This window comes from Denitraticella aggregata (assembly GCF_048158365.1).
In the GTDB taxonomy this organism is placed as follows: Bacteria; Pseudomonadota; Gammaproteobacteria; order Burkholderiales; family Rhodocyclaceae; genus Azoarcus_F.
This window is the reverse complement of sequence record NZ_JBLLNL010000001.1, coordinates 450483-565825: the sequence shown is the minus strand read 5'-3', so window position 1 is coordinate 565825 and position 115343 is coordinate 450483. Positions and strand designations below refer to the sequence as shown.

The 115343-nt window shown below is 65.0% G+C and carries 107 protein-coding genes, 3 tRNA genes and 2 other RNA genes (2 of these 112 cut by a window edge); 30 read left to right on the top strand and 82 right to left on the bottom strand.

Going from position 1 to position 115343, the window contains the following annotated elements:
- Both xth and ACKVEX_RS02715 read left to right on the top strand, forming a co-directional pair.
- Window positions 1-678, top strand: partial view of an exodeoxyribonuclease III gene (xth, locus tag ACKVEX_RS02720; protein WP_473214138.1) — the 3' portion only. Its footprint begins 87 nt before the window's first position; 678 of the gene's 765 nt are visible here — the last part of the coding sequence; its start codon lies beyond the left edge, outside the window; it ends in the stop codon at window positions 676-678.
- 90 nt (window positions 679-768) lie between these two features.
- Window positions 769-960, top strand: coding sequence for a YgaP family membrane protein (locus ACKVEX_RS02715; protein ID WP_473214137.1), 192 nt, complete (start codon window positions 769-771; stop codon window positions 958-960).
- A 57-nt stretch (window positions 961-1017) separates the two neighbouring features.
- Here ACKVEX_RS02715 and rsmA read toward each other — a convergent pair whose 3' ends face one another.
- Genes rsmA through ACKVEX_RS02695 form a run of 4 tightly spaced genes read right to left on the bottom strand, consistent with a single transcriptional unit; the run spans window position 1018 to window position 6404 of the window.
- The gene (rsmA, locus tag ACKVEX_RS02710) at window positions 1018-1794 is read right to left on the bottom strand and encodes a 16S rRNA (adenine(1518)-N(6)/adenine(1519)-N(6))-dimethyltransferase RsmA (RefSeq protein ID WP_473214136.1); all 777 of its coding nucleotides are present in this window, start codon (window positions 1792-1794) and stop codon (window positions 1018-1020) included.
- Window positions 1791-2894: a 4-hydroxythreonine-4-phosphate dehydrogenase PdxA gene (gene pdxA, locus ACKVEX_RS02705; protein WP_473214135.1), complete on the bottom strand. Its 1104-nt coding sequence runs from the start codon at window positions 2892-2894 to the stop codon at window positions 1791-1793. The genes rsmA and pdxA overlap by 4 nt, the downstream gene beginning before the upstream one ends.
- Window positions 2895-2898: 4 nt before the next feature.
- Window positions 2899-4215, bottom strand: coding sequence for a peptidylprolyl isomerase (locus ACKVEX_RS02700; RefSeq protein ID WP_473214134.1), 1317 nt, complete (start codon window positions 4213-4215; stop codon window positions 2899-2901).
- A gap of 32 nt (window positions 4216-4247) precedes the next feature.
- Entirely contained in the window at window positions 4248-6404 is a 2157-nt protein-coding gene (locus tag ACKVEX_RS02695) for an LPS-assembly protein LptD (protein ID WP_473214133.1), read from the bottom strand.
- Window positions 6405-7049: 645 nt separating this feature from the next.
- On the opposite strand from ACKVEX_RS02695, the gene ACKVEX_RS02690 reads away from it, so the two are divergent.
- From ACKVEX_RS02690 to hemF, 9 genes are all read left to right on the top strand, one after another.
- Window positions 7050-8054, top strand: coding sequence for an aminoglycoside phosphotransferase family protein (locus ACKVEX_RS02690; protein ID WP_473214132.1), 1005 nt, complete (start codon window positions 7050-7052; stop codon window positions 8052-8054).
- A 61-nt stretch (window positions 8055-8115) separates the two neighbouring features.
- The gene (murU, locus tag ACKVEX_RS02685) at window positions 8116-8814 is read left to right on the top strand and encodes an N-acetylmuramate alpha-1-phosphate uridylyltransferase MurU (RefSeq protein WP_473214280.1); all 699 of its coding nucleotides are present in this window, start codon (window positions 8116-8118) and stop codon (window positions 8812-8814) included.
- Between the two features lie 110 nt (window positions 8815-8924).
- On the top strand, window positions 8925-10277 hold the full coding sequence (locus ACKVEX_RS02680) for an aminopeptidase P N-terminal domain-containing protein (protein ID WP_473214131.1): 1353 nt from the start codon (window positions 8925-8927) through the stop codon (window positions 10275-10277).
- Window positions 10264-11427: an FAD-dependent oxidoreductase gene (locus ACKVEX_RS02675; RefSeq protein WP_473214130.1), complete on the top strand. Its 1164-nt coding sequence runs from the start codon at window positions 10264-10266 to the stop codon at window positions 11425-11427. Before ACKVEX_RS02680 ends, ACKVEX_RS02675 begins: the two co-directional genes overlap by 14 nt.
- Window positions 11428-11632: 205 nt before the next feature.
- Entirely contained in the window at window positions 11633-12655 is a 1023-nt protein-coding gene (gene dusB, locus ACKVEX_RS02670; RefSeq protein ID WP_473214129.1) for a tRNA dihydrouridine synthase DusB, read from the top strand.
- Window positions 12652-12888, top strand: coding sequence for a helix-turn-helix domain-containing protein (locus ACKVEX_RS02665; protein WP_473214128.1), 237 nt, complete (start codon window positions 12652-12654; stop codon window positions 12886-12888). Before dusB ends, ACKVEX_RS02665 begins: the two co-directional genes overlap by 4 nt.
- A gap of 74 nt (window positions 12889-12962) precedes the next feature.
- The gene (gene purH / locus ACKVEX_RS02660; protein ID WP_473214127.1) at window positions 12963-14546 is read left to right on the top strand and encodes a bifunctional phosphoribosylaminoimidazolecarboxamide formyltransferase/IMP cyclohydrolase; all 1584 of its coding nucleotides are present in this window, start codon (window positions 12963-12965) and stop codon (window positions 14544-14546) included.
- 75 nt (window positions 14547-14621) lie between these two features.
- A complete protein-coding gene (purD, locus tag ACKVEX_RS02655) occupies window positions 14622-15899 on the top strand; it encodes a phosphoribosylamine--glycine ligase (RefSeq protein ID WP_473214126.1) in 1278 nt (425 codons plus the stop codon).
- A gap of 38 nt (window positions 15900-15937) precedes the next feature.
- A complete protein-coding gene (gene hemF, locus ACKVEX_RS02650; RefSeq protein WP_473214125.1) occupies window positions 15938-16852 on the top strand; it encodes an oxygen-dependent coproporphyrinogen oxidase in 915 nt (304 codons plus the stop codon).
- Between the two features lie 140 nt (window positions 16853-16992).
- Here hemF and ACKVEX_RS02645 read toward each other — a convergent pair whose 3' ends face one another.
- The 4 genes from ACKVEX_RS02645 to hemC form a co-directional block, all read right to left on the bottom strand.
- Window positions 16993-18186, bottom strand: a complete 1194-nt coding sequence (locus tag ACKVEX_RS02645) for a heme biosynthesis HemY N-terminal domain-containing protein (RefSeq protein WP_473214124.1) — start codon at window positions 18184-18186, stop codon at window positions 16993-16995.
- A 10-nt stretch (window positions 18187-18196) separates the two neighbouring features.
- Window positions 18197-19585: a uroporphyrinogen-III C-methyltransferase gene (locus tag ACKVEX_RS02640; RefSeq protein ID WP_473214123.1), complete on the bottom strand. Its 1389-nt coding sequence runs from the start codon at window positions 19583-19585 to the stop codon at window positions 18197-18199.
- A 137-nt stretch (window positions 19586-19722) separates the two neighbouring features.
- Window positions 19723-20511: a uroporphyrinogen-III synthase gene (locus ACKVEX_RS02635; protein ID WP_473214122.1), complete on the bottom strand. Its 789-nt coding sequence runs from the start codon at window positions 20509-20511 to the stop codon at window positions 19723-19725.
- A 12-nt stretch (window positions 20512-20523) separates the two neighbouring features.
- Window positions 20524-21468, bottom strand: coding sequence for a hydroxymethylbilane synthase (gene hemC / locus ACKVEX_RS02630; RefSeq protein WP_473214121.1), 945 nt, complete (start codon window positions 21466-21468; stop codon window positions 20524-20526).
- Between the two features lie 32 nt (window positions 21469-21500).
- Here hemC and ACKVEX_RS02625 point away from each other — a divergent pair, with 32 nt between their 5' ends.
- On the top strand, window positions 21501-22043 hold the full coding sequence (locus tag ACKVEX_RS02625; RefSeq protein ID WP_473214120.1) for a thioredoxin fold domain-containing protein: 543 nt from the start codon (window positions 21501-21503) through the stop codon (window positions 22041-22043).
- Window positions 22044-22181: 138 nt separating this feature from the next.
- On the opposite strand, the gene ACKVEX_RS02620 is transcribed toward ACKVEX_RS02625, so the two are convergent.
- On the bottom strand, window positions 22182-22937 hold the full coding sequence (locus ACKVEX_RS02620; RefSeq protein WP_473214119.1) for a LytR/AlgR family response regulator transcription factor: 756 nt from the start codon (window positions 22935-22937) through the stop codon (window positions 22182-22184).
- 403 nt (window positions 22938-23340) lie between these two features.
- Between ACKVEX_RS02620 and argH the strand changes: the two genes are divergently transcribed.
- Genes argH through ACKVEX_RS02605 form a run of 3 tightly spaced genes read left to right on the top strand, consistent with a single transcriptional unit; the run spans window position 23341 to window position 26955 of the window.
- A complete protein-coding gene (gene argH, locus ACKVEX_RS02615) occupies window positions 23341-24741 on the top strand; it encodes an argininosuccinate lyase (protein ID WP_473214118.1) in 1401 nt (466 codons plus the stop codon).
- A gap of 19 nt (window positions 24742-24760) precedes the next feature.
- Window positions 24761-26053 carry a protein kinase domain-containing protein gene (locus ACKVEX_RS02610; RefSeq protein ID WP_473214117.1) on the top strand — a complete coding sequence of 431 codons (1293 nt, stop codon included), beginning with the start codon at window positions 24761-24763 and terminating at the stop codon, window positions 26051-26053.
- Window positions 26050-26955, top strand: coding sequence for a fructosamine kinase family protein (locus ACKVEX_RS02605; RefSeq protein WP_473214116.1), 906 nt, complete (start codon window positions 26050-26052; stop codon window positions 26953-26955). The genes ACKVEX_RS02610 and ACKVEX_RS02605 overlap by 4 nt, the downstream gene beginning before the upstream one ends.
- Here the strand turns inward: ACKVEX_RS02605 and ACKVEX_RS02600 are convergent.
- Genes ACKVEX_RS02600 through ACKVEX_RS02585 form a run of 4 tightly spaced genes read right to left on the bottom strand, consistent with a single transcriptional unit; the run spans window position 26895 to window position 29735 of the window.
- On the bottom strand, window positions 26895-28001 hold the full coding sequence (locus tag ACKVEX_RS02600) for a nucleotidyltransferase domain-containing protein (protein ID WP_473214115.1): 1107 nt from the start codon (window positions 27999-28001) through the stop codon (window positions 26895-26897). The genes ACKVEX_RS02605 and ACKVEX_RS02600 overlap by 61 nt on opposite strands.
- Window positions 27998-28936: an HprK-related kinase A gene (locus ACKVEX_RS02595; protein ID WP_473214114.1), complete on the bottom strand. Its 939-nt coding sequence runs from the start codon at window positions 28934-28936 to the stop codon at window positions 27998-28000. Before ACKVEX_RS02595 ends, ACKVEX_RS02600 begins: the two co-directional genes overlap by 4 nt.
- Window positions 28933-29190: a hypothetical protein gene (locus ACKVEX_RS02590; RefSeq protein WP_473214113.1), complete on the bottom strand. Its 258-nt coding sequence runs from the start codon at window positions 29188-29190 to the stop codon at window positions 28933-28935. The genes ACKVEX_RS02595 and ACKVEX_RS02590 overlap by 4 nt, the downstream gene beginning before the upstream one ends.
- A 20-nt stretch (window positions 29191-29210) precedes the next feature.
- Window positions 29211-29735 (bottom strand): hypothetical protein, encoded by a 525-nt coding sequence (locus ACKVEX_RS02585; RefSeq protein ID WP_473214112.1) that lies wholly within the window; start codon window positions 29733-29735, stop codon window positions 29211-29213.
- A 437-nt stretch (window positions 29736-30172) separates the two neighbouring features.
- On the opposite strand from ACKVEX_RS02585, the gene ACKVEX_RS02580 reads away from it, so the two are divergent.
- A complete protein-coding gene (locus tag ACKVEX_RS02580; RefSeq protein ID WP_473214111.1) occupies window positions 30173-30394 on the top strand; it encodes a hypothetical protein in 222 nt (73 codons plus the stop codon).
- A gap of 178 nt (window positions 30395-30572) precedes the next feature.
- Here the strand turns inward: ACKVEX_RS02580 and grxD are convergent, their stop codons facing one another.
- The 19 genes from grxD to dnaX form a co-directional block, all read right to left on the bottom strand.
- On the bottom strand, window positions 30573-30905 hold the full coding sequence (grxD, locus tag ACKVEX_RS02575; protein WP_473214110.1) for a Grx4 family monothiol glutaredoxin: 333 nt from the start codon (window positions 30903-30905) through the stop codon (window positions 30573-30575).
- A gap of 64 nt (window positions 30906-30969) precedes the next feature.
- Window positions 30970-31812, bottom strand: a complete 843-nt coding sequence (gene prmC, locus ACKVEX_RS02570; protein ID WP_473214109.1) for a peptide chain release factor N(5)-glutamine methyltransferase — start codon at window positions 31810-31812, stop codon at window positions 30970-30972.
- A 1-nt stretch (window position 31813) separates the two neighbouring features.
- Window positions 31814-32893 carry a peptide chain release factor 1 gene (gene prfA / locus ACKVEX_RS02565; protein WP_473214108.1) on the bottom strand — a complete coding sequence of 360 codons (1080 nt, stop codon included), beginning with the start codon at window positions 32891-32893 and terminating at the stop codon, window positions 31814-31816.
- A 52-nt stretch (window positions 32894-32945) separates the two neighbouring features.
- Window positions 32946-34199 (bottom strand): glutamyl-tRNA reductase, encoded by a 1254-nt coding sequence (gene hemA / locus ACKVEX_RS02560; RefSeq protein ID WP_473214107.1) that lies wholly within the window; start codon window positions 34197-34199, stop codon window positions 32946-32948.
- 143 nt (window positions 34200-34342) lie between these two features.
- Window positions 34343-34418, bottom strand: a tRNA-Phe gene (locus ACKVEX_RS02555).
- A gap of 44 nt (window positions 34419-34462) precedes the next feature.
- On the bottom strand, window positions 34463-36004 hold the full coding sequence (locus ACKVEX_RS02550; protein WP_473214106.1) for a sensor histidine kinase: 1542 nt from the start codon (window positions 36002-36004) through the stop codon (window positions 34463-34465).
- Entirely contained in the window at window positions 35979-36665 is a 687-nt protein-coding gene (locus ACKVEX_RS02545; RefSeq protein ID WP_473214105.1) for a response regulator, read from the bottom strand. Before ACKVEX_RS02545 ends, ACKVEX_RS02550 begins: the two co-directional genes overlap by 26 nt.
- 345 nt (window positions 36666-37010) lie before the next feature.
- On the bottom strand, window positions 37011-38660 hold the full coding sequence (gene groL, locus ACKVEX_RS02540) for a chaperonin GroEL (protein ID WP_473214104.1): 1650 nt from the start codon (window positions 38658-38660) through the stop codon (window positions 37011-37013).
- A gap of 45 nt (window positions 38661-38705) precedes the next feature.
- Window positions 38706-38996 (bottom strand): co-chaperone GroES, encoded by a 291-nt coding sequence (gene groES / locus ACKVEX_RS02535; RefSeq protein ID WP_473214103.1) that lies wholly within the window; start codon window positions 38994-38996, stop codon window positions 38706-38708.
- A 399-nt stretch (window positions 38997-39395) separates the two neighbouring features.
- Entirely contained in the window at window positions 39396-40397 is a 1002-nt protein-coding gene (locus tag ACKVEX_RS02530; RefSeq protein WP_473214102.1) for a class 1 fructose-bisphosphatase, read from the bottom strand.
- Window positions 40398-40541: 144 nt separating this feature from the next.
- Window positions 40542-40985, bottom strand: coding sequence for a hemerythrin domain-containing protein (locus ACKVEX_RS02525; protein ID WP_473214101.1), 444 nt, complete (start codon window positions 40983-40985; stop codon window positions 40542-40544).
- Between the two features lie 91 nt (window positions 40986-41076).
- Window positions 41077-41541: a ClpXP protease specificity-enhancing factor gene (locus ACKVEX_RS02520; protein ID WP_473214100.1), complete on the bottom strand. Its 465-nt coding sequence runs from the start codon at window positions 41539-41541 to the stop codon at window positions 41077-41079.
- A 76-nt stretch (window positions 41542-41617) separates the two neighbouring features.
- Complete coding sequence (locus tag ACKVEX_RS02515) at window positions 41618-42214, bottom strand: glutathione S-transferase N-terminal domain-containing protein (RefSeq protein WP_473214099.1); 597 nt, start codon at window positions 42212-42214, stop codon at window positions 41618-41620.
- Window positions 42215-42321: 107 nt separating this feature from the next.
- A complete protein-coding gene (locus ACKVEX_RS02510) occupies window positions 42322-43077 on the bottom strand; it encodes a cytochrome c1 (RefSeq protein WP_473214098.1) in 756 nt (251 codons plus the stop codon).
- A complete protein-coding gene (locus ACKVEX_RS02505; protein WP_473214097.1) occupies window positions 43074-44342 on the bottom strand; it encodes a cytochrome b in 1269 nt (422 codons plus the stop codon). Before ACKVEX_RS02505 ends, ACKVEX_RS02510 begins: the two co-directional genes overlap by 4 nt.
- Before the next feature lie 3 nt (window positions 44343-44345).
- The gene (petA, locus tag ACKVEX_RS02500) at window positions 44346-44939 is read right to left on the bottom strand and encodes a ubiquinol-cytochrome c reductase iron-sulfur subunit (protein WP_473214096.1); all 594 of its coding nucleotides are present in this window, start codon (window positions 44937-44939) and stop codon (window positions 44346-44348) included.
- A 278-nt stretch (window positions 44940-45217) separates the two neighbouring features.
- Window positions 45218-45811: a recombination mediator RecR gene (gene recR, locus ACKVEX_RS02495; protein ID WP_473214095.1), complete on the bottom strand. Its 594-nt coding sequence runs from the start codon at window positions 45809-45811 to the stop codon at window positions 45218-45220.
- Between the two features lie 54 nt (window positions 45812-45865).
- Window positions 45866-46189: a YbaB/EbfC family nucleoid-associated protein gene (locus ACKVEX_RS02490; protein WP_473214094.1), complete on the bottom strand. Its 324-nt coding sequence runs from the start codon at window positions 46187-46189 to the stop codon at window positions 45866-45868.
- Between the two features lie 22 nt (window positions 46190-46211).
- Window positions 46212-48176, bottom strand: a complete 1965-nt coding sequence (gene dnaX, locus ACKVEX_RS02485; protein WP_473214093.1) for a DNA polymerase III subunit gamma/tau — start codon at window positions 48174-48176, stop codon at window positions 46212-46214.
- A 181-nt stretch (window positions 48177-48357) separates the two neighbouring features.
- On the opposite strand from dnaX, the gene cfa reads away from it, so the two are divergent.
- Window positions 48358-49578: a cyclopropane fatty acyl phospholipid synthase gene (cfa, locus tag ACKVEX_RS02480; RefSeq protein WP_473214092.1), complete on the top strand. Its 1221-nt coding sequence runs from the start codon at window positions 48358-48360 to the stop codon at window positions 49576-49578.
- Window positions 49579-49743: 165 nt separating this feature from the next.
- Here the strand turns inward: cfa and ffs are convergent.
- The 4 genes from ffs to ACKVEX_RS02460 form a co-directional block, all read right to left on the bottom strand.
- Window positions 49744-49842: signal recognition particle sRNA small type (ffs, locus tag ACKVEX_RS02475), an RNA gene on the bottom strand.
- A gap of 161 nt (window positions 49843-50003) precedes the next feature.
- The gene (locus ACKVEX_RS02470; RefSeq protein ID WP_473214091.1) at window positions 50004-50681 is read right to left on the bottom strand and encodes a gamma-glutamyl-gamma-aminobutyrate hydrolase family protein; all 678 of its coding nucleotides are present in this window, start codon (window positions 50679-50681) and stop codon (window positions 50004-50006) included.
- Window positions 50666-51664: an amidoligase family protein gene (locus tag ACKVEX_RS02465; protein ID WP_473214090.1), complete on the bottom strand. Its 999-nt coding sequence runs from the start codon at window positions 51662-51664 to the stop codon at window positions 50666-50668. The genes ACKVEX_RS02470 and ACKVEX_RS02465 overlap by 16 nt, the downstream gene beginning before the upstream one ends.
- 37 nt (window positions 51665-51701) lie before the next feature.
- The gene (locus ACKVEX_RS02460) at window positions 51702-52451 is read right to left on the bottom strand and encodes an MBL fold metallo-hydrolase (protein ID WP_473214089.1); all 750 of its coding nucleotides are present in this window, start codon (window positions 52449-52451) and stop codon (window positions 51702-51704) included.
- A gap of 350 nt (window positions 52452-52801) precedes the next feature.
- Here ACKVEX_RS02460 and ACKVEX_RS02455 point away from each other — a divergent pair, with 350 nt between their 5' ends.
- Entirely contained in the window at window positions 52802-54697 is a 1896-nt protein-coding gene (locus ACKVEX_RS02455) for an SLC13 family permease (RefSeq protein ID WP_473214088.1), read from the top strand.
- A 28-nt stretch (window positions 54698-54725) separates the two neighbouring features.
- Complete coding sequence (gene cls, locus ACKVEX_RS02450) at window positions 54726-56159, top strand: cardiolipin synthase (RefSeq protein ID WP_473214087.1); 1434 nt, start codon at window positions 54726-54728, stop codon at window positions 56157-56159.
- 141 nt (window positions 56160-56300) lie between these two features.
- Here the strand turns inward: cls and rlmB are convergent, their stop codons facing one another.
- Both rlmB and rnr read right to left on the bottom strand, forming a co-directional pair.
- Window positions 56301-57023, bottom strand: a complete 723-nt coding sequence (gene rlmB / locus ACKVEX_RS02445) for a 23S rRNA (guanosine(2251)-2'-O)-methyltransferase RlmB (protein WP_473214279.1) — start codon at window positions 57021-57023, stop codon at window positions 56301-56303.
- 70 nt (window positions 57024-57093) lie between these two features.
- The gene (gene rnr / locus ACKVEX_RS02440) at window positions 57094-59595 is read right to left on the bottom strand and encodes a ribonuclease R (protein ID WP_473214086.1); all 2502 of its coding nucleotides are present in this window, start codon (window positions 59593-59595) and stop codon (window positions 57094-57096) included.
- Window positions 59596-59633: 38 nt separating this feature from the next.
- Between rnr and ACKVEX_RS02435 the strand changes: the two genes are divergently transcribed.
- Window positions 59634-59718, top strand: a tRNA-Leu gene (locus ACKVEX_RS02435).
- A gap of 100 nt (window positions 59719-59818) precedes the next feature.
- On the opposite strand, the gene ACKVEX_RS02430 is transcribed toward ACKVEX_RS02435, so the two are convergent.
- From ACKVEX_RS02430 to ACKVEX_RS02350, 17 genes are all read right to left on the bottom strand, one after another.
- Complete coding sequence (locus tag ACKVEX_RS02430; protein ID WP_473214085.1) at window positions 59819-61129, bottom strand: adenylosuccinate synthase; 1311 nt, start codon at window positions 61127-61129, stop codon at window positions 59819-59821.
- A 3-nt stretch (window positions 61130-61132) separates the two neighbouring features.
- Window positions 61133-62287: an ATP phosphoribosyltransferase regulatory subunit gene (locus ACKVEX_RS02425; RefSeq protein ID WP_473214084.1), complete on the bottom strand. Its 1155-nt coding sequence runs from the start codon at window positions 62285-62287 to the stop codon at window positions 61133-61135.
- Between the two features lie 2 nt (window positions 62288-62289).
- A complete protein-coding gene (locus ACKVEX_RS02420) occupies window positions 62290-62475 on the bottom strand; it encodes a DUF2065 domain-containing protein (protein WP_473214083.1) in 186 nt (61 codons plus the stop codon).
- A gap of 4 nt (window positions 62476-62479) precedes the next feature.
- On the bottom strand, window positions 62480-63361 hold the full coding sequence (gene hflC, locus ACKVEX_RS02415; protein ID WP_473214082.1) for a protease modulator HflC: 882 nt from the start codon (window positions 63359-63361) through the stop codon (window positions 62480-62482).
- A complete protein-coding gene (hflK, locus tag ACKVEX_RS02410) occupies window positions 63361-64620 on the bottom strand; it encodes an FtsH protease activity modulator HflK (RefSeq protein WP_473214081.1) in 1260 nt (419 codons plus the stop codon). The genes hflC and hflK overlap by 1 nt, the downstream gene beginning before the upstream one ends.
- A gap of 27 nt (window positions 64621-64647) precedes the next feature.
- Complete coding sequence (gene hflX, locus ACKVEX_RS02405; protein WP_473214080.1) at window positions 64648-65787, bottom strand: ribosome rescue GTPase HflX; 1140 nt, start codon at window positions 65785-65787, stop codon at window positions 64648-64650.
- A gap of 26 nt (window positions 65788-65813) precedes the next feature.
- Complete coding sequence (hfq, locus tag ACKVEX_RS02400; RefSeq protein WP_473214079.1) at window positions 65814-66053, bottom strand: RNA chaperone Hfq; 240 nt, start codon at window positions 66051-66053, stop codon at window positions 65814-65816.
- A 93-nt stretch (window positions 66054-66146) separates the two neighbouring features.
- Window positions 66147-67478 (bottom strand): ribosome biogenesis GTPase Der, encoded by a 1332-nt coding sequence (gene der, locus ACKVEX_RS02395; RefSeq protein WP_473214078.1) that lies wholly within the window; start codon window positions 67476-67478, stop codon window positions 66147-66149.
- 13 nt (window positions 67479-67491) lie between these two features.
- Window positions 67492-68640 carry an outer membrane protein assembly factor BamB gene (gene bamB, locus ACKVEX_RS02390; RefSeq protein ID WP_473214077.1) on the bottom strand — a complete coding sequence of 383 codons (1149 nt, stop codon included), beginning with the start codon at window positions 68638-68640 and terminating at the stop codon, window positions 67492-67494.
- A gap of 3 nt (window positions 68641-68643) precedes the next feature.
- Window positions 68644-69291: a tetratricopeptide repeat protein gene (locus ACKVEX_RS02385; protein WP_473214076.1), complete on the bottom strand. Its 648-nt coding sequence runs from the start codon at window positions 69289-69291 to the stop codon at window positions 68644-68646.
- Complete coding sequence (hisS, locus tag ACKVEX_RS02380; RefSeq protein WP_473214075.1) at window positions 69278-70576, bottom strand: histidine--tRNA ligase; 1299 nt, start codon at window positions 70574-70576, stop codon at window positions 69278-69280. The genes ACKVEX_RS02385 and hisS overlap by 14 nt, the downstream gene beginning before the upstream one ends.
- A 17-nt stretch (window positions 70577-70593) precedes the next feature.
- On the bottom strand, window positions 70594-71844 hold the full coding sequence (ispG, locus tag ACKVEX_RS02375; protein ID WP_473214074.1) for a flavodoxin-dependent (E)-4-hydroxy-3-methylbut-2-enyl-diphosphate synthase: 1251 nt from the start codon (window positions 71842-71844) through the stop codon (window positions 70594-70596).
- Between the two features lie 6 nt (window positions 71845-71850).
- Window positions 71851-72921, bottom strand: coding sequence for a RodZ domain-containing protein (locus ACKVEX_RS02370; protein ID WP_473214073.1), 1071 nt, complete (start codon window positions 72919-72921; stop codon window positions 71851-71853).
- A complete protein-coding gene (gene pilW / locus ACKVEX_RS02365) occupies window positions 72918-73727 on the bottom strand; it encodes a type IV pilus biogenesis/stability protein PilW (RefSeq protein ID WP_473214072.1) in 810 nt (269 codons plus the stop codon). Before pilW ends, ACKVEX_RS02370 begins: the two co-directional genes overlap by 4 nt.
- Window positions 73727-74854: a dual-specificity RNA methyltransferase RlmN gene (gene rlmN / locus ACKVEX_RS02360; protein WP_473214071.1), complete on the bottom strand. Its 1128-nt coding sequence runs from the start codon at window positions 74852-74854 to the stop codon at window positions 73727-73729. The genes pilW and rlmN overlap by 1 nt, the downstream gene beginning before the upstream one ends.
- Window positions 74855-74912: 58 nt before the next feature.
- Window positions 74913-75338 (bottom strand): nucleoside-diphosphate kinase, encoded by a 426-nt coding sequence (ndk, locus tag ACKVEX_RS02355; protein WP_473214070.1) that lies wholly within the window; start codon window positions 75336-75338, stop codon window positions 74913-74915.
- A 127-nt stretch (window positions 75339-75465) separates the two neighbouring features.
- A complete protein-coding gene (locus ACKVEX_RS02350) occupies window positions 75466-76470 on the bottom strand; it encodes a TRAP transporter substrate-binding protein (protein WP_473214069.1) in 1005 nt (334 codons plus the stop codon).
- 107 nt (window positions 76471-76577) lie between these two features.
- Here ACKVEX_RS02350 and ACKVEX_RS02345 point away from each other — a divergent pair, with 107 nt between their 5' ends.
- Window positions 76578-78554: a sensor histidine kinase gene (locus tag ACKVEX_RS02345; protein ID WP_473214068.1), complete on the top strand. Its 1977-nt coding sequence runs from the start codon at window positions 76578-76580 to the stop codon at window positions 78552-78554.
- Window positions 78551-79156 carry a response regulator transcription factor gene (locus tag ACKVEX_RS02340; RefSeq protein WP_473214067.1) on the top strand — a complete coding sequence of 202 codons (606 nt, stop codon included), beginning with the start codon at window positions 78551-78553 and terminating at the stop codon, window positions 79154-79156. The genes ACKVEX_RS02345 and ACKVEX_RS02340 overlap by 4 nt, the downstream gene beginning before the upstream one ends.
- Window positions 79157-79227: 71 nt before the next feature.
- On the opposite strand, the gene tilS is transcribed toward ACKVEX_RS02340, so the two are convergent.
- From tilS to ACKVEX_RS02325, 3 genes are all read right to left on the bottom strand, one after another.
- A complete protein-coding gene (tilS, locus tag ACKVEX_RS02335; protein WP_473214066.1) occupies window positions 79228-80571 on the bottom strand; it encodes a tRNA lysidine(34) synthetase TilS in 1344 nt (447 codons plus the stop codon).
- A complete protein-coding gene (locus tag ACKVEX_RS02330; protein WP_473214065.1) occupies window positions 80540-81508 on the bottom strand; it encodes an acetyl-CoA carboxylase carboxyltransferase subunit alpha in 969 nt (322 codons plus the stop codon). Before ACKVEX_RS02330 ends, tilS begins: the two co-directional genes overlap by 32 nt.
- 168 nt (window positions 81509-81676) lie before the next feature.
- A complete protein-coding gene (locus tag ACKVEX_RS02325; RefSeq protein ID WP_473214064.1) occupies window positions 81677-82342 on the bottom strand; it encodes a Bax inhibitor-1/YccA family protein in 666 nt (221 codons plus the stop codon).
- A 199-nt stretch (window positions 82343-82541) separates the two neighbouring features.
- On the opposite strand from ACKVEX_RS02325, the gene ACKVEX_RS02320 reads away from it, so the two are divergent.
- Entirely contained in the window at window positions 82542-83495 is a 954-nt protein-coding gene (locus ACKVEX_RS02320; RefSeq protein ID WP_473214063.1) for a LysR family transcriptional regulator, read from the top strand.
- An 87-nt stretch (window positions 83496-83582) separates the two neighbouring features.
- Here ACKVEX_RS02320 and ACKVEX_RS02315 read toward each other — a convergent pair.
- A tRNA-Leu gene (locus ACKVEX_RS02315) sits at window positions 83583-83669 on the bottom strand.
- Between the two features lie 46 nt (window positions 83670-83715).
- Between ACKVEX_RS02315 and queA the strand changes: the two genes are divergently transcribed.
- The 5 genes from queA to secF all read left to right on the top strand — a co-directional run bounded on the left by queA (window position 83716) and on the right by secF (window position 89243).
- Entirely contained in the window at window positions 83716-84753 is a 1038-nt protein-coding gene (queA, locus tag ACKVEX_RS02310; RefSeq protein WP_473214062.1) for a tRNA preQ1(34) S-adenosylmethionine ribosyltransferase-isomerase QueA, read from the top strand.
- Entirely contained in the window at window positions 84743-85858 is a 1116-nt protein-coding gene (tgt, locus tag ACKVEX_RS02305; protein ID WP_473214061.1) for a tRNA guanosine(34) transglycosylase Tgt, read from the top strand. The genes queA and tgt overlap by 11 nt, the downstream gene beginning before the upstream one ends.
- 129 nt (window positions 85859-85987) lie before the next feature.
- Window positions 85988-86311 carry a preprotein translocase subunit YajC gene (gene yajC / locus ACKVEX_RS02300; RefSeq protein ID WP_473214060.1) on the top strand — a complete coding sequence of 108 codons (324 nt, stop codon included), beginning with the start codon at window positions 85988-85990 and terminating at the stop codon, window positions 86309-86311.
- Window positions 86312-86441: 130 nt separating this feature from the next.
- Window positions 86442-88280, top strand: coding sequence for a protein translocase subunit SecD (gene secD, locus ACKVEX_RS02295; RefSeq protein ID WP_473214059.1), 1839 nt, complete (start codon window positions 86442-86444; stop codon window positions 88278-88280).
- Window positions 88281-88310: 30 nt separating this feature from the next.
- Window positions 88311-89243, top strand: coding sequence for a protein translocase subunit SecF (gene secF / locus ACKVEX_RS02290; protein ID WP_473214058.1), 933 nt, complete (start codon window positions 88311-88313; stop codon window positions 89241-89243).
- Between the two features lie 61 nt (window positions 89244-89304).
- On the opposite strand, the gene ACKVEX_RS02285 is transcribed toward secF, so the two are convergent.
- Together ACKVEX_RS02285 and purB are read right to left on the bottom strand one after the other, a co-directional pair.
- Window positions 89305-89622 (bottom strand): DUF2322 family protein, encoded by a 318-nt coding sequence (locus ACKVEX_RS02285; protein WP_473214057.1) that lies wholly within the window; start codon window positions 89620-89622, stop codon window positions 89305-89307.
- Between the two features lie 15 nt (window positions 89623-89637).
- The gene (purB, locus tag ACKVEX_RS02280) at window positions 89638-91005 is read right to left on the bottom strand and encodes an adenylosuccinate lyase (RefSeq protein ID WP_473214056.1); all 1368 of its coding nucleotides are present in this window, start codon (window positions 91003-91005) and stop codon (window positions 89638-89640) included.
- Window positions 91006-91105: 100 nt separating this feature from the next.
- On the opposite strand from purB, the gene apaG reads away from it, so the two are divergent.
- Complete coding sequence (apaG, locus tag ACKVEX_RS02275) at window positions 91106-91489, top strand: Co2+/Mg2+ efflux protein ApaG (protein WP_473214278.1); 384 nt, start codon at window positions 91106-91108, stop codon at window positions 91487-91489.
- A 74-nt stretch (window positions 91490-91563) separates the two neighbouring features.
- On the opposite strand, the gene argJ is transcribed toward apaG, so the two are convergent.
- Together argJ and secA are read right to left on the bottom strand one after the other, a co-directional pair.
- On the bottom strand, window positions 91564-92802 hold the full coding sequence (gene argJ / locus ACKVEX_RS02270) for a bifunctional glutamate N-acetyltransferase/amino-acid acetyltransferase ArgJ (RefSeq protein WP_473214055.1): 1239 nt from the start codon (window positions 92800-92802) through the stop codon (window positions 91564-91566).
- A gap of 22 nt (window positions 92803-92824) precedes the next feature.
- Entirely contained in the window at window positions 92825-95554 is a 2730-nt protein-coding gene (gene secA, locus ACKVEX_RS02265; protein WP_473214054.1) for a preprotein translocase subunit SecA, read from the bottom strand.
- A 246-nt stretch (window positions 95555-95800) separates the two neighbouring features.
- Between secA and ACKVEX_RS02260 the strand changes: the two genes are divergently transcribed.
- The gene (locus ACKVEX_RS02260) at window positions 95801-96235 is read left to right on the top strand and encodes a DciA family protein (protein WP_473214053.1); all 435 of its coding nucleotides are present in this window, start codon (window positions 95801-95803) and stop codon (window positions 96233-96235) included.
- A gap of 181 nt (window positions 96236-96416) precedes the next feature.
- Here ACKVEX_RS02260 and ACKVEX_RS02255 read toward each other — a convergent pair whose 3' ends face one another.
- The 19 genes from ACKVEX_RS02255 to ACKVEX_RS02165 form a co-directional block, all read right to left on the bottom strand.
- On the bottom strand, window positions 96417-96593 hold the full coding sequence (locus ACKVEX_RS02255; RefSeq protein ID WP_473214052.1) for a hypothetical protein: 177 nt from the start codon (window positions 96591-96593) through the stop codon (window positions 96417-96419).
- A 9-nt stretch (window positions 96594-96602) separates the two neighbouring features.
- The gene (gene lpxC, locus ACKVEX_RS02250) at window positions 96603-97526 is read right to left on the bottom strand and encodes a UDP-3-O-acyl-N-acetylglucosamine deacetylase (protein WP_473214051.1); all 924 of its coding nucleotides are present in this window, start codon (window positions 97524-97526) and stop codon (window positions 96603-96605) included.
- 174 nt (window positions 97527-97700) lie between these two features.
- Window positions 97701-98840: a cell division protein FtsZ gene (gene ftsZ / locus ACKVEX_RS02245; protein WP_473214050.1), complete on the bottom strand. Its 1140-nt coding sequence runs from the start codon at window positions 98838-98840 to the stop codon at window positions 97701-97703.
- 140 nt (window positions 98841-98980) lie between these two features.
- Window positions 98981-100210 carry a cell division protein FtsA gene (gene ftsA, locus ACKVEX_RS02240; protein ID WP_473214049.1) on the bottom strand — a complete coding sequence of 410 codons (1230 nt, stop codon included), beginning with the start codon at window positions 100208-100210 and terminating at the stop codon, window positions 98981-98983.
- Window positions 100207-101040 (bottom strand): cell division protein FtsQ/DivIB, encoded by an 834-nt coding sequence (locus ACKVEX_RS02235; RefSeq protein ID WP_473214048.1) that lies wholly within the window; start codon window positions 101038-101040, stop codon window positions 100207-100209. Before ACKVEX_RS02235 ends, ftsA begins: the two co-directional genes overlap by 4 nt.
- Window positions 101033-101947, bottom strand: coding sequence for a D-alanine--D-alanine ligase (locus ACKVEX_RS02230; RefSeq protein WP_473214047.1), 915 nt, complete (start codon window positions 101945-101947; stop codon window positions 101033-101035). Before ACKVEX_RS02230 ends, ACKVEX_RS02235 begins: the two co-directional genes overlap by 8 nt.
- Window positions 101944-103359, bottom strand: coding sequence for a UDP-N-acetylmuramate--L-alanine ligase (murC, locus tag ACKVEX_RS02225; protein ID WP_473214046.1), 1416 nt, complete (start codon window positions 103357-103359; stop codon window positions 101944-101946). Before murC ends, ACKVEX_RS02230 begins: the two co-directional genes overlap by 4 nt.
- Entirely contained in the window at window positions 103356-104426 is a 1071-nt protein-coding gene (gene murG / locus ACKVEX_RS02220; RefSeq protein ID WP_473214277.1) for an undecaprenyldiphospho-muramoylpentapeptide beta-N-acetylglucosaminyltransferase, read from the bottom strand. The genes murC and murG overlap by 4 nt, the downstream gene beginning before the upstream one ends.
- The gene (gene ftsW, locus ACKVEX_RS02215) at window positions 104426-105652 is read right to left on the bottom strand and encodes a putative lipid II flippase FtsW (RefSeq protein WP_473214276.1); all 1227 of its coding nucleotides are present in this window, start codon (window positions 105650-105652) and stop codon (window positions 104426-104428) included. Before ftsW ends, murG begins: the two co-directional genes overlap by 1 nt.
- A complete protein-coding gene (gene murD / locus ACKVEX_RS02210) occupies window positions 105652-107046 on the bottom strand; it encodes a UDP-N-acetylmuramoyl-L-alanine--D-glutamate ligase (RefSeq protein ID WP_473214045.1) in 1395 nt (464 codons plus the stop codon). Before murD ends, ftsW begins: the two co-directional genes overlap by 1 nt.
- On the bottom strand, window positions 107043-108131 hold the full coding sequence (gene mraY, locus ACKVEX_RS02205) for a phospho-N-acetylmuramoyl-pentapeptide-transferase (RefSeq protein WP_473214044.1): 1089 nt from the start codon (window positions 108129-108131) through the stop codon (window positions 107043-107045). Before mraY ends, murD begins: the two co-directional genes overlap by 4 nt.
- A complete protein-coding gene (locus ACKVEX_RS02200; protein WP_473214043.1) occupies window positions 108121-109533 on the bottom strand; it encodes a UDP-N-acetylmuramoyl-tripeptide--D-alanyl-D-alanine ligase in 1413 nt (470 codons plus the stop codon). The genes mraY and ACKVEX_RS02200 overlap by 11 nt, the downstream gene beginning before the upstream one ends.
- The gene (locus tag ACKVEX_RS02195; RefSeq protein ID WP_473214042.1) at window positions 109530-111041 is read right to left on the bottom strand and encodes a UDP-N-acetylmuramoyl-L-alanyl-D-glutamate--2,6-diaminopimelate ligase; all 1512 of its coding nucleotides are present in this window, start codon (window positions 111039-111041) and stop codon (window positions 109530-109532) included. The genes ACKVEX_RS02200 and ACKVEX_RS02195 overlap by 4 nt, the downstream gene beginning before the upstream one ends.
- Complete coding sequence (locus ACKVEX_RS02190; protein ID WP_473214041.1) at window positions 111038-112795, bottom strand: peptidoglycan D,D-transpeptidase FtsI family protein; 1758 nt, start codon at window positions 112793-112795, stop codon at window positions 111038-111040. The genes ACKVEX_RS02195 and ACKVEX_RS02190 overlap by 4 nt, the downstream gene beginning before the upstream one ends.
- The gene (ftsL, locus tag ACKVEX_RS02185) at window positions 112792-113058 is read right to left on the bottom strand and encodes a cell division protein FtsL (protein ID WP_473214040.1); all 267 of its coding nucleotides are present in this window, start codon (window positions 113056-113058) and stop codon (window positions 112792-112794) included. Before ftsL ends, ACKVEX_RS02190 begins: the two co-directional genes overlap by 4 nt.
- Window positions 113055-114002, bottom strand: a complete 948-nt coding sequence (gene rsmH / locus ACKVEX_RS02180; protein WP_473214039.1) for a 16S rRNA (cytosine(1402)-N(4))-methyltransferase RsmH — start codon at window positions 114000-114002, stop codon at window positions 113055-113057. The genes ftsL and rsmH overlap by 4 nt, the downstream gene beginning before the upstream one ends.
- A complete protein-coding gene (gene mraZ, locus ACKVEX_RS02175) occupies window positions 113999-114442 on the bottom strand; it encodes a division/cell wall cluster transcriptional repressor MraZ (RefSeq protein WP_473214038.1) in 444 nt (147 codons plus the stop codon). Before mraZ ends, rsmH begins: the two co-directional genes overlap by 4 nt.
- A 308-nt stretch (window positions 114443-114750) precedes the next feature.
- Window positions 114751-115180: RNase P RNA component class A (rnpB, locus tag ACKVEX_RS02170), an RNA gene on the bottom strand.
- Window positions 115181-115190: 10 nt separating this feature from the next.
- On the bottom strand, window positions 115191-115343 hold the final stretch of the coding sequence (locus tag ACKVEX_RS02165; RefSeq protein ID WP_473214037.1) for a hypothetical protein. 279 nt of this gene lie beyond the right edge of the window; 153 of the gene's 432 nt are visible here — the last part of the coding sequence; its start codon lies beyond the right edge, outside the window; it ends in the stop codon at window positions 115191-115193.

The window sequence follows — 115343 nt, the reverse complement described above, 5'->3', positions numbered from 1 at the left end:
CTGTGCCTGCAGGAGCTCAAACTCGAGGACAAGGTCTTCCCGGTCGCCGAGTTCGAAGCGGTCGGCTACCGTGCAGCCTTCAGTGGCCAGAAGACGTACAACGGCGTGGCGATCCTGAGTCCGGTCGAACCCGCCGACGTGGTGCGCGACATCCCGGGTTTCGAGGACCCGCAGCGGCGGGTCATCGCGGCGACCATAGCCGGTGTGCGTGTGATCTGCGGCTATTTTCCGAACGGTCAGGCGGTGGCTTCGGACAAGTTCGAATACAAGCTCGCCTGGCTGGCCGCGCTGACCGAATGGGTGCGCGACGAGATGCGCACCCATTCGCGGCTGGTGCTGACCGGCGACTTCAACATCGCGCCGGAGGCACGGGATGCCCATCCGGACTGGAAAGACGAGATCCTCGTCTCGCCGCCCGAGCGGGCCGCCTTCGTCGCGCTCACCGGGCTCGGCCTGATCGACGCATTTCGCCTGTTCGAGCAGCCGGAGCCGAGTTTTTCGTGGTGGGACTACCGCATGGGGGCCTTTCGGCGGAACTTCGGCCTGCGCATCGATCACATCCTGATCAGTGACGCGTTGCGATCGGTCTGCACCGCTTGCGCCATCGACAAAGCGCCGCGCAAACTCGAGCGTCCATCCGATCACGCGCCGGTCGTCGCCGAGTTCGCGCTGCCCTGAGGCAAAATATCATCCTGTCGGCACAAAAACCGAACACACTGACCGAACAATATATTAGAATTAATCAATATTGTTTCTCAGGAGCGCTTCATGAAAACGAACGTAGGTTCCATCGACAAGATCATCCGCATCGTCGCCGGCATAGTGCTGATCGCATTGGGCATCATGGGCATCGGTGCGCCCTGGACCTTCATCGGGATCGTGCCGCTGGCCACGGGTCTGCTGGGCTGGTGCCCGGCCTACACGCTGATCGGTGCGAACACATGCTCGACGAAGAAGTGACGCGCGACTGAATGACCGATGCGGGCCGGGGCAGGTGCCGGCCCCGGCATTGCCGCATCACATACGCGCTGCAACGTAGTTGGCGATTCGAACATAATCGGCCACGCCGAGCCGCTCGCCGCGCAGGCCCGGGTCGATGTTCAGCGCCTCGAATCCGCTCGCGTCCAGATGGTCACGCAAGGTGTTGCGTAGCGTCTTGCGACGCTGACCGAACGCTGCCGCGACGACCCGCTGGAATATTCCGTAGTCTGCCGCACCCAGGGCTTCCAGCGGCAAGGGCAGCAGGCGCACGATACTGGACGTGACCTTTGGCGCCGGGTGAAAGGCCCCGGGCGGCACATCGAACAGCCTGCCCATGCGGAATCGGTATTGCAGCATCACCGACAGGCGGCCGTAGTCGGCAGTGTCCGGTTCGGCCACCATGCGCATCACGACCTCCTTCTGTAGCATGAAGGTCATGTCGCTGACCCGTTCGGCGAAGGCGGCGAGATGGAACAGCAGCGGCGTGGAGATGTTGTACGGCAGATTGCCGACCACCCGGAGCGGCGCACCCAACGCGCCGAAGTCGAACTTCAGCGCATCGCCTTCGTGGATCGTCAGGCGCTCGGCGGGAAACCGGGTGCTCAGCCGCGCGATCAGGTCCCGATCGATCTCGACCACATCGAGATGCCCGAGGCGCGCGAGCAGGGGTTCGGTCAAGGCCCCCAGCCCCGGACCGATCTCGACCATGGTGTCGCCCTCGGCCGGACGGATCGCGTCGACGATCTTGCGGATGATGTTCGGATCGGTCAGAAAATTCTGACCGAAACGCTTGCGCGCGCGATGGCCGCTCAACGCGCACCACCCGCTTCGGGGTCGGGAAACACGCCGTTGCCGTGCCGCATCGCGCTCGGGAGATCGGCGGCGGGCACGACCTGCTCCGCGTCGTCTGCCGCGTGTTTCATCATCGCGACGGCCAGATCCACCGCCGCGATCAGGCTACCCGGGTCGGCACGCCCGCTTCCCGCCAGATCCAGCGCGGTGCCATGATCGACCGAAGTCCGTATGATCGGGAGGCCCAGCGTGACGTTCACGCCGCCCCCGAAACTCGCATGTTTCAGTACCGGCAGACCCTGATCGTGATACATCGCGAGCACCGCGTCGCCTTGCTCGAGCGTGTGCGGCACGAACAGCGTATCGGCCGGCAACGGGCCAATCAGCCTCATGCCTTCGGCGCGCAGGCGCTCAAGCACCGGCACGATCACGTCGATCTCCTCGCGCCCCATGTGCCCGCCTTCTCCGGCATGCGGATTCAGGCCCGAGACCAAGATCGTCGGGTCGGTCAGCCCGAAGCGTCGGGTCAGATCGCGATGCAGGATGCGAAGCGTGTCGACCAGCATGTCGGGTGTCAGCGCCGCAGGAACGGCCGCAAGCGGCAGATGCGTCGTCGCCAGCGCGACCCGCATGCCACCCCCCACCAGCATCATCACCACCCGCGACGTGCCGGTTCGTGCGGCGAGATACTCGGTGTGACCGCTGAACGCAATCCCCGCGTCGTTGATGACCGCCTTATGGACGGGTGCGGTGACCATCGCGACGAACTCGTGCGACACGCAACCATCGATCGCCCGATCCAGCATGTCCAGCACGTAGCGCGCATTGAGCGGGTCGACTCGACCAGCGGTCGACGCGGTCGCGAGCGGAACATGAACGACTTCCAGCAGGCCACCTGACTCATCGACGCCTGCAGCGTGTCCCCGCGCCGGATGGTTCGAATACGCACACACCCGCAGCGCAGGGCGCGATTGCGACACGCGCGCGCGCACGAGGTCGAGGTCGCCGACCACCACCAGGCGCGCACCGCAATCATGTTCGACCAGGGCGGCACACAGCTCCGGCCCGACGCCGGCCGGTTCCCCGCTGGTGATCGCGATGACCGGACGATCGCGTTCCAAGCGTTCAGTCCCGCTCGATTCGGTACTCGACATAGGTGCTGTCGCGCAATTCACGCAGCCAGTTGTCGTAGGCCTCATCGATCTTGCGCTCGCGCAGCGCGTTGCGTGCTGCGTTGCGCATGCGCTCGTTCGACACGTCCTGCACACGCCGTTCCACCACCTGAATCAGGTGCCATCCAAACGGCGAGCGAACGGGTTCGCTGACCTGGCCGGGTTCGAGCTCATCCATCGCACGCTCGAACTCGGGCACCGTGTCGCCCCGGAAGACCCAGCCCAGGTCGCCGCCACGCGCCGCGGACAGGTCGTCCGAATGGACCTTGGCGAGGTCCTCGAAGGACTCGCCCCCGCGCACCACGCGTTCGCGCAGTCCGTTCAGGCGAGCCTCGACTTCCGCATCCGACAGCACCTCCGAAGTCCGGATCAGGATATGTCTCGCACGCGTCTGTTCCAGCTCATCCGCGCCCGACAGTTCGCTGCCCCGCATGCCGACCAGCTTGACCAAGTGCAGGCCCGCCGCACTGCGCAGCACCGGCGACACTTCACCGGGTCGCAGATTGCGCACCGCCTCGGCGAACAGCGCTGGCAGGCTGTCCCTGCCCCGCCATCCAATGACGCCGCCGTTGACCGCGTCCGGCGCATCCGAGAACTCGGCCGCCAACTGGCCGAAATCCTCGCCTGCGCGGTGACGCTGCAGCACCTGCTCTGCTCGCTGCGCATAGCGATTGAGTTCGGCTTCGGACGGGGCCTCGGGCACACGGATCAGCACATGGGCAACCAGCACTTCCTCTCCGGAGAACGCATCCGGATTGTTCGCGATGAAATTGTCGATCTCGGCATCGGTCACGACGATCTGGCTCTCCACCTCGCGCTCACGCAATCGCGTCAGCAGGATTTCGGTCCGAATCTCCCCGCGGAAACGCTCCCACGAGATTCCGTCCCGATCCAGTGCCTCGCGCAACTGGTCTTCGGTCAGATTGTTGCTCTGTGCAATGCGCTCGATCGCACGCTCGAGCGTCATTTCATCGACCTGCACACCGATCTCCTCGGCCCGTTGCGCCTGCACCCGCTCCAGGATCAGGCGCTCGAGCAGTTGCCGCTCCAGTACGTCCTGCGGGGGCACCTGTATGCCCTGTCGATCCAACTGCCGCATCGTCGACTGGACCCGATCGCGCACTTCGACCGCAGTGATGACCTCGTCCCTGACCACCGCGACCACGCGATCGACCTCGATGGCGCGCTGCGCGAACACTTCGGGGACGGCTGCACCGAAGAACGCGGTCGTTGCAGTCAAAAACAGGGCGGCTTGGAGAATCATGCGCATGGCGATCTACAATTTGTCGTGTGGTGGGAAGATCAGTCGGAATCGAAGAAGCGGCCCGACATCGATCCGCCGATCTTGCCATAGCCCGGGACGCTGCGCGTCAACAGATTCACCGGGCTCGTCCCGATACTGCCCAGGCCGGTCAGCTCGAGCTGTATGAACAGTGAATTGGTGACCCGGTCGGGATCGATCGCAAACCGGTGCGCCGCGGTGCGAAACACCCAGCAACCGCAGGTACTGACGTACTCGACACCGGCCACCGCCTCGGTGACGCGATCGTCCCTGATGGACCGCGTGATCCGCCCGACGCCATACCAGCGCCTGCCGAGCGGCCACTGGCCGGATACGTCCACATCCTCGAGGCCCTCTCGGCGGCTGTCGAGAAAATCGAGCGCATAGCGATAACTCAGGTTCAATGCCTTGCCGACCTCCGGCTGGTAGCGCACCCCGAAGTTGAAGCGCTGCGTCTCGCCCTCGAACGGGTTGTAGCGCCAGAACGTATCCAGCGTCGTCGCCGACGTCACCCGACCGCTGAGCGCGGCCAGCACATCGGTGCGGCGCTCCACGCGGGGGTTTTCCACCGGGCGCTTGCCCAGTTCGTTCAGCGTCACCCGCTGGTCATCGAAGAAGAACTGCTGGCCGACCGTCGCACTGAGCCGCTCTGCCCCGGTGGCCGGGTCGATCAGGCGCGACGTGACGGCCGCGGTGAGCTCGTTCGCGTCGCCGACGCGGTCGACCCCGGTGTAGCGATTCTCGGTGAACATCTGCGCAAAGCCGAAGTCCAACCGGGCCGAATCGAAGACCGGAATATCCTCCTGGTCGCGGTAGGGGATGTAGACGTAGAACAGCCTGGGCTCCAGCGTCTGCAGATACGCCTGACCGAAGAATGCCGTGTCCCGCTCGAAGGTCAGGCCGCTATCCACCGACACGATCGGAAGGGCTCTGCCGATCGAGTTGCGCCCACCCTCGAGAGGCCGGTCGAGATCGTATTGCGTGAAATGCCCCCCGATCTTTGGCGTGACATAGAACGCGGGCCGCTGTATCGGCAGTGAGATCTGCGGATACAGGTGCGAGCGGCCGCCCTCGGCACGGTTGTCGTCCTCATGCTTGAACTCGACGTACTCGCTCTTGAATGCGAACGACGTTCCGCCCGGCAGGCCCGCCTTGTAGGCATCCAGCGTCAATTGCGGCAAGCGTTGGTACGGGGCCGTGCCGCTGAGCGTCTGAAAACTCTGCGCCCGCGCCTGGGCCGTCCACCACGGCCCGGAATAGGTCAGACGCCCCTCCCGCAACAGGTTCACCTGCGAGGCCACTTCGACCCGGGTACTCAGATCTTCGAAATACTGGTCGTCCGACACCCAGTTATAATCGACCGACGCCTGCAAGCGCGGCGTGATTCGTTGCGCATGGCGCAGGCTTGCAAGCGACCTCGACTCTCCGGTCTCCCTGTCGTCCGGCAACCATTCGCTGCGGATCTCGCCACTGTAGGTCGGCTGCAGATAGCGGAATTCGCCGCCCAGTTGCATGCCCCGGCGCCCCATGAAGCGCGGCGTGATCGTCGCATCGTAATTGGGCGCGATGTTCCAGTAGTACGGGACCGCCATGTCGAACCCAGTCCTGTTCGACACTCCGACCGAGGGCACCAAAAAACCCGACTGACGCTGCGCCACCAGCGGAAACTCCATCCACGGCAACCACAATATCGGAACGTCCATGAACACGACCGACGCGCCCCGGGCAACCCCCACTTCGCGGTCGTAATCGAGCGCGAGATCGTCAGCCCGGATGTACCAGTCGAGACTCTCGGGTTCGCAGGTGGTCCATGTTCCGTGGCGCGCGCGATACTGGTTTTCGCCCTCGAAATAGATCACGTCGGCCTGGCCAAATCCTGAGACGGCCCCGGCCGCTTCATCCGGACCTGCGCGGGACTGCCGGGTGAAGGCATACGTCGGAGCCTCGATCTCCCCGACCTGTTCGTGCACGATCAGCCGTGCCCGCTCGCCGGTCATCCGGTCCGCGTCACGCAGGAACTGGACGTCGCCCTCGGCCGAAACCTCGTCGGTGAGTTCGTTGTAGGTCAGACGGTCGGCCGTCACCGTCAGATCATCCCGCCTGAGTTCGGCCTGTCCTTCGGCCACCAGTTCCACCGAGCGCACGCCGGTGATGCGCAACCCGCGCACTTCGGTCATGCCGGGTTCTTTCGCCCCAGGCGCGGCCTCTGCTAGCGGGACGGGACCGGCAGGTGGCGGAGCGACCAAGGCGTCGATAGGTCCGCCAGGCCGGGCGTCGGCCGACGAATCAGACCCGGCCGTCCCCGGCACATCCTCGCTGCGAGAAGGATCTTCGTGTTCGACGGCCACCGGTGGCAGAGCGTCGCCGACTGACGGAGCCGCGCCCCGGCCGAAGGCATCCGTGGCGGGCGGTGCGTCCGACCGTTCGCGCGCCGGCACAGCCGGCTCCAGGGGTTCGATACGCTTCTCGACGACCGGAACCGTGTCTATCGCCGCCGGGGCGCGCCCTGCGGGACCCGGCGCTCTGATCAGGTCGGGTGACACGGTCAGCGGACGCAGCCCGTCCGCGTGCACGGCACCGACCAGGCACAGTAGCATCGGCAGCAGTCTGGCCCGCGTTTTCAAGCCTGTTGCGCGCAAAGCGCTTTCCTCGTTGAGTGGAACCGCCGGATCATTCCGGCGGCGTGACGGGATTTGATAAACTGCCGGATTTTACACCAAGGCCGGATCGCTGTCGGCTTCCCACACATCGAGGGACGCGACGATTCTCGAACCCGGCCCTGGCAGGACGCCTTTCCTCGACATGCTTCGGCGGAGACCCTCGTGAACCGAATCGATCGACTTGAACAATGGCTCGCCGGACAACTGCCGGACCAGCCCCTGGCGCTGCGCCCCGCTTCGGCGGACGCGAGTTTCCGTCGCTACTTCAGAGTCGGTGGAAGTGGCGCGGCCCCGTCGCGCATCGTCATGGACGCGCCGCCGGAACACGAGGATTGTCGCCCGTGGCTGAAGGTGGCCGCACTTTTCCGAGAAGCCGGCGTTCACGTGCCCGAGGTCATTGCCCAGGACCTCGAACAGGGATTCATCCTGATGTCCGATCTGGGGGACACAACGTATCTGGAAGCATTGCGGCCGGACAACGCGGCCCACCTCTATGCCGACGCGCTCGGCAGCCTGCTCGCTATCCAGAAGATCAGCCGGCCGGACGTGCTGCCCGACTATTCGCGGGAGAAGTTGCTCAACGAACTGCGGCTGTTCGACGAGTGGTATGTCTCGCGTCACTGCGCGTTCCGGCTGGACGAGGCGCAGCGCGCGATGCTCGCGACACTCTACGAGCGCATCATCGAAGTCAATCTGTCCGAGCCGCACGTGTTCGTGCACCGCGACTATCATTCGCGCAACCTGATGCGGATGGATGGCCGCGCCAATCCTGGCATCATCGACTTCCAGGACGCGGTATACGGCCCCATCAGCTACGACCTGGTGTCGCTGTTCAAGGATGCGTACATCACGTGGGACGAAGAGTTCACCCTCGATCTGATGATCCGGTACTGGGAGGCCGCGCGCCAGCTCGGACTGCCGGTTCGCGCCGACTTTGCCAACTTTCATCGGGATTTTGAATGGATGGGGGTGCAGCGCCACCTGAAAGTGCTCGGAATTTTCGCGCGATTGAATCATCGGGACGGAAAGGAAGGCTATCTGCGGGACATGCCGCGGGTCATGGAACAGCTGCGGCGCACCTGCACCCGTTACCGCGAGTTCAAGCCCCTGCTCAAACTGCTGGATCAACTCGATCCGCAACCGGCGTCGGTCGGCTACACGTTCTGATGGCCGGCTTCCAGTCTCCTGCAGCGGCCGGCGATCGCCGGCGGAGCCCACCATGAAGGCGATGATTCTGGCGGCCGGTCGCGGTGAACGAATGCGTCCGCTGACCGACACCTGTCCCAAACCTCTGCTCGAGGCGGGCGGGAAGCCCCTGATCGTGCACCAGATCGAGCGGCTGGCGACGGCGGGGTTCATCGACATCGTCATCAACCACGCCCACCTGGGCGAGCGGATCGAGACCGAGCTCGGCGACGGCACATCCCACGGCGTCAGCATCCGGTACTCGCGCGAGACCCAAGCGCTCGAGACGGCAGGCGGCATCCGCACTGCACTCCCGCTGCTGGGCGGAGACGCGTTCATCGTCGTCAATGGCGATATCTTCTGCGATGCAGACCTGGCCGCGCTCCGCCCGGCGGCTGCGCAACTGCGCGCCGACGGCGACCTCGCCCATATCGTGCTGGTTCCGAATCCGGTCCAGCATCCGGACGGCGACTTCGCCCTGGAGGACGGGCGGGTGCGTGCTCACGGGGCTCCCCGCTACACGTTCTCCGGCATCGGCATCTATCATCCCGCGCTGTTCTCGGATATCGGGATCGGTGAGAGACGCCCGCTGGGCCCGCTGCTGCGCGCGGCCATGACACAGGACCGGGTCGGAGGCAGACTGCACGACGGTTACTGGCTGGACGTCGGCACGCCGCAGCGGCTGGCCGAACTCGACGCGCGGCTGCGTCGGCAGGAAAGCCGACCGAACCCGACAGGGTGATGACGGTCGAAGCGGCGCACGGCACACTATAATGTTCGGCAGGCCTGCAACCCGGCTTACCGACAGTCATCAGCGCCGTGGTGCGCTCCGCCCCCAGGACAGAACACGACATGAACATGCCTGCCGAACACCCCGCCCTGGACATCGAACCCTTCATCGACCGTCGCCTGCGACTGATCGCACGCATGAACGCCGCGGGCGGCGGCGTCGCGGTGATTCCGACCGCAGCCGAGCGGCACCGCAATCGCGACACCCACTACCCGTATCGCTTCGACAGTTACTTTCATTACCTGAGCGGCTTCGGTGAGCCCGAGGCAGCCATCGTTCTGATCGCGGGCAAATCGCCCCGCTCCATCCTGTTCTGTCGCGAGAAGAACGAAGAACGCGAGATCTGGGACGGCTACCGGCATGGTCCCGAGCGGGCGCGGGCGCTGTTCGCCTTCGACGAGACCTGGACCATCGGCGACCTCGACATCCGCCTGCCGGACATGCTCGCGGACCAGCCGATACTGTGGAGCGGCTTCGGTTACGATCCGGCGTGGGACGAACGCATCACGCGCGCGCTGAATGCGGTCCGGGCGAACGCCCGTGCCGGCATCGTTCCGCCGCACAGCCTGCGCGACGTCCATGCCGAACTCGACGAGATGCGCCTGATCAAGGACACGAGCGAACTGGCGACGATGCGCCGCGCCGCGGAAATCTCGGCGGCGGGGCATCGTCGCGCGATGCGCCTGACCCGCCCCGGCATGCACGAATACGAAGTCGAAGCCGAATTGCTGCGTTCATTTCGCGCGGCGGGAAGCCAGTACCCGGCCTATCCCTCCATCGTCGCCAGTGGTCCGAACGCCTGCGTGCTGCACTATGTGGACAACAACCACCGGATGAACGACGGCGACCTGCTGCTGATCGATGCAGGTTGCGAACTCGACGGCTATGCATCCGACATCACCCGCAGCTTTCCGGTCAATGGACGCTTCAGCCCTGCGCAACGCGACATCTACCAGATCGTGCTGGCCGCACAGCATGCCGCGCGGGCCGAGATCCGGCCGGGCGCACACTGGAACCAGCCGCACGAAGCCGCGGTGAGTACGATCGCGCAGGGCCTGATCGACGTGGGTCTGCTGACCGGATCGCTGGACGCCGTGCTCGAACAGGGGGACTACCGTCGCTTCTACATGCACCGCACCGGCCACTGGCTCGGACGCGACGTGCACGACGCCGGCGAATACAAGCAGGGCGGCCAGTGGCGCACACTCGAGGCGGGCATGGTGATGACGGTGGAACCGGGCTGCTACATCCGGCCCGCTCCGGATGTGGCCCCGGAGTTCTGGAACATCGGCATCCGCATCGAGGACGACGCAGTGGTGACCGACGACGGCTGCGAGTACATCACGGATGCGGTACCGCGCGAACTCGACGAGATCGAGGCGCTGATGCGCGAAGGCGCCGATGCCCGTGCATGACGTACTGATCGTCGGGGCCGGACCCGTCGGCCTGGCGCTCGCGCTGGCGCTCAGGGAAGCCGAACTCGACATCGCGCTGGTCGATGCGCGCGATGCCGCCGCGACCGCGAGCGACCCTCGGGTACTCGCGCTGGCCCATGGCTCTCGCCTGACCCTGGAGAGACTGGGCGTCTGGGCGGACCTCGAGACCACGCCGATCGACAGTATTCACATCTCGCAGCAGGGCGGATTCGGCCGCACATTGCTCGAGGCGCGGGACCATGGTATCGACGCGCTCGGACACGTGACCTCGGCCGGCATGCTCGCCGCCGCGTTGCGTCGCGGCGTGGAGCGCGCCGGCATGACGATCATCGACCATACCCGGGTCGGTGCGTGCGCGGCGGACGGCGAGCAGCTCAGGGTCGGCCTGCATGCCAGCGACGGCACGTCTGCCGGGCGCACGGTGGTCGCGCGCCTGCTCGCATGCGCGGAAGGCGGACTCGACACCGGCGACGCGCGTGTGGTCCAGCATGACTATCATCAGACGGCCCTGATCGCGACGGTCGAGGTCGAGGGCGGACATGCCGGCCGTGCGTTCGAGCGTTTCACCCCTGACGGCCCGATCGCGCTGCTGCCCCATCGCGATGCGTATGCACTGGTCCATGTCACGTCATCCGATCTGGCCGAGGCGCTTCTTGGGCTCGACGACGCCCATTACTTGCAGACGCTGCAGGCGCACCTGGGCACGCGGGTACGCCTCACCGGCGTGACACATAGACTGCGCTACCCGCTGACGCTCCGCTATCGCCGCGAGCCGGTCGACATCCGGGCTCGTACGGTGTGGTTGGGCAATGCCGCCCAGACGCTGCATCCGGTCGCAGGTCAGGGTTTGAATCTGGCCCTGCGCGATGTGCATGCGCTGGCCGACACGCTGCTCGACCATCCCGGCGATCCTGGAGCGGCGTCCACGCTGAGCGCCTACGCCCGGGCACGCCGGAGCGACCGTGCCGCCACGATCGGCTTCACCGACACGTTGATCAAGACCTTCAGCAACGATGTCGCGCCCCTTCGCCACCTGCGCGGAGCGGGCTTGTTCGCACTGGACATGCTGCCGCCACTGAGCGGATTCATCGCCCGTCGCATGATGTTCGGTGCGCGCGCCTGGCCCTGAACGGCCGGCACGCCCCCGCCCGCCTTCCGAATGCGTCACAGCGACCCGCCACATCGGCGCGGAAGTATCCAAGCGTGTGACGCACGCAACACATCGAGCCAAAAGCGGGCGCCACACGCGCCACGAGGCTGCCGTGCGGGGGTCCCTTCGGTTAGAATGGCGCCTCCGTGTTTCGTGCCCTTCTACGAGGTTCCGTCAACCCGCCATGCAGTTCGCCGGCTTCACCTTGCGAAACAATCTGTTCGTCGCGCCGATGGCTGGCGTGACCGACCGTCCCTTTCGTCAACTGTGCAAGAAGATGGGAGCGGGCGTCGCGGTATCAGAGATGGTCACGTCCAATTCCCTGCTCTACGGCAGCGAGAAGACCCGACGGCGGGCCAACCACACCGGCGAGGTCGACCCGATTTCGGTCCAGATCGCGGGTGCCGACCCGGCGATGATGGCCGAGGCAGCACGCTACAACGCGGATCGGGGTGCGCAGATCATAGACATCAACATGGGTTGCCCGGCCAAGAAGGTCTGTAACGTGATGGCCGGCTCCGCGCTGATGCAGGACGAGGCGCTGGTCGCGCGCATCCTCGAGGCAGTGGTCAGGGCGGTGCCGGACACGCCGGTGACGCTGAAGTTTCGCACCGGCTGGAACCGCGACAACCGCAACGCGCCGACGATCGCGCGTATCGCCGAAGACAGTGGCATCCGCGCGATCGCGATCCACGGCCGCACCCGCGCAGATCAATATACCGGCAACGCGGAGTACGACACGATCGCCAGGGTGAAGACCCTGGTGCATATCCCGGTGATCGCCAACGGGGACATCACGTCCCCCGAAAAGGCGAAGCAGGTGCTCGATCACACCGGGGCGGACGGGATCATGATCGGCCGTGCAGCACAGGGGCGGCCCTGGATATTCCGCGAGATCGAACATTTCCTGGCAACCGGGGAGCATCTTCCGCCCCCGCTGGTGACCGAGATTCATCAGGTCTGCCGGGAGCATCTCGCCGATCTGTATGCCTTCTATGGTGAGGAGACCGGCGTGAAGATCGCGCGCAAGCACATCTCCTGGTACACCAGGGGGCTGGTCGGATCGGCGGCATTCCGACGCATGATGAACCAGTTGCCGGACGTATCGGCGCAACTCGACGCGGTCGATGCCTTCTTCGGCGGACTGGCCGCTCACGACGCCCGCCTACGCTATGAAGACGACTATCCGCAGGAGCTCGCAGCATGACTCACGCCAATGAAATCGCACAGTGCGTGGAGCGGGCGCTCGATCAGTATTTTCGCGATCTGGACGGCGAGAAGCCGTGCGCGGTGTACAGCATGGTGATTCGCAACGTCGAACGCCCGATGCTCGAATTCATCCTGCGCCAGGCCAATGGCAACCAGACGGTTGCTGCCGACATCCTCGGCATCAACCGCAACACGCTGCGCCGCAAGCTGACCGAACACGACCTGCTCTGAAAACGCGCGCTTCACCCACGCCGGTTCCACCGGACTCCGGCGCTCACCGCTCTCCTACCGTTTTGATGCCCGCCATGAAAGTCTCCCAAGCCCTGATCAGTGTGTCCGACAAACGCGGTGTGCTCGAGTTTGCGCAGGCACTGCACGACATGGGCGTCGCGTTGCTGTCCACCGGTGGCACCGCGGCCCTGCTGCGCAAGTCGGGCCTGCCGGTCACCGACGTCTCGGATCACACCGGCTTTCCGGAGATGCTGGATGGCCGGGTCAAGACGCTGCACCCCAAGGTGCATGGCGGGATCCTCGCGCGCCGCGACCTGCCCGAGCACATGGAAACGATCGCTGCGCATGGCATCAGCCGCATCGATCTGGTGGTGGTCAATCTCTATCCGTTCGAACAGACCGTCGCGCGCAGCGACTGCACGCTGGAGGACGCGATCGAGAACATCGACATCGGCGGCCCGGCGATGGTCAGGGCTGCGGCCAAGAATCATGGCGACGCAGCCGGTGGCGTGGGCGTGATCACCGACCCGGACGACTATGACCGCATCATCGACGAACTGCGCGGCAACGATGGCGAACTCGCTTACCGGACCCGTTTCGACCTCGCGGTCAAGGCCTACACGCACACTGCACGCTATGACGGCGCGATCGCGAACCACCTGACCGCACTGGCCGAGGACGGCTCCAGGCGCGCCTTTCCCGAGCGACTCCAACTCGGTTTCGACAAGGTCCAGGACCTGCGCTACGGGGAGAATCCCCACCAGAGCGCAGCCTTCTATCGCGAGCCCGCGACGCCCGAGGGCGTGATCGCTGCGTATCGACAGTTGCAGGGCAAGGAGCTGTCCTTCAACAACATCGCCGATGCAGACGCCGCGTGGGAATGCGTGAAGGCTTTCGACCGTGATGGCGGCAGCGCTGCCTGCGTGATCGTCAAGCATGCCAATCCCTGCGGCGTCGCGCTCGGCGAATCGGCCGGGGCGGCCTACCGCAAGGCGTTTTCCACCGACCCCACCTCGGCGTTCGGTGGCATCATCGCGTTCAACTGCGAAGTCGACCGCGCCGCGGCCGAGGCGGTCTCGACGCAATTTCTCGAGGTGTTGATCGCGCCGTCGTATTCGGCCGACGCGCTCGAACTGCTGCGCGCCAAGCAGAACCTGCGGGTACTGACCTGCGGGCTGGGCACGCAGTCCGGCGCCCGGGACTACAAGCGTGTCGGTGGCGGACTGCTGGTGCAGACGGCCGACGAGGCGCGCATCCAGCGGCCGGACCTGAAGGTCGTCACGCGGCGCGCACCGACCGGACAGGAGATGGACGACCTGCTGTTCGCGTGGCGGGTCGCGAAATACGTGAAGTCGAACGCAATCGTGTATTGCCGCGACGGCATGACGATCGGCGTCGGCGCAGGCCAGATGAGCCGGGTGGACTCCGCCCGCATCGCCGCGATCAAGGCGGAGAACGCGGGCCTGAGCGTCAGCGGATCGGTCGTCGCATCCGACGCGTTCTTCCCGTTTCGCGATGGCCTTGATGTGCTCGCCCAGGCGGGCGCGACCGCCGTCATCCAGCCGGGCGGCTCGATGCGCGACGCTGAAGTGATCGCCGCCGCGGATGAACACGGCATCGCGATGCTGTTCACCGGTTTCCGCCATTTCCGACACTGATCGGGGCACGCGACGAGCATCCGCACCCGATCGATCGTAACGGCTTCGGCCAGCACATTTCGCATAGTAGACGCCATGAAAGTTCTAGTAATCGGATCCGGTGGTCGGGAACACGCACTGGCCTGGAAGCTCGCCCAATCGCCCAAGGTCACCCGGGTGCTGGTCGCACCGGGCAATGCCGGCACGGCAACTGAACCGCTGGTCGAGAATGTCGCGGTCACGTCGATCCCGGATCTGATCGCACTCGCGCGCGAGCAGCAGGTCCAGTTCACGGTGGTCGGTCCCGAGGCGCCGCTGGCCGCGGGCGTCGTCGATGCCTTTCGCGCCGAGGGTCTCCCGATCTTCGGCCCGACCCGGGCCGCTGCCCAGTTGGAGAGTTCCAAGGATTTCGCAAAAGGTTTCCTGGTCAGGCATGGCATCCCGACCGCGCGCTACCGGACCTTCTCGGACGCCGACGCGGCGCACGCATACGTCGACGCCGAAGGCGCACCCATCGTGATCAAGGCGGACGGCCTCGCGGCCGGCAAGGGCGTGGTCGTGGCGGCGACCACGGACGAAGCGCACACTGCGATCGACATGATGCTGGTCGACAACAGCATGGGCGACGCCGGTGCGCGCGTCGTGATCGAGGAATTCATGCGTGGCGAGGAAGCCAGTTTCATCGTGATGGCCGACGGGCGCAACGCGCTGGCGCTCGCGACCAGCCAGGACCACAAGCGTCTGCTCGACGGCGACCAGGGGCCCAACACCGGCGGCATGGGCGCCTACTCGCCAGCACCGGTGGTCACGCCCGAGGTCCATGCCCGCGTGATGCGCGAGATCATCCTGCCGACGCTCGCCGGCATGAGCGCGGAGGGCATGAGTTACACCGGTTTCCTGTATGCGGGTCTGATGATAGACGAGTACGGCCAGCCGCGCGTGGTCGAGTACAACTGCCGCATGGGTGACCCGGAAACCCAGCCGATCCTGATGCGGATGAAGACCGACCTGTCCGACCTGATCGAGGCGGCCATCGCCGGACGGCTCGACGAGATCGATGCGGACTGGGACAGACGCACCGCACTGGGGATCGTGCTCGCGGCCGCGGGCTATCCCGAGGTGCCCCGCCGGGGCGACCGGATCAGCGGCCTGTCGGCCGCGCAGAGCGAGGACGTGCATGTCTTTCATGCCGGCACGGCGGTTCAGGACGACGACATCGTCACCGCGGGCGGACGGGTTCTGTGCGTGACCGCGCTCGGCGACAATGTCCGCAGCGCGCAGAAGCTTGCCTACGACATCGCCGACGGCATTCTTTTCGACGGCCGTCAGTATCGCCGCGACATCGGCCATCGAGCTGTGGCCAGAAAGTCCTGACCCCGGCGCCCACGCGTTCCCACGGAGCCGCACGACCCATGAACATCGACATCGCCGGCGTGAAGCGCTATCTGCTCGATCTGCAGGGCGGCATCGTCGCCGCGCTGGAGCGTTTCGATGGCAAGGCCTTCATCACCGACAGCTGGGACCGGCCGGGCGGAGGCGGTGGCAACTCGCGCGTGCTGGAGAACGGCGGTTTCTTCGAGCGCGGCGGGGTCAACTTCTCGCATGTGCATGGCGACAGCATGCCGCCGTCCGCGACCGCGCACCGGCCCGATCTGGCCGGTCGGGGTTTCGAGGCGATGGGGGTTTCGCTGGTGCTGCATCCGCGTAATCCGTACTGCCCGACCATACACATGAACGTACGCTTCTTCATCGCCGGGGCGGACGGACCGGCGCCGATCTGGTGGTTCGGCGGCGGCATGGACCTGACACCCTACTATCCGTTCGAACAGGACGTTCGCCATTTCCATGCAAGCTGTCGCGACGCGGTGCTCCCGTTCGGCGGGGAAGACGAATACCGCCGGCTCAAGGCCTGGTGTGACCGCTACTTCTTCCTCAAGCATCGCAACGAGGCCCGGGGGGTCGGCGGTCTGTTCTTCGACGACCTGGGGGCGGATGGCGCGCGTTCGTTCGAGGACTGCTTCGGTCTGACCCGCAGCGTCGCCGACGCCTTTCTGACCGCCTATCTGCCCATCGTCGAACGCCGCCGCGACCACGCCTACGGCGAGCGCGAAAGGGATTTCCAGGCCTACCGCCGTGGTCGCTACGTGGAATTCAATCTGGTCTACGACCGTGGTACGCTGTTCGGGCTGCAATCGGGGGGCCGCACCGAATCCATCCTGATGTCGCTTCCGCCCATCGTGCATTGGCGCTACGACTGGCGCCCGGAACCCGGCACGCCGGAACACAGCCTCTACAGCGAGTACTTGACGGCCCGGGACTGGGTCTGAAGCGGCGCCACCAATCGACCCCGCCCCGGCATAGCGCCGGGCACCGCTGTGGCCGAACCGGTCCGCGTCATTGCGCCAGCCAAGATCCTCAGGCCTGGTCGCCGACCTGATTTCCGTCGGTCAATGACGCGCGCGAGACTTCAACTGGCGCGAGCCATCGCCAGATCGGCCGCCTTGCGGTAATGCAATTTTGCGTCGACCGGACGCTCGAGCGCCTCCATCAGTTCGGCCAGCGCAAAATTCACGTCGGCAGACGGCGACAATTTGGCCGACGTCTCCAGATAGCTCTGGGCCTTGCCCCAGATCTGTGCGTCCATGCATTGACGTCCGAGCGAATACAGCAGACCGGCATCCTCGGGGTGGCTGGTCAGCCAGCGCTCGGCGCGTGACAGCGCGTCCCGGGCTTCATCTCCTTCGCCGGCGCACAGCACGTAGTGACGTGCAAGCGATGAACTCCACTGATCCTCGAGGAGGCGGTCGACCGTCTTGCGCGCGATCGCACCCTTGCCGCTCCCGGAAAGGATGGGGAGCGCCTGCTCGACGAACTCGCGATCGGCGAGATCCTCCCTGGACAGGCCGTGCCAGAACTCGACCAGCCCTTCCGTATCGTTCGCCAGGTCGCGCAGGCGCAACAAGCGGGCCTCGCGCAGCAGCGCCTTCGCCTCGTCGGCGTGCATCGCCTTGTTGGCGACCAGCCGCCCGACCAGATCGATGATCGCGTCCCAGCGATGCTGACGGCGGGCGAGTTCGAGCGACAGGCGCAAGCCGGCGCTGCCCAGATGCCCCTGGGTACGCTTCTGCAACATGGCGAGCGAGCGCCCGGCATCATCGTCGTCGCCGCGGGACAGCGCGAGTTCCGCCTCGGTCATCAGCTGCGCGGTGCGGCCGCCATCGAGCTCGCCAGCCCTTTCCAGCCATTCACGATAGCGTCTTTCGTCGTTCAGACCATGAGCCGCGCGCGCGGCGATGATGGCCGCCTCAGGCGATCGGCCGCCGGAGGCGTGGGCCACCTTGGCATTCTTGATCGCATCGGTGAAGCGCCCCTCGTACAGGGCGCGCAGCGCTTCCTTCATTGCGCGCGACGCCTTCTCGGTCTGACGGCGGGAGCGGTACGCACCGACCCGTCCGGGCAGATCCAGCGTTCGGGCCACCAGCCGGAACACCACATAGGTCGCGAAGAAGGCCACGATCAGCGTCACGACCACCAGATTCAGCGAAGCCTGCGCACGCCATGGCGGCAACACCAGCAGCACATAGCCCTGGTTGGCCCCCGCCAGCATCGCGACACCGGCGGCCAGCGCAAAAATCCCGATTATCCAAAGCAAGGCACGCATCGACCTCTCCTCAACGTGTGCCTGGATCGGCTGCCGGCGCGGTCGATGAATCCCGACCGGTGCCGGCACCCGGGGCCGCGCTGCGCGCCTGGACCAGGCGCAGTGCGGCGAAGGTTTCGGTCAATGAAGGCTGCTCGGCCTTGATCGGCATCTTCTCGAGTTCGGTCAGATCCGCGATGGTCCGCTGAACCTGCTCGTCATCGGCCTGAAAGTAGCGCTCGATCCACTCGCGCGCCTGCTGCAGGTCCGACGTATAGGTGCCGGCATCGCGGGCGAGCAACGCGAGTCGCGCGGTGAGAAGGCGAATCTTCACGTTCTCGCGCAGATACGTGCTCTGAGCGGGTGCGAGCAGCACCGGATCGTCGCTGTCCATGCGCTCGAGCCGGACCATGCCCTTGACCTCGTTCCAGAGATCCGTCGCGAGTTCCTCCGCATAGTCGAGCGTGCGGGCCAGATAGCCGTCACCCTTCCCGCCAGCCTGGGCCGCCGCCTTTCGCTCCGCGATCTCGGCCGCCTTCGCAAGCTCGATCTCGAAGGCCAGCGGCAGGCTATCCATCCGTTCGAGCAGGATCTCCAGTCGCAGTGCGACGCCTGACACATCCAGCTGTGGATGCGCCTTGAGCGCGTCGATGTCCTTGATCAGCGCCCGCCGCAGCGCCTGCAGATGCCCCTGGTCCGGCATCGCCAGCCTGGCCTCGGCGCCCTGGAGCGCAATCAGCGCCGCCTCGAAGTTGCCGGCGAGCTGCAGCTGCTGGGCCGCGATGTTGATCGCCTGCTCGACCTCCGCCAGGGCCTGGTCGCTTCGCGAGCGCGAATACTCCATGTACAGCGCTTCGAGCGACGCGGCCTGCCCCTCGGTCGCGGCGACCTGCGACTGCAGCGCGCCGAAACGTCCCTGGATAGCCGAGATGAGTTCCTGCTGCTGTCGGGTCAGCGCGCGGATCTCCGCGACCGCACTGTCGCCCGCATTCAATCGCTCGGCGACCTCCTGGCGCGTTTCCTTCGCCAGCGCCCGCAGCTCCCACACCTGCCAACCGATCAGACCGACGCCGACCAGCGCCAGCAGCGAGATCGCCAGCGCGAGACGGCCCCGTGGGGCATTACCCCCCGCATCGGCTTGCAGAGGGGGCATTGGCGGAGGCGGCGGCTCCGACGAATCGGCGACTTCGTCCCGGGCTTCCGTCGATTCGATCGATGCGGCGTCGGAAGCGACCGTCGCCCCGGTCGTGCCTGCGTCTGACGCAGCATCGGACGATGACGCCGTCACGTTCGACGGCGCGGGCTCCGCTTCGGGCGCACGGTCCGACGACGCATCACGGGCATCCGCGTCTTCGGCGAGCGGGTTCGCCTCCTTGTCGGCCACGGGTGGCTGGGTGAGCGCAGGGTTCTCTTTGTTCATGATCAGGAGTTTAACCGAGAGTGAACGGGTGCCGGATCCTGGATGATCAATGGCATTGATGAATCTATAGGAAAAACGCGCTCAAAACCACATGCATCGCGCCCGACGCGGTGATATCGGCCACATTGCGCACGGCGTCAGCACAGCGGCCCGGCATCGAAGCGGGCTTCCAGCGCGGCGAGCAGGCCCGCATCGCCCGGCGCGGTCTCCACGACATCGACGAACCGGTCTTCGCGCGCAAACGACGCGATGCGCGGATGTGGCGCGAACACCGGCACATGTCTCAGCACGTCGACGCCGTCGGCCCCGAGCATCGTCACGAAGTTGCGCACGCCCTCGCTGCTGGTCAACGTGATCGCATCCAGGCGGCCCGCCCGTGCAAGGCCGAGCAGCGGCCCGGCATCCGCTTCCGGCCGGAAACGTCGATAACAGGTCACCCGATCCACGCTGGCACCGCGCTCGATCAGGCGCTCGCCGAGCAATTCGCGCCCGCCATCGCCGCGCAGGATCAGCACGCGCCGGCCTGCGATCCGGTCCGCGGCGAATGCCGGCAGGGCCAGCACCGCCTCCGAGTCGAAGCCGTCCAGGGGCACGATCACGTCGCCGAAACCGCGCTCATGCAGGGCCCTGGCGCTCCCGCCGCCCACGGTCGCGACCGCCAGCGTAGCAGGCCAGGACCGGCACGCCAGAATCCTGTCCAGTGCATGCCGGACCGCGTTAGGACTGACGAAGAATGCGAGATCGTAATCGTCCAGATGCGCGATCGCCTGCATCAGCTCGTGATCATCGACCACCGGCGCGATCCCGAGCACCGGGAAAAGAATCGGCACGCCGCCGCGGGCCTCGATCGCACGACACAGCGCGTCGGCCTGCTCCGTCGGCCGGGTGACGACGATGCGCCGCCCCTCGAGAGACTGGCGCGTCATGCCGGGCCCCGCTCAGGCCAGTGCGGCCAGGATATCGTCGGCACCGCGCGCACGCAGCTCGTCGGCCAGCGCGAGCCCCAGCGCCTCGGCCTGGTCCGGACTGCCCTCGCGCTCGGTGCGCACGATGCGGCTGCCATCGGGCAGGGACACGAATCCGCGCAACCACAGGCGATCGCTCCGCATGATCGCATAGGCGCCCAGCGGCACCTCGCAGCTGCCGCCCAAGGCCCGCGACACCGCCCGCTCGGCGAGTACGCAGGCCGCAGTCTCGGGGTCGTGCAGCGGCGCCAGCCACGCCTCGAGATCGGGTCGTCCGGCAAGACATTCGATGCCGAGCGCGCCCTGCCCCGCGGACGGCAGCGACACCTCGGCCGGCAGTTCGGAGCGGATACGCTCGCCCATGCCAAGCCGCTTCAGGCCGGCCGCTGCCAGAATGATCCCGTCGTACTGTCCCTCGTCCAGCTTGCGCAGCCGGGTGTCGAGGTTGCCCCGCAGGCTGGTCACCGACAGATAGGGATACTGCGCATGAATCTGCGACTCGCGCCGCAGCGACGATGTCCCGACCACCGCGCCGGGCGGCATGTCGGCGAGGCTCTCGTAGCGATTCGACACGAACGCGTCCAGCGGCACCTCGCGTTCGCTGATGCAGGGCAGCACGAACGCCGCGTCGAGCTGCATCGGCACATCCTTCATCGAGTGCACCGCGATGTCGGCCCGGCCATCGAGCAACGCGGTCTCGAGTTCCTTGACGAACAGACCCTTCCCTCCCACCTTGGCCAGCGGCCGATCGAGGATCTGGTCCCCGCGTGTGGTCATGCCCAGCAGTTCGACGCGACAGCCGGGATACAATGCCTCCAGCCTGGCCTTGACATGCTCTGCCTGCCACAGGGCCAGGCGGCTTTCACGGGTTGCGATGACGATGCGCCCGGGCGGGCTGACGGGATGGGATGGGCTCACGTTAGACGGACTCGTTCAGGAGTGATTCGAAGATGGAGTGTCTGGCAACCGTATCTTCCGGTCTGCAGCGCATCGCGGCGTTCTTGCGACGGGCCGGCCCGACGGGAATGGCCGTGATTCTAGCATGGGCGGCGATCGCGTCTCCTGCGCTGGGTCAAGGACTGCCCGCGCTGATTCAGCCCACGGATCTGCGCGACGAGGCCACCCGGATCGCACGGCACGGTCATCCGATGGTCGTGCTGTACAGCCAGCGCGGCTGCGGCTGGTGCGACCAGGCGCGCACGCATCTGGTCCCGATGTCACGACGGTCGGGTGACGGCGTCGACGCGATCTTCCGCCAGATCGACATCGATTCGGACACGCCCTTGATCGACTTCGACGGACGGACCACCACCCAGCGCCGGTTCGCGCAGACCCAGGGCGTGCGTTTCACACCCACGGTCAGCCTGTACGGCCCCGACGGGGAACCGATCGGGGCGCCGATACTGGGCATGAGACTCCCGGATTTCTATGGCCAGTATGTCGAAAACGCGATCGCACGGGCCCGGCAAACGATCCGCTCAAACGTCGAATGAAGAACGCAATGACCCGCACCCAGGACGACAACGGACAGCTTCGCCCGCATCCGCAGCCAATGGCATGACACGGTCGATGCGCTGCCGGCCATCACCGGCCTGTGCGAACTGCGGCTGACGCACGCAAGCGCGCGACGCCTACAGCTGCAGGGTCTGCTTGACCGCGGCCCACTGCCGCCGGCTGACCGGCAGCCGCTCGGACGTGCCCTTCAGCAGCACGTCCCAGTGGCCCTCGCCGTCCGGTTCGCCGACCCGCTCGACCCCGACGATCGCCGCACGTGCGACCAGGCAGTTGCGGTGTATGCGCAGGAAGCGATCCGGGAACTCCTGCTCGAGCTGCACCAGCGATTCGTCGAGCAGGAAGTCGCGCTCGGCGGTGCCGGCGGTGACGTATTTGAGTTCGGCCTTCAGGTACAGCACGTCGGCGACCGGCACCAGCAGGATCCGGCCGCGCTCGTTGACGCTGAAGTGGCGCCTGACCGAACCGGCGAGCGAGGCGAGCGCCGCGTCCGCCGGCGGACGCTGGCGCCTGACCTTGCCCAGCGCATCCGCGAGACGTTCGCCGCGCACCGGCTTGAGCAGGTAATCGACCGCGGCCAGTTCGAAGGCCTCGACCGCGTACTGGTCGTAGGCGGTGGTGAACACCACGGCCGGACGCGGATCGAAACGCGCCAGATGGCGCGCCAGTTCCACCCCGTCCATCAGCGGCATGCGAATGTCGGCCAGCACCACATCGGCCGGCGAGCTCTCGAGCAGACGCAATGCCTCCACCCCGTTCGCGACCATGCCGATCAGCTCGGTCGGCTGGACCTCGCCCACATCCTCGAGCAGATCCCGCAGCCGGGCGCGGGCCGGCGCCTCGTCATCCACGATCAGGACCTTGAGTCGTTCCAATTTCGTCCACCCCTTCCAGTCGAAATCCACACCTGCGCCCGCCGACGCGATCGCGTCGAACCCTCCCGCCGACACACGCACCCACGGGACGATCGGACCGCTTGCCGTGAGCGTCCGGCCCGCCACAGCGCAATCGCTTCAACGCGTCGCTTTCGCGGCTCGCGCCGCTCCCACCTCCAAGCTTGGGACGGCCTGTGGGAGCACCGCCAGGTGCGAATCGCGCCTGGTCACCGGCACTGACGTCCTCCACGACAGATCATGCGATTGCCCTGCGGCCCACCCGCCCCAATCCGGGGCCACCCCTCTTTTGCTTTATACTCGGCGACACCGCCCCCGGCCTCCGGTGGCAGCCTATTCGGGGCGCGGCCCCATGCCTCGCCGAACCAGCATATCATCCCAGATCATGACAGACGACACCCGCAGCAACACCGCCAAGGCCTGGTCAGGCCGCTTCACCGAGCCGGTTTCCGACCTGGTCAAACGCTACACGGCCTCGGTCTTCTTCGACCGGCGCATGGCGGCCCAGGACATCCGCGGATCACTCGCCCATGCGAAGATGCTGGCCCGACAGCACATCATCAGCGACCGGGACCTGGCCGACATCGAACGCGGCATGGCGCAGATCGCGCAGGAGATCGAACGCGGCGAGTTCGCGTGGAACCTGGACGACGAGGATGTCCACCTGAACATCGAGAAGCGCCTGACCGCGCTGGTCGGCGATGCCGGCAAGCGCATGCATACCGGACGCAGCCGCAACGACCAGGTCGCGACCGACATCCGTCTGTGGTTGCGCGACGCGATCGACCAGATCCTCGTGCTGATCCGCGACTTCCAGCGCAACCTGGTGGACCTCGCCGACAAGCATGCCGACACGCCGCTGCCCGGCTTCACGCACCTGCAGGTCGCCCAGCCGGTCACCTTCGGTCATCACCTGATGGCCTACTACGAGATGTCCCGCCGCGACGCCGAGCGCTTCGCCGACGTGCGCCGCCGCGTGAACCGCCTGCCGCTGGGCAGCGCCGCGCTGGCCGGCACCAGCTTCCCGATCGACCGCGAGTTCGTCGCGCGCGAACTCGGCTTCGACGAGGTGTGCGCGAATTCGCTGGACGCGGTCAGCGATCGCGACTTCGCGATCGAATTCTGCGCGGCGTCGTCGCTGCTGATGATGCACCTGTCGCGCCTGTCCGAGGAGCTGATTCTGTGGATGAGTCCGCGCGTCGGCTTCATCGACCTGGCCGACCGTTTCTGCACCGGCTCGAGCATCATGCCGCAGAAGAAGAACCCGGACGTGCCGGAGCTGGTGCGCGGCAAGACCGGCCGGGTCAATGGCAGCCTGATCGCGCTGCTGACGCTGATGAAGGGCCAGCCGCTCGCTTACAACAAGGACAACCAGGAAGACAAGGAACCCCTGTTCGACACCGCCGACACGGTCATCGACACGCTGCGCATCTATGCGGACATGATCACCGGCATCCGCGTGAAGGCCGACGCGATGCGCGCCGCGCTCACGCAGGGCTTCGCCACCGCCACCGATCTGGCCGACTATCTGGTCAAGAAGGGCCTGCCCTTCCGCGATGCGCATGAAGTCGTCGCGCGCGCAGTCAGGGCGGCCGAGCTCGGCGGACGGGATCTGCCCGAATTCAGCCTGGACGAGTTGCAGGCTCATTCGCAACTGATCGAGGCGGACGTGTTCGAAGTGTTGACGGTGGAGGGCTCGCTCGCGTCCCGCAAGCACATCGGCGGCACCGCGCCCGAACAGGTCCGTAGCGCGATCGCACGGGCCCGCAGCATGCTCCAGGAGTGAATCGACCGAGGCGAACAGCATGGCGGACGCGCAGCAGATGATCGGCAAGTACGAGATCAAGCGCCTGATCGGCGAGGGCGCGACCAGCCGTGTCTATCTCGCCCATGACACGTTCGCGCAACGCGACGTCGCGTTGAAGCAGATCCATCCGCACATGCTGAAGGACAGGGAGCGCGGGCGCCTGTACCGGCATCTGCTGATGAACGAGGCCTCGCTAGCCGGCAAGCTGCACCATCCGCACATCGCGCAGATCTATGACGCGTCGGTCGGCGACGACGACGCCTATGTGGTCATGGAGTACGTGCCGGGCGGCACCCTCGAGGCATTCATCCGGCCGGACACGCTGCTGCCGTTCGCACGCATCGTCGAGATCATCTTCAAGTGCACTCGGGCGCTCGATTACGCGTTTCACCACGGTATCACGCACCGCGACATCAAGCCGGCCAACATACTGCTGCTCGACCCGGACGGGCAGGACATCAAATTGTCCGACTTCGGCGCGGCCTTTCATTCGGCCAGCGACACCACCCAGGTCATCGGCGTCGGATCGCCGGCCTACATGTCGCCGCAGCAGATCCGCGAGATGCCGGTCGATCAGCGCACCGACATCTACTCGCTCGGCGTGGTCATGTACCAGCTGCTGACCGGCCGGCTCCCGTTCGAAGGGGAGACCAGCTACAGCCTGCTGTACCGGATCGCGAACGAGCTGCCGCCGACGGTCAGCGAGTTGCGCCCGGACGTGCCGATCGCGCTGGACGTGATCGTGCAGCGCGCGATGGAGAAGAACGTCGAGCACCGCTATCAGGACTGGAGCGAGTTCTCGCACGATCTCGCGCAGGCCTTCCGCAACCGGGCCTTCGCGGCCGAACAGATCGCGATTCCGGAGACCGAACGCTTCCAGCGCCTGCGCGAACTGAGCTTCTTCCGCGAATTCAGCGATGTCGAGATCTGGGAAATCATCGGATTCTCGAAATGGGACCGGGTCGAGGCAGGCACGGTCGTGCTGCGCGAAGGCGAAGCCGGCGATCATTTCTGCTTCGTCACCGAGGGTGAGGCCCGGGTCAAGAAACGCGGCAAACTGCTGAACCTGCTCAGCGTCGGCGACTGCTTCGGCGAGATGGCGCTGTTCTCGGCCGGGGGCGGCATCCGTTCCGCATCGGTCGAGGCCTCGACCCCGCTCGGCGTGGTCCGCATCTCCGCATCCGCGCTGCAGCGCGCGTCGGACACCTGCCGCATGCATTTCTACAAGGCCTTTCTAGAGGTGCTGTCGACCCGGCTTTCGCTCGCCAACTCGCGGATCGCCAATGTATGAGCGCGCCCGCCTCCGCCCTGCCTGCGCTCGAGCAAGCGATCCGCGACGCGACCGGTAGCACGTTCCGGCTCACCGAATCCAGCCCGGTGTCCGGGGGCTGCATCCATGACGCACTGGTCGTCGGCGACGGGCGGCAGAACTACTTCGTAAAGCTCGGGCCGGAATCGGCCGCCGACATGTTCGTGGCCGAGGCCGACGGCCTGGACGCGATCCGGCGCACCGCGACGCTGCGGGTGCCGGACGAGGTGTGCCGCGGCGGCGACGCTGACCACGCCTGGCTGGTGCTGGAACACCTGACACTGCGCCCGGTGTCGAGCGCCGAGGACGGCACCCGCTTCGCCGCCGCACTGGCCGACCTGCACCGCCACGTCGGCGAGACCTTCGGCTGGCACCGCGACAATTTCATCGGCCTGACCCCGCAGACCAATGCGCCTTCGCCCAACTGGTCGCGCTTCTTCGTCGAGCAGCGCCTGCGCCCGCAGTTCGCGCTGGCCCGCCGCAAGGGTTTCGACGGCGAACTGCAGCGACTCGGCGAACGCCTGTTCGACCGCGTGCCCGCGCTGTTCCTGGACTACCGCCCGCGCCCCGCGCTGCTCCATGGCGACCTGTGGCACGGCAACGCCGCAATCGACGCGTCCGGCACGCCGGTGGTGTTCGACCCGGCGGTGCATCACGGCGACCCGGAGTCCGATCTGGCGATGACCGAACTCTTCGGCGGCTTCCCGACCGCCTTTTACGCGGAATACCGCAGACGCTCGCCACCCGACCCGGAATGCGAGGCGCGCAAACCGCTGTACCGGCTCTACCATGTGCTCAACCACCTGAATCTGTTTGGGCGTGGCTACCTGGGCGAGTCGGAGCGGCTCGCGAAACGCCTGGTCCAGGCCTTGTGCACCAGGTGACGGACGAGCAGGCCCGGCGGCATGCGCAGCAGGTGATAGCGCATGCGTCCGAGCATGAACGCGGTCCGCAGGCCGAGCCCCTGCGGCCGGTCCGGCAGATGCGGCAGACCGCTGCGACTGAACACCCATTCCATAGCGTGCTGCGCCGGCGCGGACGGCGCAGCCTGCAGGATCGCGCCCGGCACCGGCGTCGCCAGCCATTTGCGACAGTAATGCAGCGCATACCACAGCACCCGATCGGCGCGATGCGCACGTGCCCGTTCCAGCAGGCGTCTCCAGGTCGCGTCGTCGCGCACATGAAAGCGGATCAGCCCATCGACGTCGACCAGGTCGCGCAGCCGACCGTCGAGTTCGGAGTCCTGGAACAGATGCACCGCCGCGTGGATAATCTGATCGCACGGATCGAGCACGCGGTAGCGTGAATCGGGCAACGCGACCAGCCCACCGAACAACAGCGCGTCGTCGGCGCGCGTGCGGCTGGTCACCGGCGCGATCGTGTGGTGCAGGTCCACCTCCAGCGCATGACCCGGATAGCGCATCGGCGGCAGTTCATGACTCCACTCGCGGTAGTAGCGCTGGTCGTAGTCGTCCTTGACCTCCGACACCCAGCCCGCTGCACTCAGCGCCGCCTCCGTTCGATCGAGGTCCTCGCGGCGGACCAGCAGATCGACGTCGTTAGGATTGCGCCCCTGCGCGATCGGCACGCCCTGCAACTGGTACGCCGCGCCCTTCAGCATCGTCACGGTCACATCGGGCGGAAGCGCTGCGTCCAGTGCCGCCAGTTCCATGCGGACCATCTGCGCGCGATGCGCGGCGTAATTGATCGACCCGCGCAGATGCCCTGTGACCGGCTGCGGTAAAGCCGCCCAAACCTCGTCGTGGTTCCGCAGCCGATGCGCCAGCACCCCGAGCACTCGTGCCTGCCGGGCGAGGCGCAGCGTCGAATCCCAGTCGGCCAGCGACATCTTCCGCGCATGCGCGACGGCCTGCAGCAAGGGCAGCAGATGCACTGCCGCTTCATCCGAAGCTTCGACGGTCCTCCTCATGCCCCGCCCCCGTCGCCGAGCAGATCGCAGATGCACGCGATCGCTTCGTCCAGCCGGCTGTAGCGAAGCGCATAGGCCGGACACGCGTCGGCCAGATCCGCCACCGCATGAAAGGACACCGGGCCGAGCAACGCATAGTTGAAGCTGTTGAAGGCCAGCCGCGCGAAGGCCTGCTCCTTGGGCTGCGGCGTCAGCTCCAGCGATGCGCCGTCGACATACTTCGGAAAGATCACCAGCGCGGGTCGCGCCGGGCTGTGCACCGCCGCCGCGCTCGCGTCGTCCGGCGCCAGATGCGCGACATCGCCCTTGCGCGTCTCGGGAAACACCGGCCCCAGGATCGCCTGTTCGGAGAAAGCGCGGATCACGTCGATCGAGCGGTTCTTCAGCGCGACCGGCTTCAGCATCGGCAGCAACTCGCCTGTCTCCGGATCGAGCACGCCGAACTCGTCGGACAGCAGCCTGAAGCCGCTCAGCATCATCGCGGCCGACAGGGTGCTCTTGCCGGACCCGGGCACCGCCGGCATCACGACCGCGCGATCGCCGAGCGCGAGCGTGCCGGCGTGCAGCAGCACATGCTGGTTGAAGCGCTGACCGAAGCACCAGTTCACGCCCCATTCGAACAGCGGCAACGCGCTCGCGCGCGGAAACGGTTCGAAGGGCTCGACCCCGTCGATACGGAAACGCGCGGTCGGCCTCAGCCACCGCCGCACGCCCTTGCCGGGCAGCAGTTCGACATGGAAATCGGCGAAGTCCGCCGAGTCGGCCAGCGGGAAGGCACCATAGACGCGCCGCAGCACGCCGACAAACGGGACGCCGCGCGCCCTGAGTCTCACGACGCACGTACCGTAGTCGATGAAGCAGCCATCACTACCCAGCATCGCCGACAGTTCGGCCTCCGGGCGCGACGCGACAGTCCTTCGCAGAGGGGGATTCATTCGCCGAGCAGACCGATGTCCTCGAACATTCGGAACAAGTCTCTCATCTCGGGGGATTGCGGGTCCAGTTCCAGATCGACGCGGATGGCGGAATCGAGCCGGGGTCGCGTGACCGGGCCGGTCTCGCGCAACTCGTCGATCAGGTCGGCTACGACTGCAGCCACGGGTGGGAGCAGATGAGTCTGCCAGGTGCGGGGGTCAAAAACGACGGCGGCGTCCGCGAGACGCCGCATGGCTGAGGGGTGATCAGTCATCGGAACAAACTATCCGCGTATTAGTTGATCACATTGTCTTGAAGCTGAGCACCCGTCAAAGAATTCCAGCACGAGACCCCTGCGATGGGATTGACATTGCCGTCGTTCTTATCTAGCGTCAAAAACCCTACGCCATCTTGATAATCCACCAGGGCGTAATAAAACTCGTCAGTCGCTGTAGGAGCGTTGCCTCCGCTTTGATTCGGCTCAAAGACGGTGGCCGCATCGTTTTCCACTTTGTAATAGGTACCATTGAAAAGGAAACCCGGCACCCGGCCAGTAGCACTGGGTCCTCCTCCGTCGTTTCCCTCACGCATCAAAAGCTTGGGAAGTTCGATACGCATCCACGAGGACTTATCGCCGCTCACAGGTGCGAATCCTTCAACATTGTTGGGGTTGAAGTTATTCAAACTCTTGACATCACACCCGACGCTGGCGGCAGCCAAAGCTGCACCACTTGGCAAAGTCAACACTATTGGTGCCCCAGCAGCGACCCGCAGGATCCGTCGTCGCTGTCTGGTTCGTTCCGATATTGGGTTGGACATTGGAATGTTCCTTATCCGCAATCCTCTGGTAAAGAAACGGTTGCGCGCTCACGGAAGAGGATTCCGATGATTCTTCGTTGCCTGAACACAAGCAAGTTTCACACCACGCAACCGCACATTACTCAAACGTATAAATTTCAATCGCTTACGAAACGCGCGGCGCGAACCACACCGATTTTCTCGACGGCACTGTAAAAAATCCCGACAGCCGCGCCAGCCCTTCCCCACTTCTTACGATATTAGTATAACAATGTCGAAGCTGCCCATCCGTGCGGAACCTCACACATTGGGGAGTGACTGAAAACCTGAGCGGTTCGCCCCCGGGACTGAATCAGGCGCCATGCGATGCGCGGCGACTTCGGCGACTTCGGCGACATCAGGAGTCGAATCGGCACGCTGACGCAAGGACTTTGTCATTTTCCATCATCGGAGTGGATATGAACGCTAAATCGATCAACCAGCTCGGCACCGTGATCGGCGGGCTCGGCATGCTGGCCTGCCTGGTCATGTTCGGGCTCAGAGTCGCCGGTCAGTACTACCTGGTCGGTATCCCGGCGGCGACCATCTTTCTGGGCGGGATCGCGCTGATCGTCGCGGGCTGCTTTCTGAAGCTGCATGCGATCGCCGGGGTCGTGCTCGGCGATCGCAGCGGGGGCTGAACCGGGCGTCGAGGGGGACGGGTTGTACGGCCGCCGTCGTAACCCATCCCCACCCCAACCCTCCCCTTGAAGGGGAGGGAGAAACCGTGCCGAAACTGACCTCGCGTCCCGATCACCGCTGATGGCGGCGCCCTGCCGGCGACGGGAAGCCGGCGACTCGGGTGTGGGTGCTGGGCGTTCAGGCAGCCTGGTCGGTGGCGCCCGCATCGGCGAGCATCTGCTGCAGGTCGCCCGCCTCGAACATTTCCTTGACGATGTCGCAGCCGCCGACGAATTCGCCGTTGATGTAGAGCTGCGGGACGGTCGGCCAGTTGGCGTATTCCTTGACGCCCTGGCGCAGCTCGTCGCTCTCGAGCACGTTCAGCGCCGCGACCTGCTTGACGCCCGACTGCTTCAGCAGCTGGACCACGGTGGCGGAGAAGCCGCACTGCGGAAACTGCGGCGTGCCCTTCATGAAAAGCACGACCGGATGAGTGGTGACCTGTTCGCGGATGAATTCATGGACGTCCATGTTTTGCGCTCGAAAAAAGTTGAGTTAAATAGTCGGGTAATTCTAGAGCCGGACCGGGTCTTCGTCAAGCGCGCCCGAGCCACTGCCCGCCGGTGACGCGCTCGATGCCCGCGAGGTCCCGGTGCGACGCGATCGACGAGAAACCGGCATCGGTGAGCAGGCCGCGCACGCGCGAGGCCTGGTTGTAGCCGTGCTCCATGAACAGCCATCCGCCGGCCTCCAGATGATGCGGCGCCTCACTCGCGATGGTCGCGAGGTCGTCCAGCCCCTCGGGCCCGGACGCGAGTGCGGTGTGCGGCTCGAAGCGCACGTCGCCATCGTCCAGGTGCGGATCGCCGGCCGCGACATAGGGCGGATTGGCGACGATCAGCTGGAAACGGTCGCCCGCAAGGGCCGAGAACCAGTCGCTGAGCACGAAGGACACGCTCGCCTTCAGCCGGGCCGCGTTGGCCATCGCGACCAGCAACACATCGCGCGAGCGATCGACCGCGGTGACGTCGGGCGCGTCGAGCTCGCGCGCCAGCGAGATCGCGAGCGCCCCGCTGCCGGTGCCCATGTCCAGCGCGCGCACCGCCGGCTGCCCGGCGAAATGGGCCAGCGCGAGTTCGACCAGCAGTTCGGACTCCGGCCGCGGAATCAGCACCGCGGGCGTGACGATGAAGCTGTAGCCGTAGAATTCGCGCTCACCCACCAGGTACGCGACCGGCTCGCCGATCTGGCGGCGTTCCACCAGATGCTGGAAGTGCGACCATTCGGCGGCATCCAGCACGGATTCCGGATAAGCGGCCAGGCGGGCGGGCGGGCAGCGCAGCACATGGCGCAGCAGCACCCGAGCGTCCACCGCGTCGATGCGGGTCCGGGCCCATGCCAGCGCACCGGCGATGTCGGGGGCGAGCGCGATCGTCATGTCACTCTCCGGCCAGCTCGGCCAGCAGACCGGCCTGATGCTCGAGCGTGAGCGCGGCGACAAGTTCGTCCAGATCGCCCTCCATGACCGCATCCAGCTTGTACAGCGTCAGGTTGATCCGATGGTCGGTGACCCGCCCCTGCGGAAAATTGTAGGTCCGGATGCGCTCGGAGCGGTCGCCGCTGCCGACCAGGCTCCTGCGCGTGGCCGCCTCGCTCGTCTGCTGCTCGCGCAGCTGGATGTCGTGGATGCGCGCGGCGAGCACCGACATCGCCTGCGCCCGGTTGCGATGCTGGGAACGATCGTCCTGGCATTCGACGACGATGCCGGTCGGGATGTGCGTGATCCGCACCGCCGAATCGGTCTTGTTGATGTGCTGTCCGCCCGCGCCGCTGGCCCGGTAGGTGTCGATGCGCAGATCGGCCGGATTGATCGCGATCTCGACCAGTTCGTCCGCTTCCGGCATCACCGCGACGGTGCACGCCGACGTGTGGATGCGCCCCTGGGTTTCGGTGACAGGGATGCGCTGCACGCGATGACCGCCGGACTCGAACTTGAGCTTCGCGTAGGCACCGGCACCGACCACGCGTACGATCACCTCCTTGTATCCGCCCAGCGCGGATTCGCTGGCCGACACGATCTCGACGCGCCAGCGCTGGCGCTCGGCGAAGCGGGTGTACATGCGCAGCAGGTCGCCCGCGAACAGGGCCGCCTCGTCACCGCCGGTACCGGCCCGGATCTCGAGGAACAGGTTGCGGTCGTCGTCCGGGTCACGCGGCAGGAGCGCGCGCTGCAGTTCGCCCTCGAGCGCCTCGAGGCGTGCCTCCGTATCGGCGATCTCGCTCTGTGCGAGTTCGCGCATCTCCGGATCGGCCAGCATGTGACGGGCCGCATCCCGGTCGGCTTCCGTCTGCCGGAAGTCCTGAAACAGCCGCACCGCGGGTTCGATGTCGGCCCGCTCGCGTCCGAGCGCACGATACACGTCCATGTCGCGCGCGGTCTCCTCGGACGCGAAGGCGCGATCGAGTTCTTCCAGGCGCTGGGACAATTGCTCGAGTTTGTCGCGGATGCTTTGTTTCATGAAGACCGGAGGTGTGTGAGCCGACGCTGGCGATCAGGCCGGCCGGATGCCGCTAGTCGCGCGGATCGAGTTTGAAGAGTTTCTTGACCAGCTGGCTCGCATGGACCTGCTGCTCACCCTCGGACTGGTTCAGAAAACGGGTCGGACCGTGCAGCAGCTTGTTGGTCAGCCCCTGACTGAGCGCCTCGAGCACCTCGCGCGGATCCTCCCCCCGGGCGAGCAGGCGACAGGCGCGCTCCAGCTCGGCCGCGCGCACCGTCTCGGCATGCTGACGCAGCGCGCGGATGGTCGGCACCGCGTCGCGCGCCTGCACCCAGTGCAGGAAACCGTCGACGCGGCTGTCGATGATCTGCTCCGCCTCGACCACCGCCTGCTGCCGCGATTCGATGCCGGCATCGACGACCTGCGCGAGATCGTCCACGGTGTACAGGAACACGTCGTCCAGCTCGCCGACCTCGGGTTCGATGTCGCGCGGCACGGCCAGGTCGACCATGAAGATCGGCCGGTGCCGGCGCACCTTGATCGCGCGCTCGACCATGCCAAGGCCGACGATGGGCAGCGGCGCCGCAGTACAGGACACCACGATGTCGAACCTGGGCAGCATCTCGCCGATCACGTCGAGCCGCATCACCTCCGCATCGAAACGACCAGCCACCAGCTGCGCGCGCGCCTCGGTCCGGTTCGCCACCGCCATTTCCCTCGGCTTGGCCCCGGCGAAATGCGCCGCGCACAGTTCGATCATCTCGCCGGCGCCGATCAGCAGCACGCGCTGATCCGAGATGCGCTCGAAGATGCGCTCGGACAGATGCACCGCGGCAGCCGCCATCGACACGATGTTGGCGCCGATGGCGGTGGTCGAGCGCACCTCCTTGGCCACCGCGAAGGTGTTCTGGAAAAGCTTGTGCAGCAGCACGCCCATCGTGCCGGCTTCTTCCGCGTGTCGCACCGCCTCCTTGACCTGCCCGAGGATCTGGGGCTCGCCCAGCACCATCGAATCCAGCCCGCTCGCGACCCGGAACACGTGGCGCACCGCATCGCGCTGCGGATAGGCATACAGATAGGGCGACACTTCACTCAGCGGCAGGCCCTGGAACCGGGCCAGCCAGTCGGCCGCGTCCTGGGGTTGCTCGCCGGCAAAATACAGTTCGGTGCGGTTGCAGGTGGACAGAATCGCCGCCTCGCGCACACTGCGGCCGCGCGTCAGATCATGCAGCGCGTCGTCCAGCCGCTCGGGCTGGAACGCCAACCGCTCGCGGATCGTGAGCGGCGCCGTATGATGATTCAGGCCGAGGGCGTAGAGTTGCATGAAGCGAGGATTCCGGGCGGCATCGCGGGATTATATCACCCGACCGAACCAGAAAAGACTAAGCAAAATCAAGGAGTTTGAACCGCGGGATTGACACGCGCGAGCAAAAACGGGCCGGCGGTGGCCGACCCGTTTCGCAGAACTGGTGGCCAGGGGCAGAATCGAACTGCCGACACGCGGATTTTCAGTCCGCTGCTCTACCGACTGAGCTACCTGGCCAAAGAAGCGGCATTATAGCGGATCGACGACCGCCGTCAAATCAATCAGACACCGAATCGATCTGTCCCGTAGACGGCCTCGGCGGGCCCGGTGCGCTGAGGCTGCGTCGATGACGTGTCGCTCAGACGCGGCGGCGGCAGGGGCATCGCGATCTGCCCCCTCGGGAACACCACCTGCGCGAGTGTGCCCTGACCCGACGCATTTGCGTTCAGGCTGACCGTCGCGCTGTGCAGATCCGCGATCTCCCGGACGATCGGCAGACCCAGCCCGGATCCACTCTCGCCACTGCCGAGCACGCGGTAGAAGCGCTCGAACACCAGGTCGCGATCGCTTTCCGGAATGCCCACGCCGCTATCCTCGACCTCGAAGATCACCGCGCCCGCGACACGCGCACGCGCAGTCACGCTGCCGCCGCGGGGCGTGTATTTGATCGCGTTGTCGATCAGGTTCTTGATCATCTCGCGCAGCAGCACGGTGTTGCCGTCGATCAGCAGCAGCTGGCCGCTGTACTCGACGCCGAAATCGATGTCCTTCGCGAGCGCACTAGGGAAGAGCTCCTGCGCAACCTCGCGAATGACCGCTTCCAGATCGACCTGCTCGACCGCATAGATCTTCTCCGTGGTCGCCTCTGCGCGCGCCAGCGACAGTAGTTGGTTGATCAGATGCGAAGCCCGATCGGTGCTCTCGGCAATCTGCTTCAGCGACTGACGCAGTTGCTCCGGATCGGCCTCCTGCAGCGCCAGTTCAGTCTGCATCTTCAGGCCGGTCAGCGGCGTGCGCATCTGGTGCGCCGCGTCCGCGATGAATCGCTGCTGCGACTGCAGGTTCTCCTCCAGACGAGCCATCATGTCGTTGAAGGACACGATCAGCGGTCTAACCTCCTCAGGGACGCTGGCCGGCGTGATCGGCGACAGGTCGGTCGGGCGTCGCCGCCGGATCCGGCTCTGCAGCCGATTCAGCGGCGCGATACCGCGGGTCAGACCGACCCACACCAGCACCACCGCAAGCGGGATGATCGCGAACTGCGGCAGCAACACGCCGGTCACCACCCGCGAAGCCAGATTGCTGCGCTTGTTGCGGGTTTCGGCGACCTGCACCAGCACCAGTTCCACGTCACTTCCCGACGAGGCCTGCAGGAACTGGTAGGCCACGCGGACCTGCTCGCCCTGCACGAAATCGTCGCGCAGCATGATCTGCTCCGGGATCAGGTTGCGCGGCGGCGCCACCCATGCGATCTCCTTGTCTCCGGTGACCACGACATCGTCCGACAGCGCGACCTGGTAGTAGACGACATCGTCCTGGTCCGACCGGAACAGGGCCCGCGGCGGGGCCGGAAAGTCGACCGCCACGACGCCGTCGTAGAGCGCCACCAGGCGCCCGAGCGCGCGCACGTTGTCGGCGAGCGCCAGATCATAAGGCTCGTTCGCGATCTGGTCCGCAACGTTGTGCGTGATGATGATGGAGATCGGCCACAGGAACAACAGCGGCGCCAGCATCCAGTCCAGGATCTCGCCAAACAGCGAGTTCGGCTGGGAGGGACCCTTGGCGCCCCCCCCCCGGTCAGGCTTTCGACGCCTGCGCAACATCCGGGCTTTCCAGGCAGTAGCCGAGACCGCGCACGGTCACGATTCTGACCCCGCTGTCTTCGAGCTTCTTGCGAAGGCGGTGTACATAGACTTCGATCGCATTGCTCGACACCTCGTCGCCCCAGCCACACAGGTGGTCGACCAGCTGATCCTTGCTCACCAGACGTCCGACCCGCAGCACGAAGACTTCCAGCAGACCGATCTCGCGCGCGGACAGTTCGAGCATGTCACCATTGATGCGCGCCACCCGGTCCGCCTGGTCGTAGCTCAGACGGCCGACCTCGATGCAGCGCGGCTGGCCGGTGCCGCGGCGCGTCAGTGCGCGAACACGCGCCTCGAGTTCTGGCAGCGCAAACGGCTTGGTCAGGTAGTCGTCGGCGCCGGCGTCGAGTCCGCGAACCCGCTCCTCCACACCGTCCTGGGCGGTCAGAATCAACACCGGCATGGCCGATTTACGACAGCGCAGTCTCTTCAGCACCTCGATGCCCGGCAGCCTGGGCAGACCCAGATCGAGAATCAGCAGATCATAGGGCTGTGACGCGAGGGCGGCATCCGCGTCGGCGCCCGAAGCGACATGATCGACCGCATACCCGGCGCGCCTGAGCGCCCTGCCCAGCCCATCTGCAATGACCGGGTCATCTTCAGCAAGCAGAATGCGCATGAGTCTTGGGGTGTAAGTTGACTGTAAGCAGGCAGGAATAAATTACTCCCGCTGTTCTCCTTCTGCTCGGTCGATCGGAAACGCTATGCCTTGTGGGCACGCGCTCCGGGGAATCCCCACCCAGTCGTGGAGGTTTCCTGTCGCCTTTTGTCGATACAGGGACGCATTATCACACGCTTCGACGTTGCGTGTGACAGTTCGCTCGTCCGCTGACGCGACCCGTGCTATTGCCCTCACCGATCGCGCCCGCCCCGCCCCGGATCTACACGCTTGCGTAAACGCAATCGACCCCGCCGAAGCGGGGCCGATACGCGGACCTTGCGGTCCGGAAACGTCAGGCCGGCATCACATGCCCATGCCCATGCCACCCATTCCGCCCATGCCGCTCATGTCCGGCATGCCGCCAGCGGGCTTGTCCTCCGGCAACTCACCGATCATGCAGTCGGTGGTCAGCATCAGCGCGGCGACCGAAGCGGCATGTTGCAGCGCGGTCCTGGTCACCTTGGTCGGATCCAGCACGCCCATCTCGACCATGTCACCGTACTCTCCGGTCGCGGCGTTGTAGCCGAAGTTGCCGGAACCCTCACCGACCCTGTTCGCGACCACTGACGGCTCGTCACCGGCGTTGGCGACGATCTCGCGCAGCGGCTGCTCCAGCGCACGCAGCACGATGGTGATACCTGCGTCCTGGTCATGGTTGTCGCCCTTGACTTGGCCCAAGTTGGCACGCGCGCGCAGCAGTGCGACGCCGCCCCCCGGGACGATGCCCTCTTCGACCGCGGCACGGGTCGCGTGCAGCGCATCTTCGACGCGGGCCTTCTTCTCCTTCATCTCGACTTCGGTCGCGGCACCGACCTTGATCACAGCGACACCACCGGCCAGCTTGGCCACGCGCTCCTGCAGCTTCTCGCGATCGTAGTCGGAGGTCGCCTCTTCGATCTGAGCACGGATCTGCTTCACGCGCGCCTCGATACGACTCTCGTCACCGGCGCCATCGATGATGATGGTGTTTTCCTTGCCGATCTCGATGCGGGCTGCCTGGCCGAGCTCTTCAAGACCGGCCTTCTCCAGAGTCAGACCGACTTCCTCGGCGATGACCTGACCACCGGTCAGCACCGCGATGTCTTCCAGCATCGCCTTGCGACGATCGCCGAAACCCGGGGCCTTGACTGCGCAGGTCTTCAGGATGCCACGGATGTTATTCACCACCAGCGTCGCCAGCGCTTCACCCTCGACGTCTTCGGCGACGATCAGCAGCGGACGGCTGGACTTGGCGACCTGTTCGAGCACCGGTAGCAGATCACGGATGTTGGAGATCTTCTTGTCGAACAGCAGCACGTACGGGTTCTCGAGGATCGCGACCTGCTTGTCCGGGTTGTTGATGAAGTACGGGCTGAGGTAGCCACGGTCGAACTGCATGCCCTCGACCACGTCGAGTTCGTTCTGCAGCGACTTGCCATCCTCGACGGTGATCACGCCTTCCTTGCCGACCTTCTCCATCGCGTCGGCGATGATCTGACCGATGTTGCTGTCGGAGTTCGCGGAGATGGAGCCGACCTGCGCGATTTCCTTGCTGGTCGAGCACGGCTTCGACAGCTTCCTCAACTCTTCGGTTACGGCAATGACCGCCTTGTCGATGCCGCGCTTGAGGTCCATCGGGTTCATGCCGGCGGCCACGAACTTCATGCCTTCGCGCACGATGGACTGGGCCAGCACGGTCGCGGTGGTCGTGCCGTCACCGGCGATATCGGAGGTCTTGGACGCGACTTCCTTGAGCATTTGAGCGCCCATGTTCTCGAACTTGTCCTTCAGTTCGATTTCCTTGGCGACGGACACGCCGTCCTTGGTCACGGTCGGGGCTCCGAAGGAGCGCTCGAGCACGACGTTGCGACCCTTGGGACCGAGCGTGACCTTGACCGCATTGGCCAGGACATTGACACCCGCGACCATGCGGTCACGGGCGGAATCACCAAACTTGACTTCTTTAGCTGCCATTCTTGCCTACTCCTTGAATTCGTTGATCTATGAAGAAAGAGGCGCTCAGCCTTCGACGACACCCATGATGTCTTCTTCGCGCATGACGAGCAGTTCCTCGCCCTCGACCTTCACGGACTGACCGGCATACTTGCCGAACAGCACCTTGTCACCGGCCTTGACGGCCATCGGACGGACCTTGCCGTCGTCGAGGATCTTGCCATTGCCGACGGCGACCACTTCACCCTGGTCCGGCTTCTCGCCCGCCGAGTCGGGAATCACGATACCGCTGGCGGTCTTGCGTTCGGCTTCGAGACGCTTGACGATCACACGATCATGCAAGGGACGAATATTCATCGACTTCACTCCTTTGTTTCGAACTCAGTATTCGCGGGCCATCGCCCGCATCGATTGTTTCTACTAAGAGCCGGCCTCAAGTCCGACAGCTTCCTGAGGACACGACTGTTAGCACTCACTGCCAACGAGTGCTAATAATAGGGACGACCCTGTCCGTTTTCAAGGGCAGAACGAAAGGATTTTTTTCAGTGGAGGCTGAAACGGGGCGACGCGGGGGCCGATCGTCGCCGAAAACCGGCCATCAGCCTGGCGCGTCCCGCGGTCGGCGGCTGCAGCATGAAACAGGCGCACCGCTGCAGCCGCCGACGAATCCCGCAGCATGCCGGAAACCTCCGGGGAAGGGCGCGGCCCGTTCTTCCTCCGGGACGGCCGCCGGCCGCGTGACGATCGATCCCCGCGTCAGCTCTCGAAATGATAGGCGGTGACCCGCTCGACTTCGGCGGACGAGCCCAGGATGACCGGCACGCGTTGATGCAGCCGGGTCGGCATCAGGTCCAGAATGCGCTGGCGTCCGGTGGTCGCCGCGCCACCGGCCTGTTCGACGATCATCGCCATCGGGTTGGCTTCATACATCAGGCGCAGTTTGCCGCCCACGTTCGCGCACTTGGCGTCCAGCGGGTACATGAAGATGCCGCCGCGCGCGAGGATCCGATGCACGTCCGCGACCATCGACGCCACCCAGCGGGTATTGAAGTCCTTGCCGCGCGGCCCGGCGGTCCCTGCCTGCAGCTCACTGACATAGCGCTGCACCGGCGCTTCCCAGTGGCGCATGTTGGAACCGTTGATTGCGTATTCCTGGGTCTCCACCGGCACGGTCATGAACGGGTGCGTATAGACGAAGCTGCCCATCTCGCGGTCCAGCGTAAAGCCATGCACGCCGTGGCCCAGCGTCAGCACCAGCATCGTGGAGGGGCCATACAGCGCATAGCCCGCTGCGACCTGGTCGCGTCCGGGCTGCAGGAAGGAAGCTTCGGTCGGATCCGAATCGCTGGCCGGATTCTTCAACACCGAAAAGATGGTGCCGATCGAGATGTTCACATCGATGTTCGACGATCCGTCGAGCGGATCGAACAGCAACAGATAACCGCCCTTGGGATAGTCGAACGGAATCTGATGCACCTCCTCGATCTCCTCCGAGGCCATCGCCGCGAGGTGGCCACCCCACTCGTTGGCTTGCAGCAGGATCTCGTTCGCGATCACATCGAGCTTCTTCTGCGCTTCGCCCTGGATGTTGTCGGTGCCCGCCTCGCCCAGCAGATCCGCCAGGGCACCCTTGGATACATTCACGCTGATCGCCTTGACCGCGCGCGCGACGACTTCGATGAGCAGACGCAGATCCGGGTTGATCCGCGCTGCACGCTGCTGTTCGATCAGATACTGGGGAAGGGTGACGCGTCTCATCAATGGGCTCCTGTGTGCCCGCCTGCGCCGGGCCATGTTCGAATGGACGCAATTATCCCCGTTGTCGCAAGACCATGCATCCCGGATCGCGGACGCAGCCAAACGAATCAGCCGTTCGCGACCGCCCTCGAGGCGCGCGGGCGATCAGCAGGCGCAGGCCGCGCCGGAGGCCGCGGCCGGATTCGCGACCTTGCCGGTGGCGAAGTCGAAGTTCACCTGACCCAGGTAGTGGGCAAGCGCGGCATCCATGCCAACGGCGTGATTCTCGAACCAGGCGGGCAACTCCTCGACCAACCGACGTCCGAGAAACATGTCGCCGGCCTCGACCCGTTTGCGCACATCGCGGATCACCGCGAGGACGCGATCGTGCTCCGCCCGGTGGCAGCCCGGAAAGTTGACCGCTTCCATCCAGCGGTTCTCCTGCTCGAAATGGGCCACGGTATGCTCGATGAAGCGGTCGTAGGCTGCGAGAAAGCTCGTCGCGTCCGCTGCAGCCAGCGCCTGATAGCACTCGACGAATTCACGATGTGTCGCATCCATCGGCTCCAGACCCAGTTCCAGCGAATCGTTCCATTCCAGTGATGACATCGAACTCACTCCAGTTCAGTGCGATCCTGTCCGGCGCGCATCGCCGCCCTGACGGCCGACGTCGACACTCGGGTCGGATCCACGCTTACACTCATTTGACGATCTTCAGGTGACTGCCGCGTGGCGGAGCCGGTGGTTCGTCGCCACCATCGGATCGGTCTGCGTCGGACACATCGTCGGTGGCATGCTGTGGTTCGATGTCCGGTGAGTCCTCGTGCCCGTCCGCCTTCCTTCGCGGGGAACCGGGATCGGCCTCGAAGGCCATGCCCTGGCCATTCTCGCGGGCATAGACCGCGAGCACGTTGCTCATCGGCACCAGCAGCGAATGAGACACGCCTCCGAAGCGCGCCTGAAAGGTGATCGTGTCGTTTCCCATAAGCAGGTTGTTCGTCGCATCGGGCCCCAAATTGAGCACGATCTGGCCCTCACGCGCGTAACCGGGCGGAACCAAGACGCGCTCGTCGACGATCACCGCCAGATGCGGGGTAAAACCCTGATCCACACACCATTCATAGATGGCGCGGACCAGGTAGGGTTTGGTCGAAACTGTGGTCATCGGTGGTCAACTCGGCCTTGAATCCCTCCGCTGGACAGACAGTCGCCCGCCCGCTTCACGGATGAGTGATTTCGGTTCAGCGACGCATCACCTTCTCCGACGGCGTCAGTGCGTCGATGAAACCCTGACGACTGAAGATGCGCTCACCGTATTTCATGATCGCGGTCGCCGTCTTGGGCAATTCGATGCCGTAATGCTCGAGCCGCCACAGCAACGGAGCGATCGCGACATCCAGCATCGAGAACTCGTCACCCAGCATGAACTTCTGCCGCGTGAAGACCGGGGCGAATTGCACGAGCTGATCCCGCACGTGGGCGCGATTCTTGTCCGCCGTCTTGCCGCCCTTCTCCAACGCGTCGATATGGGCGAACAATTCCTGCTCGAACGTATGCAGCAGCTGCCGCGCACGGGCGCGCATGATCGGATCCGGCGGCATCAACTGCGGATGCGGAAAGCGCTCGTCTATGTACTCGTTGATGATGTTCGACTCGTACAGCACCAGATCACGATCCACCAGGACCGGCACCCGGTTGTACGGATTGATCACTGCAATGTCTTCGGGCTTGTTGTAGAGATCGACGTCGATCACCTCGAAGTCCATTCCCTTCTCATAAAGAACGATCCGGCAACGGTGACTGAAAGGATCGGTCGTCCCGGAATAAAGGGTCATCATGGTCTGCTAACTCCGGATTCCTAAAGCAAAAGCGCACCACACGAGAATCGCGTGGTGCGTAGGGCGCGGCAGGCACATCGGCTCGGGGCCGACGCACCGCTCTGCGCTTAATGGATGTCTTTCCAGTAATTCTTCTTCAGTGCGTAGCCCAGAATGGAGAACCCGACGAGGAAGATCAATACGAAATATCCGATGAACTTGCGCTTTTCCGCACCCGGCTCACCCATCCACACCAGGAAGGACACAAGGTCGGCGACCGCCTCGTCGTACTCCTGGGCCGACATAGCGCCCGGTTTGACCAGCTCGAGCGCTACACTGGTGGTGCCGTCGCCGTTCTCCGTGAAGTTCGCGACCTGGTCGCCCTGGAGCTGCCAGAAAACGTGCGGCATCCCGACGTTCGGGAAGACCAGGTTGTTCCAGCCGGTCGGCCGCGCCGGATCACGGTAGAACTGCCGCAGGTAAGTGTAAAGCCAGTCCGCGCCGCTGCCGTCGCCCGAGTTGCGCTGCCGCGCGACCAGGGTCAGGTCGGGCGGTGCCGCGCCGAACCACCCTGCGGAATCGCCCGGCCTCATCGCGATCTTCATCAGGTCGCCGATGCGCTCGCCGGTGAACATCAGATTGTTCCGGATCTCGTCATCGGTGAGGCCGAACTCATTGAACTGCTTGTAACGCACGAAGCTCGCGCTGTGGCAGTTAAGGCAGTAATTGACGAACAGTTTGGCGCCATGCTGCAGCGCGGCCGGATCGGTACTGACCGGCGCACGGTCCAGGTTGAGCGAGGCAGCGGCTCCGAACGCCAATGCCGGTGCGAACAGCAGCGCCGCTGCGAACCGCTTGAAGGTCTTGATCATACGCATACTCATTTGGAGGTCACCCTTTCCGGTTCGGGTTTGCACTTGTCGATCTTGCTGTACCAGGGCATCAGCAGGAAGAATGCGAAGTACAGCACCGAGCAGATCTGCGCCAGCAGGGTGCGCGCCGGCGTCGGTGCGAGCACGCCCAGATAGCCGAGAATGAAGAAGGACACGATGAAGACGGTGAGCGCGATCTTGTAGATCGGCCCACGGTAGCGAATGGACTTCACCGGGCTGCGATCCAGCCACGGCAGGAAGAACAGGATCACGACCGCCGCACCCATCGCCACCACGCCCCAGAACTTCGCATCGATACCGAACAACGGGAAGGTGACTGCGCGCAGGATCGAGTAGAACGGCGTGAAGTACCAGACCGGCGCGATGTGCGGCGGCGTCACCATCGGATTGGCCGGGATGAAGTTGTTGTACTCGAGGAAGTAACCGCCCCCCTCGGGCATGAAGAACACCACCCACGAAAAGAAGAACAGGAACACGCCGACCCCGACGATGTCCTTGACCGTGTAGTACGGATGGAACGGAATGCCATCGAGCGGAATGCCGTTCGCGTCCTTCTTCTTCTTGATTTCGACACCGTCCGGGTTGTTCGACCCGACTTCGTGCAGCGCGATCAGGTGGGCGACCACCAGACCGAGCAGCACCAGCGGCACCGCGATCACGTGCAGCGCGAAGAAGCGGTTCAGCGTCGCGTCACCGATCACGAAATCGCCGCGAATCACGGTGGAGAGGTCCGGGCCGATGACCGGAATCGCGGAAAACAGGTTGATGATGACCTGCGCCCCCCAGAACGACATCTGCCCCCATGGCAGCAGATAGCCCATGAAGGCCTCGGCCATCAGCACCAGGAAGATCAGCACGCCGAAGATCCACAGCAGTTCGCGCGGTTTGCGATACGAACCGTAAAGCAGTGCGCGGAACATGTGCAGATACACTACGATGAAGAAGGCCGACGCACCTGTGGAATGCAGATAGCGGATCAGCCATCCGCCCGGCACCTCGCGCATGATGTATTCGACGCTCGCGAACGCGACCGGAATGCCGGACACATTGAGACTGGCATCCGGCTTGTAATGCATGACGAGGAAGATGCCGGTCACGATCTGAATGACCAGCACCAGCAGTGCCAGCGAACCGAAGAAGTACCAGAAATTGAAGTTTCTCGGCGCGTAGTACTCGGACAGGTGCGCCTTGTAGCTCGACGTCAGCGGAAAGCGCGCGTCGATCCAGTTCAACATAGACTGAGATTTGGTCGTCATCGCTTAGGCCCTATCGTCTTCACCCACGACCAGCGTGGCGTCCGTGAGGTACTTGTGAGGAGGAACTTCGAGGTTGGTCGGCGCCGGCATGCTGCGATACACGCGACCCGCCAGATCGAAGAAGGAGCCGTGACACGGGCAGAAGAAACCACCGGGCCAATCGTCGCTGACACCACTGGCTGCGCCGGTGCGGAAGCGTTCGGACGGCGAACACCCGAGGTGGGTACAGATGCCGACCGCGACCAGAAACTCGGGCTTGATCGAGCGGTGCTGGTTCTGGGCATAGTCCGGCTGCTGTGGTTGCCTCGACTCCGGGTCGGCGACCAGTGGGTCGGTCTTCTCCAGGGATTCGAGCATTTCGGGCGTGCGCCGCAATATCCAGACCGGCTTGCCGCGCCATTCCACGGTCATCATCTCGCCGGGAGCAAGCTGGGCGATGTTCGCCTCGACCGGCGCGCCGGCCGCTCTGGCCCGATCCGAAGGCGTCAAACTGGCGACAAACGGCACTGCCGTGGCCACCGCCGCGACACCGCCCGCCGCCGAAGTCGCGACCAGCAATGTACGACGACTACTGTCCATCTTTTGATCCACGCTCATGACCTCTTCCTGAAAGGAGTGCAAATTCCGGTTCAAAAACCGCGTCATTATAGGCGAAACGCCGCAGCAGAAAAAGCACCTGTGACGAACGCGCCGACCGATCAACGCTTTATGTGCGGCTCGCGAAGTTCTGGAGGCCTTGATGTTGCTGCATTGCAACAAGCAAGCGTCGACCTCGGCCTCATGATTCGACCTGTCGCATCGATCGCATGCAAGTCCAACAGGACGCAGGCGAAGCCCGAAGCGCACGCCGCATATACCCGGCGCCGCGCGCAACCTCAGAGTGTGCGCCGCTCCAGCAGGGCCTGGGCAATGGTGCCCGAGTCGACATGCTCCAGTTCGCCCCCGACCGGCACGCCGCGCGAAAGGCGGCTCACGCGAAGGCCGCGCGCCGACAGCAATTCCGAGATCATGTGCGCCGTCGCTTCGCCTTCATTCGTGAAATTGGTCGCGAGCACCACCTCCTCGACCACGCCGTCTGCCGCGCGGGCGAGCAGTTTATCGATCCGCAACTCCCGCGGCCCGACCCCGTCGAGCGGCGACAAGCGGCCCATCAGCACGTAGTAGAGCCCCTTGTACGCCTGTGTCTGCTCGATCATCGCGAGATCCGCGGGCATCTCGACCACGCACAGCATACGGGCATCGCGTTGCGGATTCGCGCAGCGCTGGCAGACCTCGGACTCGGTGAAGGTGTTGCAGCGTTCGCAGTGCCTGAGCCGCCGCAGGGCGTCGTCCAGCGCGTGGGCGAGCCGCCCCGCCCCGCGCTGATCGCGTTGCAGCAGATGATAGGCCATGCGCTGGGCCGACTTCGGACCGACGCCCGGCAGGCAGCGCAAGGACTCGATCAACTCGTCCAGGCTGGAAGGCGACATGCTCGAGGCCTGCCTAGTCCGGCGACACGGCCCGGGAGGGCGAGCGGAGCCGCATCAGAAGGGCAGCTTCATGCCCGGCGGGAGATTCAGTCCGGCGGTGAAACCGGCCATCTTCTCCTGCGTGGTCGTCTCCACGCGCCGTACCGCATCATTCACCGCAGCGGCGAGCAGATCCTCCAGCATCTCCTTGTCGTCCATCACCGAGTCGTCGATGCTGACCCGGCGCACGTCGTACTTGCAGGTCATCAACACCTTGACCATGCCGGCGCCGGACTGACCCTCGACCTCGACCGATGCGAGCTGGTCCTGCATCTTCTTCATGTTCTCCTGCATCTGCTGGGCCTGCTTCATCAGGCCCGCAATTCCGCCTTTCATCATGCTTGTCACTCCTGAGTTGAATTCAAAGGGGTTTGACCGACGCCTCGATCAGCGTGGCATCGAATCGTTCTATCAGTTCGCGCACGAAAGGGTCGCTTTCGAGCGCCGCGACCGCCTCTACATGACGCGCACGCCGTTCCGAGGCATCGCGCTGGGCCGGCGTCTCGCCTGCGATCTCACCGAGTTCGACCTTCAGGCGCAGGCTGCGCCCGAGCCGCTCGGAGATCAGATCCCCCAGCCGGGTCGCCAGCCCGGGGTTCATGTCGAGCAGATGATGATGGGCCCGTGACAACCGGATCGTCAGTACGTCGTCGGCCAGCGACACCCACTCGCAGTGCTGTGCAAGCTCGCGCACCATGCCTCCGAGGCTGATCAGGCGCGGCACCGCGTGCCAGTCTCCCGCCGCCAGCGCCGCTTCGAGGCTGTCACAGGCCGCTTCATGCGGGACCCCCTCCAACCTCGAGGGCTGCGCCGCTGCCGATTGCGGCTGGATTCGAATGGGTTGGTCCTCGGCACGGTCCGGGCTCGGCATGTCGGCATCCCCGGCTGCTTCGGGCGGCAAGGACTCCCACGGCGGAACGTCACCGGAATGCGCCTGTTCGGGGCCGCCGCGCGACGATGTCGACACGCCTCCGACGCGACCGGCCACATGCGGCGTATCCGCCCGATCAGCGCGGTCGGGAGGGCATGCATCGGTGCTCGTTCTGACCACGGCGACCAGGGCCGTCCCGACCGGGTCGTCCGGACGCGGCGACTGCGACCGCAGCGCCGAAAACCGCTCTGTCGCAGACGGCGTCCGGGCAGGCGCGGACGCGACGCTTTCCGCCGCCGCGGGGGCCTCCATAGCGCGGGCACGCCCGGCGCCACCGCCCCCGGCGATCGCGCCGCCGCCCAAAGGAGTCGGCTGCTCCGGCCGGAAAGCGTGCAGCCGCAGCAGCGTCATCGTGAAGCCCGCATAAGCATCCGGCGCAAGCGACAGCTCGCCGCGGCCGTGGATCACGATCTGGTACGCCAGTTGCAGGAACTCGGCGTCGAACTGCCGTGCGTACCCCAGCAGGTGCGTCCGCTCGGCCGCATCGGCGACGGCCGCAGGCGCGAATTGAACCAGCGCGATCCGATGCAACAGCGAGGCCAGAGACTGCAGCGCGGCCTCGAACGACAGGCTCCGGGCTTCCATGTCGTCGGCCACCGCAAGCAGCCCGGCGACATCCCCCTGCGCCAGTGCGTCGAGCACGCCGAACAGGTGGTCGTCACCGACCGCACCCAGCATGTTGCCGACCTGCTCCGTCTCGACCCTGCCCGCCCCATGCGCGATCGCCTGGTCGAGCAGGGACAGCGCATCCCGCATCGAGCCGGAGGCGGCCTTGGCGATGAGCCGCAAGGCCGCCGCGTCATGGGTCACCTGCTCCGCGTCGAGGATGCGGGCCAGATGGTCGACGATATGACCCGGCGGCATCTGCTTCAGATTGAACTGCAGGCAGCGCGACAGCACGGTCACCGGGATCTTCTGCGGATCGGTGGTCGCGAGGATGAACTTGACATGCTCGGGCGGCTCTTCCAGCGTCTTCAGCATCGCGTTGAACGCGTGGCCGGTCAGCATGTGAACCTCGTCGATCATGTAGACCTTGTAGCGGCCCTGCACCGGCGCATACACCGCCTGGTCCAGCAGCGCCGCCATGTCATCGACACCGCGATTGGACGCGGCGTCCATCTCGACATAGTCGGGGAAGCGGTCGGCGTCGATAGCGACGCATGCGGAGCACTGCCCGCAGGGTTCCGCCGTGACACCGGTCTCGCAGTTCAGCGCCTTGGCCAGGATGCGGCTGATGGTGGTCTTGCCGACGCCGCGCGTACCGGTGAACAGCCACGCATGGTGCAGACGGCCGGTGGCGAGCGCATGCGACAGGGCCCGGACGACATGTTCCTGGCCGACCAGCTTGCCGAAGGACTTCGGTCGCCATTTTCGCGCGAGTACCTGATAGCTCATGGGGACGGATTTTAGCCCGGATGCAACACGCCGGGTCGCACATTTGCGCCGACACGAACCGGGCAGTCGCGACTTTTCGTGGCCCCGCACGTAGGCTAGACTTTGGTTGACATACCGCCCGCGTGTGGATCCACCCGGGCGATCCCTCACAGTCTCCACACCTTGTTCAGGCATGAGGACGATGATGGGAAAAGCACCTTCCGAGATCTCCGACCCGAATGCGGGCGTGGCCAGCAGGACCCCGGCGGCTCACGCCTACAAGCGCCGCCGCAGGACCAACGATCAGGCCCGCGATACGCTGGCCTCGCTGCTGGCGCAGGCAGGCATCACCGTCGACGGTGACCGCCCGTGGGACATCCGGGTCCACCACCGCGAAACGTCGAGCCGCATCCTTGCCAGCGGCAGTCTGGGACTGGGCGAGAGCTACATGGACGGCTGGTGGGACTGCGACCGGCTGGACGAATTCATCTGCCGGATCCTGCTCCATCAACTCGACCGGAAGGTCTGCACCACCGAATGGCTGGTTCAGGGTCTGCGCGCCCGCCTCTTCAATCTGCAGAACCTGCGCCGTGCCTGGCAGGTCGGCGAAAGGCACTATGATCTGGGCAACGATTTCTTCGCCGCGATGCTGGGCCCGACCATGGCCTACACCTGCGGCTACTGGGCGGGCATCGAGAACGGCGGCGATCTCGACGCGGCGCAGTCGGCAAAGCTCGATCTGATCTGTCGCAAGCTCGGCCTCGAAGCCGGCATGCGTCTGCTCGACATCGGCTGCGGCTGGGGCAGCCTGATGCGTCACGCGGCGCGACATTACGGGGTCAGCTGCGTCGGCGTCACGATCTCCCGGGAGCAGGCCGAACATGGCCGCATGCTGTGCGAAGGGCTGCCGGTGGAATTCCGGTTGATGGACTATCGCCAGATCGAGGATCGTTTCGACCGGATAGCGTCGATCGGCATGTTCGAGCATGTCGGACACAAGAACCATAGAGTCTTCTTCGAGGTCGCCAGGCGAGCGCTGTCCGACGACGGTCTGTTCCTGCTTCACACCATCGGCAAGAACCTGCGGCGGGATCCGACCGATCCGTGGATAGACCGCTACATCTTTCCGAACGGCGACCTGCCCTCGCTCGGACAGATCGCCGACGCCTCCGAGGACAGTTTCATCACCGAGGACCTGCACAGCTTCGGCGCCGACTACGATCGGACACTGATGGCCTGGCACGCGAATTTCGAGGCCATGTGGCCGCAGTTCGGCGAGCGCTACGGCGAACGTTTCCGCCGCATGTGGCGTTACTACCTGCTCGCCTGCGCCGGCACCTTCCGGGCGCGCACCACGCAGCTGTGGCAACTGGTGATGTCCCCACGGGGCGTTGCGGGCGGTTACCGGCGGATCGGGAGCTGAACCGATTGTGGCGGGTCCAAGCGCATCGGGCCCATCGGCGATCTCGTGATCATGATGCTGCTCGACACGGTGTCCGGCGGGCGAATTCGCCCCCGACGGGTAGATGGAAAGCACGACAGGCGCCTAAATCGGCGACTGTCGCTTGTCGTCACAGCCAGAATCAGGGGTGGCGAGCCTGACCCCCGGCACTTGCAGGATACGGCTGTGGCTGCTGCCTTCCGGCCCTGACCAGGTTCACCGCGCTGCAATGCGGGGAGACCCGCCACGGCCGCCATTGTACCAGCTTATAGCTTCGCACAAACCGACCGAGCCCCATACTGCAGCAGCCCTCGCGGTCCGGAAAGTCTTCCTCGAAGAACGCCAGTCCGTCCCCCGCTCCGCCGGAACGCACCCTTTCTTGGTCTTGCGCAGTGCGACCCACCGGTTCACATCGACGCGCGCGCACGCTCGACCAATTCGCCGAACAGCGCACGCTGGCGGCGCATGTAGATCAGAAACTCCGGGTGCCACTGCACCCCGAGCAGGAAATCGGCATGCGGATCTTCCACCGCCTGGACGATGCCGTCCAGATCGCGCGCGCTCACGCGCAACCCGTCGCCCACGCGGTCGATCGCCTGCTTGTGAAGACTGTTGATACGAAAGCGGCCCCGTCCCATCAGGCGGGAGAGCAGACTGTCCTGGCCGTCTTCGACGCACAAGGTCTTCAGCGGCAACACCGTCCAGCGGTGGGATGTCTTCTCCCGCTTCGAGTGAAGTTCCTGGAACAAGGTCCCGCCGCGGCACACGTTGAGCAATTGCGCACCCCGACAGATGCCCAGCAGCGGCAGGCCTCGATCGAGCGCATCCCGGATCACCGCGCTCTCGAGTGCATCCCGCTCGGAATCGTAATTGGGTTCGACCTCGGGCTCCGCCGCGTACAGCACCGGCTCCACATCGTGCCCGCCGGTCACCACCACCCCCTGGTAACGGAAATCGGCCGGATCCTGGCCCGGGCGCAGTTGCAGGGCGCGCCCGCCATGGAGCCATACCGCCAGCGCGACCAGTGCACGTGGCCCGAACGCCCCGCGGACCGGACCGGTGATCGCGATCACCGGTCCAGCCACGCGGCCTCCAGTTCCGCCGTCCAGTCACCCAGCCAGCGATCCAGCGGCCGGCTCAGGAAAGCCCGGTATGCGGCGCAGCAGGCATTCAGCCGCGACGCATCGGCTGCGAGGCGCTCGACCTCGACCCAGTCGTTCCACGCCAGATGGAAACCCCACTCCGGCTTGTGGATGTCGCAATCGGGCAGGCGATAGTGAAAGGTGGGCCGGGCCTTGATCAACGGATCCTGGACGTGTCTGCGCACACGGACCTCATCCAGAAACTTGAACAGCGGCAACATGTCGAGCGCGCGGTTGCGGGTCGGATTGTCGGCCAGATAGTCGTCGATGAGGGTCGCCTGGTCAGGCCAGTAGTCCGGATCGATCACCTTCCTCACATAGCCCATCGGAAAGGGATTGACGTAACTGGTCGCGCGACGCGACGTATCGATGTCCGCACGCGTGGACAGCCAGTCGTACAGGCACAGGAAGGCCTTCAGACAGGCCGTGATCAGTGCCGGATCGGTGCTCGGCAGCTCCGGATTGAACTGCAGACCGAAGGCATTGATCAGGCTGTCGGAGGTGCCCCGGGCACCGGCCTCGCGCAAGCGCAGGATCAGCCGCTCGATGTCGTCCAGGCGATGCAGCGGCAGCGGCGGACTGACCACCTCCAGCGGCACCAGTGCCTCGGCCGCCCATGCGAGCACGTCCTCCGCCGAGCGACCGAGCTCGTCCGCAATCGACTCGTCCTTGCGCGCTTCGCGGCCGAGCCGCTTGAGCAGGTCGAAATCCAGTTCCACGATCCAGTCGCCCGCTGGATCGCCCTCCAGCACGCGCTCATAACGGCCGCGGGTCTCGACCCTGGCGCCGACGAAATCGGCGACACACGCGGCCAGCGCATCGAGCGCCAGTCCGCTCATCTCCATCTCGACGCCGACCCGGCGGGTATCGCCGTCGGCATTCTTAAGCCATGGCGGCTGCTTCAGATCCGGTGATGATGTTGTCATCGGTGCGCTCCTTGAATCGGCTCCAGGCAAGACCGAGTCAGCCTTGCAGACTCTCGGCGATCTGTTCGCAGTACTGCTGGAGTTCATCGGGGACGCCGCCGGGACAGACGCCACACTCACGATTCCCCGGCACCGCATAGTCGATGAATCTGGGATAGGCCAGATCCAGTTCACGCATGATCTTCACGAATTCAGCCAGCGTCCTGTCGCCGCCCAGACGGGGATTGCGCAGCTTCTCCTGCGCGATGGACGATACCCTCCGGCCCTGGTAATCATGCCCCGGATACACCAGCGTATCGTCCGGCAGAACGAACAGTTTGTCGCGCACGCTGTGATACAGCGTTTCCGCGTCGCCGCTCTGAAAGTCGGTACGTCCGCAGCCGTCGATCAACAAGGCATCACCGGTGAACAGGCGCTCGCCGACGCGGTAGGCATGATGACCATCGGTATGGCCGGGCGTGAACAACGGGTCGAGCCGGATGCTGCCGAGTTCGAAGGGGATCCCTTCCTCGAGTCCGATGTCTGCGCACGGAAGACGATCGAGGGCCGGACAGGCGATGCGGCTCCCGACCTCGTCCCGGAGTTTTCGCGCCGCGGTGATGTGATCGGCATGGATGTGGGTATCGAGGGTGAAGGCGAGTCGCAAGCCAAGGCTGCCCAGCGCCTCGAGATCGCGCTCCCAGCTTGGCAGCACCGGGTCGATCAGCAGCGCCTGGCCCGTTTCGTCACAGCCGATCAGGTAAGTGTAGGTACTCGATACCGGTTCGAACAACTGTCTGAAAATCATCCCCGTCCCTCCTCCGCCGCAAACGCTCACCGCATGGTTTCAACTTAGCATGAAACGAGTGCCTGCCTGAAGACCGGATCGCGGAAAGCCTTTCGACCATCCGGAACGGATCGAAGCGCGGACGCGCGAGGCCTGTTCGGTGGCGAAGTCCTGTTCGTCGACAGGCTGACGGCGATCACGAGCGCGACGCACCCCACGTCGAACATCGATTCGCACGGCCGGCTAATCCATTAAGCTACGGCTGTGTCGCACCATCAGGCAGGTGCATGCGCCATGAACAGACTTGGCCCGTGCGGCGCAGCGCATTGTGCTGCGCGCCGGGCGCACCCGGTGCTCGCGGCGGATCTCGAATGGATTCGATGACGAACGAACAGTTGCTGATTCTCGCGATTCTGCTCGCCACGATCGCGATGTTCCTGTGGGGAAGCTGGCGTCACGACATGGTGGCCGCAGGCGCCCTGCTTGCATGCGTGCTGGCGGGGCTGGTTCCGCCGCAGGCGGCGTTCGCCGGTTTTGGCCATCCGGCGGTGATCACCGTGGCCTGCGTGCTGGTGCTGAGCCGGGGACTGCAGACGTCCGGCGCGGTCGACCTGATCGCGCGTCATGCGTTACCCACCAACACCGGCCCTGCGCTGAGTCTGGCGACGCTGGTGGGACTCGGTGCGGTGCTGTCGGGCTTCATGAACAACGTCGGCGCGATGGCGCTGCTGATGCCGGTCGCGATCCAGTTGGCGACCCGGCTCGAACTCCCGCCGGGCCGCGTGTTGATGCCGCTCGCGTTCGGCACGATTCTGGGTGGCATGACGACGATGATCGGCACACCGCCCAACCTGATCGTGTCCGGGTTTCGGGCCGAGACCGGCAGGGGTTCGTTCGCGATGTTCGATTTCACGCCGGTCGGCCTGGCGGTGGCCGTAGTCGGCGTGCTGTTCATTGCCGCAGTCGGCTACCGCCTGGTCCCGGCCCGCAAGCGGTCCGATACCGAGGGCTTCGAAACCGGCGCCTATCTCACCGAGGTCCGTGTGACGCGGGACGGCAAGGCCGTCGGCATGAGCCTGCGTGACATCGAGCGCGCACTCGAGGAAGGCGACGCCCAGGTGGTCGGTCTGGTCCGCAACGACGTGCGCCTGACCGCGCCACAGGCCGGACGCAAGGTGCTGGCGGGCGACATTCTCGTCATCGAAGCCGACATCGAAGCCCTGCCCGACGTGCTGTCCGGACTGGGCCTGACACTGGAGGAGGCCGGCGCGTCCAGCGCTGACGACGATACGGATGAAAGGGCCGCGCAAGACCGCAGGGCGCCACGCAAGCGCGCCGACGGCAAGCGCGTGACCTCCTCAAACGATGAACACGATGCGGACGAAGCGGAGCCGCGCAAGCCCGCGTCCGACGAGATCGTGCTGATGGAACTGGTGGTCCGCCCGGAGTCCGCGATCACCGGACGCTCGGCCAAGGACATGCTGCTGCGCACGCGCTACGGCCTGAACCTGCTCGCGGTGTCGCGCGAAGGGGCACGCTCCAAGGCCCGCCTGCGCAGGCTCAGGATCCAGCCAGGCGACCTGCTGCTGATGCAGGGGCCACCGGAGGCGCTGACCGAGTTCGCCTCCGACTCGGGCTGCGTGCCGCTGGCCGAGCGCGAACTGCGCATCCCGGACCGGCGCCAGGCGCTCACCGCCGGCCTCATCATGACGCTTGCGGTCGGCGGCGCCGCGTTTGGCCTGCTTCCCGCCGCGATCTCATTCGCGATCGGCGTGCTCGCTTCGATGGCATTGCGCACTGTGCCGCCGAGGTCGGTGTACAGCGCGATCGACTGGCCGGTCATCGTGCTGCTCGGCGCGCTGATCCCGGTGGCCGGTGCGATGGAATCGACCGGCACGGCCGGGCTGATCGCGCACTTCCTGATGGAGTCGGTCGCGCAAGGCCACGCGATCGTCGCGCTGACGCTGATCCTGTTGGTGACGATGTTCCTGTCCGACCTGATGAACAACGCGGCCACCGCCGCGGTGATGTGCCCGATCGCGATCGGCGCCGCCAACGCACTCGGAGTGAGTGCCGACGCGTTCCTGATGTCGGTCGCGATCGGCGCATCCTGCGCCTTCCTGACCCCGATCGGTCATCAGAACAACACGCTGATCCTGGGTCCGGGCGGTTTTCGGTTCGGCGACTACTGGCGCCTGGGCCTGCCGCTGGAAGCGCTGGTCGTCGCGGTCAGCGTGCCGCTGCTGCTGCTCGTATGGCCGCTGTGACGTCGACACCCATGTTACGGAGCGACCGATGCGGCTGACCCGGAAGCGGGCGGTGCTCGCAGCCCTGCTATTCGCCCACACGCTGGGCATCCTGTCTTCGATTGACGCGCTGATGTCCACGCGCACCGCACCCGGCGCAGTCGCGTGGATCGTGTCGCTGAGCACCTTTCCGTATGTCTCGGTACCCGCCTACTGGGTATTCGGCCGCAATCGCTTCAACGGCTATGTCATCGGCCGCAAGGAAGACGACAACAGGCTCTACCGCGAACTCGCGCACAAGATGACTCATGTGGACGAGCACGCGACCTCGCTGCCGACCGCGCAACAGGAACTGCAGGTGATGGAGCGCCTGGCGAAATTGCCGTTGCTGGGCGGCAACCGCGCGGAACTACTGATCGACGGCGAAGCCGCCTTCGACAGCATGCTGGCCGGCGTCGATGCGGCCGAACGCTACCTGCTGGTGCAGTTCTACATCGTGCGCGACGACCAGCTGGGCGGTGAGCTCAAGCGCCGGCTGGAGGCGAAGGCCCGCGCCGGCGTGAAGGTGCATTTCCTGTACGACGAGATCGGCAGCTACCGTCTGCCGCGGCGCTATGTCGACGAGTTGCGCGCGGCGGGCGTGCAGGTGAGACCCTTTCACTCCACCCGTGGCGCCGGAAACCGCTTCCAGCTCAACTTCCGCAACCACCGCAAGATCATCGTCGCCGACGGACAGAGCGGCTGGGTGGGTGGATTCAACGTCGGGGACGAGTACCTCGGGCGCGACGTCCGGATTGGCGCCTGGCGCGACACTCACCTGAAGCTCGAAGGCCCTGCGGTGTTCAGCCTGCAGTTGTCCTTTCTGGAGGACTGGCATTGGGCGAGTGGCGAGATCCTCGACTTCGACTGGCAGCCCGCCGCCGCCGCGGAAGATGGTTCGCCGGTACTGATCGTGCCGAGCGGGCCGGCCGACCGATTCGAGACCGCCAGCCTGATGGTGCAGCATGCGCTGGCCTCGGCCCGACATCGGGCCTGGATCGCGAGCCCGTACTTCGTGCCGGACGAATCGGTACGAAACGCATTGAAGCTTGCCGCGCTTCGGGGCGTGGATGTACGGGTGCTGATCCCGGAACGGCCCGACAACACGCTGGCCTATCTCGCCGCCTACGCGTTCATAGGCCCGCTGCTCGAGGCCGGCATTCACATTTACCGCTACGACGCCGGTTTTCTGCATGGCAAGACGATACTGATCGACGACGCTGCCTCGGCGGTCGGCACGGTCAACCTGGACAATCGATCATTCAGGCTCAACTTCGAGATCACCGCGTGGGTCGTGGACGCGGCCTTCGCCCGCGACATGGAGGCCATGTTCGAACGCGACTTCGCCCGCGCGCGCGAAATGGTGCCGGAGGACATCACGGAACGACCGTGGTGGTTCCGCGTCGCGTCGCGCGCCGCCTATCTGACCGCGCCAGTGCTTTGATCCGGGGGCCGCGCCAGGGCGGATGAGCATCGGCCGGCGCGCGGCGAAAAGGCTCAGGTGCGCTGCGTCAGACGGTTGCCAAAACAGCTGCAATCATGTTGCGCAACTCGGGCAGACAGGAACCACAGGAAGTGCCGCGCGTCAGCCGCCGCGCTGGCGTCGCGCCTCGAACAGACAGATTCCGCTCGCGACCGATACGTTCAGGCTCTCTACGCTGCCATGCATCGGGATCTGAGCGAGTTCGTCGCAGGTTTCCCGCGTCAGCCGGCGCAGGCCGTCACCCTCGGCGCCGAGCACCCACGCGACCGGCCCCTTCTGGTCGATCTGGTAGAGGGTCTTGTCCGCCTCACCGGCCGCGCCGATCACCCAGATACCCGCTTCGCGCATCTCGCGCAGACTGCGCGCCAGGTTGGTCACGGTGACATAGGGCACCGTGTCCGCCGCGCCACTGGCGACCTTGATCACGGTGGCATTGAGACCCACCGCGCGATCCTTGGGCGCGATGACCGCATGCGCCCCGGCGGCATCGGCGACCCGCAGGCATGCACCGAGGTTGTGCGGATCCTGCACCCCATCGAGTACCAGCAGCAGCGCATCCTCTTCCAGTCCCTCGAGCACGTCGGCGAGTTTCAATTCACGCTGGCGTGCGTCGACGCGCGCGACAACGCCCTGGTGACGACGGGTGCCGACCATCCGATCGAGCCGATCCGCTTCGGCCAGGATCAGTCTCACGCCCTGCGACTCGGCCAGCTTCGATACGTCCTTGCTGCGCATGTCGTTTCGTTGCGACGACAGATAGACCTCGAAGACGCCCTCCGGATCACGACGCAGCTTGCCGAGCACTGCATGAAAACCATAGATCAGCCGACTCCCGCCTGCATGCGTATCCGCTTCATCCGGCCGGGCGTCCCGGTGCTTGCCACGCCTGGATCGTTCAGCCACGGCGCTTTCCCCTTGCCCGCGCCGGCGATGGCGACTTGTTCCGCGGCTTCGCGTCGCCCGCGCCCGCCTTGCGTCCACCGCCCGCCGGCTTGGCCTTCGACGGGCTTGCTGCAGTCACCTTCGGCACCCCCTTCTTCCGCGGCGTTCCCTCGGGCGGCGTCTCGGGCGTTGCGGCGGACGGGCCGCCGGTCGCCGATCGCCTCCGTTTGTTTCGCTCGGATACCGTCTTGGGTGCGCCTGCGGCCGGCGCAGATGGCCCTGGCGACGATGCCGGCCCGAGGGCCGGGTCCTCCTCGACCAGCCGGAAGTCGATCTTGGTAGTCGCGAGGTCGACACGCACCACCTGCACCCTCACCCGGTCCGACAGGCGGTAGCGCACGCCGGTGCGCTGTCCGGCCAATTCGTGGCGTGTTTCGTCGAAGTGAAAGTAATCGCTGCCCAGGTCGGATATGTGCACCAGACCTTCGATGAAGATGTCGTCCAACGCGACGAAAAGTCCGAACGGGACCACTGCCGACACGCTGCCGACGAACTCCTCGCCGACCTTGTCCTGCATGTAGTAGCACTTCAACCAGGACACTACGTCGCGCGTGGCCTCGTCAGCACGCCTTTCGGTCTGCGAACAGTGCAATCCGACCGCATCCCAGTCGCTTGCGGGCAACTTCTCGGACTGCAGCGCGGCCTTGATCGCGCGATGCACGAGCAGGTCAGGGTAGCGTCTGATCGGAGACGTGAAATGCGTGTAGGCTTCGTAGGCGAGGCCGAAATGCCCGACGTTGTCCGGGCTGTACACTGCCTGCCGCAGCGAACGCAACATGACCGTCTGCAGCAACTGCGCGTCTGGGCGGTTCCTGACCTGATCGAGCAGCGCGCCGTAGTCCTTCGCCTTGGGTTCGTCGCCGCCAGCCAGGCCAAAGCCGAATTCCGCCAGGAAGGTTCGCAGTTTCTCGAGCTTCTCCGGCGTCGGCCCTTCGTGCACCCGGTACAGCGCGGGCTGTTCGCGCGCCTGCAGGAATTCGGATGCGCATACGTTGGCGGCGAGCATGCATTCCTCGATCACGCGGTGCGCGTCGTTGCGCACTTCCGGGACGATCCGCTCGATCTTCCCGTTGTCGTCGAAGATCATGCGGGTTTCTGTGGTTTCGAAGTCGATCGCACCCCGCTTGGCGCGCGCCTTGAGCAACACCCGGAACAGGCTGTCCAGGTTTTCGAGATGCGGCAACAAGGGCCTGAGCGCTTCGCGCTGCGCCGGGTCCTGCTCGTACAGCGCGGCCGCGACTTCGGTGTAGGTCAGACGGGCATGCGAGAACATCACCGCCGGGTAGAAGCGGTAGGCCTTGATCGCGCCGGTCGGGGAGATACTCATGTCGCAGGCCATGCACAGGCGCTCGACCTGCGGCATCAGCGAGCACAGACCGTTGCTGAGCTTTTCGGGCAGCATCGGGATCACGCGACGCGGAAAATAGACAGAGTTGCCGCGCTCGAGCGCATCCTCGTCGAGCGGTGAGCCCGGTTCGACGTAGTGGGATACGTCGGCGATCGCGACGATCAGCCGGAAGCCGCGCCCCTGACGCTCGCAATAGACCGCGTCATCGAAGTCCTTGGCCGTCTCGTTGTCGATCGTGACCAGCGGCAGTTCGGTGATGTCCTCGCGCCCGGCCCAGTCCTTCTTGCGCACCTTCGCCGGCAGCTTGCGGGCGAGTTCCATCGTTTCGGGCGAAAAGTCGAAAGGCAGCTGGTGCTTGCGCAGCGCGATCTCGATCTCCATGCCCGAGTCGGCGTAATTGCCGAGCACCTCGACCACGCGTCCGATCGGTTGCGCGTTGCGGTTCGGCTGCTCGATCAGTTCGACCGTGACGACCTGGCCTTCCTGCAGCGGCTTGCCACCCGGCGCAACCAGGATGTCCTGCGCGATTCGCCGGTCCTCCGGGACCACCAGCAGGATGCCGTGTTCGATCAGTACCCGCCCGACCACGCGGGTGTTGCCACGTTCGAGGATCTCGACGATCTTGCCTTCCGGCCGACCGCGGCGGTCGGTGCCGGAGATCCGCACGATGACGCGATCGCCATGCAGGACCTCGCGCATCTCCTTGGGACCGAGGAACACGTCCGGCTGCTTGTCGTCGCGGATCAGGAAGCCGAAGCCATCCGCATGCCCGACGACCCGGCCGCGGATCAGATCGGCCTTGTCCGGCAGGATCAGCGCGCCGCGACGATTGCGGATGACCTGGCCATCGCGCTCCATCGCACGCAGGCGACGCTCGAACAGTTCGACCTCCGTTTCCGAGATATCGAGCAGTTCGCACAGACGCTCGAAGCGCAGGGGCACGCCCTGCTCGGCGAGCACCTGTTCGACATATTCCCGGCTCGGCAGCGGATTCGGATATTGCGCGATCTCGCGCTCGAGAAACGGATCGGCCCTGCGGACCGCACTCAGTGCGGCCGTGCTGCTGCCCACCCCTTCGGATTGTGTGTTCGTGTGTTTTCTTTTCATTGACTTTGTTGTGTGAGTGCTTATAATGCGCGGCTCGTGCCCAGATGGCGGAATTGGTAGACGCGCTAGTTTCAGGTACTAGTGCCGCGAGGCGTGGAGGTTCGAGTCCTCTTCTGGGCACCACAGTTTAGGTTGAAAGCCGATCTCAGGATCGGCTTTTTGCTTTTCAGGGCGGCTGGAAAACAAATGAGCGCCCGCCAGGCGCTCATTCTCACCCCTGTGATCAGGCGCCAAACGGGTGACGCCGCAGTATGGTTTCATCCCGCTCGGGACCGGTCGAGATCACGTCGATCGGAATCTCGCAGATTTCCTCTATGCGGTGCAGGTAGGCTCGTGCCTCCTGCGGCAGGGCTTCCCAGCTTTGCGCACCATAAGCGGTTCCGCTCCAGCCCGCCATGGTTTCCAGGATCGGCTCGCAGCGCCTGACCTCCTCCGAGCCCATCGGCAGCAGATCGATCCGCCTGCCGTCGAAAATGTAGCCGGTGCACAACTGCAGCTCGGTCAGGCCGTCCAGCACGTCGAGCTTGGTGATGCACAGCCCGGTCACGCCGTTGATGATGATCGAACGCTTCAGCGCCGCCAGATCGAGCCAGCCGCAGCGCCGCTTGCGGCCGGTGACAGTGCCGAACTCTCGCCCCTTGGTGGACATCTGCTCGCCCGGTGTGCCGGCCGTGTCGATGTCGAGTTCGGTCGGAAACGGCCCGGCACCGACCCGGGTGCAATAGGCCTTGGTGATGCCTAGCACGTAGTGCAGGCGCCCGGGGCCGACGCCGGACCCCGCCGCGGCCTGACCGGCGACACAATTGCTCGACGTCACGAACGGATAGGTGCCGTGGTCGATGTCGAGCAAGGAGCCCTGCGCACCTTCGAACAGCAGGCTGCCACCGGTCTTGTTCACCGCGTAAAGCTCGGCCGACACGTCAGCCACCATCGGGCGAATCTCGTCGGCATCCGCCATCGCGCGGTCGAACTCTGCCTGAAACTCGACCGGATCGGCGCCCAGATGCTGGGTCAGCACGAAGTTGTGATATTCGAGGTTGGCCTTCAGCTTCTCCGCGAAGCGCTCGCGATCGAACAGGTCGTAGACCCGCAGCGCCCGCCGCGCGACCTTGTCCTCGTAGGTCGGGCCGATCCCCTTGCCGGTGGTGCCGATCTTGCTCTCCGGATTACGGGCCGCCTCGCGTGCGTGATCGAGTGCGACATGGTAGCCGAGGATCAACGGACATCCCGGGCTGATCCTGAGGCGGTTGCGCACCTTTATGCCCCCCGCCTCAAGCGTGCGAATCTCGCTGAGCAGATGGTGCACATCCAGCACCACGCCATTGCCGATGTAACAGGCAACCCCCGCACGCACGATGCCGGACGGCACCAGATTCAGCTTGTACACATCCGACCCGACCACCAGCGTATGGCCGGCATTGTGGCCGCCCTGAAAGCGGACCACCCCTTCGGCATGATCGGTGAGCCAGTCGACGATCTTGCCCTTGCCCTCGTCACCCCACTGGGTGCCGATCACGACCACGTTCTTTGCCATTTCTCACTCTCCCTGAAGCGGTTCGACCGACCAGCTGCCGTCCCGCCTGACCAGTTGCCGGTCGCAGCCGGCTTCCTTCCAAGTTCCCGCGTGGCCAGGCAGTTCGGACATGACGACCTCGCCCCTGGCTCGCAGGCGATCGACGATGTCGCTCAGCGCCCGATCCCGGTCGTCCGGCGCCAGGATCGCGCCCATCGGCGCATCGACGCGCGGATTCGCGACCAGTTCACGCAGATCCAGACTGAAACCGGTCGCGGGCCGGCCACGCCCATAGGCCGCTCCGACCTGATCGTAGCGACCACCCAGCGCCAGCGCGCCGGGCGAGCCGTCGCCATAGGCAGCGAACATCAGGCCGCTGTGGTAGTGATAGCCGCGCAGATCGGCAAAGTCGAAGCTGATCGGCAGTTCGACCAGCGCATCGGCAAGGCGCTTCATGTCGACCAGTGCGGAGCGGATCTCCGGCAATGCGGGCAGGCGCGCGGCCGCCTCGTCCAGGATCTCCGGGCCGCCGTAGAGCGCCGGCAGGGCGAGCAGCGCCGAGCGCATCGGCTCGGCTACATCCGCCAGCAGGCCCTGCAGATCGGGTAGATCCTTGGCCTGCAGCAGATCGAACAACGCCTCCTCCCGCTCGGGTACCAGCCCGGCGCCGGCGGCCAGGGCCTTGAAAATGCGCATGTGACCGAGGTCTATGCGACTGGCCGGCACTTGGGCGAGCCGCATCACGTCGGCGAGCAGACGAATGATCTCGATGTCCGCTTCCAGCCCGTCGTGACCATAGAGTTCGGCACCGAGCTGCAGCGGTTCGCGGGTCGCGGTCAGCGTCGACGGCAGGGTGTGCAGCACGCTGCCGCAGTAACACAGCCGCGACACACCGCTGCGGTTGAGCAGATGCGCGTCGATGCGAGCGACCTGCGGGGTCATGTCGGCGCGCACGCCCATGGTCCTGCCGGACAGCTGATCCACCAGCTTGAAGGTGCGCAGCTTCAGATCGCGACCCGCACCGGTGGTCAGCGAGTCCAGGTACTCGAGCATGGGCGGCATGACCAACTGGTAGCCATGGGCGCGAAACGTGTCGAGCAACTCGCGTCTCAGTCGCTCGAGCTGTTCCGCCTCGGGCGGAAGCGCATCCTGTATGTGTTCGGGGAGAACCCAACGCATCTTCAAGTCACCAGGAACAGTATCAGCAGCCCGACCAGCATGGACGCGAGTCCGATGAAACGGATCTGTCCATCGGCGAGCCGGGCAAGCTGCAGAAAGGTCTCGCGCCAGCGTGCCGGCGCGACCAAGGGAAGCAGGCCTTCGAGCACCAGCATCAGCGCGAAAGCCATCAGCAAGGATTGGCCCATCGACTCAGTTGTCGACAGCCCCGGTCGGGGACTTCAGGAACTTGAAGAAGTCCGAACTTGGATCGACCACCATCACGTCGCTCTTGCCCGAGAAACTGCTGCGATAGGCCTCGAGACTGCGATAAAAGGAGAAGAACTCCGGATTCTGTTCGAACGCAGCCGCGTACGTCGAGATCGCCGTCGCATCGCCCTGACCCTTGAGTATCTGGGCCTCTCGGTTGGCCTCGGCAATGATGACTTCACGCTGCCGGTCGGCATCAGCCCGAATCTGCTCCGCAATCGCGGCGCCTTCTGAACGCAGTTCGTTCGCCACACGCAGACGCTCAGCTTCCATCCTGCGATAGACCGACTCGGACACCTCGGTCGGCAGATCGACCCGCTTCAGGCGCACGTCGAGAATCTGCACGCCGATCTGACGCGCGTCGGTGTCGGCGCGGATACGCATGTTCTCCATGATGCGATCACGCTCACCCGAGATCACCTCCGGCACCGTCCGACGACCGAACTCTTCCCGAAGGCCGGAATTGACCGTCTGCAACAGCCGGGTGCGCGCACGCACCTCGTCACCGGCCACCGACTCGTAGTACAGGCGCGGCTCGATGATGCGCCACTTCACGAAATGGTCGACCAGCACGTTCTGCTTCTCGGCCGTGATGAAGCGCTCGGGCTCGGTCGAATCGATGGTCAGGATCCGCTTGTCGAAATAGCGCACGTTCTGGATCAACGGCAGCTTGACCTTGAGACCCGGCTCGCTGATCACTTCCTTGATCTCGCCCAACTGGAAGATGATCGCGAAGTCGCGCTTGTCGACCTTGAACAGCGTCATCGAGGCAAGCACCCCGAGGAAGACCAGTACCCCGACCAGAATGTTCAGCTTGTTACTCATCAACGGGCTCCCAGATCACGGCTGCGCATCATGTCACGATCACGCGGGTCAAAAACCGGCTCGCTCTGCCGTATCGGTGACGGATTCGTTACCGGAGCGGCCGAACGCTCGTTCACTCGGGCTTCGCCCCCCTGCAGCAGCTTGTCGAGCGGCATCAGCAACAGGTTGCCATTGCTGTCCGAATCGATCATGACCTTGCTGGTGTTGGAGAAGACCTCCTGCATCGTCTCCAGATAGAGGCGCTCGCGGGTCACTTCAGGCGCGCGGCTGAACTCGGTATAGACCTGCGTGAAGCGCGACGCCTCACCCTCGGCATTTGCGATGACCCGCTCGCGGTAGGCATTGCCCTCCTCGATCAGTCGCGCCGCCGCACCACGCGCACGCGGCACGACATCGTTGCGATAAGCCTCACCTTCGTTGCGCAGACGCTCCCTGTCCTGCCCGGCCTTGACCGCGTCGTCGAACGCTGCCTGCACCTGCTCTGGCGGCTGGGCATTCTGCATCGTCACGCGGCTGATCAGGATGCCGGTCTCGTAGCGATCGAGGATGGCCTGCATCAACTCCTGCGCAGTCGCTGCGATGTCCTCACGGCCTTCATACAGCACGAAGTCCATCGTGTTGCGGCCGACGATCTCGCGCATCGCCGTCTCGGCGACCTGCATCACCGAGTCGTCCGGAAAACGGTTGTTGAACAGGTAGTCTTCCGGGCTCTTCAGGATGTACTGCACCGCGAACTGGATGTTGATGATGTTCGCGTCATCGGTGAGCATCAAGGCTTCGCGCAGGACCCGGTTGCGCTCTGCTCCGCGGTAACCGATCTCGACGGTACGCACACCGGAAAGGTCGACGATCTCCTCCCGCTCGATCGGATAGGGCAGCCGCCAGCGCAGACCTGGCTGTGTCGTCTCGACCGGACTGCCGAAGCGCAGCACCACCGCGCGCTGGTTGGCATCGACCGTATAGAAGCCACTGGCCAGCCAAACCACCAGCAGTAGCGCGAGCAACGCCCCGATGCCGCCGCCGAACTGCTTGAACGAGATCTGCGGCAACTGTGGACCGCCTCCGCCACCGCCGGAACCGCCGCCATTCGGACGGTTGCCGCCTTCACGCTTGCCGCCGAAGATGCCTGACAGGCGTTGATTGAAATCGCGCCAGACATCCTCCAGATCGGGGGGCCCCTGGTTATCGCCACGACCCTTGTCGCCGCGCTTGTCGTCGTCATTCCCCTGGTTACCCCAGCGAGGATCATTCAGTGACATTAGCAGACCTGTATTGACGTTTTAGAACTACTCGAGGTGTTGCACCGGCGGCGCTTCGGAGACCGTCTTCGCGCGAAGGGCTGTTTGAGCGACCTCTGCGAGCGCTTCGCGCAGGAGATCCAGGCCTTCACCCGAGACGGCGCTCAAAAAAACGCCGCTGATGTTACCACACTCGTCCCTATTGACCGCCGGACTCGCCCGGGTCAGATCGATCTTGTTGAAAACCATGATCTGCGGTACGTCGCCCGCTCCGATCTCGTCCAGCACCTGATTCACTGCATCGATCTGGGACTCACGATCCTCACTCGCCGAATCGACCACATGGAGCAGCAAATCCGCATTCGCGGTTTCTTCCAGCGTCGCGTGGAAAGCCGCGACAAGCGCATGCGGCAGATCACGAATGAATCCGACCGTGTCCGACAGCACAACGTTCCCGGCGTCGCCGACATATAGCCGACGCGAGGTCGTGTCCAGCGTCGCGAACAACTGATCCGCAGAGTAGGCACCCGCCTTGGTCAGAGCATTGAACAGCGTTGACTTGCCGGCATTGGTGTAGCCGACCAGTGAGACTGTCAGCACGTCGCTGCGCTCCCGGCCGCGCCGGCGGATCTTGCGCTGCTTCTCGATCTTCGCGAGTCTCGCCTTGAGCGCCTTGACCCTGACCCCGAGCAGGCGACGATCCGTTTCGAGCTGCTTCTCGCCCGGACCACGCAGGCCGATGCCGCCCTTCTGCCGCTCGAGGTGCGTCCAGCCACGCACCAGGCGGGTCGACAGGTGATCGAGTTGTGCGAGTTCGACCTGGAGCTTGCCCTCGTGACTGCGCGCCCGAAGTGCGAAGATATCCAGAATCAGCGCAGTGCGATCGATGACGCGGCATTGCAGCGTCCGCTCGAGGTTGCGCTGCTGCCCCGGCGACAGCATGTGGTTGAACACCACGATGTCGGCTTCATGGGCATCCAGCGCCTCCGCGATCTCCTCAACCTTCCCCTTGCCGGCGAAGGTGGCCGGATCCGGCTTCGCTCGACGACCGCTCACCACGGCTTCGACCGTTGCGCCGGCGCTGCCGACCAGCAGCTTCAGTTCCGCAATCCGCTCGTCCAACATGCCCTGGTTCAGGTCGAGCTGCACGAGCACTGCACGCTCGCCCGACTCGGGGCGTTCAAACATCGGCAGCGACCCCGGCGGCAGAAAGTTCAGACTGCACCCGGTTCCTGTTGCTGAATCGTGACCGGACGTGCGGGAACCACGGTCGAAATCGCGTGCTTGTAGACCATCTGCGTGACGGTGTTCTTCAGCAGCACCACATACTGGTCGAAGGACTCGATCTGCCCTTGGAGCTTGATCCCGTTGACCAGATAGATCGAGACGGGGATGTGCTCCCGGCGCAGTGTGTTCAGAAACGGGTCTTGTAGAAGTTGCCCTTTATTACTCATCTTTCAGTCCTCGAACGTGTTTGTTCTCGTGAATGTATAGCAATTCATGCTGCACCGCCACAAACGGTCGAGCATTCTGCCGTGGGGTGGATTCTATTCCTTGTTCGCGTAGGGATTATGCGCCGACTTGAACTGTATGCGCAGCGGTGTCCCCTGGAGCTTGAAGGCCTCGATGAAGGTCCGTTCGAGAAAACGTACATATGACGCTGGCACGTGATCCAGCGCCGAACCGTGGATGACGACGATGGGCGGATTGCTGCCGCCCTGATGCGCATAGCGCAGCTTGGGGCGGAACACGCCATGACGCGGCGGGGCCTGTTTGGCCACCGCAGCCTGCAGCGTGCGGGTCAGGCGCGGCGTCGACAGGTCGACCATCGCAGCCGCATAGGCCGCATCGACCGACTTGAACACCACGCCGACGCCACTGCCCTTCAGTGCCGACACGTAATGAAACCGTGCGAACGACAGAAAGCCGAGTTTGCGCGCGATGTCCTGCTTGATCCGCTCACGCCGGTAATCATCGATCGCATCCCATTTGTTCACCGCCACGACCAGCGCACGGCCCGCCTCGAGTGCAAAACCACCGATGTGCGCATCCTGGTCGGAGATGTCCTGGGACGCATCGAGTACCAGCACGACGACGTTCGAACGCTCGACCGCCTGCAGCGTCTTGATCACCGAGAACTTCTCGACCGCCTCGAAGACCTTCCCGCGGCGCCGCAGTCCCGCGGTATCGATCAACGTGTAGCGCTTGCCATCGCGCTCGAATGGAATCGCAATCGCGTCCCGGGTGGTACCCGGCAGGTCGAACGCGATCACGCGCTCCTCGCCCAGCAACGCATTGACCAGCGTGGACTTGCCGACGTTCGGGCGACCGACGATCGCGATCCGCGGTGCACGCTCTTCCTGTTCGAGCTCTTCCGGCTCGTCCTCGGGAAAGCTCGCGAGCACGTCGGCGAGGAGTTCCCGGACGCCCTCACCATGCGAGGCGGATATCGGCAGGGGCGCCCCCAGCCCGAGCGCATGAAAATCCGCCGCGATCATGCTGCGGTTCATGCCTTCGGCCTTGTTTACGACGAGATAGACCGGACGGCCGGCACGCCTGAGGCGCGCCGCAATCTGTTCGTCATGGGGCGTCAGCCCGGCCCGACCATCGACCAGGAACAACAGCGCGTCGGCTTCCGCGATCGCCTGCTCTGCCTGCTGCGCCATCTCATGCATGATGCCGGTCTTGGCGACCGGATCGAAACCGGCGGTATCCACCACCAGGTATTCGCGATCGCCGCCCCGGCCGATCCCGTAGTGACGGTCGCGAGTCAGTCCCGGCTGATCGGCGACAAGCGCGTCACGGGTACGGGTGAGCCTGTTGAACAGGGTGGACTTGCCGACGTTGGGCCGGCCGACCAGTACGATCGTGGGCTTCACGCTGCGGATCCGTTCACCGGGCTTCGAACGCGGCGACGTTCCCGTCGCGCGTCTGCACCACGAAACGCTCCAGCGCCGACAGGGGCCGCGGATCCGACGCGATCGCGCTGCTGTCGACCCGGGTTCTTGCGGCAAAGCGTCCGGTCTCGCGGTCGAGCAGGTGCAGGTAACCCTGAGCGTCGCCCACGACGACGAAATCCCCGACCGCCAGGGGCCGTGAGACCCCACGCCGGCTCATCTCATCCTGTTTCCAAACGTTCGTGCCGCTGAACGCGTCCAGGCCATGGACCGCATCCGCCGTATCGGTGATGAACACGAAGCGCGTGTCACGGTCCATACCGACCGCACTCGAGAACTCGCGCGACCACAGCGCGTTCCCGTTCTCGAGATCGAAGCAGCCGGCGCGGCCCTGGAACGCGACGGCGCAGACTTCCCGTCGGCCCAGCACCGCGGTCCCGGCCACGTCCGCGATCCGTTCCAGCTCGGTCACCCCGCGCGGCGTCGCCACGGTCAATTCCCACAGTGCGCCACCGTTGTCGGTATTGATCGCGACCAGCCTGCCGCCCGGAAAACCGACGATGCCGACACGCTGCTCGACGACCAGACCGCTGGCACTGCGCAGCGACAGCGCCGGGGTGGTGCGCTGATAGACCCAGCGACGGTTGCCGTCGCCCCTGTCGAAACCGAACAAACGGCTGTCCGACGCGCGCACCACCACGACCGATTCGGCAATCGCCGGGGGTGCGAGCACCTCGACCCCGGCCGGAACACGCCAGCGCTCGGCCCCGGTGGCGGCATCCAGCGCGACCACGTCTCCCGTGGTCGTCACGACTGCAACAAGGCGACCATCGCTGCCGACCCCCGCGGACAGTCGCGCGCCGACACTGGTCCGCCACACGGTTCGGCCACCGTCGATGCGCACGACCGAACCGTCATGGGCGGCCGCATAAACATCGTCGCCCACCACGGCGGGCTGAAGCGCGAAGCCGCCGGCCGATCCGATCCGCGTCTGCCACAGCGGACGCAGCTCGGCGCTGGGCTCGAAGCTGACCAGTTCAGCAGGCTTGGGCGTCGGCGTGGAAAACGGATTCAGTGACGAACAACCGCCAAGCAGCCCCACAGAACCGGCCAGAATGAGCGTCGCAAGCGAAGAACGTCTCATCGATCATGCCTCCAGCGATTCGAGCTTCACACGGATCACGTCGATCAACGCATCGACGCCATCGCTGCCCTGAGCGGCCAGCGCGTCGAGCGCCGCGCGGTAGGCCGTCGCGGCGCTCGCGTATTGCCCCTGTATCGCCAGGATGTCTCCGCGCAGGTCCTCGAAGCGCGCCTCCAGTGACGGTGCCGACGCACCCTCGAGCTGGGCCAGCGCTTCGGCATGCGCGCCTTCGGCAAGCATCACGGTGGCGAGGCGCAGACGGGCGATATCCTTGAGCACCGGATCCTTGGTGTTGTTGCGCAGCCATTCGAGATGCGCGCGCGCGTTGCGATGATCTCCGACGGCGAACTGGGCACTGGCCGACATCAGCGCCGCCATCTCGGCATAGGCCGACTTGCCATGGCGCTCGATGATCTGCCCCGCGGCCTCGCGCGCACGCCCGGCGTCACCGTCCTGGACCGCACGCTGGACCGCGTAATAGAGCCCGCCCGCCTCGTTGGCCTGTTTGTTCTGATACCAGTTCAATCCTTGCCAGCCGACCGAAGCCAGTGCAGCGGTCAGCGCCAGCGCGGTGACGAACTTTCCATACTGCTCCCACCACGCCTTGATCTGGGAGAGTTGTTCCTGCTCTTCAAGGTCATAGACTGCCATCGTGTTCGCCTTCCTCGGTAAAGAGTCGCTCGGCCAGTGCATCGGCAAGGCTGTCGACATGTATGCGCTGCTGGACGCCCGGCCCGCGCAGCGGTTTCAATCCTACGGTCCCTTCGGCCGCCTCGTCCTCACCGATGATGACCGCCATCGGCGCGCCACTCGCATCGGCCTTCTTCATCTGCGACTTGAAGCTGCCGCCACCACAGTGGGTCAGCACCGCAAAACCATAGGCGCGCAGCGCCTCGGATGCTCGAAATGCGAGCCTCCGAGCCGCGTCCCCGACATGCACCACGTAGACGTCCGGCTGTGCGCGCTCGGCCTCGCCACCGCTGTCCCGCCACAGCGAGATCAGACGCTCCACCCCCATCGCGAAGCCGGCCGCCGGCACCGGCTTGCCGCCGAGCATCTCGACCAGCCCATCGTAACGTCCACCAGCACATACGGTGCCCTGGGCGCCGAGCCGATTGGTCACCCACTCGAAAACCGTGCGGTTATAGTAATCGAGTCCACGCACCAGCCGGTGATTGATTCTGAACGGAATCCCTGCGTCCTTGAGGATGGTCTGCACGCCATCGAAATGCGTCAGCGACTCGTCGCCGAGAAAATCGGCAAGCCTGGGTGCGGCCTCGACCAGATCCTGCAGGGCGGGATTCTTGGTGTCCAGAATGCGCAGCGGATTGGTGTGCAAGCGGCGCCTGCCGTCCTCGTCGAGCTGCCCGGCATGCCGCTCGAGATAGTCGACCAGGGCGGCGCGATGCGCGGCTCTCTCGGCACTGGATCCGAGCGAGTTCAGTTCCAGCCTGACGTCTTCCAGGCCGAGGTCGTCCCACAGGCGCGCGCACATCAGAATCAGTTCCGCGTCGATGTCCGGCCCGGAGAAGCCGAGCGCCTCCACGCCGATCTGGTGGAACTGACGATAACGCCCCTTCTGGGGGCGTTCGTGCCGAAACATGGGCCCCTGGTAGTACAGTCGATGCGCGCCGGTATGCAGCATCTTGTGCTGGATCGCCGCACGCACGCAGGACGCGGTCCCCTCCGGGCGCAGCGTGAGTTCCTCGCCATTGAGCGAATCGACGAAGGAGTACATCTCCTTCTCGACGATGTCGGTGACCTCTCCGATCGCGCGCTTGAAGAGCGGCGTCGGTTCGACGATGGGCATGCGGATGGGCCGGTAGCCGTAGCTTCTCAGCCAGTCACGCACGATGTCCTCGAAGTGCTCCCAGATTTCGGCGTCGTCGGGCAGGATGTCGTTCATCCCCCGCACGGCCTGCAGACTTTGACTCATGGATTGAACACCGGGCTTCAGCCCGCCTTCTTCGGATAACGGGTTTCGACGTAATCGTCGACGATGGCGCGAAACTCGGCCGCGATGTTGTCGCCTCGCAGCGTGACCGTCTTGCTCCCGTCGACGAAGACCGGCGCGGCGGGACTTTCGCCGGTGCCGGGCAGCGAGATGCCGATATTGGCATGCTTGCTCTCGCCCGGCCCGTTGACGATGCAGCCCATCACCGCGACGGTCATGTTCTCGACCCCGTCGTGCCGCTCGCGCCACGCCGGCATCTGTTCACGCACATAGGACTGGATCCCGGAAGCCAGTTCCTGGAAGAAGGTGCTGGTGGTGCGACCGCAGCCCGGACAGGCGGTGACCATCGGCGTGAACGCGCGCAGGCCCATGGTCTGCAGGATCTCCTGCGCGACGATGACCTCCTCGGTCCGCTTGCCGTCCGGCTCGGGCGTCAGCGACACGCGGATCGTGTCGCCGGTGCCTTCCTGCAGCAGCACCGCGAGCGCGGCGGTCGAGGCGACGATGCCCTTGGAGCCCATGCCCGCCTCGGTCAGGCCCAGATGCAGCGGATAGTCGCAACGCGCACCCAGATCGCGATACACCGCGATCAGGTCCTGCACGCTGGAGACCTTGGCCGACAGGATGATCCGATCGCCACCCAGCCCGTACTCCTCCGCCTTGGCGGCCGACTCGAGCGCCGACACGACCAGCGCTTCGCGCATGACCGCACCGGCGTCGCGCGGCTCGGGCAGGCGGGCGTTCTGATCCATCACGCGCGCGAGCACCGACTGATCCAGACTGCCCCAGTTCACGCCGATCCGGACCGGCTTGTCGTACCTGCATGCGATCCCGACGATCTCCGCGAACTGCGGATCGCGCTTGCTTCCGGCGCCGACATTGCCAGGGTTGATGCGCAGCTTGGCCAGTGCCTCGGCGCAGGCGGGATGATCGGCGAGCAGCTTGTGGCCGTTGTAATGGAAGTCTCCGACCAGCGGAACCTCCATGTTGAGCGCGAGCAGGCGGTCACGAATATGCGGAACCGCGCGCGCCGCCGCGTCGTTGTTGACGGTTATCCGCACCATCTCGGAACCCGCGCGCGCGAGTTCGGCGACCTGCATCGCGGTCGCGAGCACATCGGCCGTGTCGGTGTTGGTCATGGACTGGACCGCGATCGGCGCATCCGAACCGATGTGCACGGTTCCGACCCTGACCTGGCGCGTGCTGCGGCGGCCGGCCGCACTCGGGATCAGAATTGACGTGTCTTTCATCTGGGCCTACCGGACGGTCATCCGCGCCACGCCACTGGCACCGATATGCGGCGAAAGATCGACCGGCACGCCGTCGAATTCCAGCGACACCATGCCGGCATTGCCGACGACGATCGCAAACGGCGGCTTGCCCTGCACGGTGCGCGTGGTGCCTGGTGCACCGGTGCCGGTGAACAGCGCGTCACCCTCTGCGTCACGCACCTGAATCCAGGATTCTCCCCTCAGGTTGAACACCAGACTGCTGCCCGCGATCGGCCCGGCTTCGGTACTTTCGGCCGCACCATCGACGCCGGCCGCCTGTGACGGAGCCTCGGTGGCGACCGCCCCATCCACGGCAGCAACCGATGCCGGCGAAGGCTCTACCGCTTCGTCGATCGGCTGCCCCTCGCTGACCATTGCGCGCTCGCCGTCGGACGGCGCGACGTCCGCGGCGATGTCGGCGACCACCGCCGGGGTGTCCGAACGCAGGGCCCCGGACGACGAGGCTTCGGACGACGGGACCTCGACCGACGGAGCTTCTGACGACGGGATCGTCGACATCGACGGCGGGACGGCAAGCGGCGTGAAGGCCGGCGGGCTGACCACGAGCGGCGCGGGCGCGTCGGTGCCGGCAAGCGGCGGCGCCACGCTCTGATCCCCCGACATCCTGAACCAGTCGAAATACCAACCGGTCAGCAGGACGAACAGCAGAACCGAAACCACGAACATGGCCGGTTTCATCAGTTTCCGCTCGCGCCCGCCGTTCGGCATGTCGCCGGTCGCGTTCGTGACCGGCGACAGGCGCACCGCCTGGGTCGGTTCGCCGCCGTGCAGGTGGTCCAACAGACGATCCGCGTCCATACCGACATAACGGGCGTAATTGCGCACAAAACCACGCACGAAAGCAGGCCCCGGCAGGAGGTCGAAGCGCTCGAGCTCCATCGCCTCGATCTGCCGTTGTGACAGTTTGAGCGCATGCGCGACGTCGGAAAGTGATTCCCCGCGCGCTTCGCGTGCGCGCCGGAGCAATCTCCCGACCGTCGGTGTTCCACCGGAATCGACGACGAATCCGGCCTGTTCCTGATGCTGATCACTCACTCGAAATTTCCCTGAATCATTGCCTGGTACTCCGGCGAATCGTCGAAACGACCACTCAACTGAGCCGCATAACTGGCCTCGGCGGCGTGATTGCCCAGGCGACGCTCGGTCCTCAGTCCCAGCCAGACGGATTGGGCCGTCGGTTCCTGCTGGCGATGCAGCTGCACCAGCAGCGAACGCGCGGACGGATAGCTTCCCCGTCGATAATCGATCTCCGCCAGCTGGTAAAGCGCCGTCGCGTTGCCGGGATCGAGCGTCACCGCACGGCTGAACTGCTCACGCGCGGACACATCGTCGCCCAGCGTCAGATAGCACAGACCCGCATTGGTATAGGGACGCGTCGGGTACCGGTAGAACGGATTCCGGGTTGCTGTCGCAAGGCGCTGCAAGCCCTCCTGCTGCTCACCCATACCGCACAGGAACCAGCCGAAACTGTTGTTGAAATCCGGGTCGTTCGGGGCAACCCGCAGCGCGCGCTGGAAATAATCGCGCGCCGCGTCGGTATCGCCTACGAACATGAACACCAGACCCAGCAAGTGAAATGCCGGCGCATACCCCGGACTGTGCGACAGTGCCGATCGCGCTTCGTCCATGGCCACGTCGAAGCGCCCGACCTCGAAGTAGGCGGTCCCCAGTTCGACGTTTATCTTGGCGCGGGCCTGGGCCGCGTTGGCCGGGGCCTGATCCAGCAGGGGCCGCTCGGACATGGGTGCAGCGCTCGAGTCCGCCCCACCCGGCGTGGTCGCGCAGCCGGCGAGACCCATGACGGCGACCAGGCAAAGGCTTCCCAAGACATTCCTCTTCATCAATGCGCCTCCCTCGGATTCTCGAGACGAATGGTCCGACGGGTTCTGTCGAGCACCTGACCCGCCAGCTGACCGCAGGCGGCGTCGACATCCTCGCCGCGGGTCTTGCGGGTCGTGGTCACGATGCCCGCCTCGATGAGGATACCCGCGAAGCGTCTGATGCGCTCCGGCGCCGACCGGCGGAACGCCGAACCCGGGAATGGATTGAACGGAATGAGATTGAACTTGCACGGCACATCGCGCACCAGCGCGACCAGCTCACGGGCCTGTGCATCGGCGTCATTCACGCCTTCGAGCATGACATATTCGAAGGTCACGAAATCCCGCGGCGCACGATCCAGGTAGCGAACACAGGCGGCCATCAGCGCGCGCAGCGGATACTTGGCATTGATCGGCACCAGACGGTCGCGCAACGCATCGTCGGGTGCATGCAGCGACACCGCCAGCGCCACCGGGCAGTCCTCACGCAGCCTGTCCATCGCCGGCACGATGCCGGAGGTCGACACCGTGACGCGCCGACGCGACAAGCCGTAGGCGTGATCGTCGAGCATCAGGTGCAGCGCCGTGACGACGTTCTCGTAGTTGGCGAGCGGTTCGCCCATGCCCATCATCACCACGTTGCTGATCACGCGACCGTTGTCGCGCTCATCCTCGTCCGGCGTGACGGCGTCGCCACCGGCCGCGCCCAGCAGGCGATTGGCGAGCCATAGCTGGCCGATGATCTCGCCCGCGCCGAGATTCCGGTTGAAGCCCTGCTTGCCGGTCGAACAGAATGCGCAGTCGAGCGCACATCCCGCCTGGGACGACACGCACAAGGTGCCGCGCGAGGCCTCCGGGATGAACACGGTCTCGACCGCATTCGCATTGCCGACATCGAGCAACCATTTTCGGGTGCCGTCACTGGAGACCGAATCACGGATCGGCCGCGGTGCCCGAATGCAGGCCTCCGCCTGAAGCCGGGCACGCAAGGTCTTCGCGACATCGGTCATCGCGGCGAAATCGTCGCAACCCTCGCGGTGCATCCACCGCATCACCTGACGTGCGCGAAAAGGCTTCTCGCCATGCGCGGCGAACCAGTCGACGAGGCGCGGCTGGTCGAAATCGAGAAGGTTGACCAGAGGGTTCATGTGAGACTCGGTTGTACGGCCCTAGCATCGTCGACGCGAGGGCCGCAGATTCCCGCGCTCAGCGCGAATAGACGTTCATCTGCGGGAAGAAGAACGCGATCTCGACCGCTGCCGTGTCTGCCGCGTCCGAACCGTGCACCGCGTTCGCATCGATCGATTCGGCGAAGTCCGCGCGGATCGTGCCGGCATCGGCCTTCTTCGGGTCGGTGGCGCCCATCAGTTCGCGGTTCTTCGCGATCGCGTTCTCGCCCTCCAGAACCTGGATCATCACCGGGCCCGAGGTCATGAAGGACACCAGGTCCTTGAAGAACGGGCGCGCCTTGTGCACCGCGTAGAATTGTCCGGCTTCCTGGTCGGACAGATGCGCCATGCGCGCCGCGATGACCTTGAGCCCGGCCTCTTCGAATCGCTGATAGATCTTGCCGATCACATTCTTGGCAACGGCGTCGGGCTTGATGATGGAAAGGGTGCGTTCAATAGCCATCTGGTGGATCTCCGGTTTTGGCTGGACAAGGAAATAAACGGTAAAGTTTATCAGGTCTGCTCGCCCATCGCATGGACGCAGACCAGCCAACGTCAGATCCAGGCCGGAAGACGTCTCCCGGCTGAGCTCAGAACGCCCCCGGCTCGAAACCGTTCTCGCGATAGATCGCCTGGATCAGGTCGATGCCGATCCGCTCCGCCATCTGCTGATGCACTGGAAGCAGCGCACGCTTGAAAGCTTCGCGAGCGGCTTCGTCGAGCTCGATGATCTCGGTCGTGCCCGCCGCCCTGATCGCCTCGAGCGCCCTTGCGTTCTCCTCGCGCGCGATGCGATTGGCAAAGTCGGTGGCGTCGCGCATCGCCCGTTCCAGTTGCCGCCGCACACTGCCCGGCAGTGTGCTCCAGAACTTGTTGCTGGTGATCACCGCATAACCGAGATAGCCGTGATCGGTCAGCGTGATATAGGGCTGCACCTCGTGCATGTGCTGCGTGTAGAGGTTCGAGTGCGGGTTCTCGGTGCCATCGACGACACCGATGCGCAAGGCCTGATAGACCTCGGAAAAAGCCATCATTTGCGGCACCGCGCCCAGCGCCTGCATTTGCGCCTCGAGGACCTTGGACGACTGGATGCGCATCCGTTTGCCGACCATATCCTCGGGTCGCCGGATCGGCACATTGGCCGAAAACGACTTGAATCCGTTGTCCCAGAAGGCCAGACCCTTGATGCCACGGGTTTCGAGCGACTTCATCAGCCGCCTGCCGATGCGGCCTTCGGCGACCCTGGTGAGCGCTCGGCTGTCCTCGAAGATGTACGGCAGATCGAACACCTCGAACTCGGAGATGCCCAGTACGCTGAACTTGGCGAGCGAGGGGGCCAGCATCTGCACAGCCCCGAGCTGCAGCGCCTCCATCTCCTCGCGATCCTTGTAAAGCGTACTGTTCGGGTAGACCTCGACCCGGACGCGCCCTTGCGTCAGTTCCTCGACGCGCCGCCCGAAATACTCGGCCGCCTTGCCCTTCGGCGTGTCCGGCGCAACCACGTGGCTGAAGCGGATCACAATGGGTTCGGCCGAAACCGGCAGCACCGTGCCGGCCAGCAACGCAAACGCGACCAGCAACATGCGATACTTCATCCGACTGTCTCCTTATCAGGGCTCGGGGCATGCCCCCGACACCCCGGCAGCGCCGCGCAGTGGGCGTGGCACGACCATCCAGTCATTGTGGACCACCAGGGCCTTCGATGGAAAAAAGCGTCCCCGGCAATGCTTCGGCCGCCTCCGGCTGGTATCTGCGCATCCCCTACCTCGCGCTGGCGCTTTTCCTGGTCTTGCTCGCGATGCTGGTATGGCTCACCCGTTCGCACGACCAGGAGACCCAGCGTGCGTCACTGATCAGCGACGTGCTGTGGATGGAGCAGAACCTGCAGTTCCATCTGGACAACAACGCCGCGCGGCTGGCGCAGCTCGCGCAGCAGCTCGCCGACCCCTCGAATGCAGCGCAGACCGATGCACAACTGCGTCAGATGCTTTACGCCGAGAGTGGCCTGGTCCGAATCATCTGGCTGGATCCGGACGGACGCTCGCTCGGGGCGATGCCGCCGCTGGGGGAGGATCATCTGATTGGCGAGTCCATGGGCACGGTGCCGGCGCAGTCGGTCTTCCGGCTCGCCCGCAGCCTGGGACGACCCGTCTACGGACCGGCCTATGAGGTCGCAGGCGGCGACCACCAGTTCGAGGTGCATGTACCGACCTACACCGACACCGGCGCTATCGAGGCCGTGATCGGCGTGTATTCGCTGCAGGGGCTGATCGTCAGGGAGCTGCCGTGGTGGTTCTCGGAACGCTATCGGGTCAGCATCCTCGATCCTGATGGGACCGAAATCGCCGCGAAGTCCAAGGTCGACCCGCTGTCGGGCAAACTCACCTACACGATCGCGTTCGATCCGCCCGGGCACGGACTGCTGCTGAATATCACCGCGTACAAGGGTGAAACACGCTGGATTCCGGTGCTTCTGATCGCGTCCATAGTGCTGCTCGGCGGCATCATCGTCTGGAGCATCTGGCAGTTGCGGCTGCAGCTCACGCGCCGGCTCGCCGCGGAGCAGGCGCTGCGCGGCGAGACCCTGTTTCGCAAGGCAATGGAGGATTCGCTGCTGACCGGTTTGCGCGCCCGCGACCTCGACGGACGCATCACCTATGTCAATCCCGCCTTCTGCCGAATGGTCGGTTTCAGCGCCGAGGAACTGATCGACCAGCGGCCGCCGATGCCCTACTGGGATCCCGACCACATCGACCGCACACTCGAAGTGCACGATCAGATCCTGTCGGGCAACCCGCCGCCAGGCGGCGTCGAACTTCAGATGCGCCGCAAAGACGGCGAGCGCATCGACACGATGATCTACGAAGCGCCGCTGATCGATGCTGACGGTCGGCACACCGGATGGATGGGTTCGATGCTCGACATCACCGAGCAGAAGCGCGCACGCGAACTCGCGCAGCAGCAGGACGAGCGGCTGCAGGCCACGTCACGCCTGATCACGATGGGAGAGATGGCCTCGACCCTCGCGCACGAGCTCAATCAACCCCTCGCGGCGATCACCAGCTACAACAACGGCTGCATGAACAGGCTCGCGGACGGCGTCACCGATATCGAAGAACTGCAGGAGATTCACCACAGGATCGCACGCCAGGCGCGGCGCGCCGGCGAGATCATCAGGCGGGTGCACGATTTCGTGCGCCGCTCCGAACCCAAACGGGAGCCGCTCGACATCAATGCGGTCATCATCGATGCGGTCGGCCTGATCGAGGCCGACTCGCGCAAACGGCGCATGCGCATCGTCACCGATCTCGCCGGCCGACTGCCTGAAGTCGCCGCCGATCCGCTCATGATCGAACAGGTGCTGGTCAATCTGCTGCGCAACGGCATGGATGCAATGGCAGACAATCCGCCGGCGCGCAGGACGGTTCGCATCTCCACCGCCGAGCAGGGCGGTCTGCTGATCGTGAAGGTCAGGGACCAGGGCAGCGGCGTTGATTCCGACGTGGCGCGGCGACTGTTCGAGCCGTTTTTCTCGACAAAGCAGGAAGGCATGGGCATGGGACTGAACATATGCCGTTCGATCGCCGAACTGCATCACGGTCGCCTCGGCTTCGAACCAGATCCGGATGGCGGTACGATCTTCATCCTGTCCCTGCCGATCAACCGGGAGCCCTCATGAACACCCCTTGCGCCCATGTCATCGACGACGACGAAGCCATTCGCGATGCGCTGCAATGGCTGTTCAAGACCCGCAACGTGCCCTGTGAGACATGGGCGAGTGCGCAGCTTTTTCTCGATGCGCTCGAACCCGACTGGCGCGGCTGCGTGGTGCTCGACATCCGCATGGACGGCATGAGCGGGCTGGAGTGCTTCGATGTACTCAGGGCGCGCGGCAGCACGCTGCCGGTGGTGTTCATCACCGGCCACGGTGATGTGCCGATGGCCGTGTCCGCGCTGAAGAACGGTGCATTCGACTTCATCGAAAAACCGTTCAACGACGGCGACCTGGTCGCGGTCGTGATCCGGGCGCTGGAAAAGGATTCCGAGCAATGGCGGGCGCTGGGCACCCGCGAGGCGGTGCAGGAGAAGCTCGCGCTGCTGACCGCGCGAGAACGGGAAGTCATGGAGCTCATCCTCGAAGGCAAATTCAACAAGGTCATCGCCTATGATCTGAACATCTCGATGCGTACCGTAGAGGCACACCGATCGCGCATCTTCGAGAAGATGGAGGTACGCTCGGCGGTGGAACTGGCGCAGCTGCTCAAGTCGGGGCCAGGCTGAGCCCTCGTCCCCGCAGGCCGCTCACCGCGGCACGCACCGGCGCGCCTCGTATCCACCGACCGACCACTCGCTCAACGCTGCCAGCGCGGCAGCAACCCGGGTTCGGCAGGGCCGCAGACGAAATCTGCGGAGATGCCGATCTCGGCAATCCACGCCGCCTCGCCATCCACACGCAGCACGGGCAGTCCCGACCTCAACCACGACGGCACGCCGTTTTCCTGGCACACGTTCTTGAAACTGCGCCGGGGACGCGCGGCACCGAGTCGGATCTTCAGACCTTCCCACGCCGGCGTCAGCAACACTTCGCGGGCCTGCACCAGCCTGTTCCAGCTCAGGCCACGGCCATCCGTGCGGTCGAAACCCACCGCGGTGTCACCCCAAGGCAACTCGGTCTGCCCACCCCATTTCACCGGCAGCGGGCGGGCTGCGGTCTGTCGTGCCATCCACACCCGTCCGCGATACACACAGCATGCCAGCTCCCCACCCAGCGGCAGGTTCAGCGGACCTCCGTCCGACCCGCGCAACTGCCGCAGTGCCTCGTCCAGACGGGTCCGCGACGGAGCGTCCGCGCCCGCGCGCTGCAGCTCGACACGCAGCAGATTGCATAGCCGGGCGTCCGACAGGCACAGCATTCGATCGAGCATCAGCCGATCGCCCCCGCAGGCCGATCGATCGATCGCGGCGAGATCCTGCAGCAGTGCGTCCGCCTCGCGAAAATGCGCCGCGGCACGCGCCAGCGTCGGCACGGCCGCAGGAAATACCTGCTCGAGCGCCGGAAAGATGTCGTGCCTCAGATAATTGCGCGTGAAACGCCGATCGGCATTGCTCTCGTCCTCGGTCCAGGCGAGGCCCCGGGCGCGCGCATGGGCAACGATGGCCTGCCGTCTCGCGTCGAGCAATGGACGCAATCGACCCGGGCGGATAGGTGACGCACCATCGGCGGGCCGCATCGCGCCGGCACCGCGCACGCCGGTACCGCGCAACAACCGGAACAGCAACGTCTCCGCCTGATCGTCCTGGTGATGGCCCAAGGCCAGCCAATCGACCTGCAATCGGTCCAGTGCGGCATATCTCGCATGCCGGGCGGCGGCTTCCAAGCCTGCCTGACTACCGCCATCGACGGTGACCCTCAGACAACGACAGGCGAGGCCTCGATCGGCGCATAGGCGCGCGCAGAACGACTGCCATGCTCCGGCGTTCGGGCTCAGGCCGTGATTGACGTGCGCGGCCGACAGTTCGTAGGCGAAGCGGGTCTGCAGCAATGCCAGCACATCGAGCAGAACGACTGAATCGACCCCGCCGCTCAATGCGACGCACACGGAACTGCCCGAGCGCACACCCGCCTCGTCGAGCAGCGCTGCAGCGGCCTGCAGCAGGGCATCGTCAGGCTGCGTTCTGGTCCTTGAATCGGCCATGACTCATCAGGCGCTGGTGGCGCTTGTCGACGAGTTCAGCCGGAGACAGATCGGCCACCTGGCGCAGGCCATCCTGCAGCGCCCTCTTCAGATTGCCCGCCATCTCGCGGTGATCGCGATGGGCGCCGCCGACCGGCTCGTTCACTACCTTGTCGATCAGGCCGAGCGACTTCAGGCGCGGCGCCGTGATGCCCATCGCCTCGGCCGCCACCGAGGCCTTGTCGGCACTCTTCCACAGGATCGACGCGCACCCTTCCGGGGAGATCACCGAATAGGTCGCATACTGCAGCATCAGCACCTGGTCCCCGACTGCGATCGCCAGCGCGCCGCCGGAACCGCCCTCGCCTATGATCGTCGCGATGATCGGCACCTTCAGTTCCGCCATCACATAGAGATTGTGACCGATGGCCTCGGACTGACCACGCTCCTCGGCGCCGATTCCGGGATAGGCACCCGGGGTATCGACAAACGTGAACACCGGCAGGTTGAACTTCTCCGCCAGGCGCATCAGTCTCAGCGCCTTGCGGTAGCCTTCGGGTCGAGGCATGCCGAAATTGCGCAGGATCTTCTCCTTGGTGTCGCGCCCTTTCTGATGCCCGATGACCACGCAGCCCTGCCCGTTGAAACGGGCCAATCCACCCACGATGGCCTTATCGTCGGCAAAGCTGCGATCGCCATGCAGTTCCTGGAAATCGGTGAACACATGGCGAGCGTAATCGAGCGTGTAGGGCCGCTGGGGATGCCGCGCGACCTGCGCGATCTGCCATGGTGTCAGCTTCGCGTACAAGTCCCGGGTCAGTCCCTCGCATTTCGCCTCGAGCCGCGCGATCTCGCCGGAGATGTCGACCGCTGGATCGTCCTGCACGAAACGAAGTTGCTCGATCTTGGCGACGAGATCGGCGATGGATTGCTCGAAATCCAGAAAGGAGGTCTTCATCTGCCCTTTCCCTGCATTAAAGTCCGCAATTGTACGCGCTTCGGTTCGGCGTTTCGTGCCGCGTGCGATGGTTCCGCCTGTTGAGCGCGGTGCTTGGGCAAGCAAAATGGGCGCCGCGAGGCGCCCATTTTGCTTGCCCAAGCACCGCCGCGATGGCGGTACAGCGCGTCAATCGCTGTTGAACACGCCCAGCAGATGCAGCAGGCTGGTGAAGAGATTGTAGATCGACACGTAGAGGGTGACCGTCGCCATGATGTAGTTGGTCTCGCCACCATGGATGATGTTACTGGTTTCGTAAAGGATCAGGCCCGACATCAGCAGCACGAACATCGCGGACACCGCCAGCGATAGCGCCGGTATCGAGAAGAAGATCGCGCCCAGACCTGCCAGGAAGGCGACCAGGATGCCGACCATCAGGAATCCGCCCATGAAGGAGAAATCCTTGCGGGTGGTCAGCGCATAGCCGGACAGGCCGAGGAAGATTGCAGCCGTGCCACCCATCGCTTGCATCACGATCGCGTGGCCGTTCGGCAGGGACAGGTAATAGGACAGGATCGGACCCAGCGTGTATCCCATGAAACCGGTCAGCGCAAACACGGCCAGCACGCCGGCGGAGCTGTTGCGCAGCTTGGCGGTCAGGAACAGCAGGCCGAAGTAGCCGACCAGGGTCAGGATCAACCCGGGGTGCGGCAGGCCAAGGGCCATCGACGCACCGGCGACGACCGCCGAGAACGCCAGCGTCAGCGACAGCAGAACATAAGTATTGCGGATGACCTTGTTGGTCGAGAGGACGGACGCCTCGGACCGGTTCATCGTCAATGTGCGGTTTTCCATGGAATCGCTTCCTCCTGAGTCACAATCGATCGGACCGGCATGCCCTTGATGTACCGGACCGAACAGCTTATTGATGAATGTCTCGACGATCGGGCCGTTGATGGAAACTCCATCTTTGATGCCGAATGCTAAGGCTAAGACTGTTCGATAATATACGAGTTCAACGGAATCTTTATCCGCTTTTAACGAAGTATCGGCGATGATCAACTACAAGCAACTGCATCATTTCTGGAACGTCGCACGCGCTGGCGGCATCGTGCGCGCAAGTGAGCGCTCCGGCCTCGCACCCCAGACGCTGAGTGGCCAGATCGCGGCGCTGGAGGCCAACATGGGCGTCACGCTGTTCCGGCGCCAGGGCAGACGCCTCGCGCTGACCGAAACCGGACAGATGGTGCTCGCCTATGCCGAGGAGATCTTCAGGGTCGGCAGCGAACTCGAGGAAGCGCTGACCAACCGCGCGGCCGGCCGCGCAATCCCGTTCCGCGTCGGCGTGGCCGACGTGGTGCCGAAATCCATCGCGTGGCTGCTGCTCGAACCATCGATGAGCCTGTCCGAGCCGATGCGCATCGTCTGTCGCGAGGACAAGCTCGAGCGCCTGCTCGGCGAACTGGCCATCCACAAGCTGGATCTGGTGCTGGCCGACAACCCGATGCCGCCGCACATGGATGTGCGCGGCTTCAGCCACAAGCTGGTCGAATCCGAGGTCAGCCTGTTCGCGGCGCCGGCCCTGGCCGAGCGCCTGACAGGGAATTTTCCGGTCTGCCTCGACCGCGCACCGTTTCTGTTGCCCGGACCGGACGCGGCCATTCGGCGTCCGCTGATGCACTGGCTGGAGCAGCAACGCATATCGCCCCGTGTCGTAGGCGAGTTCGACGACAGTGCATTGATGAAATCCTTCGGAGAGGCCGGCGTCGGGATATTCCCCGCACCCGAACTGATCGCGCCCCAGGTGGGCCGGCAGTACGGAGTCGTTCGAATCGGCCGACCGACCGACGTGATCGAGGCCTTTTACGCAATATCCGTGGAGAAGCGTTCGACACATCCGGCGACACTCGCGATAAGCCGCTGGGCCCCGGCAGCCGGCCTGCCTGACGCGTCAACCGGCGCGCGGGAGCAGGGTCCGGGACGGTTCGAAGGCGGAACAAAGCCCTGAAGCATCCGACGCGGCACAGTGCTAATATGCCGCCGCTCGGCTCACCGCCACAAGGCCTCGGTCATGAACGAAACCGCAGCCAGTGCCTGGTGCCGGGAGGGGGACTCGAACCCCCACAGTGTCACCACCGGCGGATTTTGAGTCCGCTGCGTCTACCGATTCCGCCATCCCGGCTGGGAAGCGCCGTATTATCCACAAGACCTTTGCGAGCGGCAAGCTCATGTCCCTCAAACTCGACGATTTCGATTACCCCCTTCCGCCGGAGCTGATTGCACAGGCGCCGCTGCCCGATCGCAGCGCCAGTCGCCTGCTGGTCGTCGACGGAGACACCCTCGCGGACCGGATGTTCTCCGACCTTCCGGAGTTGCTGCATCCCGGGGACCTGCTGGTATTGAACGATACCCGCGTCATCCACGCCCGACTCCATGGCACTAAATCCACTGGCGGAGCCGTCGAAGTGCTGGTCGAACGCCCGATCGGTCCGCATGAGGCGCTGGCGCAGATACGGTCGAGCAAGTCGCCCCGGACCGGCAGCGTGATCCGTCTGGCCGATGCGTTCGACGTCACCGTGCTGGGCCGCGTCGGCGAGTTCTTTCACCTGCGCTTCCCGGCCGAGGCCAACCTGCTCGATCTGCTCGAGCGCCATGGCTCGCTGCCATTGCCCCCGTACATCCAGCGCGAGGCCGACGACTTCGACGAGTCTCGCTACCAGACGATCTATGCGCGCGAACCCGGTTCGGTGGCCGCGCCCACGGCCGGACTTCACTTCGACCAGGCCTTGCTCGACCGTCTCGCGGCACGCGACATCGACGTCGCATGGCTGACGCTGCATGTCGGCGCAGGCACGTTTCAGCCGGTGAGGGTCAACGAACTGGGTGAGCACCGGATGCACCGCGAGCGCTTCGTGCTGCCGGCCGAGACCGTCGCCGCGATCGCTGCGACCCGCGCCGCCGGTGGCCGCGTGATCGCGGTCGGCACGACCAGCCTGCGTACGCTCGAGGGTGCAGCGCAGGATGGCGAACTCGAGGCCGGCGCCGGCGAAACCGATCTTTTCATCCTGCCGGGCTTTCGCTTCAGGGTGGTCGATGCATTGATCACCAATTTCCATCTCCCAAAATCGACCTTGCTGATGCTGGTCGCAGCGCTCGCGGGGATGGAACCGGTGCGCAGGGCATATGCCCACGCAGTGGCCGACGCCTACCGCTTCTTCAGCTACGGCGACGCGATGTTCATCGCCGGGAGACCCGATGCAGTTTGAAATTCTGGCAAGCGATGGCGCGACCCGACGCGGCCGTCTGACCCTTGCACACGGCGTCGTCGAGACCCCGGTCTTCATGCCCGTCGGCACCTACGGCACGGTCAAGGCGATGACACCGGCTGCGCTGGCCGATGTTGGTGCGCAGATCTGTCTCGGCAATACCTTTCATCTATGGTTGCGCCCGGGGCTGGACGTGATCGCCGCGCATGGCGGCCTGCACCGCTTCATGAACTGGGACAGACCTATCCTGACCGACTCGGGTGGTTTCCAGGTATTCAGTCTCGGCCAGTTGCGCAAGATAACCGAAGAAGGCGTCAGGTTCGCGTCGCCGATCGACGGCGCGCGGCTGTTCCTAACACCCGAGGAATCGATGCGCATCCAGACCGTGCTCGACGCCGACATCGCGATGATCTTCGACGAGTGCACACCCCACCCTGCCACTTACCAGGAGGCCGCGGACTCGATGCGCCTGTCGCTGCGCTGGGCCCAGCGCTCCCGCGACGCATTCGACGCGCTCGGCAACCTGAATGCGCTGTTCGGCATCGTGCAGGGAGGCATGTACGAGGACCTGCGTGACGAATCACTGGAGGGCCTTAGCCGGATCGGGTTTTCCGGTTTCGCGATCGGCGGGCTGTCGGTCGGCGAACCCAAGCAGGACATGGCCCGCATCCTCGCTCACACCACACCGCGCCTGCCGGCGCACAAGCCCCGCTATCTGATGGGGGTCGGCACACCCGAGGACATCGTCGCCGGCGTAGCGGCCGGAATCGACATGTTCGACTGCGTGATGCCGACCCGCAACGCGCGTAACGGCTGGCTGTTCACCCGCTTCGGTAACGTCAAGATCAAGAACGCGGCCCACAAGCAGGATACCCGCCCGCTGGACGCTTCGTGCGACTGCTACGCGTGCCGCAACTTCAGCCGGGCCTACCTGCATCACCTGCATCGCACCAACGAAATCCTGGGCAGCATGCTCAATACCATCCACAATCTGCGCTATTACCAGACCCTGATGGCGGAAATGCGGGACGCGATCGCAGACCAGGATTTCGACCGCTTTCGAGCCCGGTTCGAGCAGGAACGGACGCAGGGGACGACGGCTTAGGCAGGCTTGCGCCAGCGCGCAACCGCCGCATGAAGGTCGGTCGTGCGCCGAAGCCACCGTCCCGGTAACGAGATCCCAGGTCCGGTGCTGTTATAATCGCCCGTTTATCAAACTCACCCGGAGACCAACGTGTTCATTTCCAACGCTTACGCTCAGGCCGCAGAAGGAGACCCCACTGGCGGTCTGATGGGCCTCCTGCCGCTGATCCTGATGTTCGTGATCCTGTGGTTCCTGATGATCCGCCCGCAGATGAAGCGCGCCAAGGAACACAAGAACATGGTCGCCGCGCTCGCGAAAGGAGACGAGATCATCACGCAGGGTGGGGTGGCGGGTCGCATCACCGACATCGGCGACAACTTCGTGCATCTGGAGATCGCCGACAAGGTCAACATCGTCGTGCAGCGCGCCTCGGTCGCGACCGTACTGCCCAAGGGGACGTTGAAGACCCTGTGAGGACTGACCCTTGCGTGACTGACTCCGGACCGGCTCCGGAACCGGTCACGCAGTCCCGCGAGTCCGGCGTGGACGCATTTCGTCTGCCGGACCGCAAACCGCCTCACCACCATGCATCACCCATCTCACCATGAATCGCTATCCGCTCTGGAAGAACATCGCCATCGGTCTGATCCTGTTTTTCGGGCTGATCTACACCATTCCGAACTTCTACGGAGAGGTCCCCGCCGTTCAGATTTCGAGTGGCAAGGCCACCGTCACGCTCGACAACGCCATCGTCGCACCGCTGGAGCGCGCGTTGAACGAGGCCGACCTGGCCCACACCGGTATCTTCGCCGACGAGAACAGCATCCGTTTCCGCTTCGCGGGCACGGATGACCAGTTGCGGGCGCGCGATCTGATCGAGGGCCGCCTCAATCCGGACGCCACCGATCCGTCCTTCATCGTCGCGCTCAACCTGTTGCCGGCGACACCGAAGTGGCTGACCTCGATCAGTGCGTTGCCGATGTACCTGGGCCTGGATCTGCGCGGCGGGGTGCACTTCCTGCTCGAGGTCGACATGCCGGGCGCGATCACGAATCGCCTGGACTCGACCGCCGGCGACCTGCGCACATTGATGCGCGACCGCCGTATCCGCCACGCGGGTATCTCTCGCGAGGGCAACAGCGTCCAGTTGCGCTTTCGCGACACCGAACAACGCGATGCGGCCCGCACCGCGATTCTGAACAGCAGCAACGACCTGCAACTGGTCGATCGCGACGATGGCGCCGAGGACTTCAAGCTGATCGCGACCCTGACACCCCTGGCCCAGCAGACCATCCGCGAATTCGCGCTCACTCAGAACATCACGACCCTGCGCAACCGGATCAATGAGCTCGGCGTGGCCGAGCCGATCATTCAGCAGCAGGGCGCGGACCGCATCGTGGTGCAGTTGCCCGGCGTGCAGGATGTCGCCAAGGCCAAGGACATCCTCGGCCGCACCGCGACGCTGGAAGTGCGCATGGTGGACGACAGCCCCGGCGCGCTGGACGCAGCGCTGCAGGGTCAGGTGCCCTTCGGCACCGAGCTCTTTACCGAGCGCGGAGGCGGTCCGCTGCTGGTCCGCAACGACGTCGTGCTCACCGGCGATCGCCTTACCGACGCGCAACCCGGCTTCGACGGCCAGACCAACGAACCGGCCGTTCACCTTACGCTCGACTCGGCCGGGGCGCGCATCTTCCGCGACGTCACGCGCGAGAACGTCGGTCGGCGCATGGCGATCCTGCTGATCGAACGAGGCCGCGGCGAGGTGGTCACCGCTCCGGTGATCCGCACCGAGATCGGCGGCGGCCGGGTGCAGATATCGGGTCGCATGACCACGGCGGAAGCGAACCAGGTCGCGCTGCTGTTGCGGGCCGGCAGTCTGGCCGCACCGATGCAGATCATCGAGGAGCGCACCGTCGGCCCCAGCCTGGGCGCCGAGAACATCGCCCGCGGCTTCAATTCGGTGATGTGGGGGATGGTCGCGATCGCGATCTTCATCGCGGTGTATTACTCGGCAATGGGCATCGTCTCGGTTTTGGCGCTGACTGCCAACCTGATGCTGCTCATCGCACTGCTGTCGCTGCTGCAGGCCACGCTCACACTGCCCGGCATCGCGGCCATCGCGCTCACGCTGGGCATGGCGATCGACGCGAACGTACTGATCAATGAGCGCATACGCGAGGAACTGAAGAATGGCGTGTCGCCACAGGCTGCGATAGCAGCGGGCTACGACCGGGCCTTCGATACCATTCTGGACGCCAACGTGACCACCTTCATCGCCGGCATCGCACTGCTGGTGTTCGGCTCCGGTCCGGTTCGGGGCTTCGCAGTGGTTCTGTGCCTGGGCATCCTGACCTCGGTGTTCAGCGCGGTGCTCGTATCCCGGATGTTCGTGAACCTGCTCTACGGGCGCCAGCGCAAACTCGCCGGTATCCGGATCGGCTGACCGCCACCGGACGAAAAAGGAAAGACGGAAATGGAATTCTTCCGCATCAAGCAGGACATCCCCTTCATGCGCCATGCGCTGAAGTTCAACATATTCTCCGTGATCCTGGTGACCCTGGCGCTGTTCTTCCTGATTACGCGCGGCCTGAACCTGTCGGTCGAGTTCACCGGCGGAACGCTCATCGAGGTTTCCTACCCGGAGGCGGTGCAGGTCGAGCCGATCCGTCAGGCATTGGCGCGTGAAGGCTACACCGAGCTACAGGTGCAGCACTTCGGCAGTGCCCGTGACGTGCTCGTGCGAATGCCGACCCGCGATGACATGGATTCGGATCGCCTCTCGGGGAACGTGCTCCAAGCCTTGCAGGCGATGGATGGCCCGGACCCCGAACTGCGGCGGGTCGAATATGTCGGACCGCAGGTCGGCAAGGAACTGGCGGCCGATGGCGGCATGGCCCTGCTATTCGTGCTGATAGGCATCATGATCTATCTCGCGCTGCGCTTCGAGTGGCGCTTTTCGGTCGCCGCCATCACCGCCATCCTGCACGACATGGTGGTGATTCTCGGCTTTTTTGCGGCGTTCCAATGGGACTTCTCGCTCGCAGTGCTGGCTGCCGTGCTTGCGGCGCTGGGCTACTCGGTCAACGAGACCGTCATCATCTTCGACCGCATCCGCGAGACGTTCAAGAAGAAGCGAGGCATGAGCACCCCCGAGGTCATCGACCATGCGATCACCCGCGTGATTTCGCGAACGATCATCACGCACTCGACGACCTTGATGGTGGTGTTCACGATGCTGATCTTCGGCGGCGAGACGCTGCACTATTTCGCGCTCGCGCTCGCGATCAGCATCATCTTCGGCATGTATTCGTCGATGCTGGTCTCCAGCCCGATCGTGATGTGGCTCGGCGTGTCACGCGAGCAGTTCATCAAGCCGAAGAAGGACAAGGAGGAAGCGGTCGTCTGACCGCCGGTTCAAGAACGCAGGCTCACGACGGGCGCCCGCGCTGCCCGCGCCCGTTTGACGTCTACAGCTCGAAGCGATGCTTGAGGCGCAGCGTCTCGCCCCGCTCGATCAGTCCGATCAGGCGATCGATGTTGGGATGCTTACCCGGATTGTGACGCGCATCCTCGGCATGCTCGGCGAACAGTTCCAGTCCCTTCCGCGCCGCGTCCGGCGTGATAGCACCGTGGATCTGGGCGAGGTGGTTGTACACCGCGAGTGAGCCGGCCTGCCCCGGTTTGTTCTCGATGCTGGCGACGATCGAATCGTCGGCAGCGATCAGGTCGATCCCGGCCAGATGCGACACCTTGGGAAGCTGCTTCAGGCTGTCGGCGAATGCCATCGTATCCGCCCCAGCTCAGATCCGGCGCGCCAGCTCGGCGGCCTTGCCGACGTAGCTCGACGGAGTCATCTCCAGGAGACGAGCACGCTCGGATTCCGGGATCGCCAGCGTCGCGATAAAGGACTGCAGCGCCTCGCGCGTAATTCCCTTGCCGCGCGTCAGCGCCTTGAGCTGCTCGTACGGGTTCTCGATCGCAAAGCGTCGCATCACCGTCTGCACCGGTTCGGCAAGCACTTCCCAGGCCCCGTCCAGATCGGCGGCCAGGCGGGCCGGATCGGCCTCGAGCTTGCTCAGTCCGCGCAGACATGAATCGAGCCCGAGTACGGTATGACCGAGTCCGACGCCCATGTTGCGCAGCACCGTCGAGTCGGTCAGGTCGCGCTGCATGCGCGAGATCGGCAGCTTCTCGGAGAAATGACGCAGCACACCGTTGGCGATGCCGAAGTTGCCTTCGGCGTTCTCGAAATCGATCGGATTGACCTTGTGCGGCATCGTCGATGACCCGACCTCCCCCTCCTTCAGCTTCTGCTTGAAGTAGCCGAAGGAGATGTACATCCAGATGTCGCGGCAGGCATCGATCAGGATGGTGTTGGCACGCGCGATCGCATCGAACAGCTCGGCCATTGCATCATGCGGTTCGATCTGGATCGTGTAGGCGTTGAACTCCAGACCCAGCGATTCGATGAAGCGGCGGTTGAAACCCTCCCAGTCGAACGCCGGCCACGCGGACAGGTGCGCATTGTAGTTGCCGACCGCGCCATTGAACTTCGCGGTCAACGCGACCGAGTCGATCGCGTTGCGGGCACGCATCAGCCGTGCGGCGATGTTGGCCATTTCCTTACCGAGTGTGGTCGGACTGGCCGGCTGACCGTGCGTGCGGGACAGCATCGGCAGTTCGGCCAGCGCATGCGCGAGCACACGCAAGCGTTCGATCACCGCATCGAACGCCGGCAGCAGAACCGCATTCCTGCCTTCGTGCAGCATCAACGCATGCGAGGTGTTGTTGATGTCCTCCGACGTGCATGCGAAATGGATGAACTCGGACACCCGCGTGACTTCGGCATTATGTCCGAGTCGCTCCTTCAGCCAGTACTCCATCGCTTTCACGTCGTGATTGGTGGTCGCCTCGATCGCCTTGACCGCCTCGCTGTCTTCGGTCGAGAAGCCTGCCACTACCGTATCTAGCTCCGCGATCGTCTCGGCCGAAAAGGCGGCGATCTCGGCAAGGCCCGGCTCGGCCGCGAGCGCCTTCAACCATTGGACCTCGACCCGCACGCGATTGCGGATCAGACCGTGTTCTGAAAAGTGTTCGCGCAAGGCAGAAACCTTGGCCTGGTAACGACCGTCCAACGGCGACAGTGCGGTGAGGGATGAAACGGACATGGGCGGCTTTCCCGAAAAAAAGGTGTTATTTTACCGTTCACAAACTGGCACTGCGGCACAGCTGCCGCAATGCGCACAACAGAGCAATCAGGACCCCGACATGAGCGACAGCGAAAAATACCGGATCCAGGTCGAGGCGGCCGCGGAGTTCATTCCGACCCAGTCCGACCCGGATGATGAGCGCCACGTCTTCGCCTATCACATCACGATCACCAACACCGGGAGCCTTGCCGCGCAATTGCTGAGCCGGCACTGGATCATCACCGACGGCGGCGGCGAGTGCCAGGAGGTCCGCGGAGAAGGCGTTGTCGGAGAGCAACCCCGACTGGCCCCCGGCCAGCAGTTTCGGTACACGAGCGGTTCCGTGCTGAAGACACCGGTCGGTACCATGCACGGCAGTTACCAGATGGTGGCCGAAGACGGGACCCGCTTCGACGCACCAATCCCGGCATTCACGCTCGCGATGCCGCGCGTGCTGCACTGATGCTTACCCGGCCATCCGGCCCTTCTGCGGTGGCCGGCGGATCGATGCGCTGACGTCGGACGTCCCTTCGAGGATCAGCTGCGATAGTCGGCGTTGATCTTCACGTAGTCATAGGAGAAGTCGCAGGTCCACACCGTGGCCGAGGCCTCGCCGCGTGCGAGGCTGATCCGCACCGTGATCTCGCTGCCAGCCATCACGGCGGCGCCGGCTTCTTCGCGATACGCAGCGGCGCGGCCGCCCTTCTCTGCCACCAGCACCGCATCGGAGCCGCCCTCCAGCCACACCCGGATCGCGCCGACGTCGAGGTCGTCGATGCCGGCATAGCCGATCGCCGCGAGGATTCGACCCAGATTCGGATCCGACGCGAAGAACGCGGTCTTGACCAACGGCGAGTGCGCGACCGCATAGGCGACCTTGCGGCACTCATTGCGATCGATGCCGTCCTCGACCACGATCGTCATGAATTTGGTCGCGCCCTCGCCGTCGCGCACGATCGCCTGCGCGAGCTCGATCGAGATGCTGACGACCGCGTCGCGCAGCGCCTGATAGGCGGGCGAGGCTGCCTCCAGAATTTCGGGGTGATCGGCCTGCCCGGTCGCGATCAGAATGAAGGAGTCGTTGGTCGAGGTATCGCCGTCCACGGTGATACTGTTGAACGACAGATCGGCCGCTTCGACCACCAGTTGCTCGAGCAGTGCCTGTGACACGGTGGCATCGGTCGCGACGAAACCGAGCATCGTCGCCATGTTGGGCCTGATCATGCCGGCGCCCTTGCTGATGCCGGTCAGCGTGACCCGCACGCCGTCGATCTCGACGATGCGCGAGGCTGCCTTCGCGACAGTGTCGGTAGTCATGATCGCCTGCGCGGCGTCTAGCCAGCCGTCCTCGCGCATCGCGGCCCGTGCCGCCGGCAGCCCGGCGACCAGGCGGTCGACCGGCAGGGGCTCCAGGATCACGCCGGTGGAAAACGGTAGCACCTGCCGCGGGGCGATCTCGAGCAGGCGTGCGACGGCGGCGCAGGTGGCCTCGGCGTCGGCGATGCCGGCCTGGCCGGTACCGGCATTGGCCACACCGGTGTTGATCACCAGCGCGCGAACATGCTGCTCACGCAGATGATCGCGACAGACCTGCACGGGCGCGGCACAGAAGCGGTTCTTGGTGAACACGCCCGCCACGCGGCTGCCCTCGCCGAGTTCGATCAGCGTGAGATCACGTCGATTCGCCTTGCGGATGCCGGCCTCGGCGACCCCGAGTCGTACGCCGGGCACCCGGCGCAATTCAGGAGCGGAAGGCATGGTGTAATTGACTGGCATGAAGGCACTCCATCGAAACGGATCAGTTCAGCTTGCCGTGACAGTGCTTGTATTTCTTGCCGGAACCACAGGGGCAGGGGTCGTTGCGACCGACCTTGGGCACCGCATTGACCTGCGGCCGGGCCGCGCCCGCCTTTTGTTCCTCACCGCCACCCAGCGCTTCGTCGTAGCTGGAGTGATGGTAGGCGACATTCTCCATTTCGGGCGGTTTCTCGGCCTCCTCCAGCTGCGACTCGGTGCGGATCTGCACCGTCAGCAGCAGCTTGGTGACGTCCTTGCGCACCGTGTCCAGCAGCGCCTCGAACAGTTCAAAGGCCTCGCGCTTGTATTCCTGCTTGGGATTCTTCTGCGCATAACCGCGAAGATGGATGCCCTGACGCAGGTGATCCAGCGCCGCCAGATGCTCGCGCCAGTGGTTGTCCAGACTCTGCAACATCACGTTGCGTTCGAACTGGTGCCACGCCACCGGATCCACGCGCGCGGTCTTCGCGGCATAAGCCTCGTCCGCCGCTTGCAGAATGCGCTGCAGCATCGTGTCATCATCGAGATTGGGTTCGGCCTTGACCCACTCGCCGACCGGGAGTTTGAGCTGGAACTCGGCCGCGAGAGCCTGTTCGAGCGCACCGATCTCCCACTGTTCCTCCACGCTCTCGTCCGGCACATAGATGCGGAAGGTGTCATGCAGCACGCCCTGACGCATCGCGTTGATGGTCTCGGACACGTCCTCGCTGGACAGCAGTTCGTTGCGCTGCTCGTAGATCACCTTGCGCTGATCGTTCGCGACGTCGTCATACTCGAGCAACTGCTTGCGGATGTCGAAGTTGCGCTGTTCGACCTTGCGCTGCGCGGACTCGAGCGAACGGGTCACCATCCCGTGCTCGATCGCCTCGCCCTCGGGCATCTTGAGCTTCACCATGATGGTGTTCAGGCGCTCTCCGGCGAAGATCTTCATCAACGGATCTTCGAGCGACAGGTAGAAGCGGGATGAACCCGGATCCCCCTGGCGGCCGGCACGACCGCGCAGCTGGTTGTCGATCCGGCGCGATTCATGGCGCTCGGTGCCGATGATGTGCAGTCCGCCGGCGGCCACCACCTGCTGATGCACCTTGGACCACTCCTCGCGCATCCTGATGATCTTGGCTTCCCTGTCGACATCGCTCAGATCCGGGTCGGAGCGGACCTCGTCGACCGGACGTTCGATGTTGCCGCCGAGCACGATGTCCGTACCCCGACCGGCCATGTTGGTCGCGATCGTTACCACGCCCGGCCGCCCCGCCTGGGACACGATCATCGCCTCGCTGTCGTGCTGCTTCGCGTTCAGCAACTGATGCTTGATTCCGGCCTTTTTGAGCACGCCGGACATGAACTCGTTGACCTCGATCGACGTGGTCCCGACCAGTACCGGCTGGCCGCGCTCGACGCAGCCGCGGATATCGTCGATGACCGCGTCCCATTTTTCCTTGGCGGTGCGATAGACCTTGTCGTTCTCGTCCTTGCGCGTCATCGGCCGGTTGGTCGGGATGATCACCGTTTCAAGTCCGTAGATGGAATGGAATTCGAACGCCTCGGTGTCGGCCGTACCCGTCATGCCGGCGAGTTTGCCGTACATGCGGAAGTAATTCTGGAACGTGATCGAGGCCAGCGTCTGGTTCTCGGCCTGGATGCGCACACCTTCCTTGGCCTCCACGGCCTGGTGCAGGCCGTCCGACCAGCGCCGTCCAGCCATCAGGCGGCCGGTGAACTCATCGACGATGACGACCTCGCCGTTCTGCACCACGTAGTGCTGGTCCTTGTGGTACAGAGCATGCGCGCGCAGTGCGGCGTACAGATGATGGACCAGCAGGATGTTGCCCGGATCGTACAGGCTTGCCCCCTCGGGCAGCAGGCCGGAACGGGTCAGGATCTGCTCGGCGTTCTCGTGCCCCTGCTCGGTCAGCAGCACCTGACGGGCCTTGAGATCGACCGTATAGTCCCCCGGGTCGGTCACGTTGTCGCCCTCGCCTTCCTGCTTCTTCAGCATCGGCGCAAGCTGATTGAGCTTCAGGTAGAGCTCCGTGTGATCCTCCGCCTGGCCGGAGATGATCAGCGGTGTCCGCGCCTCGTCGATCAGGATGGAATCGACTTCGTCGACGATCGCGAAGTTGAGTCCGCGCTGTACCCGCTCGCCGAGCGAATACACCATGTTGTCGCGCAGATAGTCGAAGCCGAATTCGTTGTTGGTGCCGTAGGTGATGTCCGCCGCATAGGCTGCCTGCTTGTCCGCATGCGACATGCGCGACATGTTGCAACCGGTGGTGAGGCCCAGAAAACCATAGATCCGCCCCATCCATTCCGCGTCACGACCGGCCAGATAATCGTTGACGGTGATGATATGCACGCCCTTGCCCGCCAGCGCGTTCAAATAGGCCGGCAGCGTGGCGACCAGGGTCTTGCCCTCGCCAGTGCGCATCTCGGCAATCTTGCCGTTGTGCAGCACCATGCCGCCGATCAGCTGCACATCGAAGTGGCGCATGTCGTGCACCCGCTTGCCCGCTTCGCGGACGACCGCAAACGCTTCGGGCAACAGGGCATCGAGGGTTTCTCCGTTGCCGAAACGCTCCCTGAACTCCCCGGTCTTGGCCCGAAGCGCCTCGTCGGACAGCGCCGAGATCTGAGATTCGAGCGCGTTGATGGCCCGGACAGTCTGGGAATACTGGCGAATCAGGCGGTCGTTGCGACTACCGAAGATTTTCTTGAGAAGCCCGGAGATCATGGATTTTTCTAGCTCGATGCGGCAAATGGCGCATTTTAGCATGCTGCGGTTTTCCGCCCTAAAGCGCCCGGGACATATTTGTCGAAGCGCCTGTTCCGGCAGTCCGCCGACACGGATGGGCGTCGGTCCCGACTAAGGGCCGGAGCAGATCGGCACGATGACAGGCGGTCCGGGTTGCACGCCCATTGTGAGGCCACGATCCAGCGCTTATGATCGTGCCGTGGCTGCAAACGCTCTTCCTCTTCGATGACGAAATCGCTGCAAGGCTTCCTCGGCAGCGGCGACGCACTCGGTCGCCTGCGCGAACATGCCGAACGGCTACGCCGCCTGCAGGCGGTGCTGGCCGGGCACCTGCCCGCCCCGCTCGCGAACGCATGCTCGGTGGGCAACCTGAAGGGCGACACGCTGGTGCTGATCGCTCGCAACGGTGTGGCGGCAGCGCGCCTGAACCAGCTTCTGCCAAGTATCATGCAGCACTTCGGGCACGCCGGCATGCTGATCGGCAAGATCCAGGTGAAGGTCAGCATCGGCGAAACGGTCGCGCCCCGCTCGCCGGTTCCGGCCCGGATCATCGGCGAACGCGGGCGTGACAGCCTCGCCGAACTCGCCCGATCCCTGCCCGAGGACGCTCCGCTGCGCGCATCGCTGCAGCGACTGATCGATCACTGCCGCAGCGGCTGAAGCGCCTCGCGGGAGCCTAGGAGGCTGTCGGACTTGAGCGATCGTCACGAGCCGGGTGGGAAAGCGAGGACAGATCTGGTCGATTTTGAGGCGCATAGTGGTTCTATGCAACGAAAAATCGGGCAGATATGGACCGATTCTCCCACCGGCGCAGTAGATCAGCCTCAAGTCCGACAGCCTCCTAGAAGATCCGCTCGAATGCAAACATGCCGAACAGCACGAGCAGGATCAGCACGGCGCCCTGAAAGCAATACCAGGCCCAGTGACGATACTTGACGTTGCCGGTCAGCATCCACGCGATCAGGGACCCGCCAATGCCGAGTAGCGCGAGCAGCGCGAAGATCCGGACAGCCAGCATTCTTCGCCCTCAAGCGGCCGGCAGCAAGGCGAGTTGGTTGCGGACCGACGCAGGTGCGGCGTCGTTCTGCTCGAAGGTGACCAGTTCCCAGGCGCTCTGGTCTTCGAGCAGTGCCCGCAGAACCTGATTGTTCATCGCATGACCGGCCTTGAACGCCGAATACGCCGCCAGCAGCGGACGTCCGCACAGGTAGAGATCACCGATCGCATCCAGCACCTTGTGTTTCACGAACTCGTCCGCATAGCGCAGACCCTCGGCATTCAGCACACGATATTCATCCATGACGATCGCATTGCCTAAACTGCCTCCGAGCGCGAGACCGTTGGCCTGCATGAACTCCACGTCCTGCATGAAACCGAAGGTCCTGGCCCGCGACACGTCCTTCTCGTAGGACTGATCGGCGAAATCGACCGTCACCCGGGTCGCTGTGCTGTCGATCGCGGGGTGGTTGAACACGATGGAGAAGCTGAGCTTGAAGCCGTCATAGGGCTCGAGCCGCACCCATTTGTCGTCCTCGCGAAACTCGACCGGTTTCAGTACCCGCAGGAAGCGCTTGGGCGCTTTCTGCTCCTCGAGGCCAGCCGAGCGCAGCAGGAACACGAACGGTCCGGAACTGCCATCCAGAATCGGAATTTCCGGCGCATCCACGTCAACATGCACGTTGTCGATGCCGAGTCCGGCCAGTGCCGACATCAGGTGCTCGACGGTACCGACCTTGATGCCGCCGGCACCCTGCAGGCCCGAGCACATCCGGGTATCGCATACCGCATACGGATCAGCCGGCAACGACACCGGCGGATCGACGTCCACACGATGGAACACGATGCCGGTATCGGGCGCAGCCGGCCGCAACACCATGTGGACCTTGCGTCCGCCATGGAGTCCGACACCGGTGGCCTTCACCACCGTCTTGAGGGTACGTTGCTTGATCATGTCTTCGAGTCCTGTTTGGCCACGATTTTAACATGCGGATGAAAAACGGCTTCGATCACCTCGTTAGCGACAGGCTATCCACGCCCACCAACGGCGACGGGCGCCCTGCGCAGACCGGAGGCGGTGGTCTGCACAAGGGCGCCCGCAGGGGGCAGGTTCGGCTTTCAGATCAGGTCAGTCAGCCTGCTTGCGCAGGAAAGCCGGGATGTCGTAGGTTCCCATGCCGTTCGCGCTCATCGCCTCGACCGTGGTCCGGCGGCCGCTGCGAATGACCGCCGGGACATCCAGGTCGTTCATCTGCGCACCGCCCATCGGACCATAGGTGCCGGTCCCCTGAACCACCTGCATCACCGGCTGACGCGCGGCGACCTGCGGCGCCCCGAGACCGGTCGCGACCACCGTGACGCGCAGGCGATCTTCCATCGACTCCTCGAACACCGTGCCGTACTTGACGAAAGCCTCAGGGGCCGCAAAGGCCTGGACCGTCTTCACCGCGTCGCGGACCTCGGACATCTTCAGCGAGCGGCTGGCCGTGATGTTGATCAGCACACAACGCGCGCCGGACAACTCGGTGCCCTCCAGCAACGGGCTGACCGCAGCCTGTTCGGCCGCGATACGCGCGCGATCCAGACCCGAGGCTTCGGCCGAGCCCATCATCGCACGACCCATCTCGCCCATCGCGGTCCGGACATCCTGAAAATCGACGTTGACCAGGCCCGGCACGTTGATGATCTCGGCGATGCCACCGACCGCATTCTTCAGCACGTTGTCGGCGGAACGGAAGCAGTCCTCGAAACCCGCGTCGTCGCCGAAGACCTCGAGCAACTTGTCGTTGAGCACGATGATCAGCGAATCGACATGACGGGTCAGTTCCTCGACCCCGCTCTCCGCGACCCTCAGACGGTTCTCGAAGTCGAACGGCTTGGTGACCACCGCGACGGTCAGGATGCCCATCTCCTTCGCGATCTCCGCGACCACCGGGGCCGCACCCGTGCCGGTTCCACCCCCCATGCCGCCGGTGATGAAGCACATGTGCGCACCCTCGAGCGCCGCCGCGATCGTGTCGCGGGTGTCCTGTGCGGCCGCCCGGCCCGCCTCTGGCTTGGACCCTGCGCCCAGCCCGGTGCTGCCGAGCTGCACCTTGTTCGACGCGAGGCAGCGTTTCAACGCCTGCGCATCGGTGTTGGCGACGACGAAGTCGACCCCCTGGACACCCTCTCGAATCATGTGGTCAACCGCATTGCCGCCGGCCCCGCCGACACCGATCACCTTGATGATCGTTCCGGTCTGCTCCTTCTCGACGATTTCAAACATCTATCTGCCTCCTAAAACAGCCAACTGCGTACATAGCCCCCGTTCGACCCGTTATTTAGTGCTGCGCATCGAGTTTACAACTAAATAACGGGGTCGAACAGCCACTCAAACAAAACCCTTCCGAAACCACCGCCGTTCGTTCAGAAATTCCGCTCGAACCACGATTTCATCTTTCCGATCATCTGGCGCAGGTTCCGCGTCTCGCGCGCCATGATGCCGCGACGACGCTGCGCCTGCCCTTCCAGCACCAACCCCATTGCGGTCGCGTAATAGGGCTGACAGACCACATCGGCCAGCCCGCCATCGTACTGGGGGGATCCCACCCGCACCGGAAGGTGGAAGACCTCTTCGCCCAGTTCCACCATTCCGCGCATCACCGACGAGCCACCGGTCAGCACGATGCCGGATGACAGCAGTTCCTCGTAGCCGCTGCGGCGCAGTTCCGCCTGCACCAGTTCGAACAGCTCGGACACCCTCGGCTCGATCACGTCGGCGAGGCGCTGGCGCGACAGCGATCGCGGCGGGCGATCACCGACCCCCGGGACCTCGATCATCTCCTCGGGATCGGCCATCGCATGCATCGCGACACCGTAACGTATCTTGATCTCCTCCGCCTCGGAGGTCGGGGTCCGCAGCGCCATCGCGATGTCGTTGGTGATCTGGTCACCAGCCACAGGCAGGACCGCGGTATGCCGGATCGCGCCCTGCGTGAATACGGCGATGTCGGCGGTGCCGCCACCGATATCGACCAGGCACACGCCGAGTTCCTTTTCGTCCTCGGTGAGCACCGCGAGACTGGAAGCGAGCGGTTGCAGGATCAGATCCATGACCTCGAGCCCGCAGCGGCGCACACATTTCACGACGTTCTGGGCCGCCGAAACCGCGCCGGTCACGATATGGACCTTGACCTCCAGCTTGACGCCGCTCATGCCGATCGGCTCGCGTACCCCGCCCTGCCCGTCGATGATGAACTCCTGGGTCAGGATGTGAAGGATCTGCTGCTCGGCCGGAATCGGCATCGCCCGGGCGACTTCGATCACACGCTCCACATCCATCGGCGAGACTTCCTTGTCCTTGATCGCAACCATGCCGTTGGAGTTGAAGCTCTTGATGTGGCTACCCGCGATGCCGGTATACACGTCGCGAATCTTGCAGTCGGCCATCACCTCGACCTCCTGGATGACCCGCGAGATCGCATCCACGGTCGCCTCGATATTCACGACGACGCCGCGCTTCAGACCGCTCATCGGATGCGTACCGAGCCCGACCACATTCAGGCGTCCGTCCGGCCTGGCCTCCGCGATCATGCAGGTGACCTTGGCCGTGCCGATATCGAGTCCGACGATCAGGTCCTTGTATTCCTTGCTCATTGCTTGCCTTTCGTGATCGGATCATGCGGTGCCGGGGTCAGTGCGAAACCGCGTTGATAGCGCAGGTCCACGGCGGCGACCTGAACACCCAGTTGTTCCTGCGTCTCGGGCCAGGCGTTGACGAACCGCGTCAGACGCTCGCCGATCGGCATCTTGTCCTGATCGCGCCCGAGCACGATCACCATTCCATCATCCAGTACCAGCCGCCAGGCCTCGCGTGCGGACAACCAGACCTCGACCGGCCGCCGCCCAAGCGGCGCGAGCATGGCCGCGAACTCGCGGTAGCGTCCCAGCAGGAATGCCGCCGAGCCCGGGGGACCCGAGAAGTCCGGCAGCACCGCATTGCTCGCGGCGACGAAGATCTCACCCTGGCGATTCACCAGATGCACTTCGTCACTATCCGACACGGTCCAGTAGGCGACCGCCTGATGCTCCTCGAGCCGCAGTTCGAGGGCATCCGGCCAGCGCCGGCGGACCTCTGCGCGCCGCACCCATGGCAACTTCTCGAACGCAGAGCGGACATCGTCCAGGCTGATCGAAAAGAAGTTGCCATTGATCGACGAGCGCGCCGCGTATTCGATCTGCGACAGCGTGACCTGCGCCGGCGGGCTCACGACCACGACCTCCCGCAACGGAAACAGCGAGCGGCTCAGAAACCAGATCACCAGGGCGTACCCGAGCGCCAGCGCTACGAAAGCCATCAACAGATCGGACACCAGGTCGAGCAGCGCCGGGCGATCCCACAGACCACCGGCTTCGCGTCCGCGCGCGCGGGCGTGGGCGGACGTCACCGCACGCTTCAGCGCGTAACCCGGAGGCCTTTCATCCAAGGCGTGCGCCCTCCAGAATCGCGAGGCACAAGGCCTCGAAGTCCAAGCCGGCGACGCGCGCCGCCATCGGCACCAGGGAGTGTCCGGTCATGCCGGGCGAGGTATTCATTTCCAGCAGATAGGGGCGACCATCGGGGGTCACCATCAGATCGCCCCGCCCCCAGCCGCGGCAGCCGAGCACGCGCGCGCTCTGCATCACCAGGGCCTGCAGGCGTTGTTCCTGCTCGGGGGGCAGGCCGGACGGACAGTGGTACTGCGTGTCGTCGGAAAAATACTTGTGCTGATAGTCGTAGTTGCCGCCGGGCGCATCGATTCTGATCAACGGCAGTGCCTGCTCACCCAGAAAGGGCGCGGTCAGCTCCATCCCCTGGATGAACTCCTCGGCGATCACCAGATCGTCGTAGCGCGCAGCCAGCACCCAGGACTCGCGCAGTTGCGCCGCCTCGGTCACCTTGGTCGCACCCATGCTGGAGCCCTCATGCACCGGCTTGACGAAGATTGGCAGCCCCAGTTCGGCCGCGACCGCGTCCCAGTCGCTGTCAGCGGACAGTATCGCGTAACGCGGCGTGGGCAGCCCGCAGGCCGCCCAGATCATCTTGGTGCGCCACTTGTCCATCGAGATCGCCGAAGCCATGACCCCGCTACCGGTATACGGAATGCCCATCAGTTCGAGCATGCCCTGCACCGTACCGTCCTCGCCGCCGCGCCCGTGCAGCGCGACGAAGGCCCGCGCGTAGCCTTCCTCCTTGAGCCGATGCAGATCGGACTCGGCCGGATCGAAGCCATGGGCGTCCACACCGGCGCGCCGCAGCGCTGACAGAACCGCTGCACCGGACATCAGCGACACCTCGCGCTCGGCCGACGCACCGCCCATCAACACCGCCACTTTTCCGCAGTCTGTGCTCACTGATCCGCCTCGCCACTCGCAATTTCACCGGGCACGGCTCCGATCGAACCTGCCCCCATCGTGATCACGACGTCGCCGTCCTGCGCGGCGGACAGAATCGCCTCGGGCATGTCGGCGATGTCCTCGACGAAGATGGGCTCGACCTTTCCGGCAACCCGCAGCGCGCGCGCCAGCGATCGCCCGTCGGCCGCGACCAGCGGGAGTTCGCCGGCCGGATAGACCTCGGCCAGCAGCAGGCCGTCAACGGTCGAGAGCACCCTGACAAAGTCCTCGAAGCAATCACGGGTACGCGAATAGCGATGTGGCTGAAAGGCCAGCAGCAGGCGTCGATCGGGGAACGCACCGCGTGCGGCAGCAATCGTCGCCGCCATCTCGACCGGATGGTGGCCGTAGTCGTCGATCAGCGTGAAGCTACCGCGCTGCGCACCATCCTGGCCAGGCAGCATGATCTCGCCATAGGACTGGAAACGTCGCCCCACGCCCTTGAATTCGGCCAGCGCCTTCACGATTGCGTCGTCGGGCACCTGCACCTCGGTCGCGACCGCGATCGCAGCCAACGCATTGAGCACGTTGTGCATGCCCGGCAGGTTCAGTTCGATCGACAGGCGTGTCACCGTGCCATTGACCCGCAGCGCGTCGAACCGCATGCGCCCCCCCTCCGCGCGAACATTCTCGGCCCGGATGTTGGCGTTCTCCGACAACCCGAAACGCACGATCTGCCTGGACACCAGTGGCATCACCGAACGCACGTGCGGGTCGTCCTCGCACAGTACCGCGACACCATAGAACGGCAGATGCTGCAGAAAGTCGACGAAGGCCTGCTTGAGCCGCGCGAAATCGTGGCCGTAGGTGTCCATGTGATCCGCGTCGATATTGGTCACGACCGAGATCACCGGTGTCAGCAACAGGAAGGACGCATCCGACTCGTCCGCCTCGGCGACCAGGAAGTCGCCCTTGCCCAGACGTGCGTTCGCGCCAGCCGCATTGAGCTTGCCGCCGATGACGAAGGTCGGATCCATGTTGCCTTCGGCCAGAATGCTGGCGACCAGCGACGTGGTGGTGGTCTTGCCGTGCGTGCCGGCGATCGCAATGCCCTGCTTGAGTCGCATCAGTTCGGCCAGCATCTGCGCGCGTGGCACCACCGGGATCGGCTTGGCACGCGCCGCGATCACCTCCGGATTGTCGTTGCGGACCGCAGTCGAGATGACCACGGCATCGGCCGCATCCACGTTCTCGACGGCATGACCGAGCATCACGCGGGCCCCGAGCGCACGCAGACGCCGGGTCGCGGCGCTGTCGGAAAGGTCGGATCCGCTGATCGTGTAACCGAGGTTGAGCAGCACCTCGGCAATCCCGCTCATGCCCGCGCCACCGATACCGACGAAATGGATTCGCTTGACCTTGTGCTTCATGTCCGCCTCCCGTCGGCCAGCGCTTCGCACATCTGCGCCACCCGTTCGGCCGCGTCGGCGCGCGCGGCAGCCCGCGCGTTGCGGGCCATTTCCAGCAACTGGGCGCGATCCAGGCCCATGATCAGATCGGCCAGGCGCGCGGCATCCAGCCCCGTTTGCGGCACCAGTATCGCCGCCCCGCGATCCGCCAGAAATCGAGCGTTGCCGGTCTGGTGGTCATCGACCGCATGCGGAAACGGCACCAGCATGCTGGCCACCCCGACCGCGGCCAGTTCGGCGACCGTCAGTGCGCCGGCGCGACAGATCACCAGATCGGCCTGAGCATAGCGTGCCGCCATGTCGTCGATGAAGGGCAGCAAGTCGCCCGCAACGCCGGCAGCGGCGTAGCTGGCATGCAGGGCATCGATCTGCTTCGCGCCGGCCTGATGGATCACTCGCGGACGCACCGCCTCCGGGATACGGGCCAGCGCCCTGGGCACCACGTCGTTGAGCGCCGCCGCCCCGAGGCTGCCGCCCACGACCAGCAGGTTCAATGGACCGGAGCGGCCATCGAAACGCTGTTCGGGCGGCGGGACGGCCGCGATGTCCGAGCGCACCGGATTTCCGACCCACTCGCCGTTTCTGAGCACGTCCGGAAAACCGGTCATCACCTTGTCCGCGACAGTGCTCAGGACCCGGTTCGCGAGCCCGGCAACCGAATTCTGCTCATGCAGCACCAACGGCCGACCGAGCAGCGCCGCCATCATGCCGCCCGGGAAGGTCACGTAACCGCCCATGCCCAGCACCGCATCCGGGCGGACCCGCCGCAATGCGCCGAGTGCCTGCCAGAACCCGCGCAGCAGATTGAACGGCAGCAACAACTTGCGCAACAGGCCCTTGCCTCGCAGCGCCGAAAAGCGGATCCAGGCCATGTCGTAGCCGCGCTCGGGCACCAGGCGCGCCTCCATGCCGTCCGGGTTGCCCATCCACACGATACGCCAGCCCCGTGTGCGCAGCGCCTCGGCAACCGCGATGCCAGGAAAGATGTGGCCGCCGGTACCACCTGCCATGACCAGCAGGGTCTTCATCATCCTGCCCCCCGCTTCATCTGGCGCACTTCCCAGTCGACCCGCAACAGGATCGCGATCGCGATGCAGTTGGCAATCAGCGCCGACCCGCCGAAACTCATTAACGGCAGCGTCAGACCCTTGGTCGGCAGCAGACCCATGTTCACGCCCATGTTGATGAAGGACTGCACGCCCAGCCACAAGCCGATCCCCATCGCGACCAGGCCCGGGAAATAACGTTCGAGATGGATCGCCTCGCGACCGATCGCGAACGCGCGATGGATCAGGATCGCGAACAACAGGACGACGGTCAGCACGCCGACGAAGCCTAGCTCCTCGGCAATGACGGCGAGCAGAAAGTCGGTGTGGGCCTCCGGCAGATAGAACAGCTTCTCGACGCTGCCGCCCAGTCCGACCCCGAACCATTCGCCGCGACCGAATGCGATCAGCGCGTGCGACAGCTGGTAGCCCTTGCCGAACGGATCCTGCCAAGGGTCCATGAAGCCGAAGATCCGGTCGCGCCGATACGGCGACAGCCAGATGAGCAGCATGAAGCCGATCACCGCGACGGTCGCCAGCAGCGCGAACACGCGCACATTGATGCCGCCGAGGAACAGCACGCCGAAGGCGATCGCGCAGATCACGACGAATGCACCGAAATCCGGTTCGCGCAGCAGCAGGAAACCGACGAACAGAATCATCGCCGCCATCGGCAGGAAGCCACGCCGGAAGCTGCCCATATCCGGGAGTTTGCGCACCGTGTAGTCGGCCGCATACAGCGCGACGAACACCTTCATCAACTCGGAGGGCTGCAGATTCACCGGCCCAAGCGGAATCCAGCGCTGCGCACCATTGACTTCGCGCCCGACCCCCGGGATCAGCACCAGAATCAGCAGGAGTACGCCCAGCATGAACAGCCACGGCGCGAAGCGCTGCCACTGTCGCATCGAGAACTGGAACGCGAACAGGCCGGCACCGACGCCCATCGACAGGAAGATGGCATGGCGCAACAGAAAGTAGTGGGACTGGAAACCCGTGTAGCGACTGCCTTCGGCGATCGCGATCGACGACGAATACACCATCACCAACCCGATCAGCACCAGCGCGACGGCAGACCAGATCAGCAAGGGGTCCAGTTCGCGGGTCAGATCTGCCGGCTTCATCAAGCGATTGACCGCCCGACTGGTTTCGACACGATGATTCGGCGCCGCATGGCCGCCACCGAACAGGCGATCGGCGATACGCATCATGTCGCCACCTCTGGCAGGGCCCTGACCGCGCCGGCGAACACGTCGCCGCGATGCGCGTAATTGCGGAACATGTCCAGGCTCGCGCATGCGGGCGACAGCATCACGAGGTCACCTGCCCGCGCCAGCGCAGCCGCCCGAGCAACCGCCTCTTCCATGTTCTTCGCATGTTCGATCGGCACGTCCAGGCCGGCGAGCGCGGCCTCGATCCGGTGCGCATCGCGCCCGATCAGCACCACCGCCCGAGCATGGTCTTCGATCGCCGTGCACAGCAGCGAAAAGTCCTGCCCCTTGCCTTCGCCGCCGGCAATCAGCACCACCGGCCGGTCGGCACCGTTCAGAGCGGCCAGCGTGGCCCCGACGTTGGTGCCCTTCGAGTCGTCATAGAAGCACACACCGTCCGCACGCCGACCGACGCACGTCATGCGGTGCGGCAGTCCGTCGAAGGCCATCAGCGCGTCGAGCATCGGCGCGAGCGCACAACCGATGGCATGACCCAGCGCCAGGGCCGCAAGCGCATTGGTGGCGTTGTGCTGACCGGTCAGCCGCATGCGGTCCAGGCGCAGCAGACGCTCCGACCCGCGCACCAGCCAGCAGTGACCGTCATGCTGCTCGAGCCCGAAATCGGCCGGTGTTTCCGGAAGGCCGGCGCCGAAGCTCAGCACGCGGCGCCCTGCACGCGCCATCGCGGCGACACGGGGATCGTCACGATTGAGCACCTGCACGCCGTCTCCGTCGAAGATGCAGGCCTTGATCTCCGCATAGCGCTCGAGGTCGTCGTGGCGATCGAGATGGTCGTCGGTGACGTTCAGCACGGTGGCCGCATCGGCCCTTAGACCCTGCATGCTCTCGATCTGGAAACTCGACAGTTCCAGCACCCAGCAGGCCGGCAGCGGCTGGTCGGCGTCCAGACGTTCGGCGAGCACTGCCAGGGCGGCCGGACTGATGTTGCCGGCCGCGACCGCATCGAGTCCGGCGGCACGAAAAAGCGCGGCAGCCAGCGCGGTGGTCGTCGTCTTGCCATTGGTGCCGGTGATCGCGACGACGCGGCACTGTGCGCGCGCATCCAGGCGCTCCAGTGCGTCGGCGAACAGCGTCATCTCTCCGACGATCTCGATGCCGATCCGGCGGGCCGAGGCGAGCAACGGGTCGCGCAGGTCGATACCCGGACTCAGTGCGACCAGGCGGACGCCGTCCAACAGCGCATCCGAGAATGCCCCCAGCACCACATCGGCATCCGGCACGCACTGCTGCAGCGCTGCGAGACCCGGCGGGGCTGAGCGGGTATCGGCCACGCGCAGCCTCGCGCCCTCACGCGCGCACCAGCGCGCCATCGCGAGGCCGGATTCACCGATTCCAAGCACCAGCACGAGGGTTCGAGGCAAGGGTCTCATCTGAGCTTGAGTGTCGACAGACCGAACAGCACCAGCATCAACGTGATGATCCAGAAACGCACCACCACCTGGGTCTCCTTCCAGCCACCGAGTTCGTAGTGGTGATGCAGCGGCGCCATGCGGAAGATGCGCTTGCCGCCACTCGCCCGAAAATAGAGAACCTGCACCATCACCGACAGCGTCTCGGCGACGAACAGTCCGCCCATGATGAACAGCACGATCTCCTGACGCACGACCACCGCGATCACGCCGAGCGCGGCACCGAGTGCAAGCGCGCCGACATCGCCCATGAACACCTCGGCCGGATACGCGTTGAACCACAGGAAACCGAGCCCGGCACCGCAGATCGCGCCGCAGAACACCGCGAGCTCACCCGCCCCGGCGATGTAGGGCACACCCAGGTACTTGGCGAAACCGGCATGGCCGGCGACATAGGCGAAGATCGCCAGCGCACCGGCGACCATCACGGTCGGCATGATCGCCAGGCCGTCCAGGCCGTCGGTCAGGTTCACCGCATGGCTGGTACCGTTGATCACGAAATAGCTCAATGCGACGAAACCGAACAGGCCGAGCGGGTAGGCCACCGCCTTGAAGAAGGGCACGATCAGTTCGGTCTGCGCCGGCTCGGTCGCGGTCAGCGCCAGGACCAGCGCCGCGGCCAGCGCGATCACGGACGTCCACAGATACTTCCAGCGGCTGGGCAGCCCTTTCGGATCACGATGCACGACCTTGCGCCAGTCATCCACCCAGCCGACCGCACCGAAGCCGATCGTGACCATCAGCGTGACCCACACGTAGTGATTGCGCAGGTCGCCCCACAGCAGCACGGTCGCCCCGATCGCAATGATGATCAACGCACCGCCCATCGTGGGCGTGCCGGCCTTGGTCAGGTGCGACTTCGGACCGTCGTCACGCACCGCCTGACCGATCTTCTTGGCGGTCAACCAGCGAATCACCGCCGGACCGAAGATGAACGAGATCAGCAGCGCAGTCATCGCCGCGAGCACGGTGCGCAACGTGATGTAACCGAACACGTTGAAGGCGCGAATGTCCTGGCCGAGCCAGAGTGCGAGTTCAAGCAGCATCAGAGTCAGCCTCCGTCGAAGGGCTGCCATTGTGCATTGCGGAAAGCGCGTCCGCCACCCGTTCCATGCGCATGAAGCGCGAACCCTTGACCAGCACCACGGTACTGGCATCGAGTTGCGGCCCGACCGCGTTTACCAACGCGTGCACGGTACGAAAATGATAGCCGCCCTCCCCGAAGTTGCGCGCCGCCACTGCACTCATGTCGCCCAGCGCGTAGAGGGCGTCCACGCCCTTGCTCTTCGCGTATCCGCCGATTTCGTCGTGCAACTGGGCACTGGAGCGACCGATTTCTCCCATATCGCCGAGAATCAGGATCTTGCGTCCGGGGGTCGCCGCCAGCACGTCGATCGCGGCGCGTACCGAGTCCGGATTGGCGTTGTAGCTGTCGTCGACGATCGTCGCCCCATTGACGCCCGGCCCACTGTGCAGGCGTCCACGGGTGCCGGTATAGGCGGACAAACCGGCGATGACGGCGTCGAAGGACGCACCCGCTGCGAGCGTGGCCGCCGTCGCGCCCAACGCGTTCAGCACGTTGTGTTCGCCGGGAACCTGCAGGTCGACGGTCGCACACGCATCGGTGGTGACCAGTTCGAGCCGTGAGCCGAGGCCGTGGAGTTCGCAACGGCCGGTCACTTCGGCCACGGCGCTGAGCCCGAAATTCACGACGCGTCGACGGGCGTTCACGCCGCGCCAGTATTCCGCATGCGGATCATCCGAATTCACGACCGCGACGCCGCCTGCGGCGAGGCCGTCATAGATCGCGCCCTTCTCTTTCGCGATCTCGACGACGGTACCCATGCCCTGAAGGTGGGCTCGCTGGGCATTGGTCACGATCGCCACCGTCGGCCGTGCGATGTCGGCCAGATACGCGACCTCACCCGGACGATTCATGCCCATCTCGATGATCGCGGCGCGATGGCCGGGGCGCAGTCGCAACAGGCTAAGCGGCAGGCCGATGTCGTTGTTCAGATTACCGGTGGTCGACAGCACCGATTCGGCGCCATGACCGTCGAGGCGGGCCTGCACACGCATGATCGACGCGCACATTTCCTTGACCGTCGTCTTGCCGTTGCTGCCGGTCACGCCGATCAGCGGGATATCGAAGCGACTGCGCCAGTGCGCGGCCAGCCTTCCGAGCGCGATGCGCGTATCGGCCACGATCAGCAGCGGCAACGGCACGCTGGCGTGTACCGCCGCCCAGGCGGAATCAACGAGCGCCGCGGCCGCACCGGCTTCGGCCGCTGCGAGTACGAAGTCGTGGCCGTCGAAGTGATCTCCGCGGAGCGCAACGAACAGCTCGCGCGCACGCACATGACGACTGTCGGACCCGACCGCCTCGAAGCGTAAATCGGCGGTGCAGCGCGCCCCCAGTGCGTTTGCCGCTTCGCTCAAGCTCATCATCTTACGTCTCCCCGGGTCCGATTCCAGTCGATGAGCGCAGCCCTGGCCTGCTCCTTGTCGGAGAAGGGCACGCGCTTCCCGTGGATCTCCTGATACGGCTCGTGCCCCTTGCCCGCGATCACGACCACGTCGTTCGGTCCGGCCTCGCCGATCGCGAGGCTGATCGCGGCCGCACGATCGAGCACGCTCTCGGCCGAATGTCCTGCACCCGTGAGGATGTCCCGCACGATGTCGTCCGGTCGCTCACTGCGCGGGTTGTCGCTGGTGATCACGACACGGTCCGACAACGCCTGTGCGATCTCGCCCATCAAGGGTCGCTTGCCCGGATCACGGTCACCTCCGCAGCCGAAGACACAAGTCAGCCGTCCGCCCCGGCTACGCACCGTGTCGCGCACCGATTCGAGTACCTTGGCGAGCGCATCCGGCGAATGCGCGTAGTCGATGACGACCAGCGGCTCGCAGACGCCGCCCAGCAGTTCCATGCGACCGGGGGGGGGCGAGAGCTTCGTCACGACGCGCAAGGCGTCCTCGAGTTCGACGCCGCGCGCGAGCAATGCGCCTGTAACCGCCAGCAGATTGGACACGTTGAAGGGCGCGATCGTGCCCACCTGAACATCGGTCTGTCGCCCTGCCCAGTGGATGGCGAAGCGTGTCCCGGTGGAGACGTTCGACAGTCGCCCGGCCGCCAGCAGCTCCACCCCGGGCAGCGCCGGAACGTCCGTGGCCGTCAGCGTGTAGCCGATGACTGCGACGTCCGACGTCGTCGCAAGTCGGCGCGCCTGCGCCAGGCCGAAGGGTTCGTCGAGGTTGAGTACCGCATGCGTGATTCCGGGCAGGTCGAACAGCCGCGCCTTGGCCTGGGCATACGCGTCCATGTCGCGGTGATAGTCGAGATGGTCGCGGCTGAGATTGGTGAACACGGCAACGTCGAAGACCACCCCATTGACGCGCCCCTGATCCAGACCGATCGACGAGATCTCCATCGCGACCGCCCGCGCGCCGTCCTCGACGAAGCTGCGCATCGAGCGATGCAGTTCGGTCGCGTTCGGCGTCGTGTTCAGCGCATCGACCAGCTGGCCGGGATAGCCGCTGCCGAGCGTTCCCACGATGCCGCAGCGCTGACCGAGTTCGGTCAGCGCGACCGCCAGCCAGTGGCTGACCGTGGTCTTGCCATTGGTGCCGGTCACGCCCGCCACCCACAGCGCCTCCGACGGACGTCCATGGATCTCGTGCGCCAGATGTCCCGCCAGCGTGCGCAGATCCGCGAAGCCCAGCCCGGGCACCGTCAGGCCCTGCTGATGAAATCCTCCATGCGTGTCCCACAGGACCGCGGAAGCACCGCGTGCAATGGCATCGGCGATGAAGCGACGACCGTCGGTGGCGAGTCCGGGCCACGCGGCAAAAAGCTCACCGGGCCGCAAGCTGCGCGAGTCGGCTGCGATTCCGCTCGGCACGACGCCCTGCGCCGCCAACTGCGCGAGAATCGCACGCGCCCGCTCGTTGCTCACATCGGCCCCTTCGCAACCGGAACCGCGCGGTCGGCCATGCCCGCAAAATGCAGCGGCGTCAGTGGCGCATCGGGCGCGACGCCGAGTGCCCTGAGCGCGCCTTCGGTCACCTTGGCGAACACCGGTGCGGCCACCGCTCCGCCATAGTGCTGCCCCGCGGACGGCTCGTCGATCATCACCGCGATGATCAGGCGCGGGTTGGAAACCGGCGCGAGCCCGACGAAGGACGATATGTACTTGTTCGTGTAGCGTCCCCCCTCGAGCTTGTGTGCGGTCCCGGTCTTGCCCGCCACCCGATAGCCGGCCACCTGCGCCCGGGAAGCGGTGCCCTCTGGCCCGGCCGCCGATTCCAGCATTCCACGCAGGGCGCGCGCGGTGTCGGCGCTGAACACCCGCCGGATCGGCGCCGGCGGCGCGTCGACGCGGGTGAGCGACAGCGGAATTAGCTCGCCGTCGCGCGCGAAAACGGTATACGCCCGCGCCATCTGGATCAGCGTGCTCGAGATACCGTGCCCGTAGGACATCGTCGCCTGTTCGATCGGACGCCATGATCTGGCCGGGCGCAGACGTCCGCCGGCCTCGCCCGGGAAGCCGAGTTCGAGCGGCATGCCGAAGCCGAGCTGATCGAACATCTGCCACATCTCGTCCGGCGTGAACTGAAGCGCCATCCTGACCGTACCGACGTTGGACGACTTCGTGATCACGCCCGCCACGGTCAGCCCCGCGTGACGCCGCACATCGGTGATCGTCGCACGACCGATCGTGATTCGTCCGGAATCGGTGTCGATGACCGTATCCGGACGGACCTTGCCGTGATCGAGCGCGAGCGCCGCGATGAACGGCTTCATCGTCGAACCAGGCTCGAACACATCGGTCAGGACCCGGTTGCGCAACTGGGCGCCGGTGAGATTGCTGCGATTGTTGGGATTGAAGGTCGGGGCGTTGACCAGCGCCAGAATCTCGCCGCTGCGGGCATCGATCACGACCACGCTGCCGGCCTTGGCCCTGTGGGTCTGCATCGCGTCGCGCAGCGCCGAGTACGCGAGGAACTGGATCCGCTTGTCCATCGCCAGCACCACATCCTCGCCGTCTCGCGGCGGCCGGATGGATTCGACGTCCTCGATGATCTGGCCGCGACGATCACGAATCACGCGGCGCGACCCCGGCAGACCTTTCAGGTCGGCGTTGAAGGCGAGCTCGACGCCTTCCTGTCCGACGTCGTCGACGCTGGTGAACCCCAGCATGTGCGCGGTCACGTCGCCAGCCGGATAATAGCGCCTGTACTCCTGCTGCTGATGGATGCCGGGCAGTCCGAGCTCTGCAACGCGACGCACCACTTCGGGCGGCAGCTGCCGTCTCAAATAGACGAAGTCGCGCTCCGAGCTCAAGCGCCTGTTGAGTTCCTCGACCTCCATTTCCAGCAGTCCGGCCAGTTGGCGAGTTTCGGTCGGAGCGAACACCGCATCGGACGGGATCGCCCAGACCGACCGGACCGGTGTGCTGACGGCGAGCACGTCCCCATTGCGGTCGGTGATTCGCCCGCGTGTCGCCGGAACCGGAATCACCCGGGAGTAGCGGGACTTGCCCTCGGCCTGCAGAAATTCGTTGTTGAAGCCCTGAAGGTAGGCCGCACGCCCGACCAGTAACAACGAGCAGGCCAACAGCCCCAGCAGGACCAGACGCGGGCGCCATGCTGGCAGGCCCTTCTCGAGCAGGGGATTGTGATTGAAGGTGACCGGACGCCGGTTTGTCATCGCGCACCCTCGACGACGATGATTCGCCCGGGAGCGGGTTCCGTCAATCCAAGCGATTGACGCGCGGTTGCCTCGACACGGGCCAGCGCCGCCCAGGTGCTCTGTTCGAGCTGGAGTTGCCCCCATTCGACTTCGAGTTCATGCGCCCTGGCCTGCTCCCGCTCGAGTTCGGAGAACAGTTTGCGCGCCTGATGCTGGGCCGCCACCACGCCCAGCGCGCTGGCCACGGCGATGGACACCAGAAAGGCGTCGGCCCGGATCATGCCGCGCCCCGCGTCGGTTCGGCGACGCGCTCGGCGACACGCATGACCGCACTGCGCGCCCGCGGATTGCTTGCGAGCTCCGCCTCGCCGGGACGTATCTGGCGACCGACCAGCCGCATCTTCGGCGCCGGGAGCTCGTCCGCGCGCAGCGGCAGGCGCGCCGGGAGCGCGGCGGGCCGGGACTGGTCGCGCATGAAGCGCTTGACGATCCGGTCTTCGAGCGAATGAAAGCTGATCACGACAAGCCGTCCACCTGGCTTGAGTCTGGCCATGGCCGCCGGCAACACTACCGACAGCTCTTCGAGCTCCTGATTGATGAAAATCCGTAGAGCTTGAAAGCTGCGCGTCGCCGGATGCTGCCCCGGCTCGCGTGTACGGACCGCCTTTTCCACGATCTCGGCAAGTTGTCGAGTGGTTGCAACAGCCCCCCCTGTCCGAGCAGCTGCAATCGCCTTTGCAATCGCATGAGCAAACCGTTCTTCCCCATAATCCTTGAGCACCTCCCTGATCTCGGCGACAGATGCCTCTGCCAGCCAGTCCGCCACCGTCTGTCCGCGTGTGGTATCCATGCGCATGTCGAGCGGTGCATCAAAACGAAAACTCATTCCCCGCGACGGTTCGTCCAGCTGCGGCGAGGACACGCCCAGATCGAGCAGGATGCCGTCCACCCGCTCCACTCCCATTTCAGCCAGCGCCTGGTCCAGCGCACTGAACGGCTCGTGCACGAGGACAAGGCGCGAGTCGTGCAGCGCCCGGCCGGCCTCGATCGCCCGCGGATCGCGATCGAACGCGATCAGGCGCCCCCCGGCGCCCAGCGCGTCCAGAATCGCGCGGCTGTGCCCCCCCCGACCGAACGTGCAATCGACATAGACACCGCCCGCTCTGATCGCCAACGCCTCCACTGCCTCTGAGAGCAAAACGCTGACATGCCCGCCAGCGCTCATAACACCAGACTCTCGAGCCCGGCCGGGAACGCACTGCTGTCGAGCGAAAGCATCGCTTCCTGCTGGGCCTGCCAGCCGGCATCCGACCACAGCTCGAAGTGCGAGCCCTGCCCGACCAGCCACAACTGTTTCTCGAGACTCGCCCATTTGCGCAGCGACGGCGCGACCAGCACGCGGCCAGCTGCATCCAGCTCCTCGGTCTGCGCGTGACCGATCATCAGGCGCTTGATCGTCGCGGTGGCCGGATCCAGGGATGGCAGGGCCATGAGCTGCCGACTGATCGGTTCCCACTCCGCCTGCGGATAGACCAGCAGGCAGCCATGCGGGTGGGCGGTGATCACCAGCGGCGCCCCGTCCGGGACGAGCGCATCACGATGCCGGGCCGGAATCGCTACGCGACCCTTGGCATCGAGACTGAGCGCTGCAGCACCCTGGAACATCGGCCCCCCTGATTGTTGTTCTGGTCAATGCGGATCGGCGTCCACGATCTACACTTTGACCCACTTTTTTCCACTTGGCCCCACTCTAGAGCAAAGGCAAATCCCGGTCAAGCCGGAGAATGCGGCTTTTTCGTTCTGACACAATGACTTATGAGAGAACCGAAAAAGACTGATAAACGCTGAAAAATCAATGCAGATAGCGAATCTTCATGATGTCGGGCGTGAAACGGCCGATCGTCATTCGCATGTGTGGGAAAAGGTGGGGGAAACGCGCTGAACCGACGCGCTGCGGGGATGCAGGGCGGTAGATTGGAAGTTCGCCGATAAGCCGGGTTCTGTCGAGCACGCGTGACGGACGTCACGCGTGCCGGGCAATCATTCCTCTGGGCGCCATGTCGCCATGACGCTCAAGCAGCCTACCCGGGAGCGACGCGAGCCACGCCAGTGCTCCCCTATTTGGCCTTGCCCCGGATGGGGTTTGCCGTGCCAGTCCTGTTGCCAGTCCTGCGGTGGGCTCTTACCCATCGATGCTTTCACATCGACCGGTGCCCCGCTCACGCGGGACACCGCACCGTTTCACCCTTGCCTGATCCTGGTCACCCAGTCCATCGGCGGTCTGCTCTCTGTTGCACTTTCCGTCGCCTCACGGCGCCCGGCCGTTAGCCGGCATCCTGCTCTAAGGGGCCCGGACTTTCCTCCACGCACGACATGGTGCGCAGCGATTGCCTGGCGAACTTCCAGTTGCGAATTATACGCCGGCTAGCTCGGCCCGCACGAATACCGGGCCGCCGTCGCGCAGGCGGAAACTGCCGACCAGGGCGCCAGGTGGCTGGCCGGACGGATTGTCCCAGTCCTGCACCATGCAGCGCTCCGTGCTGGCCAGATACCAGCGGTTGCCCTG

Coding starts and splice junctions, on each gene's coding strand:
- ACKVEX_RS02420 (WP_473214083.1), bottom strand. CDS start 62,475: ATGGGCCAATCCTTGCTGATGGCTTTCGCGCTGATGCTGGTGCTCGAA.
- tgt (WP_473214061.1), top strand. CDS start 84,743: ATGCAGTTTGAAATTCTGGCAAGCGATGGCGCGACCCGACGCGGCCGT.
- ACKVEX_RS02520 (WP_473214100.1), bottom strand. CDS start 41,541: ATGACCACAGTTTCGACCAAACCCTACCTGGTCCGCGCCATCTATGAA.
- ftsZ (WP_473214050.1), bottom strand. CDS start 98,840: ATGTTTGAAATCGTCGAGAAGGAGCAGACCGGAACGATCATCAAGGTG.
- hflK (WP_473214081.1), bottom strand. CDS start 64,620: ATGTCACTGAATGATCCTCGCTGGGGTAACCAGGGGAATGACGACGAC.
- hemA (WP_473214107.1), bottom strand. CDS start 34,199: ATGCAACTCTACGCCCTCGGCCTGAATCATCATACGGCGCCGCTCACG.
- lpxC (WP_473214051.1), bottom strand. CDS start 97,526: ATGATCAAGCAACGTACCCTCAAGACGGTGGTGAAGGCCACCGGTGTC.
- ACKVEX_RS02505 (WP_473214097.1), bottom strand. CDS start 44,342: ATGACGACCAAATCTCAGTCTATGTTGAACTGGATCGACGCGCGCTTT.
- purD (WP_473214126.1), top strand. CDS start 14,622: ATGAAAGTTCTAGTAATCGGATCCGGTGGTCGGGAACACGCACTGGCC.
- ACKVEX_RS02605 (WP_473214116.1), top strand. CDS start 26,050: ATGAGCGCGCCCGCCTCCGCCCTGCCTGCGCTCGAGCAAGCGATCCGC.
- ftsL (WP_473214040.1), bottom strand. CDS start 113,058: ATGATCCGGGCCGACGCCTTTCTGGTGTCCATCGCCGTGGCCAGCGCG.
- ACKVEX_RS02320 (WP_473214063.1), top strand. CDS start 82,542: ATGATCAACTACAAGCAACTGCATCATTTCTGGAACGTCGCACGCGCT.
- ispG (WP_473214074.1), bottom strand. CDS start 71,844: ATGAAAGACACGTCAATTCTGATCCCGAGTGCGGCCGGCCGCCGCAGC.
- hemF (WP_473214125.1), top strand. CDS start 15,938: ATGAACATCGACATCGCCGGCGTGAAGCGCTATCTGCTCGATCTGCAG.
- ACKVEX_RS02530 (WP_473214102.1), bottom strand. CDS start 40,397: ATGAGACGCGTCACCCTTCCCCAGTATCTGATCGAACAGCAGCGTGCA.
- grxD (WP_473214110.1), bottom strand. CDS start 30,905: ATGGACGTCCATGAATTCATCCGCGAACAGGTCACCACTCATCCGGTC.
- rnr (WP_473214086.1), bottom strand. CDS start 59,595: ATGAAAAGAAAACACACGAACACACAATCCGAAGGGGTGGGCAGCAGC.
- ACKVEX_RS02285 (WP_473214057.1), bottom strand. CDS start 89,622: ATGGCATTCGCCGACAGCCTGAAGCAGCTTCCCAAGGTGTCGCATCTG.
- secA (WP_473214054.1), bottom strand. CDS start 95,554: ATGATCTCCGGGCTTCTCAAGAAAATCTTCGGTAGTCGCAACGACCGC.
- rlmN (WP_473214071.1), bottom strand. CDS start 74,854: ATGAACCCTCTGGTCAACCTTCTCGATTTCGACCAGCCGCGCCTCGTC.
- ACKVEX_RS02665 (WP_473214128.1), top strand. CDS start 12,652: ATGACTCACGCCAATGAAATCGCACAGTGCGTGGAGCGGGCGCTCGAT.
- cls (WP_473214087.1), top strand. CDS start 54,726: ATGCGGCTGACCCGGAAGCGGGCGGTGCTCGCAGCCCTGCTATTCGCC.
- ACKVEX_RS02260 (WP_473214053.1), top strand. CDS start 95,801: ATGACGAAATCGCTGCAAGGCTTCCTCGGCAGCGGCGACGCACTCGGT.
- apaG (WP_473214278.1), top strand. CDS start 91,106: ATGAGCGACAGCGAAAAATACCGGATCCAGGTCGAGGCGGCCGCGGAG.
- ACKVEX_RS02255 (WP_473214052.1), bottom strand. CDS start 96,593: ATGCTGGCTGTCCGGATCTTCGCGCTGCTCGCGCTACTCGGCATTGGC.
- recR (WP_473214095.1), bottom strand. CDS start 45,811: ATGTCGCCTTCCAGCCTGGACGAGTTGATCGAGTCCTTGCGCTGCCTG.
- ACKVEX_RS02675 (WP_473214130.1), top strand. CDS start 10,264: ATGCCCGTGCATGACGTACTGATCGTCGGGGCCGGACCCGTCGGCCTG.
- ACKVEX_RS02625 (WP_473214120.1), top strand. CDS start 21,501: ATGGAGTGTCTGGCAACCGTATCTTCCGGTCTGCAGCGCATCGCGGCG.
- ACKVEX_RS02590 (WP_473214113.1), bottom strand. CDS start 29,190: ATGACTGATCACCCCTCAGCCATGCGGCGTCTCGCGGACGCCGCCGTC.
- groES (WP_473214103.1), bottom strand. CDS start 38,996: ATGAATATTCGTCCCTTGCATGATCGTGTGATCGTCAAGCGTCTCGAA.
- ACKVEX_RS02595 (WP_473214114.1), bottom strand. CDS start 28,936: ATGAATCCCCCTCTGCGAAGGACTGTCGCGTCGCGCCCGGAGGCCGAA.
- ACKVEX_RS02695 (WP_473214133.1), bottom strand. CDS start 6,404: ATGACCGAAGTGCGCGGGTTGCGCATCACCGGCGTGCGCTCGGTGGAA.
- bamB (WP_473214077.1), bottom strand. CDS start 68,640: ATGAGACGTTCTTCGCTTGCGACGCTCATTCTGGCCGGTTCTGTGGGG.
- prmC (WP_473214109.1), bottom strand. CDS start 31,812: ATGACGATCGCGCTCGCCCCCGACATCGCCGGTGCGCTGGCATGGGCC.
- ACKVEX_RS02515 (WP_473214099.1), bottom strand. CDS start 42,214: ATGATGACCCTTTATTCCGGGACGACCGATCCTTTCAGTCACCGTTGC.
- ACKVEX_RS02510 (WP_473214098.1), bottom strand. CDS start 43,077: ATGAGTATGCGTATGATCAAGACCTTCAAGCGGTTCGCAGCGGCGCTG.
- ACKVEX_RS02330 (WP_473214065.1), bottom strand. CDS start 81,508: ATGAAGACCTCCTTTCTGGATTTCGAGCAATCCATCGCCGATCTCGTC.
- ACKVEX_RS02600 (WP_473214115.1), bottom strand. CDS start 28,001: ATGAGGAGGACCGTCGAAGCTTCGGATGAAGCGGCAGTGCATCTGCTG.
- ACKVEX_RS02545 (WP_473214105.1), bottom strand. CDS start 36,665: ATGCGCATTCTGCTTGCTGAAGATGACCCGGTCATTGCAGATGGGCTG.
- mraY (WP_473214044.1), bottom strand. CDS start 108,131: ATGCTGCTTGAACTCGCACTCTGGCTCGGCCAGGACATTCGCGCCTTC.
- argH (WP_473214118.1), top strand. CDS start 23,341: ATGACAGACGACACCCGCAGCAACACCGCCAAGGCCTGGTCAGGCCGC.
- ftsA (WP_473214049.1), bottom strand. CDS start 100,210: ATGAGCAAGGAATACAAGGACCTGATCGTCGGACTCGATATCGGCACG.
- prfA (WP_473214108.1), bottom strand. CDS start 32,893: ATGAAACAAAGCATCCGCGACAAACTCGAGCAATTGTCCCAGCGCCTG.
- hflC (WP_473214082.1), bottom strand. CDS start 63,361: ATGAGTAACAAGCTGAACATTCTGGTCGGGGTACTGGTCTTCCTCGGG.
- dnaX (WP_473214093.1), bottom strand. CDS start 48,176: ATGAGCTATCAGGTACTCGCGCGAAAATGGCGACCGAAGTCCTTCGGC.
- murG (WP_473214277.1), bottom strand. CDS start 104,426: ATGAAGACCCTGCTGGTCATGGCAGGTGGTACCGGCGGCCACATCTTT.
- tilS (WP_473214066.1), bottom strand. CDS start 80,571: ATGGCCGATTCAAGGACCAGAACGCAGCCTGACGATGCCCTGCTGCAG.
- ndk (WP_473214070.1), bottom strand. CDS start 75,338: ATGGCTATTGAACGCACCCTTTCCATCATCAAGCCCGACGCCGTTGCC.
- murU (WP_473214280.1), top strand. CDS start 8,116: ATGATTCTGGCGGCCGGTCGCGGTGAACGAATGCGTCCGCTGACCGAC.
- petA (WP_473214096.1), bottom strand. CDS start 44,939: ATGAGCGTGGATCAAAAGATGGACAGTAGTCGTCGTACATTGCTGGTC.
- pilW (WP_473214072.1), bottom strand. CDS start 73,727: ATGAAGAGGAATGTCTTGGGAAGCCTTTGCCTGGTCGCCGTCATGGGT.
- ACKVEX_RS02350 (WP_473214069.1), bottom strand. CDS start 76,470: ATGAAGTATCGCATGTTGCTGGTCGCGTTTGCGTTGCTGGCCGGCACG.
- ACKVEX_RS02340 (WP_473214067.1), top strand. CDS start 78,551: ATGAACACCCCTTGCGCCCATGTCATCGACGACGACGAAGCCATTCGC.
- groL (WP_473214104.1), bottom strand. CDS start 38,660: ATGGCAGCTAAAGAAGTCAAGTTTGGTGATTCCGCCCGTGACCGCATG.
- ftsW (WP_473214276.1), bottom strand. CDS start 105,652: ATGCGTATCGCCGATCGCCTGTTCGGTGGCGGCCATGCGGCGCCGAAT.
- secF (WP_473214058.1), top strand. CDS start 88,311: ATGGAATTCTTCCGCATCAAGCAGGACATCCCCTTCATGCGCCATGCG.
- hisS (WP_473214075.1), bottom strand. CDS start 70,576: ATGAGTCAAAGTCTGCAGGCCGTGCGGGGGATGAACGACATCCTGCCC.
- ACKVEX_RS02680 (WP_473214131.1), top strand. CDS start 8,925: ATGAACATGCCTGCCGAACACCCCGCCCTGGACATCGAACCCTTCATC.
- ACKVEX_RS02190 (WP_473214041.1), bottom strand. CDS start 112,795: ATGACAAACCGGCGTCCGGTCACCTTCAATCACAATCCCCTGCTCGAG.
- ACKVEX_RS02640 (WP_473214123.1), bottom strand. CDS start 19,585: ATGAACAAAGAGAACCCTGCGCTCACCCAGCCACCCGTGGCCGACAAG.
- ACKVEX_RS02455 (WP_473214088.1), top strand. CDS start 52,802: ATGGATTCGATGACGAACGAACAGTTGCTGATTCTCGCGATTCTGCTC.
- queA (WP_473214062.1), top strand. CDS start 83,716: ATGTCCCTCAAACTCGACGATTTCGATTACCCCCTTCCGCCGGAGCTG.
- mraZ (WP_473214038.1), bottom strand. CDS start 114,442: ATGTTCCAGGGTGCTGCAGCGCTCAGTCTCGATGCCAAGGGTCGCGTA.
- ACKVEX_RS02635 (WP_473214122.1), bottom strand. CDS start 20,511: ATGACGCGCCAGTCTCTCGAGGGGCGGCGCATCGTCGTCACCCGGCCG.
- ACKVEX_RS02385 (WP_473214076.1), bottom strand. CDS start 69,291: ATGGCAGTCTATGACCTTGAAGAGCAGGAACAACTCTCCCAGATCAAG.
- ACKVEX_RS02325 (WP_473214064.1), bottom strand. CDS start 82,342: ATGGAAAACCGCACATTGACGATGAACCGGTCCGAGGCGTCCGTCCTC.
- argJ (WP_473214055.1), bottom strand. CDS start 92,802: ATGCCAGTCAATTACACCATGCCTTCCGCTCCTGAATTGCGCCGGGTG.
- ACKVEX_RS02550 (WP_473214106.1), bottom strand. CDS start 36,004: ATGTTGCGCAGGCGTCGAAAGCCTGACCGGGGGGGGGGCGCCAAGGGT.
- ACKVEX_RS02425 (WP_473214084.1), bottom strand. CDS start 62,287: ATGCGTTGGGTTCTCCCCGAACACATACAGGATGCGCTTCCGCCCGAG.
- hfq (WP_473214079.1), bottom strand. CDS start 66,053: ATGAGTAATAAAGGGCAACTTCTACAAGACCCGTTTCTGAACACACTG.
- ACKVEX_RS02525 (WP_473214101.1), bottom strand. CDS start 40,985: ATGTCATCACTGGAATGGAACGATTCGCTGGAACTGGGTCTGGAGCCG.
- cfa (WP_473214092.1), top strand. CDS start 48,358: ATGATGGGAAAAGCACCTTCCGAGATCTCCGACCCGAATGCGGGCGTG.
- ACKVEX_RS02200 (WP_473214043.1), bottom strand. CDS start 109,533: ATGATGAGCTTGAGCGAAGCGGCAAACGCACTGGGGGCGCGCTGCACC.
- purB (WP_473214056.1), bottom strand. CDS start 91,005: ATGTCCGTTTCATCCCTCACCGCACTGTCGCCGTTGGACGGTCGTTAC.
- ACKVEX_RS02715 (WP_473214137.1), top strand. CDS start 769: ATGAAAACGAACGTAGGTTCCATCGACAAGATCATCCGCATCGTCGCC.
- ACKVEX_RS02700 (WP_473214134.1), bottom strand. CDS start 4,215: ATGCGCATGATTCTCCAAGCCGCCCTGTTTTTGACTGCAACGACCGCG.
- murD (WP_473214045.1), bottom strand. CDS start 107,046: ATGAGACCCTTGCCTCGAACCCTCGTGCTGGTGCTTGGAATCGGTGAA.
- ACKVEX_RS02490 (WP_473214094.1), bottom strand. CDS start 46,189: ATGATGAAAGGCGGAATTGCGGGCCTGATGAAGCAGGCCCAGCAGATG.
- ACKVEX_RS02580 (WP_473214111.1), top strand. CDS start 30,173: ATGAACGCTAAATCGATCAACCAGCTCGGCACCGTGATCGGCGGGCTC.
- ACKVEX_RS02610 (WP_473214117.1), top strand. CDS start 24,761: ATGGCGGACGCGCAGCAGATGATCGGCAAGTACGAGATCAAGCGCCTG.
- murC (WP_473214046.1), bottom strand. CDS start 103,359: ATGAAGCACAAGGTCAAGCGAATCCATTTCGTCGGTATCGGTGGCGCG.
- ACKVEX_RS02430 (WP_473214085.1), bottom strand. CDS start 61,129: ATGGCAAAGAACGTGGTCGTGATCGGCACCCAGTGGGGTGACGAGGGC.
- hflX (WP_473214080.1), bottom strand. CDS start 65,787: ATGTTTGAACGCCCCGAGTCGGGCGAGCGTGCAGTGCTCGTGCAGCTC.
- purH (WP_473214127.1), top strand. CDS start 12,963: ATGAAAGTCTCCCAAGCCCTGATCAGTGTGTCCGACAAACGCGGTGTG.
- ACKVEX_RS02645 (WP_473214124.1), bottom strand. CDS start 18,186: ATGCGTGCCTTGCTTTGGATAATCGGGATTTTTGCGCTGGCCGCCGGT.
- ACKVEX_RS02585 (WP_473214112.1), bottom strand. CDS start 29,735: ATGTCCAACCCAATATCGGAACGAACCAGACAGCGACGACGGATCCTG.
- ACKVEX_RS02465 (WP_473214090.1), bottom strand. CDS start 51,664: ATGACAACATCATCACCGGATCTGAAGCAGCCGCCATGGCTTAAGAAT.
- ACKVEX_RS02345 (WP_473214068.1), top strand. CDS start 76,578: ATGGAAAAAAGCGTCCCCGGCAATGCTTCGGCCGCCTCCGGCTGGTAT.
- ACKVEX_RS02460 (WP_473214089.1), bottom strand. CDS start 52,451: ATGATTTTCAGACAGTTGTTCGAACCGGTATCGAGTACCTACACTTAC.
- rsmH (WP_473214039.1), bottom strand. CDS start 114,002: ATGAGCGCTGGCGGGCATGTCAGCGTTTTGCTCTCAGAGGCAGTGGAG.
- secD (WP_473214059.1), top strand. CDS start 86,442: ATGAATCGCTATCCGCTCTGGAAGAACATCGCCATCGGTCTGATCCTG.
- dusB (WP_473214129.1), top strand. CDS start 11,633: ATGCAGTTCGCCGGCTTCACCTTGCGAAACAATCTGTTCGTCGCGCCG.